Origin of the sequence: Pseudomonas sp. MS19 (genome assembly GCF_013277615.1) — a bacterium.
In the GTDB taxonomy this organism is placed as follows: domain Bacteria; phylum Pseudomonadota; class Gammaproteobacteria; order Pseudomonadales; family Pseudomonadaceae; genus Aquipseudomonas; species Aquipseudomonas marincola.
Genome location: NZ_VBTO01000013.1, coordinates 1 through 113,250, shown reverse-complemented (window position 1 = coordinate 113,250; position 113,250 = coordinate 1). Strand labels below are relative to the sequence as shown.

110 protein-coding genes and 2 pseudogenes (1 of these 112 only partly in view) are annotated in these 113,250 nt (G+C 57.8%); 55 read left to right on the top strand and 57 right to left on the bottom strand.

Going from position 1 to position 113,250, the window contains the following annotated elements:
• The 3 genes from FEZ62_RS13860 to FEZ62_RS13850 all read right to left on the bottom strand — a co-directional run.
• On the bottom strand, positions 1-266 hold the start of the coding sequence (locus FEZ62_RS13860) for an HAD family hydrolase (RefSeq protein ID WP_172928258.1). The gene continues 340 nt to the left of window position 1, outside the view; the window shows 266 of its 606 coding nt (coding positions 1-266); it begins with the start codon at positions 264-266; its stop codon lies beyond the left edge, outside the window.
• A complete protein-coding gene (tesB, locus tag FEZ62_RS13855) occupies positions 263-1,132 on the bottom strand; it encodes an acyl-CoA thioesterase II (protein ID WP_069899659.1) in 870 nt (289 codons plus the stop codon). Before tesB ends, FEZ62_RS13860 begins: the two co-directional genes overlap by 4 nt.
• A gap of 187 nt (positions 1,133-1,319) precedes the next feature.
• Entirely contained in the window at positions 1,320-1,895 is a 576-nt protein-coding gene (locus tag FEZ62_RS13850; RefSeq protein ID WP_172928256.1) for a GNAT family N-acetyltransferase, read from the bottom strand.
• Between the two features lie 137 nt (positions 1,896-2,032).
• Between FEZ62_RS13850 and FEZ62_RS13845 the strand changes: the two genes are divergently transcribed.
• From FEZ62_RS13845 to FEZ62_RS13820, 6 genes are all read left to right on the top strand, one after another.
• Positions 2,033-2,953 (top strand): histone deacetylase, encoded by a 921-nt coding sequence (locus FEZ62_RS13845; RefSeq protein ID WP_069899661.1) that lies wholly within the window; start codon positions 2,033-2,035, stop codon positions 2,951-2,953.
• A 90-nt stretch (positions 2,954-3,043) separates the two neighbouring features.
• Entirely contained in the window at positions 3,044-3,691 is a 648-nt protein-coding gene (locus FEZ62_RS13840) for a TetR family transcriptional regulator (protein WP_090509110.1), read from the top strand.
• 179 nt (positions 3,692-3,870) lie between these two features.
• The gene (ureE, locus tag FEZ62_RS13835; RefSeq protein WP_172928254.1) at positions 3,871-4,371 is read left to right on the top strand and encodes an urease accessory protein UreE; all 501 of its coding nucleotides are present in this window, start codon (positions 3,871-3,873) and stop codon (positions 4,369-4,371) included.
• Complete coding sequence (locus FEZ62_RS13830; protein WP_150547511.1) at positions 4,368-5,042, top strand: urease accessory protein UreF; 675 nt, start codon at positions 4,368-4,370, stop codon at positions 5,040-5,042. The genes ureE and FEZ62_RS13830 overlap by 4 nt, the downstream gene beginning before the upstream one ends.
• Before the next feature lie 14 nt (positions 5,043-5,056).
• Positions 5,057-5,671, top strand: coding sequence for an urease accessory protein UreG (gene ureG, locus FEZ62_RS13825; RefSeq protein ID WP_172928252.1), 615 nt, complete (start codon positions 5,057-5,059; stop codon positions 5,669-5,671).
• A 24-nt stretch (positions 5,672-5,695) separates the two neighbouring features.
• Positions 5,696-6,268 carry a HupE/UreJ family protein gene (locus FEZ62_RS13820; RefSeq protein WP_172928250.1) on the top strand — a complete coding sequence of 191 codons (573 nt, stop codon included), beginning with the start codon at positions 5,696-5,698 and terminating at the stop codon, positions 6,266-6,268.
• Positions 6,269-6,290: 22 nt separating this feature from the next.
• On the opposite strand, the gene FEZ62_RS13815 is transcribed toward FEZ62_RS13820, so the two are convergent.
• The 4 genes from FEZ62_RS13815 to FEZ62_RS13800 form a co-directional block, all read right to left on the bottom strand.
• Positions 6,291-7,532 carry a TIGR03862 family flavoprotein gene (locus FEZ62_RS13815; protein WP_172928247.1) on the bottom strand — a complete coding sequence of 414 codons (1,242 nt, stop codon included), beginning with the start codon at positions 7,530-7,532 and terminating at the stop codon, positions 6,291-6,293.
• 113 nt (positions 7,533-7,645) lie between these two features.
• The gene (locus FEZ62_RS13810) at positions 7,646-8,974 is read right to left on the bottom strand and encodes a DEAD/DEAH box helicase (protein WP_172928245.1); all 1,329 of its coding nucleotides are present in this window, start codon (positions 8,972-8,974) and stop codon (positions 7,646-7,648) included.
• Positions 8,975-9,007: 33 nt separating this feature from the next.
• On the bottom strand, positions 9,008-9,628 hold the full coding sequence (locus FEZ62_RS13805) for an exonuclease domain-containing protein (protein WP_172928243.1): 621 nt from the start codon (positions 9,626-9,628) through the stop codon (positions 9,008-9,010).
• 8 nt (positions 9,629-9,636) lie between these two features.
• Complete coding sequence (locus FEZ62_RS13800; protein WP_069899670.1) at positions 9,637-10,116, bottom strand: NYN domain-containing protein; 480 nt, start codon at positions 10,114-10,116, stop codon at positions 9,637-9,639.
• A 201-nt stretch (positions 10,117-10,317) separates the two neighbouring features.
• Here FEZ62_RS13800 and FEZ62_RS13795 point away from each other — a divergent pair, with 201 nt between their 5' ends.
• Together FEZ62_RS13795 and FEZ62_RS13790 are read left to right on the top strand one after the other, a co-directional pair.
• Positions 10,318-10,875, top strand: a complete 558-nt coding sequence (locus FEZ62_RS13795; RefSeq protein ID WP_172928241.1) for a cysteine hydrolase family protein — start codon at positions 10,318-10,320, stop codon at positions 10,873-10,875.
• 100 nt (positions 10,876-10,975) lie between these two features.
• Positions 10,976-11,635, top strand: a complete 660-nt coding sequence (locus tag FEZ62_RS13790; protein ID WP_090509129.1) for a YciC family protein — start codon at positions 10,976-10,978, stop codon at positions 11,633-11,635.
• Between the two features lie 9 nt (positions 11,636-11,644).
• Here the strand turns inward: FEZ62_RS13790 and FEZ62_RS13785 are convergent, their stop codons facing one another.
• The 3 genes from FEZ62_RS13785 to hrpB all read right to left on the bottom strand — a co-directional run bounded on the left by FEZ62_RS13785 (position 11,645) and on the right by hrpB (position 16,027).
• Positions 11,645-12,388, bottom strand: coding sequence for a transporter substrate-binding domain-containing protein (locus tag FEZ62_RS13785; protein ID WP_172928239.1), 744 nt, complete (start codon positions 12,386-12,388; stop codon positions 11,645-11,647).
• A complete protein-coding gene (locus FEZ62_RS13780) occupies positions 12,388-13,233 on the bottom strand; it encodes an SDR family oxidoreductase (RefSeq protein ID WP_172928237.1) in 846 nt (281 codons plus the stop codon). Before FEZ62_RS13780 ends, FEZ62_RS13785 begins: the two co-directional genes overlap by 1 nt.
• A 256-nt stretch (positions 13,234-13,489) precedes the next feature.
• Positions 13,490-16,027, bottom strand: a complete 2,538-nt coding sequence (gene hrpB, locus FEZ62_RS13775; RefSeq protein WP_172928235.1) for an ATP-dependent helicase HrpB — start codon at positions 16,025-16,027, stop codon at positions 13,490-13,492.
• Positions 16,028-16,167: 140 nt separating this feature from the next.
• On the opposite strand from hrpB, the gene FEZ62_RS13770 reads away from it, so the two are divergent.
• Positions 16,168-16,587 carry a polyribonucleotide nucleotidyltransferase gene (locus FEZ62_RS13770; protein ID WP_172928233.1) on the top strand — a complete coding sequence of 140 codons (420 nt, stop codon included), beginning with the start codon at positions 16,168-16,170 and terminating at the stop codon, positions 16,585-16,587.
• A 218-nt stretch (positions 16,588-16,805) separates the two neighbouring features.
• On the top strand, positions 16,806-17,690 hold the full coding sequence (locus FEZ62_RS13765) for a cation diffusion facilitator family transporter (RefSeq protein ID WP_090509140.1): 885 nt from the start codon (positions 16,806-16,808) through the stop codon (positions 17,688-17,690).
• Positions 17,691-17,721: 31 nt separating this feature from the next.
• Here FEZ62_RS13765 and FEZ62_RS13760 read toward each other — a convergent pair whose 3' ends face one another.
• The 4 genes from FEZ62_RS13760 to FEZ62_RS13745 form a co-directional block, all read right to left on the bottom strand.
• Positions 17,722-18,156 (bottom strand): DUF6515 family protein, encoded by a 435-nt coding sequence (locus tag FEZ62_RS13760; protein ID WP_172928231.1) that lies wholly within the window; start codon positions 18,154-18,156, stop codon positions 17,722-17,724.
• Between the two features lie 146 nt (positions 18,157-18,302).
• The gene (locus FEZ62_RS13755) at positions 18,303-19,346 is read right to left on the bottom strand and encodes a hypothetical protein (RefSeq protein WP_172928229.1); all 1,044 of its coding nucleotides are present in this window, start codon (positions 19,344-19,346) and stop codon (positions 18,303-18,305) included.
• Positions 19,333-22,755, bottom strand: a complete 3,423-nt coding sequence (locus tag FEZ62_RS13750; RefSeq protein WP_172928226.1) for a toxin VasX — start codon at positions 22,753-22,755, stop codon at positions 19,333-19,335. Before FEZ62_RS13750 ends, FEZ62_RS13755 begins: the two co-directional genes overlap by 14 nt.
• Positions 22,752-23,633, bottom strand: a complete 882-nt coding sequence (locus tag FEZ62_RS13745) for a DUF4123 domain-containing protein (protein ID WP_172928224.1) — start codon at positions 23,631-23,633, stop codon at positions 22,752-22,754. Before FEZ62_RS13745 ends, FEZ62_RS13750 begins: the two co-directional genes overlap by 4 nt.
• A gap of 686 nt (positions 23,634-24,319) precedes the next feature.
• On the opposite strand from FEZ62_RS13745, the gene FEZ62_RS13740 reads away from it, so the two are divergent.
• Both FEZ62_RS13740 and FEZ62_RS13735 read left to right on the top strand, forming a co-directional pair.
• Entirely contained in the window at positions 24,320-24,799 is a 480-nt protein-coding gene (locus FEZ62_RS13740) for an Lrp/AsnC family transcriptional regulator (RefSeq protein ID WP_069900780.1), read from the top strand.
• Between the two features lie 102 nt (positions 24,800-24,901).
• Positions 24,902-25,114, top strand: coding sequence for a DUF2788 domain-containing protein (locus FEZ62_RS13735; protein ID WP_069900779.1), 213 nt, complete (start codon positions 24,902-24,904; stop codon positions 25,112-25,114).
• 53 nt (positions 25,115-25,167) lie between these two features.
• On the opposite strand, the gene FEZ62_RS13730 is transcribed toward FEZ62_RS13735, so the two are convergent.
• The gene (locus tag FEZ62_RS13730; RefSeq protein WP_170827777.1) at positions 25,168-25,734 is read right to left on the bottom strand and encodes a pseudouridine synthase; all 567 of its coding nucleotides are present in this window, start codon (positions 25,732-25,734) and stop codon (positions 25,168-25,170) included.
• Positions 25,735-25,939: 205 nt separating this feature from the next.
• Here FEZ62_RS13730 and FEZ62_RS13725 point away from each other — a divergent pair, with 205 nt between their 5' ends.
• Positions 25,940-26,962 (top strand): NAD(P)-dependent alcohol dehydrogenase, encoded by a 1,023-nt coding sequence (locus FEZ62_RS13725; RefSeq protein ID WP_150547528.1) that lies wholly within the window; start codon positions 25,940-25,942, stop codon positions 26,960-26,962.
• A gap of 194 nt (positions 26,963-27,156) precedes the next feature.
• A complete protein-coding gene (locus FEZ62_RS13720) occupies positions 27,157-27,984 on the top strand; it encodes a hypothetical protein (RefSeq protein WP_172928222.1) in 828 nt (275 codons plus the stop codon).
• A gap of 1 nt (position 27,985) precedes the next feature.
• Here FEZ62_RS13720 and amn read toward each other — a convergent pair whose 3' ends face one another.
• Positions 27,986-29,458, bottom strand: coding sequence for an AMP nucleosidase (gene amn / locus FEZ62_RS13715; RefSeq protein ID WP_150547530.1), 1,473 nt, complete (start codon positions 29,456-29,458; stop codon positions 27,986-27,988).
• 138 nt (positions 29,459-29,596) lie between these two features.
• Here amn and FEZ62_RS13710 point away from each other — a divergent pair, with 138 nt between their 5' ends.
• Together FEZ62_RS13710 and FEZ62_RS13705 are read left to right on the top strand one after the other, a co-directional pair.
• The gene (locus FEZ62_RS13710) at positions 29,597-29,740 is read left to right on the top strand and encodes a hypothetical protein (RefSeq protein ID WP_170827774.1); all 144 of its coding nucleotides are present in this window, start codon (positions 29,597-29,599) and stop codon (positions 29,738-29,740) included.
• 136 nt (positions 29,741-29,876) lie between these two features.
• On the top strand, positions 29,877-31,031 hold the full coding sequence (locus tag FEZ62_RS13705) for an MFS transporter (RefSeq protein WP_172928220.1): 1,155 nt from the start codon (positions 29,877-29,879) through the stop codon (positions 31,029-31,031).
• Between the two features lie 71 nt (positions 31,032-31,102).
• On the opposite strand, the gene FEZ62_RS13700 is transcribed toward FEZ62_RS13705, so the two are convergent.
• The 3 genes from FEZ62_RS13700 to FEZ62_RS13690 all read right to left on the bottom strand — a co-directional run bounded on the left by FEZ62_RS13700 (position 31,103) and on the right by FEZ62_RS13690 (position 35,902).
• On the bottom strand, positions 31,103-32,752 hold the full coding sequence (locus FEZ62_RS13700) for an acyl-CoA dehydrogenase family protein (protein WP_069900773.1): 1,650 nt from the start codon (positions 32,750-32,752) through the stop codon (positions 31,103-31,105).
• Positions 32,742-33,389 (bottom strand): TetR/AcrR family transcriptional regulator, encoded by a 648-nt coding sequence (locus FEZ62_RS13695; RefSeq protein WP_172928218.1) that lies wholly within the window; start codon positions 33,387-33,389, stop codon positions 32,742-32,744. The genes FEZ62_RS13700 and FEZ62_RS13695 overlap by 11 nt, the downstream gene beginning before the upstream one ends.
• A gap of 128 nt (positions 33,390-33,517) precedes the next feature.
• Positions 33,518-35,902: a hybrid sensor histidine kinase/response regulator gene (locus FEZ62_RS13690; protein ID WP_172928215.1), complete on the bottom strand. Its 2,385-nt coding sequence runs from the start codon at positions 35,900-35,902 to the stop codon at positions 33,518-33,520.
• 239 nt (positions 35,903-36,141) lie between these two features.
• On the opposite strand from FEZ62_RS13690, the gene FEZ62_RS13685 reads away from it, so the two are divergent.
• From FEZ62_RS13685 to FEZ62_RS13665, 5 genes are all read left to right on the top strand, one after another.
• Positions 36,142-36,936 (top strand): hydroxymethylpyrimidine/phosphomethylpyrimidine kinase, encoded by a 795-nt coding sequence (locus FEZ62_RS13685; protein ID WP_069900770.1) that lies wholly within the window; start codon positions 36,142-36,144, stop codon positions 36,934-36,936.
• 13 nt (positions 36,937-36,949) lie between these two features.
• On the top strand, positions 36,950-37,579 hold the full coding sequence (thiE, locus tag FEZ62_RS13680) for a thiamine phosphate synthase (RefSeq protein ID WP_172928213.1): 630 nt from the start codon (positions 36,950-36,952) through the stop codon (positions 37,577-37,579).
• Positions 37,580-37,629: 50 nt separating this feature from the next.
• Positions 37,630-38,919, top strand: a complete 1,290-nt coding sequence (gene hemL / locus FEZ62_RS13675; RefSeq protein ID WP_172928211.1) for a glutamate-1-semialdehyde 2,1-aminomutase — start codon at positions 37,630-37,632, stop codon at positions 38,917-38,919.
• Positions 38,919-39,530 carry a hypothetical protein gene (locus tag FEZ62_RS13670; RefSeq protein ID WP_172928209.1) on the top strand — a complete coding sequence of 204 codons (612 nt, stop codon included), beginning with the start codon at positions 38,919-38,921 and terminating at the stop codon, positions 39,528-39,530. The genes hemL and FEZ62_RS13670 overlap by 1 nt, the downstream gene beginning before the upstream one ends.
• Before the next feature lie 139 nt (positions 39,531-39,669).
• A complete protein-coding gene (locus FEZ62_RS13665) occupies positions 39,670-40,215 on the top strand; it encodes a tetratricopeptide repeat protein (RefSeq protein WP_069900766.1) in 546 nt (181 codons plus the stop codon).
• A 79-nt stretch (positions 40,216-40,294) separates the two neighbouring features.
• Here FEZ62_RS13665 and FEZ62_RS13660 read toward each other — a convergent pair whose 3' ends face one another.
• Positions 40,295-40,618, bottom strand: coding sequence for a DUF1820 family protein (locus tag FEZ62_RS13660; RefSeq protein WP_069900765.1), 324 nt, complete (start codon positions 40,616-40,618; stop codon positions 40,295-40,297).
• A gap of 128 nt (positions 40,619-40,746) precedes the next feature.
• On the opposite strand from FEZ62_RS13660, the gene miaB reads away from it, so the two are divergent.
• The 5 genes from miaB to lnt all read left to right on the top strand — a co-directional run bounded on the left by miaB (position 40,747) and on the right by lnt (position 46,312).
• On the top strand, positions 40,747-42,075 hold the full coding sequence (gene miaB, locus FEZ62_RS13655; protein WP_069900764.1) for a tRNA (N6-isopentenyl adenosine(37)-C2)-methylthiotransferase MiaB: 1,329 nt from the start codon (positions 40,747-40,749) through the stop codon (positions 42,073-42,075).
• A 217-nt stretch (positions 42,076-42,292) separates the two neighbouring features.
• Entirely contained in the window at positions 42,293-43,297 is a 1,005-nt protein-coding gene (locus FEZ62_RS13650; protein WP_069900763.1) for a PhoH family protein, read from the top strand.
• Positions 43,290-43,748 carry an rRNA maturation RNase YbeY gene (gene ybeY / locus FEZ62_RS13645; RefSeq protein WP_090514765.1) on the top strand — a complete coding sequence of 153 codons (459 nt, stop codon included), beginning with the start codon at positions 43,290-43,292 and terminating at the stop codon, positions 43,746-43,748. Before FEZ62_RS13650 ends, ybeY begins: the two co-directional genes overlap by 8 nt.
• Before the next feature lie 50 nt (positions 43,749-43,798).
• A complete protein-coding gene (locus FEZ62_RS13640) occupies positions 43,799-44,638 on the top strand; it encodes an HlyC/CorC family transporter (protein ID WP_069900762.1) in 840 nt (279 codons plus the stop codon).
• Positions 44,639-44,791: 153 nt separating this feature from the next.
• Positions 44,792-46,312, top strand: coding sequence for an apolipoprotein N-acyltransferase (lnt, locus tag FEZ62_RS13635; RefSeq protein WP_172928207.1), 1,521 nt, complete (start codon positions 44,792-44,794; stop codon positions 46,310-46,312).
• A 3-nt stretch (positions 46,313-46,315) separates the two neighbouring features.
• Here lnt and FEZ62_RS13630 read toward each other — a convergent pair whose 3' ends face one another.
• The gene (locus FEZ62_RS13630; RefSeq protein WP_172928205.1) at positions 46,316-47,092 is read right to left on the bottom strand and encodes a YdcF family protein; all 777 of its coding nucleotides are present in this window, start codon (positions 47,090-47,092) and stop codon (positions 46,316-46,318) included.
• A gap of 113 nt (positions 47,093-47,205) precedes the next feature.
• Positions 47,206-47,649 carry a hypothetical protein gene (locus FEZ62_RS13625; RefSeq protein ID WP_150547540.1) on the bottom strand — a complete coding sequence of 148 codons (444 nt, stop codon included), beginning with the start codon at positions 47,647-47,649 and terminating at the stop codon, positions 47,206-47,208.
• 339 nt (positions 47,650-47,988) lie between these two features.
• Between FEZ62_RS13625 and leuS the strand changes: the two genes are divergently transcribed.
• The 5 genes from leuS to FEZ62_RS13600 all read left to right on the top strand — a co-directional run bounded on the left by leuS (position 47,989) and on the right by FEZ62_RS13600 (position 53,963).
• Complete coding sequence (gene leuS, locus FEZ62_RS13620) at positions 47,989-50,595, top strand: leucine--tRNA ligase (protein ID WP_172928203.1); 2,607 nt, start codon at positions 47,989-47,991, stop codon at positions 50,593-50,595.
• 58 nt (positions 50,596-50,653) lie between these two features.
• Entirely contained in the window at positions 50,654-51,271 is a 618-nt protein-coding gene (lptE, locus tag FEZ62_RS13615) for an LPS assembly lipoprotein LptE (RefSeq protein ID WP_069900757.1), read from the top strand.
• A gap of 20 nt (positions 51,272-51,291) precedes the next feature.
• A complete protein-coding gene (holA, locus tag FEZ62_RS13610) occupies positions 51,292-52,338 on the top strand; it encodes a DNA polymerase III subunit delta (RefSeq protein ID WP_090514709.1) in 1,047 nt (348 codons plus the stop codon).
• Between the two features lie 98 nt (positions 52,339-52,436).
• On the top strand, positions 52,437-52,595 hold the full coding sequence (arfA, locus tag FEZ62_RS13605) for an alternative ribosome rescue factor ArfA (protein WP_069900755.1): 159 nt from the start codon (positions 52,437-52,439) through the stop codon (positions 52,593-52,595).
• Positions 52,596-52,667: 72 nt separating this feature from the next.
• Entirely contained in the window at positions 52,668-53,963 is a 1,296-nt protein-coding gene (locus FEZ62_RS13600; RefSeq protein WP_150547543.1) for a lytic murein transglycosylase, read from the top strand.
• Between the two features lie 134 nt (positions 53,964-54,097).
• Here the strand turns inward: FEZ62_RS13600 and lipA are convergent, their stop codons facing one another.
• From lipA to FEZ62_RS13540, 12 genes are all read right to left on the bottom strand, one after another.
• Positions 54,098-55,090, bottom strand: a complete 993-nt coding sequence (lipA, locus tag FEZ62_RS13595) for a lipoyl synthase (RefSeq protein WP_172928200.1) — start codon at positions 55,088-55,090, stop codon at positions 54,098-54,100.
• Entirely contained in the window at positions 55,090-55,740 is a 651-nt protein-coding gene (gene lipB / locus FEZ62_RS13590) for a lipoyl(octanoyl) transferase LipB (protein ID WP_172928198.1), read from the bottom strand. The genes lipA and lipB overlap by 1 nt, the downstream gene beginning before the upstream one ends.
• Positions 55,737-56,015: a DUF493 domain-containing protein gene (locus FEZ62_RS13585; RefSeq protein WP_069900751.1), complete on the bottom strand. Its 279-nt coding sequence runs from the start codon at positions 56,013-56,015 to the stop codon at positions 55,737-55,739. The genes lipB and FEZ62_RS13585 overlap by 4 nt, the downstream gene beginning before the upstream one ends.
• Positions 56,016-56,079: 64 nt before the next feature.
• Complete coding sequence (locus tag FEZ62_RS13580; protein WP_069900750.1) at positions 56,080-57,240, bottom strand: D-alanyl-D-alanine carboxypeptidase family protein; 1,161 nt, start codon at positions 57,238-57,240, stop codon at positions 56,080-56,082.
• A gap of 125 nt (positions 57,241-57,365) precedes the next feature.
• The gene (locus tag FEZ62_RS13575) at positions 57,366-58,373 is read right to left on the bottom strand and encodes a septal ring lytic transglycosylase RlpA family protein (protein ID WP_090514702.1); all 1,008 of its coding nucleotides are present in this window, start codon (positions 58,371-58,373) and stop codon (positions 57,366-57,368) included.
• A complete protein-coding gene (mltB, locus tag FEZ62_RS13570; protein ID WP_090514699.1) occupies positions 58,373-59,383 on the bottom strand; it encodes a lytic murein transglycosylase B in 1,011 nt (336 codons plus the stop codon). The genes FEZ62_RS13575 and mltB overlap by 1 nt, the downstream gene beginning before the upstream one ends.
• 17 nt (positions 59,384-59,400) lie before the next feature.
• Positions 59,401-60,504 (bottom strand): rod shape-determining protein RodA, encoded by a 1,104-nt coding sequence (rodA, locus tag FEZ62_RS13565; RefSeq protein ID WP_170827776.1) that lies wholly within the window; start codon positions 60,502-60,504, stop codon positions 59,401-59,403.
• Positions 60,505-60,538: 34 nt separating this feature from the next.
• Positions 60,539-62,443, bottom strand: coding sequence for a penicillin-binding protein 2 (gene mrdA, locus FEZ62_RS13560; RefSeq protein ID WP_172928196.1), 1,905 nt, complete (start codon positions 62,441-62,443; stop codon positions 60,539-60,541).
• A 13-nt stretch (positions 62,444-62,456) separates the two neighbouring features.
• On the bottom strand, positions 62,457-62,924 hold the full coding sequence (rlmH, locus tag FEZ62_RS13555) for a 23S rRNA (pseudouridine(1915)-N(3))-methyltransferase RlmH (protein WP_069900745.1): 468 nt from the start codon (positions 62,922-62,924) through the stop codon (positions 62,457-62,459).
• A 12-nt stretch (positions 62,925-62,936) separates the two neighbouring features.
• Positions 62,937-63,308, bottom strand: coding sequence for a ribosome silencing factor (rsfS, locus tag FEZ62_RS13550; RefSeq protein ID WP_069900789.1), 372 nt, complete (start codon positions 63,306-63,308; stop codon positions 62,937-62,939).
• A 37-nt stretch (positions 63,309-63,345) separates the two neighbouring features.
• Positions 63,346-63,990: a nicotinate-nucleotide adenylyltransferase gene (nadD, locus tag FEZ62_RS13545; RefSeq protein ID WP_069900744.1), complete on the bottom strand. Its 645-nt coding sequence runs from the start codon at positions 63,988-63,990 to the stop codon at positions 63,346-63,348.
• A complete protein-coding gene (locus FEZ62_RS13540; protein WP_172928193.1) occupies positions 63,983-65,251 on the bottom strand; it encodes a glutamate-5-semialdehyde dehydrogenase in 1,269 nt (422 codons plus the stop codon). Before FEZ62_RS13540 ends, nadD begins: the two co-directional genes overlap by 8 nt.
• 376 nt (positions 65,252-65,627) lie before the next feature.
• On the opposite strand from FEZ62_RS13540, the gene FEZ62_RS13535 reads away from it, so the two are divergent.
• Positions 65,628-66,344, top strand: coding sequence for a DNA-3-methyladenine glycosylase (locus tag FEZ62_RS13535; RefSeq protein WP_172928191.1), 717 nt, complete (start codon positions 65,628-65,630; stop codon positions 66,342-66,344).
• A complete protein-coding gene (locus FEZ62_RS13530) occupies positions 66,341-67,660 on the top strand; it encodes a bifunctional DedA family/phosphatase PAP2 family protein (protein WP_172928190.1) in 1,320 nt (439 codons plus the stop codon). The genes FEZ62_RS13535 and FEZ62_RS13530 overlap by 4 nt, the downstream gene beginning before the upstream one ends.
• Before the next feature lie 20 nt (positions 67,661-67,680).
• Here the strand turns inward: FEZ62_RS13530 and FEZ62_RS13525 are convergent, their stop codons facing one another.
• The 3 genes from FEZ62_RS13525 to FEZ62_RS13515 form a co-directional block, all read right to left on the bottom strand.
• Positions 67,681-68,271 (bottom strand): LON peptidase substrate-binding domain-containing protein, encoded by a 591-nt coding sequence (locus FEZ62_RS13525; RefSeq protein WP_069900740.1) that lies wholly within the window; start codon positions 68,269-68,271, stop codon positions 67,681-67,683.
• A gap of 69 nt (positions 68,272-68,340) precedes the next feature.
• On the bottom strand, positions 68,341-69,057 hold the full coding sequence (locus tag FEZ62_RS13520) for an LrgB family protein (protein WP_069900739.1): 717 nt from the start codon (positions 69,055-69,057) through the stop codon (positions 68,341-68,343).
• Positions 69,054-69,416 (bottom strand): CidA/LrgA family protein, encoded by a 363-nt coding sequence (locus tag FEZ62_RS13515; RefSeq protein ID WP_090514676.1) that lies wholly within the window; start codon positions 69,414-69,416, stop codon positions 69,054-69,056. Before FEZ62_RS13515 ends, FEZ62_RS13520 begins: the two co-directional genes overlap by 4 nt.
• 245 nt (positions 69,417-69,661) lie before the next feature.
• On the opposite strand from FEZ62_RS13515, the gene FEZ62_RS13510 reads away from it, so the two are divergent.
• The 7 genes from FEZ62_RS13510 to FEZ62_RS13480 all read left to right on the top strand — a co-directional run bounded on the left by FEZ62_RS13510 (position 69,662) and on the right by FEZ62_RS13480 (position 74,490).
• Positions 69,662-70,117 carry a MaoC family dehydratase gene (locus tag FEZ62_RS13510; protein WP_172928188.1) on the top strand — a complete coding sequence of 152 codons (456 nt, stop codon included), beginning with the start codon at positions 69,662-69,664 and terminating at the stop codon, positions 70,115-70,117.
• Between the two features lie 149 nt (positions 70,118-70,266).
• On the top strand, positions 70,267-71,931 hold the full coding sequence (locus FEZ62_RS13505; protein WP_172928186.1) for a C13 family peptidase: 1,665 nt from the start codon (positions 70,267-70,269) through the stop codon (positions 71,929-71,931).
• A 74-nt stretch (positions 71,932-72,005) separates the two neighbouring features.
• On the top strand, positions 72,006-72,647 hold the full coding sequence (locus tag FEZ62_RS13500; RefSeq protein WP_069900735.1) for an oxidoreductase: 642 nt from the start codon (positions 72,006-72,008) through the stop codon (positions 72,645-72,647).
• Positions 72,648-72,660: 13 nt separating this feature from the next.
• Positions 72,661-73,011 carry a DUF5629 family protein gene (locus FEZ62_RS13495; protein ID WP_090514666.1) on the top strand — a complete coding sequence of 117 codons (351 nt, stop codon included), beginning with the start codon at positions 72,661-72,663 and terminating at the stop codon, positions 73,009-73,011.
• The gene (locus tag FEZ62_RS13490; protein WP_172928184.1) at positions 73,008-73,619 is read left to right on the top strand and encodes a class I SAM-dependent methyltransferase; all 612 of its coding nucleotides are present in this window, start codon (positions 73,008-73,010) and stop codon (positions 73,617-73,619) included. Before FEZ62_RS13495 ends, FEZ62_RS13490 begins: the two co-directional genes overlap by 4 nt.
• Positions 73,620-73,671: 52 nt before the next feature.
• Positions 73,672-74,157: a YbaK/EbsC family protein gene (locus tag FEZ62_RS13485; RefSeq protein ID WP_172928182.1), complete on the top strand. Its 486-nt coding sequence runs from the start codon at positions 73,672-73,674 to the stop codon at positions 74,155-74,157.
• 57 nt (positions 74,158-74,214) lie between these two features.
• Complete coding sequence (locus FEZ62_RS13480; RefSeq protein ID WP_172928180.1) at positions 74,215-74,490, top strand: peptide methionine sulfoxide reductase; 276 nt, start codon at positions 74,215-74,217, stop codon at positions 74,488-74,490.
• Between the two features lie 3 nt (positions 74,491-74,493).
• Here FEZ62_RS13480 and FEZ62_RS13475 read toward each other — a convergent pair whose 3' ends face one another.
• Genes FEZ62_RS13475 through mpl form a run of 3 tightly spaced genes read right to left on the bottom strand, consistent with a single transcriptional unit; the run spans position 74,494 to position 76,780 of the window.
• Complete coding sequence (locus tag FEZ62_RS13475; protein WP_172928178.1) at positions 74,494-74,778, bottom strand: YceK/YidQ family lipoprotein; 285 nt, start codon at positions 74,776-74,778, stop codon at positions 74,494-74,496.
• 16 nt (positions 74,779-74,794) lie between these two features.
• Positions 74,795-75,427 carry a flavin prenyltransferase UbiX gene (gene ubiX, locus FEZ62_RS13470; protein ID WP_069900729.1) on the bottom strand — a complete coding sequence of 211 codons (633 nt, stop codon included), beginning with the start codon at positions 75,425-75,427 and terminating at the stop codon, positions 74,795-74,797.
• Complete coding sequence (mpl, locus tag FEZ62_RS13465; RefSeq protein ID WP_172928176.1) at positions 75,428-76,780, bottom strand: UDP-N-acetylmuramate:L-alanyl-gamma-D-glutamyl-meso-diaminopimelate ligase; 1,353 nt, start codon at positions 76,778-76,780, stop codon at positions 75,428-75,430.
• Positions 76,781-76,971: 191 nt separating this feature from the next.
• Between mpl and FEZ62_RS13460 the strand changes: the two are divergent.
• The 3 genes and pseudogenes from FEZ62_RS13460 to FEZ62_RS13450 all read left to right on the top strand — a co-directional run.
• A pseudogene (locus FEZ62_RS13460) lies at positions 76,972-77,121 on the top strand (phosphonoacetaldehyde hydrolase); the annotation flags it as partial.
• Positions 77,122-77,247: 126 nt separating this feature from the next.
• The gene (locus FEZ62_RS13455) at positions 77,248-78,768 is read left to right on the top strand and encodes an aldehyde dehydrogenase family protein (RefSeq protein ID WP_172928174.1); all 1,521 of its coding nucleotides are present in this window, start codon (positions 77,248-77,250) and stop codon (positions 78,766-78,768) included.
• A gap of 196 nt (positions 78,769-78,964) precedes the next feature.
• Positions 78,965-79,420: a GNAT family N-acetyltransferase gene (locus FEZ62_RS13450; RefSeq protein ID WP_069900726.1), complete on the top strand. Its 456-nt coding sequence runs from the start codon at positions 78,965-78,967 to the stop codon at positions 79,418-79,420.
• Between the two features lie 58 nt (positions 79,421-79,478).
• Here FEZ62_RS13450 and FEZ62_RS13445 read toward each other — a convergent pair whose 3' ends face one another.
• Complete coding sequence (locus tag FEZ62_RS13445; protein ID WP_172928172.1) at positions 79,479-81,098, bottom strand: SpoIIE family protein phosphatase; 1,620 nt, start codon at positions 81,096-81,098, stop codon at positions 79,479-79,481.
• A gap of 110 nt (positions 81,099-81,208) precedes the next feature.
• Here FEZ62_RS13445 and FEZ62_RS13440 point away from each other — a divergent pair, with 110 nt between their 5' ends.
• The 3 genes and pseudogenes from FEZ62_RS13440 to FEZ62_RS20755 form a co-directional block, all read left to right on the top strand.
• Positions 81,209-82,051 carry a M90 family metallopeptidase gene (locus FEZ62_RS13440; RefSeq protein WP_172928170.1) on the top strand — a complete coding sequence of 281 codons (843 nt, stop codon included), beginning with the start codon at positions 81,209-81,211 and terminating at the stop codon, positions 82,049-82,051.
• A 78-nt stretch (positions 82,052-82,129) separates the two neighbouring features.
• Complete coding sequence (gene ppa, locus FEZ62_RS13435; protein ID WP_069900723.1) at positions 82,130-82,657, top strand: inorganic diphosphatase; 528 nt, start codon at positions 82,130-82,132, stop codon at positions 82,655-82,657.
• Positions 82,658-83,059: 402 nt separating this feature from the next.
• Positions 83,060-83,370: pseudogene (locus tag FEZ62_RS20755) on the top strand (IS3 family transposase); the annotation flags it as partial.
• A 33-nt stretch (positions 83,371-83,403) separates the two neighbouring features.
• Here FEZ62_RS20755 and FEZ62_RS13430 read toward each other — a convergent pair.
• The 6 genes from FEZ62_RS13430 to FEZ62_RS13405 all read right to left on the bottom strand — a co-directional run bounded on the left by FEZ62_RS13430 (position 83,404) and on the right by FEZ62_RS13405 (position 91,759).
• Positions 83,404-83,697 carry a type II toxin-antitoxin system RelE/ParE family toxin gene (locus FEZ62_RS13430; RefSeq protein ID WP_069900721.1) on the bottom strand — a complete coding sequence of 98 codons (294 nt, stop codon included), beginning with the start codon at positions 83,695-83,697 and terminating at the stop codon, positions 83,404-83,406.
• Positions 83,685-83,957, bottom strand: coding sequence for a CopG family ribbon-helix-helix protein (locus tag FEZ62_RS13425; RefSeq protein WP_172928168.1), 273 nt, complete (start codon positions 83,955-83,957; stop codon positions 83,685-83,687). The genes FEZ62_RS13430 and FEZ62_RS13425 overlap by 13 nt, the downstream gene beginning before the upstream one ends.
• A gap of 412 nt (positions 83,958-84,369) precedes the next feature.
• A complete protein-coding gene (locus tag FEZ62_RS13420; RefSeq protein ID WP_172928776.1) occupies positions 84,370-86,826 on the bottom strand; it encodes a fused MFS/spermidine synthase in 2,457 nt (818 codons plus the stop codon).
• A gap of 161 nt (positions 86,827-86,987) precedes the next feature.
• Positions 86,988-88,574 carry an arylsulfatase gene (locus FEZ62_RS13415; RefSeq protein WP_172928166.1) on the bottom strand — a complete coding sequence of 529 codons (1,587 nt, stop codon included), beginning with the start codon at positions 88,572-88,574 and terminating at the stop codon, positions 86,988-86,990.
• Between the two features lie 610 nt (positions 88,575-89,184).
• Positions 89,185-90,138 (bottom strand): LysR family transcriptional regulator, encoded by a 954-nt coding sequence (locus FEZ62_RS13410; RefSeq protein WP_172928165.1) that lies wholly within the window; start codon positions 90,136-90,138, stop codon positions 89,185-89,187.
• A 169-nt stretch (positions 90,139-90,307) separates the two neighbouring features.
• Positions 90,308-91,759: a hypothetical protein gene (locus FEZ62_RS13405; RefSeq protein WP_172928163.1), complete on the bottom strand. Its 1,452-nt coding sequence runs from the start codon at positions 91,757-91,759 to the stop codon at positions 90,308-90,310.
• 962 nt (positions 91,760-92,721) lie between these two features.
• On the opposite strand from FEZ62_RS13405, the gene cyoA reads away from it, so the two are divergent.
• Genes cyoA through cyoE form a run of 5 tightly spaced genes read left to right on the top strand, consistent with a single transcriptional unit; the run spans position 92,722 to position 97,551 of the window.
• Positions 92,722-93,657: a ubiquinol oxidase subunit II gene (gene cyoA / locus FEZ62_RS13400; RefSeq protein ID WP_172928161.1), complete on the top strand. Its 936-nt coding sequence runs from the start codon at positions 92,722-92,724 to the stop codon at positions 93,655-93,657.
• A 6-nt stretch (positions 93,658-93,663) separates the two neighbouring features.
• A complete protein-coding gene (gene cyoB / locus FEZ62_RS13395; protein WP_069900715.1) occupies positions 93,664-95,694 on the top strand; it encodes a cytochrome o ubiquinol oxidase subunit I in 2,031 nt (676 codons plus the stop codon).
• Between the two features lie 5 nt (positions 95,695-95,699).
• Complete coding sequence (cyoC, locus tag FEZ62_RS13390) at positions 95,700-96,326, top strand: cytochrome o ubiquinol oxidase subunit III (RefSeq protein ID WP_069900714.1); 627 nt, start codon at positions 95,700-95,702, stop codon at positions 96,324-96,326.
• Positions 96,323-96,661, top strand: a complete 339-nt coding sequence (locus tag FEZ62_RS13385) for a cytochrome o ubiquinol oxidase subunit IV (RefSeq protein ID WP_069900713.1) — start codon at positions 96,323-96,325, stop codon at positions 96,659-96,661. The genes cyoC and FEZ62_RS13385 overlap by 4 nt, the downstream gene beginning before the upstream one ends.
• Positions 96,662-96,663: 2 nt before the next feature.
• Positions 96,664-97,551, top strand: a complete 888-nt coding sequence (gene cyoE, locus FEZ62_RS13380; RefSeq protein ID WP_069900712.1) for a heme o synthase — start codon at positions 96,664-96,666, stop codon at positions 97,549-97,551.
• A gap of 184 nt (positions 97,552-97,735) precedes the next feature.
• On the opposite strand, the gene FEZ62_RS13375 is transcribed toward cyoE, so the two are convergent.
• A complete protein-coding gene (locus tag FEZ62_RS13375; RefSeq protein WP_069900787.1) occupies positions 97,736-98,233 on the bottom strand; it encodes a thioesterase in 498 nt (165 codons plus the stop codon).
• Positions 98,234-98,555: 322 nt separating this feature from the next.
• Here FEZ62_RS13375 and FEZ62_RS13370 point away from each other — a divergent pair, with 322 nt between their 5' ends.
• A complete protein-coding gene (locus FEZ62_RS13370) occupies positions 98,556-98,777 on the top strand; it encodes a hypothetical protein (protein ID WP_069900786.1) in 222 nt (73 codons plus the stop codon).
• Here FEZ62_RS13370 and FEZ62_RS13365 read toward each other — a convergent pair.
• The 6 genes from FEZ62_RS13365 to FEZ62_RS13340 form a co-directional block, all read right to left on the bottom strand.
• Entirely contained in the window at positions 98,774-99,715 is a 942-nt protein-coding gene (locus tag FEZ62_RS13365; protein WP_172928159.1) for a DMT family transporter, read from the bottom strand. The two genes, FEZ62_RS13370 and FEZ62_RS13365, sit on opposite strands and share 4 nt — an antisense overlap.
• 5 nt (positions 99,716-99,720) lie before the next feature.
• Positions 99,721-100,365, bottom strand: a complete 645-nt coding sequence (can, locus tag FEZ62_RS13360; RefSeq protein WP_090514532.1) for a carbonate dehydratase — start codon at positions 100,363-100,365, stop codon at positions 99,721-99,723.
• Positions 100,366-100,540: 175 nt separating this feature from the next.
• The gene (gene rimI, locus FEZ62_RS13355; RefSeq protein WP_090514530.1) at positions 100,541-100,993 is read right to left on the bottom strand and encodes a ribosomal protein S18-alanine N-acetyltransferase; all 453 of its coding nucleotides are present in this window, start codon (positions 100,991-100,993) and stop codon (positions 100,541-100,543) included.
• A complete protein-coding gene (locus FEZ62_RS13350) occupies positions 100,990-101,853 on the bottom strand; it encodes an energy transducer TonB (protein ID WP_172928156.1) in 864 nt (287 codons plus the stop codon). Before FEZ62_RS13350 ends, rimI begins: the two co-directional genes overlap by 4 nt.
• Entirely contained in the window at positions 101,850-103,397 is a 1,548-nt protein-coding gene (locus tag FEZ62_RS13345) for a 2-isopropylmalate synthase (protein WP_172928155.1), read from the bottom strand. The genes FEZ62_RS13350 and FEZ62_RS13345 overlap by 4 nt, the downstream gene beginning before the upstream one ends.
• A gap of 283 nt (positions 103,398-103,680) precedes the next feature.
• The gene (locus FEZ62_RS13340) at positions 103,681-104,295 is read right to left on the bottom strand and encodes a hypothetical protein (RefSeq protein ID WP_172928774.1); all 615 of its coding nucleotides are present in this window, start codon (positions 104,293-104,295) and stop codon (positions 103,681-103,683) included.
• A 256-nt stretch (positions 104,296-104,551) separates the two neighbouring features.
• Here FEZ62_RS13340 and mksB point away from each other — a divergent pair, with 256 nt between their 5' ends.
• The 3 genes from mksB to mksF are packed head-to-tail and all read left to right on the top strand — an operon-like array spanning position 104,552 to position 109,355.
• On the top strand, positions 104,552-105,820 hold the full coding sequence (gene mksB / locus FEZ62_RS13335) for an Mks condensin complex protein MksB (RefSeq protein ID WP_069900705.1): 1,269 nt from the start codon (positions 104,552-104,554) through the stop codon (positions 105,818-105,820).
• Entirely contained in the window at positions 105,817-106,524 is a 708-nt protein-coding gene (gene mksE, locus FEZ62_RS13330) for an Mks condensin complex protein MksE (protein WP_150547570.1), read from the top strand. Before mksB ends, mksE begins: the two co-directional genes overlap by 4 nt.
• Positions 106,521-109,355 carry an Mks condensin complex protein MksF gene (gene mksF / locus FEZ62_RS13325; RefSeq protein ID WP_172928153.1) on the top strand — a complete coding sequence of 945 codons (2,835 nt, stop codon included), beginning with the start codon at positions 106,521-106,523 and terminating at the stop codon, positions 109,353-109,355. The genes mksE and mksF overlap by 4 nt, the downstream gene beginning before the upstream one ends.
• Before the next feature lie 119 nt (positions 109,356-109,474).
• On the opposite strand, the gene FEZ62_RS13320 is transcribed toward mksF, so the two are convergent.
• From FEZ62_RS13320 to FEZ62_RS13310, 3 genes are read right to left on the bottom strand one after another with little or no spacing between them, the layout of a single operon-like run.
• Complete coding sequence (locus tag FEZ62_RS13320) at positions 109,475-111,778, bottom strand: MlaD family protein (protein WP_069900702.1); 2,304 nt, start codon at positions 111,776-111,778, stop codon at positions 109,475-109,477.
• Positions 111,771-112,394: a paraquat-inducible protein A gene (locus FEZ62_RS13315; RefSeq protein WP_069900701.1), complete on the bottom strand. Its 624-nt coding sequence runs from the start codon at positions 112,392-112,394 to the stop codon at positions 111,771-111,773. The genes FEZ62_RS13320 and FEZ62_RS13315 overlap by 8 nt, the downstream gene beginning before the upstream one ends.
• Positions 112,381-113,043: a paraquat-inducible protein A gene (locus FEZ62_RS13310; RefSeq protein ID WP_172928151.1), complete on the bottom strand. Its 663-nt coding sequence runs from the start codon at positions 113,041-113,043 to the stop codon at positions 112,381-112,383. The genes FEZ62_RS13315 and FEZ62_RS13310 overlap by 14 nt, the downstream gene beginning before the upstream one ends.
• Positions 113,044-113,250 lie beyond the last annotated feature (207 nt).

Below are 113,250 nucleotides of genomic sequence, written 5' to 3'. Positions count from 1 at the left end.
AGTTGGTAGCCGCGCTGATGCAGCGCCTGCACCAGCTCGACCGCCCCCGGTGCTGGTTTGGCGCTGAGCGCCAGTTCGCGTTCATGCTCAAGCAGCCAGGCATGTTTGGCTGCGGCATCGGCAGCCGGCAGGCCAGCCAGATGGTGCAGGATGTCGTGTTCCAGCGGGATGTCGAGATAGCGTTTGATCGCTTCGAAGTCATGCACGGCAAGCGTCAGCGTGCCGTCCATGTCGAACACCCAATGGCGCGACTGTCTCAGCTTCATTTCCAGTCTTCACGCAGACGTATCAAGCCTTCCTGAGCCACCGAGGCCACCAACTGACCTTGGCGGTTGAACACGCTGCCCCGCGAAAAACCGCGCGCATTACCGGCCCACGGGCTGTCCATGGCGTAGAGCAGCCAGTCGTCCATGCGCAGGTTTGCGTGGAACCACAAGGAGTGATCGAGGCTGGCGACCTGCATGTGTTTCTGCCAGACCGAGACGCCGTGCGGCTGCATCGAGGTGGTCAGCAGGTTGAAGTCCGAGGCATAACCGAGAATGTATTTATGGATCGCCGGAATGTCCGGCAAGGTGCCATCGGCACGGAACCAGACGTACTTGACCGGCTCCATCACCTCGGGCGCGAACGGGTTGCACTGGGTAACCGGGCGGATCTCGATCGGTTTCTGGCTCAGCGCACGCTCGCGCATTCTTTCCGGCAGCAGGTGAGCGATTTCAGCGACCAGCTCGGTTTCGGATTTAAGATTCTCAGGGCCGACCACGTCGGGCATCTGGGTCTGATGGTTAAAGCCTTCTTCGTCATACTGGAACGAGGCGCTGCAGGTGAAAATCGGCTGACCCTTTTGAATCGCCATGACCCGCCGCGTGCTGAAACTGCCGCCATCGCGCACGCGATCGACCTGATAAACCACCGGCAGTGTCGAGTCGCCGGGGCGCAGAAAGTAGCCGTGCAAGGAGTGCACATGGCGGGCATCTTCGACAGTCTGGCTGGCGGCAGAAATACATTGGCCAAGTACTTGCCCACCAAACAACTGGCGAAAACCGAGATCCTGGCTGACACCACGAAAGAGGTTTTCTTCAATATTTTCGAGGCTGAGCAGAGCAACCAGCTCTTCGAGTACCTGACTCATGTATTTCTCCATTACCCGCGCTGCGCAGGCGGTAATCAATACAACAGGGAGCGGCGGCTATGGGTAATCGGCGCGCCCTGTTGTAAAACAATTAGTGCTTGGTTAATGATTATCGGTCATATCCTACCGTTGGTGCACGGCATCATCGCAATAGCCGGATAAAACAGTGCCTGAATAACCCCGGTGTTTATGTCTTTCGAGGCACCGCCAACCAATCCTCATGGGTTATACGATAGAGCACATGACGACTCAGCCAGTGCCCGGCAGGCAGGGCTGGATGCTCAAAATCCTCGCGGCTGTGGTGCTGCATGCCGAGGGCTTGCATGAGCTGAATCGACGGCTCATTGACCTCGGCAGTAAAGGCCACGACCTCGGGCAATTGAAGCTGGCTGAACGCACAATCAAGCGCGGTACGCGCCGCTTCGCTGGCATAGCCCTGATGCCAGTATTCACGCGCCAGCCGCCAGCCAATCTCGACAGCGGGGTTGGTAGCCGAACTGAATGAAGCCTCGAAGCCAACGCGGTTCAAACCGGTAAAACCTATTAACTGGCCGCTGCCTTTTTGCTGCAGCGCCCAGAAGCCATAGCCTTGCGCGGCAAATTGGCCACGCAGGCGCTCAAGCATCTGCGCACTTTGCTCACGGCTCAACACGGCGGGGAAATAGCGCATCACCTCGCTGTCGGCATTGAGCGATGCCAGCGCCGGCAGGTCTTCCGGCGTCCACTGACGCATGATCAATCGCGGCGTTTCAAGCTCAATCATCAATCCTCCGATGCGCCTTGGCCTTGAGTGATAAAGGTAGGCAAGCTCATACTCGCATGCCAGCCGCCACGCTGTTTACTAGCGCGGATAACGGCACGGAACTCTGAACACCTGCACGTCGCTTAAGGCTTATTTGCATGCACCTGCCCCTCGTCTACCACGAAGACTACAGCCCGCCCTTCCCCGAGGGCCATCGCTTCCCAATGGAGAAGTTTCGCCTGCTGCGCGATCATCTGCTGGAGTCCGGTCTGGTCACGGATGCGCAACTGCAACGCCCAGAGCTTTGCCCGGCCGAGATTCTCGCCCTGAGCCATTGCCCGGCGTATATCGAACGCTACATGAGCGGCGAGCTGCCCTACGCCGATCAACGCCGCCTTGGCTTGCCCTGGAGTGAAGCACTGGCTCGGCGCACGGTTCGTGCGGTGGGCGGTTCGTTGTTGGCCGCCGATCTGGCGCTCAAGCATGGGCTGGCGTGTCATCTGGCGGGTGGCACGCACCATGCGCACTACGATCATCCGGCAGGCTTTTGCATCTTCAATGATCTGGCCATCATCAGCCACTCATTGCTGGCAGCCGGTCGGGTGCAGCGCGTGCTGATTTTTGACTGCGATGTGCATCAGGGCGACGGCACTGCGCGCTTGCTGGCAGATACGCCGGATGCGATCACGGTATCTCTGCACTGCGAAAAGAACTTCCCGGCGCGCAAGGCCGAAAGCGACTGGGACATTGGCCTGCCGATGGGCATGGGTGATGCGCAATACCTGCAGGTGGTTGATGAGGCGCTGAACTATCTGTTGCCGCTTTATCAACCCGACCTGGTGCTATATGACGCAGGTGTCGATGTGCACAAAGATGACGCACTGGGGTATCTTCAGCTTACTGATGCTGGCGTTGCGCAGCGTGATGAGGCCGTACTTAATCACTGCCTCGGACGCGATATTCCAGTGGTCGGGGTCATTGGTGGCGGCTACGACAAAGACCGCCGGGCGTTGGCCAAACGCCACGGAATCCTGCACCACAGCGCCGCTAAAGTCTGGCAACAACGCCAAATGGGTTAGACGCACGGTTATCCGCCAGCGCAAATAAGCTCTAAAATGCGCAACCTGGCTGTGCTGCCTACACCGCTAACTGTAACTGGACCTGCCTGAATGCTCCCTCGCTCCGAACAGAAACAGCAAACCCGCCTCGCACTCATGGCTGCCGCCCGCAACCTGATGGACAGTGGTCGCGGTTTTTCCAGCCTCAGCCTGCGCGAAGTCACGCGCTGCGTAGGGATTGTGCCGACCGGATTTTATCGTCACTTCAACGATATGGACGCTCTGGGTCTGGCGCTGGTTGAGGAAGTGGGCCATACGTTCAGCAGCACCATCCGCATCATCCGCCACCATGAACTTGAACTCGGCGGCCTGATCGATGCGTCGGTTCGGCTGTTTTTAGATGGCGTCGCCCAGCATCGCTCGCAGTTCCTGTTTCTCGCCCGTGAGCAATTCGGCGGCTCGCTGCCTGTGCGTCAGGCGCTCGGGACTTTACGCGAGCGCATCACCGCCGACCTTGCCGCCGACCTGCGCACCATGCCCAAACTGCGCCATCTGGATGATCCGGCGCTGGATATTCTCGCCGACAGCATTATCAAAGTGGTGTTCGCCACACTCCCGGAACTGGTCGATCCACCCGAGTACGAGCTACCGGCGCACCTGACGCCGCAAGCCAAACTGATCGAACAATTGCGCTTCATATTCATTGGCGCGAAGCATTGGCAAGGCCTCGGCAGCGCCCATGCGCACGATGAAAGCTGAGACGCGCACCAACTCAGTGCACCAGCACTTTTAACGCACCAAATAAAACCTGACTGACGCCCCAAGTTTTGGCGCAGTGGCGTGCGCGCGCCTGTTCACGGGGCATACGGCAAGTTGGCAAGCACCTTGCTCCTGTCGCTGCATCTATTTGTAGCGCATTAATCTGCCGGAACTTACCCATGCTGGTGATCCACCGAAGAATTGCTGCTCAGCCTGACTGGGACGCCGAATTACTCCTGACCTTCGAGGCGCGCAGCAAAAGCCGCCTGCGCACCTTCTCGACCACCGGCGAAGATGTCGGCTTGTTCCTTGAACGTGGCCAGCCGCCCCTCTACGACGGGGAATGCCTGCGTGCCGAAGATGGGCGCGTAGTTCGCGTTTGCGCCCGCCCGGAACAACTGCTGCACGTCACTTGCGCCACACCGTTCGAGCTGATGCGCGCGGCCTATCATCTGGGCAATCGGCATGTCGCGCTGCAACTTGGTGACGGTTGGTTGCGCCTGCCGGACGACTACGTGCTCAAGGCCATGCTCGAACAACTCGGTGCCAAGGTCGAACTGATCGAAGCGGCCTATCAACCGGAACATGGCGCCTACGGTGGCGGCCATCATCATTCGCACGCGGGCGATGCTGAGTTCAGCTACGCACCGCGCCTGCATCAGTTTGGTGTGCGCAAGTGAATAACAGCTGGGCATTGCTCAGGCTCGCCAGTCCACAGTTGCCGATTGGCGGATACAGTTATTCACAAGGCCTGGAGATGGCCGTCGAAAATGGCCGGGTCAATGATCCGCAGACGGCCAAACAGTGGATAACCGATCAATTGCTGCTCAATCTGGCGCGCTTCGAGGCGCCGCTGTTGCTCGCCCATTGCCGAGCTGCTGCCGACGGGCAATGGCAAACGCTCAAGCAGTTGGCCGATCAACACCGCGCCAGCCGTGAAACCCGTGAGTTCCGGCTGGAAAGCCGGCAGATGGGTTACTCGTTGCGCCAGTTGCTGCACGATCTGCCTGAAACCGATGACGCCGCCCGCGACATGTTCGCCGCCTTCACCGAGCCGGGCCTTGCGCTGGGCTGGGCACTGGCTGCGCGCGCCTGGCAAATCAGCCCGCAAGACGCGCTCACAGCCTGGCTCTGGGGCTGGCTGGAAAACCAACTGGCGGTGCTGATGAAAACCCTGCCGCTGGGCCAGCAAGCGGCGCAACGCCTGACCTCCGAATTACAACCCGCACTGCAGCAAGCGCACAGCACCTGCTGCCAACTCGATCCCGCCGACTGGGGCAGCGCCGCCTTTGGCCTGAATCTGTCGAGCATGGCGCACGAGCGCCAATACAGCCGACTCTTCCGTTCTTGATAAGGAAACAGCACATGAACAGCCAACCTTTGCGCGTCGGTATCGGCGGCCCGGTAGGTTCCGGAAAAACCGCACTGACCCTCGCCCTGTGCCTGGCTCTGCGCGACCGCTACAACCTGGCCGTCGTCACTAACGACATCTACACCCAGGAAGACGCCCAGTTTCTGGTACGCAACGAAGCCCTCGCCCCCGAGCGCATCATTGGCGTGGAAACCGGCGGCTGCCCGCACACCGCGATTCGCGAAGATGCCTCAATCAATCTGGAAGCGGTTGAGCAGTTGAATCAGCGCTTCCCCGGCCTCGACCTGATCATCGTTGAGTCTGGCGGCGATAACCTGTCTGCGACCTTCAGCCCGGAATTGTCTGATCTGACCATTTACGTGATCGACGTTTCAGCAGGCGACAAGCTGCCGCGCAAAGGCGGCCCCGGCATCTGCAAATCCGATTTACTGGTCATCAACAAGGTCGATCTGGCGCCCATGGTCGGTGCTTCGCTGGAAGTAATGGACCGTGACACACGCAAGATGCGCGGCGACAAGCCATTCGTTTTCAGTAACCAGAAAGTCGGCCAGGGTCTGGACCAGATCATCGCCTTTATCGAACGTCACGGCATGCTCACCGCCGCCTGATTCGCTGAGCCCAAGGAGCTTCACATGAACCTACGCAAACCCGTTATCGCCCTCGCCCTGCTGTGCAGCCCAGCGTTGGCGTTCGCCCATCCCGGCCACGACCACGCAGGCCTGATGGCCGGTATGGCTCACCCGCTGTTCGGTCTCGATCACTTGCTGGCCATGCTTGCCGTTGGCCTGTGGGCCGCGCAGCAACAAGGCGCTGCGCGCTGGGCACTGCCGCTGACATTCGTGGCGAGCATGTTGTTGGGCGGCGTATTAGGTTTTTATGGCCTGCAAGTGCCGATGCTGGAAACCGGCATTGCCGCCTCAGTGCTGGCTTTCGGCCTGCTGGTTGCAGTGGCGATGCGCCTGCCAATGGCACTGGCGCTGGGCATGACCGCGCTGTTCGCCCTGACTCATGGCGTTGCCCACGGCCTGGAACTGCCTGCCATGGCCAGCGCCTGGACTTACGCACTGGGCTTTGTCGCCGCCACCGCCGCGCTGCATGCAACGGGTTACGCGCTGGTTCGTTACCTGCCGCAAGCCGCCGCGCCACTGGTGCGTTTGGCCGGTGTTGGCTCGGCAATCACCGGTGTGTGGTTGCTGGCAAACTGAGCGGACAAAGGCCAGGGCTGAGTTAAGCCTTGGCCTTATTCAACCAGTTGATAATGCCTTGCCCGGCGCGCCGACCGCTGGCAAAACAACCGGTGAGCAGATAGCCGCCGGTTGGCGCTTCCCAGTCGAGCATCTCGCCGGCGCAGAATACCCCCGGCAAGGCATTGAGCATGAGATTAGCGTCCAACTGCTCGAACGGCACGCCACCGGCGCTGCTGATTGCCTCATCCAGCGGACGAATCCCTACCAGCGTAATCGGCAACGCTTTGATCGAACGCGCCAGACGCGTGTGATCATTGAATTGCTCGGGCGCAAGCAACTCGCGCATCAGTGCCGCCTTGACGCCATCGAGGCCCAACGTGCGATGCAGGTGCTTAGCCATCGAGTTTGAACCGCGCGGTTTCAGCAGTGCTTTCTTGACGACTTCGAGGCTGCGCTGCGGCAGCAAATCGAGGTACACCGTTGCCTCGCCTTTGCTGTGGATAAGTTGGCGGATCGGCGCCGACAATGCATACACAAGGCTGCCTTCGATGCCTTTCTCAGTCAGCACGAACTCGCCCGTACGCGGCGCTTGACCGGATAGGTTGAGGCTGACGTTCTTCAGCGGTGCGCCGGCAAATTTATTACGCAGAAACTCGCTCCACGCCGCGACTTCGAAGCCACAATTACTCGGCAACAGTGGCTGTACATTGACCCCCTGCGCTTCAAGCAACGGCGCCCAGGCGCCGTCGGAACCGAGGCGCGCCCAACTCCCGCCACCCAAGGCCAGCAGCGTTGCGCGGGGCTTTAAAAGCAGTTCACCGTCGGCATTGGCAATGCGCAGTTGGCGTTTAGCGTCCCAACCCAGCCAGCGATGACGGTTATGGATTGTCACGCCGTGCTCACGCAGACGCCGCAGCCAAGCGCGCAGCAGTGGCGCGGCTTTCATGTCTTTGGGGAATACCCGCCCCGAGGTGCCGACAAATGTCTCGATTCCCAACTCATGAATCCAGTTGCGCAGCGCGTCGGCATCGAACTCGCCCAGCAGTTCCGCCATTTCGGCTTCACGCTCGGCATAGCGCGATAAAAAGGCCGGCTTGGCTTCGGAATGGGTAATGTTCATGCCGCCCACGCCGGCCAGCAGAAACTTGCGCCCAACCGAGGGCATGGCATCGAACAGGTCGACCTTGATCCCAGCCAGCGCCAACACCTCGGCCGCCATCAACCCGGCAGGACCGCCACCGATAATGGCAACACTGGAAGTAGCAGAAGCGGTAGCAGTCATAACAGGCAGGCCTTGAACGCAAGCAAACGAGAATGGGGATTAAAGGCAGCGCCAATATTGGCGCTGCCTCTCGACACACAATGAGCGGCACTGAATGCCGCCGGCAGCAATACCTAGCCCTTCTTTTTCGGGCCTTTGCCGCCAAAACTCGGAACCTTGCGCACGGCCTTGGCCTTGGGCGCTTCTGACTCTTCAAACCAGTTACCGAGGTGGATCTTGCCTTTGCCGCTGCCAGGCACAGTCTTAACTTTTGGCTTCTTCGGTTTTTTAACCACCACGCCACCGGCGACAGTCACCGGCACGCGGTGATCGGGGATGAAGTCCGGCTCGTCTACACGCTTGAGCAATTGTCCGGTCAGGCTCTCGATTGCTGACAGCAACTGAACCTCGTCGGCGCACACCAGCGACACCGCCTCACCGGTCATTCCCGCGCGGCCGGTACGGCCAATCCGGTGAACATAATCTTCGGCCACAATCGGCAAGTCGAAGTTGACCACCAGCGGCATGTCGTCGATATCCAGCCCGCGCGCCGCCACATCGGTTGCCACCAGCACCAGCACCTCGCCGGCTTTGAAACGCTGCAAGGCACGCAGACGAGTCGCTTGCGGCTTGTCGCCGTGAATCGAATCGGCACTGATGCCGTTGCGCTGCAACTCGGCTTCCAGTTCATCCACGCCTTTGCGGGTTTTCACGAACACCAGCGCCTGCTGCCAGCGGCGGCTCTGATACAGGTGCAAAAACAGCTCAGGCTTGCGCTTCTTGTCGACCGGAATCAGCCATTGCTTGACCGACTTGGCCGCGGCGTTGCGCGGGCTTACTTCGATACTCAACGGGTCTTTGAGCATCTCGCCGGCCATTTGCCGGATTGCCTCGGAGAACGTGGCCGAGAACAGCAAGGTCTGGCGCTTCTTCGGCAATGCACTGAATACCGCGTCCAGTTCGTTGGCAAAACCCAAGTCGAGCATGCGGTCGGCTTCATCCAGCACCAGGGTTTGTACCTGATTGAATTTCACCGCGTTCTGGCGATAAAGATCGAGCAAGCGGCCCGGCGTCGCGACCAGCACATCCAGGCCTTTGCGCAGCTTCATCATTTGCGGGTTGATGCTGACGCCGCCATACACCGCATAGGTGCTCAGCGGCAGATTCTGCGCGTAAGTCATGAAACTCTGATGTACCTGCTCGGCCAGCTCACGCGTCGGCACCAGCACCAGCGCCCGCACGGAGTTGCTGGCAACAGTCGGCCCTTCCATCATCAAGCGCTGGAGCACGGGCAAGGCGAAACCGGCGGTTTTACCGGTGCCGGTCTGCGCCGCCGCCATCAGGTCGCGGCCCTTCAGGACGGCAGGAATGGCCTGCGCCTGCACCGGAGTCGGAGTTTTGTAGTCCAGCGTTTCGAGGGTACGCAGCAGCGGCTCGATAAGGCCGAGAGAGGCAAATGTCATGGTGAATAACCGGGCGAATCAAAGAGGCCTAGTTTAGCAGGCTGTGGCCTGTCTTATCCGCGCTAATGCTTGCGCAATTTTCGCCGCCGGGACTTTTTGCAAACCGCAGAGCAACTCATGGGAAACCTGCCCGATGCCGTGATGCTCGCGCAATACCGCGCCCATGAAGCCCATCAGGTTAGCCGCCATCTCGGCATCTGCCATTGCCCTGTGCGCCGTGCCAGTGCTTGGCAGGCCTGCCCAACGGTTGAGGTTGCCGAGTTTATGGCTGGGCGCTTGCGGCAATAGTCTGCGCGCCAGCAATAACGAGCAGGCGAAGGACTGACGGCGGGTGCGGCGGATCAGGCCAAGCTCGGCGTCCCAGAATTTCTGGTCAAAAGCTGCGTTGTGCGCCACCAGCGGAATATCCCCCACAAAGTCTGCGACTTCGTGCATCACCTGCGCGGCGGGTGGCGCATCACGCAGCATGGCATTGCTGATACCGGTCAGTTGCTCGATAAATGCGGGCACGTGTGCACCGCTGTTCATCAGGCTCTGATAACGCGAAACGATCACGCCGTCTTCCACGATCACCACGCCAATCTCTGTGGCGCGGGCATTCTGAGCTGGCGACAGGCCAGTCGTTTCAAAGTCGATAACGGCAATAGGGTCCACAAACACTCTCAATTACGAAGTAACAATTGGCCTTCAACTGGCACATAGACACTGGCGGCGCGCACCAGTGATTGCGCCGTCAGCCCCGGCACGCCATAGGCCACAGCTTCGACGCCATCACGGCTGCGGACTTTATCCAGGAGCATGTCGAAGTCGCCATCACCGGAAGCCAGCACAATCTCGTCGACTCGCGGCGCGGCGTCCATGATATCGATAGTAATACCAACATCCCAATCACCTTTGGCCGAGCCATCGCTGCGCTGGATGAACGGTTTGAGTTTCACGGTGAAACCCAGATTGCGCAGAATCTGCTGAAACTGCTGCTGCTTGGGGTCGCCGCGATCAATCGCATAGGCATAGGCCTCGACGATTTCACCGCGCTGGCTGACCTGCGCCCACAAGGCCGCGTAATTAAAATGGCAACCATAGGCCTGCCGCACGGTGTAATAGAGGTTCTGTACATCGGCGAATACGGCTATTTTTTTCACCGGAATTCCTCGGTTAGCGGCTGACGGGCAGCGGCGTGCAGGATAAAGTCATTGGCCAGTATGCCAGCCTCGCCGTGATGAGGAAGTAAAAAGCGCACAACTCAGGCATTGCATAAGGCTGGTGAATAGCGGGTTTAGCGAATTTCGAACCCCGCAAATGAGCAACCCTACACACCTATTTCGCTCACAGGGAGGTGTTCAATGCACACCATTGAGCCTGCGCCAGCGCTGCTGACCATCGACATGCAACAGGGGATTCAGCGCCTGCCAACACCGCGCAATAATCCGCAGGCCGAGCGCCATATTGCCCAATTGCAGCAGCATTGGCGGGCCCGCGGTTGGCCACTGGTGCATATCCGCCATATCTCCGTGGATGCGGATTCGGTATTCGCGCCCGGTCAATCGGGCGCGGCCTTTCAACCCGAACTGGCGCCACAGCCGGGTGAGGCAGTGTTCGAGAAGAACGTAACCGATGCGTTTTGTCACAGCGCGCTTGAACGCTGGCTGCATGTGCGCGGCATTGCCAAGGTAGTAATCGTCGGCGTTGCCAGCGAGAACTCGGTGGAAGCCACTGCGCGTACAGCCAGCAACCTGGGCTTTGCCACGGTGGTGGTGACAGATGCCTGCTATACCTTTGGCAAGACAGACCTCGCCGGTGTTTTGCGCAGCGCTGACGACGTACACAACATGGCGATGGCCAACCTGCGTGAAGAATATGCACAGCTGCACTTCACCGCCGAACTGCTGAGTGGCGACTGACTCAAGCGCCCAGACAATCTGTTCAAGCAGATGTCGCGCTTGGGTTAGCCCATCTCAATCGGCTAGAGTGACGGCCTGTTTTCCCAGACGATAATTGTCCATGAATAGCATCCAGGTCCTGCGTGACGCTTGGTACTTTTTCCGCAACAACCTGTCGGCGATTGCACGCCTGTGCCTGCCGCTGATTGTGCTTGAGTCACTGGCCCAACAACTGCTCAGTCAGGCAGTAGGGCCGGATACGCAAGCGCCTTACAGCTTGCTGATCGGGCTGATTTTTTACCCGATTTATACCGGCGCGCTGATCCTCTTTCTGGATGCGCGCAGCAATGGTCAGGCGCCTGCGGCCCGCGACCTGATCGCCACTAGTTTGAGGTTCTGGCCGCAACTGGCTTTACTGACCGGGCTGAGCACCCTTGCCATTTTGCTCGGCGCCTCGCTGTTCGTGCTGCCGGGCTTGTGGATCATGATCAAGCTGGCCTTTGCCGAATACCTGCTGGTGTTGCGCGGCCTTACCCCTCTCAAAGCCCTGCATGAGAGTTTTGAGCAGACGCGTGGCGCGTTCTGGCAGATTCTCACCTGTGTACTGTGCGTGATGGTGCCGTTGTGGTCGCTGGACTTGCTGATACAGGGCAATGAGCCGGGCAGCAATATGCTGCTCAATGTGGCGATGGACAGTGGCAACGGCTTTTTGCAGTTGTTTGCCAGCGTGGTGCTGTTTCGCCTGTTTATGCTCAACACGCCGCAACCGGCCGAGGACTAATCTGGCGGGTTACTCCACCTGAGCGTGATAGCGCTCGGCCGCTTGAGTGACCCAGCCCTCTTCGCGCAATTGCTGCAACGCCGCACTGAGCGCATCGAAGGTTTGCGGGTTCAGACGCTTGCGTGAGAACCCCAGGTACAAATGCGTCGGCGACTCAGGCCGATACGCAGCCTTGGCGGCGACTTGCCGCCAGGCGGTATCACGCAGTTCATAGTCGACCTGACAATCTGTGCCGATCAATAGCTGAATCCGTCCGCGTTTAAGCATTTCCAGCAACTGCTTCTCGCTGTTGACCGCGACCTTGTTCAGGCTGGCATCCGAGTCGAAGGGCTCGAAATAGGCCGACCCGTGTACATAGCCGATTTTCAGCCCCTTGAGCTGGCCGTATGTATTGATATCCATCGCCCTTGAGGGCTTGGCGTAAAAGCGCGCTGAGCAGGCGTAATAAGGTTTGTCGCTGTACTGGACATAGGCTTCGCGGGCGGCGGTTTTGGCTAATCCGGTCATCATGTCTGCCGAGCCGCTTTCCAGTGCGGCCAGCCCTCGCGCCCAAGGTGCGCGAATAATTTCAAAGCGGATGCCCGTGCGCTCGGTCAGCTTTTCCAGCAAGTCGATATCCAGCCCTTGCAGCTTGTCGGGGCCGACAGCGATACGAAACGGCGGCCAGACATCGGTCATGACCCGCAATTTCAACGGTTCTGCGCCAAGTGCAACAGTAGACAAAAACAGGCTGGCGAGCAGCGCCCAGCGCATCAACCGGCCTCGCCTTCAGAGGGTTTCATGCCAGACAAACGCGGGAGCAGCACCCGCTCGAACACGCGCGGGAAGAATCTCGCCAGCACCCGCGCACGCCAATCGACATTAGACAACACCAGCAATCGCCGCCGTTTCAGCGCACCGCTGTAAATGGCTTCGGCAACATCTTGCGGCGATGCCACCTTGCCCATCGCCAATGGCGGCTGCGCGGCGACAGAGCCATCGCCGACCAAGGCATTCTTGCGCAAATCTGTCGCTGTAAATCCGGGGCACACCAGCATCACATTGACCCCGGAGCCCTTGAGTTCATAGCGCAGGGTTTCAAACAGGCCGTGCAGCGCATGCTTGCTGGCGTTGTAGGCACTGCGATAAAGCAACGGGGCGAAGCCCGACAAGGAGCTGAGGACGATAATTTGCCCGCTTCTGGCGATGATGCTGGGCAGCGCTGCCTGCGTGCAATGCACCGCGCCGAAGTAGTTAACCGCCATAACCCGCTGGAAAACGCTCAAATCGGTGTCGGTGAAACTGCTGCGATGCGTAACCCCGGCGTTATTGACCAACACATCAATCCCGCCAAAGCGCTCGACGGCCAGCGCCACTGCGGCGGTGACAGCCTCAGCATCGGCCACATCGCAACATAGCCCCAGCGCTTCGGCATTGTGATGATCCGCCAGGTGCTGCACCAGGCTGTCGAGCGCCTCGCGCTGCAGATCAAGAATCACCAGCCGGGCACCGGCCTGCGCCAGTCGCACGGCCAGAGCGCGGCCAATACCGGCGCAACCACCACTGATCATCACAACCTTGCGGTCAAAGACTTTGCTGGCGAAGACTTTGCGGTGCATAGCTGCCCCTCGGCGGTTACGACTGTTGTTTGGCTGACACTAAAACCAATCGCGCAAGTCGCGCAACCTATAGCTGCATCGATGGCGGAGAATCTGTGACGAAAGCGCATTTCAGCGCCGAAGACGCAGCGCACATTGGCCGCGCCTGCATCTTCATCAACATGCCTCATGGCCAACTTAGCGCATTAGCCACAGCGCAGCAGATCAACTGCAGTCGTTAAGTCGATTTGCCTGCAAGCAATTAGTCATCGCCCGGTCACTTGCGCGGTTTGGCTCGCGCGGTGGGTTCAGCAACCAGTGGATCATCTGGCCAGTAATGTTTCGGGTAGCGACCCTTGAGGTCTTTTTTTACCTCGGCATAGGTGCTGGCCCAGAAGTTGGCAAGGTCCTGAGTGACCTGCACTGGCCTGCGCGCTGGCGACAGCAAATGCAATTTCACCACCTGCCTGCCACCGGCAATTCGCGGGGTATCGCTCAGGCCGAACAACTCCTGCAAACGCACCGCCAGTACGGGCGGCTGCTCGCTGTAATCAATGCGGATATTCGAGCCGGAAGGCACCCCGAGGGTTTTCGGCGCAAGTTCCTCAAGGCGTTGTGGCAACGGCCAGGGCAGCAAGGTCTGGAGCATGTTGTGCAGCTCCAGATTGGCGAAGTGACTGAGCCGGTTAACCTTGCCCAAATACGGCCCAAGCCATTCGGGCATGCGCTCAAGCAATGCAGCATCGCTGACATCCGGCCACTCGCTCTGCCCGTTGGCCTCAAGCTCAAGCGAGCGTAGCAGCGCAATTCGCGCCTGCCATTGGCGAAGCTCCGGCGTCCACGGCAAGAGTTCCAGACCTTTGCGGCGAACCAGATTGATCAGCGCGTTGGTTCTGGCTTGCGGGTCGAGCGCTGTCAGTGGCTCACGCGACACCACCAGTTCGCCAATCCGCGCCTGCCGCTCGGCGCGCAGCAGCCCTTCGCGCTCATCCCAGTCCAGCACATCGTGCTGGCTCACCAACTCACTGAGTTCGTGCTCGAACAATTGCTCATCCAACTCGGCTGCCAGATAGATACGCTCTTCGCGCTGGCCCTGGCGACTGCCAAGATCGGCGATGACCAGCCAGCTATGTTTCATCAACGCATCGGGCTCACTGAACAGCGCAGCACGCCCGTTAGCCAGTCGATACTCGGCCCCCGCCTCACGGCGCTGGCGGGCTATTCGGTCGGGATAGGCAAATGCCAACAATGCGCCCAGCCAGCGCGGGTGCTCGGGATCAGCCGGGGGATTGACCGCAGCGCGCCGCTGCAAATAGCCATGAAACTGTCGCGCCAGTTGCCGCGCACGACTAACGCCGCCCTGCGCGCCTCGCGCTGCACGCATCTCGCCAGCGAGCAAAGCCAGCCGACTGTGCAAATCGGCCCCCGCGCCACGCAAAATATCGCGTTCACCGAGCAGCGCCGCTACATTACACGCCAGCTTGGCCAATCCCAGCGCATGCCCGCGCAACAGTAAATGGGCAATTCGCGGGTGCGCCGGCAGTTCGGCCATGGCTTGACCCTGCGCCGTCAGCACGCCGTTCGCATCCAACGCATCAAGGCGTTGAAGCAGGTCGAGTGCTTGCGCATACGCTGCCGCTGGCGGCGGGTCCAGCCATACCAGCTCATCCGGCGTTACGCCCCAACGCACCAGTTGCAGGGCTACGCCCGCGAGATCCGCCTGAACGATTTCTGCCGCTGAATACGCCGCCAACTGCTCGTGTTGCGCCTGCGACCACAACCGATAACACGCGCCCGGCTCAAGGCGGCCAGCACGCCCAGCACGCTGAGTGGCCGAGGCTCGCGAAATACGCTGCGTTTGCAGGCGCGTCATGCCGCTGCCCGGATCGAACACCGGAACCCGCGCAAGTCCTGCATCTACAACCACGCGAACACCCTCAATGGTCAGGCTGGTCTCTGCAATATTGGTTGCCAGCACGACCTTACGCTGCCCTTTCGGGGCGGGCTCGATGGCGGCACGCTGGGCATTCAGGTCCAACTCACCGTGCAGCGGGCACACACGAATGTCTGCCTGTCCGGCCAGTGCTTGTTCCAGCTGCTCGCAAACCCGGCGTATCTCGGCCTGCCCCGGCAGAAAAACCAACACGCTGCCGGTCTCGTCAGTGAGCGCCTGCAATACAGTCTGCACCACCTTTGGTTCCAGCCATTCACCTGGCTGCGTGGCTTGCCCCCAACGGATATCCACAGGGAACATGCGCCCCTCGCTGCGCAGCACCGGCGCATTGTCGAGCACACTGGCCAGTCGCTCACCTTCGAGCGTGGCGGACATTAGCAGCACTTTTAGCGCGGGCTCGCCACTGTCTGCACCGCGAAACATCGAACGCCCGTTAAGCGTTAATGCCAGTGCCAGATCAGCATCGAGACTGCGCTCATGAAATTCGTCGAATATCACCAGGCCGACGCCTTCCAGCGCCGGATCATCTTGCAGACGCCGCGCCAGAATGCCTTCGGTGACCACCTCGATGCGCGTGCGCGGCCCCACTTTGCTGTCGAGGCGGATGCGGTAACCGACCGTTTCGCCCACCGCCTCTCCCAACTCGCTGGCTAAACGCTCCGCCGCTGCCCGCGCGGCCAAACGCCTGGGTTCAAGCATGATGATGGTTTGCCCTTGCAGCCAGGGCTCAGCCAGAACAGCCAAAGGCACCCGCGTGGTTTTACCCGCGCCGGGAGGCGCCTCAAGCACCACTTCGTGGCGCTCACGCAATGTCTGACAAAGGCTCGGCAGCAGGTCATCAATAGGCAGCGGCAGGGGCATGGCAACTCCAATCTGGGGCGGCGATTATAACGGTTAATCGGCCCACAGTTTTTGCCGTATTTCTACGCCACACCTACAATCCAGAAGCGCAGCGGGCCTACCCTTGGTATAGTTTCGCAACTTTTATCAGGAGATTTTGAATGCGTACGTCTACCCGTTTTATTGGCGGTGCTCTGGCTCTCTCCTTAATGACCCAGCTTGCGGCCTGCGGCACGTTGTTCTATCCAGATCGCCGTGGCCAGATCTCGGGCAAAGTGGATCCGGTTATTGTGGCGCTGGATGCCATCGGCATTCTGTTCTACGTGATACCGGGCCTGATCGCGTTTGGTATCGACTTTGCGACCGGCGCGATTTACCTGCCTAACGGCAAGACTGCTCAGGTCGATCCGGAGCAACTGCGTGGCGTGCTAGATGCTAACGGTGACATAGATCGTGCCGCCCTCAAGGCGCTGATCGAGACGCAAACCGGCACCAGCCTGCCGCTGGATGATCCGCGTCTGATCCAGAAAAGTGGCTCGATCCAGCAACTGGCCGCTTACGGCCTCGTTCCTGCTGCCTGATCAGAGCACGGCTATTGCGCTGCCCTTCCGCTCCCGGCGGGCAGCGCAACATCGCATCCCCGATAACATGACCAACACCCCAGCACGACTTGCTTGCCGCGCTCAACCGCACGCACTTGCCTGACTGCCGACCGAAGCGCACCATGCAACGCTTAACGTGCGGCGTATCGATGGCTAGCCTGCGTATTTGTTCCACTGATTCACCAAACGGAAAACAGATGGCCCCTTCACCGCAACATGCACGCCTGATGCGCCTCGCCAGCTTCGCCGCCCTCGCCCTCGCGCTCTCATTGGCCTTGGCCAAAGCCATTGCCTGGTGGTTGAGCGGCTCGGTCAGCTTGCTGGCCGGCCTGACTGATTCGTTACTGGACGGCGCCGCATCGCTGCTCAATCTGATTGCCGTGCATTACGCGTTGCGCCCCGCCGATGACGACCACCGCTACGGCCACGGTAAAGCCGAAGCCCTCGCCGGCTTGGGGCAGGCATTGTTCATTGGCGCGAGTGCTGTATTGGTTGGCGTGCAAGGCGTCGACCGTCTGCTCCATCCGCAACCTCTGCAAGCGGAAGCACTGGGCATCGCCGTGATGGTTTTGTCGCTGGTAATGACTATGGCGCTGCTGGTGTATCAGCGTTATGTGGTGAAGCTGACCGGCTCGACGGCGATCCACGCAGACTCGTTGCATTACCGCTCGGACTTACTGCTCAACAGCAGCATCTTGCTGGCCCTGTTTATTGCCAGCTTCGGCTTTGTGCAGGTGGATGCAATCTTCGCGATCGGCATCGCCTTCTACATTCTCTGGAGCGCCATCTCGATTGCCCGCGAAGCGGCAGCCGTGTTGATGGACAAAGAACTGTCACCGGAAATCAGCGAACACATGCATGAGCTGGCGTGCGCCGTACCGGGCGTGGTTGGTGCACACGACTTGCGCACCCGCATCTCCGGCACGCACTGGTTCGTGCAGCTCCACGCAGAGCTTCCGGGCAGTCTCAGCTTGTCGCAGGCGCACGCTATTTGCGATCAGGTTGAAGCGGCTATCTGCAAGGAATATCCACGCGCCGAAGTGCTGGTTCATGCCGACCCGCTGGAAGTGGTTAAGCCGTAATCCACTGATTACGGCTCCAGCCTGCTGCGCATCAACGGCGCTGATTGTCTGCCTCGACCCACGCCACAGCCGGCGCTCGCGGGGCACGCACCACCTGATATTGATGGCCCTTGCCGACCGGCTGATAGAACACGCCCGCCACCTGATAGTAACGCTCATGCCCCACTCGCACGATCTTCGCCTTGCCCGGCAGCGCATTCACGCGCAAGCCCGGTGGCGGGCTGATCAGCACATAGCGCCCGGCTTGCGGCCGATACCACTGCGTGCCAACGGTGTAATAGTCGTGACCGCCATAACGCACCTTTTGATAGCCGCGCGGTAATTTGGCGATGCCCTGATGCTTATCGCTAACGTGATGACTGGCTTCATAACGTGCCGGCTCATGCTTATCGTGGGCCTGCACCAGTGGCGACATGCTCAGCACCAGCAACGCTGCAATCTCAATCCATGCAATCCGCTTGTTCATCGCACTCACTCCAATCTGTAAGGACGATTAGAGTGTCTATCAACGTGCGTATAGGTGCGGTCAGGCCAATGTAAAGCAGAGGTAAATCCCAATCCGGCAGATCAGCCCAGATGACTCGATCGCTGCGCTAAATGGCGCCGGTGACCTCAGACAAAATCTTCTTCAACCTCGCTAATAACGAGGTACTGCAAGAATGTTTTACCTTCTGCATAGGCTTTGTTGGCTGAAGCGCTTTGCTCTAATAGCTCAGTACTTGGCTTTTCGTGCTGCTCACAAGGCAGTGGTTTTGACCACTCAACTACATCTTTTGGAAAACCGGTTCTAGGCAGCTTGTTGATCAAGTTGGAGATATGGCACGGTATTGTCCAACCGCTGCAAAACTGGATGACGACAAAACCGAAGAAGTACTTCAACCAGCTGTGATACTTGCGGTAGTCGTCGCGGCAGGAATAGAAGTATTCCACGCTACCCAGTTCAATCTGTTCATCTTCGGGCAGGAGCCTTAACAGTGCCGCTGGGCCGTGCTCCATGTAGGTACGAATAGCCTCCCACTCACTCATGGCCTGCGCAACATTTGAGGCCGCAACGCTGACCCACAGCACATCACCGCGACTTGCATCGCGCAAACCTATCTTGAGCAAGAACCGGGGAATGACTGCATATTCGGTGATTGTTTCGCCGACCGACACGCAGGCAATGACTTCTTCCCAAGGCACGAATCGAGCGCGCTGACCTCGTTTAGCAACGTAGGCTACAGCGCGCCGTTCTCGATTAAATCTTACAGGGGGGACTGAGCCTAGCTTGCGGATGGATACTAAGATGGTGCCAAGATAAAGTAATGCTAAAAAACCTAGAAATCCCCACAGATATGGATTGGTCTCGTTATAGGCCCAACTTAACCAAAAGGGTTCTTTAGCCCGCCTAATCCAAGCCGCTACTCCATTCCCCAAAAAAAAGAATAACTTCATAAAAACAACTGACCCAATCGCCCATCGGATCATAAATTCAAAGCTGCCGCGACCCATGACAAAGTCAGCATATGTCTCGTTCGCAGTGCGATATAACTCTCGGCTACTGAATGCGGCCATTCCTGTAGGAATAGGCTTAGGAGCCAGATACACCACTTCCTCAGTGAGTGTTTTTTCTGTATCTCCTGCATGCGGTAAACGCTGGTATTTACTCGCTGACATGCAGGTTCTCCACGCCAAAACTCATTGCACGTAAGCCTTTACCCACGGAGCCAGCCATACCTAGGGTTGATTTGCTGTGACCTTCCGGCATGTAATCCAGCGGGATTGCGTAGAATAAAAAATTATCGTCCTGATTAAGGGGGGTGCTGGCTAAACTTGGTTGGACAGCAACACGCAAATGAAGCCAAGTGGCCACGCCACACCAATGCTCCGGCACATCGAAACGCAGCACCAATGGCACAGTGCTAACAACACATAACTCGTTAATAATGGCCTCTGTGGCATCTTCAGGGGGTAGATTACCGCGCTGAAAGTCCATGCTTAAAGCCATTGGCTGTGCTTTCAAGCTTTCGGGGGTAACGCCGGGAAAGCACAGCAATAAGGGGCGCACACCACCTTGATCAGGGGCTTTGTCGAAGCCCTTATCGATTACTACAGGCTTTAACGTTGCCTCCGCCAAAGCTTGGGCATGCTCTTCCCATGTAGACCATTGCGCCTCGTTGCCCCAACAGCCGTTAAGCATCCAGCGCTGGGTATCATCAAGGTGATAGTAGTTATACAGCGCCTCACCCAAGACCTGCGCAACGGTTAGCCCGAGGCCCCAGGGCGTGGATCGCGCGAGAAAGCCGGTGAACCGCAACCCTCGGGTGCTCCACGCCAGGCTCATAACCCCAGCCCGATCAGCCGCAGATACGGAAACGACTTTCCAGCCGGTTACCGCCAGATCCCGCAATCCACGCAGGGTAATGGCGGTGCTCAAACTGGCATAGCCCATATCACCAGCGATAGCAATAGACGCTCCTACCTGTTCTCCTGTAGTGCCAGTTTTTATGGCTGTGATCCATTTATCGGCATGGTTCCATGCAGTAGCGATCGCACTGGTCATAAAGAGTGGCGCTATAACCATGCCAAGACCTAGCCCTAGACGCCCCATTTTCACAGCGAATAGCATGCCCGCTTTGTTGTCGTGAGCGCTTTGCAGAGTGCTAAATGCTGTATTTACAAGAGCGAGGTGGGCACCTTGGTAAATTGAAAGTGCGGATGCAGCGGGGGCCGCTAATGCGCCAAGAAAAACGACTTTTTCTTTCAGAGTGACTATTCCCGAAATCTGGCTGTAAGCCTCTATTGCATCCCCTAGCGACCACGACTGCCACAACATCAATCCCAACGGCAACCAACCACCCTTCAAAACCGACTTTGCCGCACCGCCCTCTCCATAGCCCTTCCAAGCACCACGTTGAATACGTCCAATTTCATCATCGAACATGGCTTTCTGTGCGGCAGTCAATTTAACTTTCAGCCCAAGAGCGCCTACAGCTGAGGCCGTATTGGTGGTGATGATGCTATCGCCCAACTGATTGGTTAAGGCAGTGCGTTGCTGGCGAACGAGAAAAATCTTGTTGTTGAGCAGCTGTTTTTCATGCAAGAAACTTCGTCTTATCTCAGCAGTGGAACTAAATTTTTTGCTTTGGTTTTTGGCAAAATTCCGCTCTTTTCGCAAAGAGTCTTCTTCACCCAGCAAGCGATTGAGCTCATTGAGCTTGAGCTTGAACTGCTTGATCTCTGCTTCGCTTGAGATCTGTAACGTGGCACCTTCTTGCTTAAGCGCAAGAAGCCCCGCCAAGCGCTGACCACGATTACTGTGGGTGTCGAGTTTTTCCAAATCTGCCGAAAGCCCAGGCGAATTGAGCTTGGTTTCTAAGTCGGCCATTGTTTGGTTTAGACGCAAAGCAATAGCCGGTGAGTAAGAGGCTGCGACCGCAATACTCAGTGAGCGTTCTTGAGGCGAGAGATGAAGGCTGTGCGTCCAATGTGAGCCCATCAGGGCTTCTACTCGGGTTATTTGCAGGTTAGCGCTTTCAATGCTTGCCCGCGCTTTGCGGGTATTGTCCAGCAGCTTGATCAATGTGGCTGCTTTACCGCCGAAAACACCGTTATATGCAGGAAGAATGTATTCGGGGTGCACGTGAAAATATTCACCCACCGCCTCCAGGCTCTCGCCAGTGCGGCACAAGTCACGCACGCAATTAAATTCGGTAGCGAGTTTGGCTTCGAACTGGGCGGACACGCTGGTATCAAAATACCAGGCACTGCGGTGGAACTCACCCGTGGTAAAAAGTAGCGTGCGGTCTTCAGTGATTAAATCCAGCCGCTGGGTCCAGCGCTTAATGCCGACACGTTCAGCCTCAAGATACTGATTCATCTCTTCATAACGCACGAGGTCATTGATGCCACGGGCGCCCAGGCCTTTTCCCTCCAGAGATGCATGGGTGCTGTCTTGCATGGCATCAATATCATCTTCCAACTCATCGTAGAGGGCGTCGCCGAGAGCGGCCTGCATGGCCTGTTTTTTGTTCTCCGCGGCCTCCTGCAGGATTTGAGTTTCCGGGCTCCCTTTTAACTGACCGCCAAGAGTGAATGCGGGGTACAGCACCTCCGATGTTTTACTGGCCTGGGTTTTCAGGTCATTAGTTGCATTGACGTAGTCGTACACCGACTGACGCTGCTGGGACGTAGTTTTGTTCTGGAAATTGTCACTGGCCCCTGCGCTTTGAACGTTCTGCTCACCGAGCACCATCAGGTTTTCAATGTAGCTTCCCACCATGTACTTGAGCTCGGTGTCTTCGTTGCTGCGCCAATCATCAATCCAACCCACCACTGTGTCTTGCTCTTGCGCGAGGTCGCGCAATACGCCGATGTTGTCTTCGAACACTAAGTACAAATGGTCGGTCTGATACGCACCTTGCAGCTGGTTTTTTACCGTGCCTATCTGGGTCTTCTGAAACAGTGTTTGATTCTCCCAAACGTAGTCTTGGCCTTCTTCTACGTTTGCACCTTCGGGTAAAGGCTCGGTACTTGTGGGCTCGGCAACTTCAGCAATCCACTGCTTGGCCTGGCGCTCGGTTAGCAGGTGCGTCGCGCCTGCGATAGGGTCGGCGCTGGAGAGATTAACCACCTGCATAAAGTGTTCACGCTCTTCAACGCTGCCTATCATTTGCGAGCACTTTCTAGCCGTCCACTGCACTTCGCTATATGCCACATGCAGACGACTTAGCCGCGGGAACAGCAAAATACTGTCGCCCTCACCGCCCTCACGTTGGTCTTGGCTGGCTTCGGTGCCTTGCCATAACCGTTTGGTAATCGCGCCGCCCGTTACGCTGTATTCATGCAGGTAGCCGGTGCTGTTATCGATGATATACAGCCAGCCATCGCGGATAAGGCGCACGCCCAACGGGCGGGACTTCAAGGTATACGGTGGTTTGATTGCACTGCTCGGATCAAGCCGCTCAACCAAGCCATAGCGCAAAGGCAAGAGCTGCACTTTTTCTTTCATTAACGGGCATTCAGCCATCGCAGACTTGGCATCGGTGGTGCGCGCATCCACATCATTGGGGTTCGTGTTACTCATGCCTGATCTCCTTGCCGCTGGGTGCGCTCGTAGGCGATACGAGCCGCTTTTTCAACGCGCTGTGATGGCGTTGCAGCAGAGGACGACGTGATCAGTTCTGCGATGTCTGGGTAATGTTGCAAGGCGTCATCACCCAGCAGCGCGAAAATATTGGCGTAGCGAAAAATATCGCGCTCGCTGTTGAAGCCGCGCTCATAGGCCTCATCAGCAAGGCCGCGCAGATGCTGCCAACGCTCAATCCTTGTTAGAGCGGTGCAGTACGCGGGGAAATGTGTTTGCAAATGCTTATCGAGATTGATCAGCACATTGCGAAAGCTCACCTCGCTGAGCAACTCCATTTGCGCTTCACTCAACGCATAGGGTTTGTCGTAGACGGGCGCTAAGGCCTCACTGGGCCGTTGATGTTGATTCCACAGGCGGGTGACTGGATCAAACATTACTGCCAGTTCAATCACCCCAAAAAAACGCAGATCACAGCGGCTGACGGCATCGGCAAACAGCGCATTAGCTACTGCGGGGTCAGCATGACGTAAAAAAACAGTGCTCCCTAGTGGATGCTTAACCGTTAACAGCCAACGTAAATGTTGTATCAACGTGGTTTTATCCGCACGGCTGAATATCAGATAGCCCCATTCATCCTCGAGGTTCTCGAAATAGGCTTGCATGGCCGCCTCATAAGGGCTGCTCAGGCGAATCAGGCACGGGGAAATGTCATGCAGCCCGGCAAGGCGCGTTTTTAAATAGAGAATCTCGATATCTGGGTCTGGGTACCAGGTATAGAGCTTGCCCAGAATGTCCGGGACACTGACACCATCCAAAAACAGGTAGGCTCCGCCCTGCCAAGGCAACGCCTGCGGAAGAGCAGGAAACTCACTCATTGCCATGCCCTTTCGTGCTGTGTGCAATTGCACCCAAAGCGCAACCAGGCAGTTGTTTAGCTGAGCGGTGTGTGAGGGGGAAGACAACTGAGATGCGCACTGTACAGGCGCAGGAAATCACGTTTAAGGATCTGCTGATGTTCATCGGGGTAGAACCTCTGAAGCTGCGCTGGAGCAGACTCAATATTTCAGTTCTGGCGAAAATATCAGCGATGCCTCGTGGCTATATGTAGGGCATTTCGGAACTAAGATATTGGCGCCGATAAAGCGCACCCTTTTTGCTCCATAACCTACACAAAGTTTTGGGTCAGTAACGCTTAGGGGATTGATACATCTGCCTAGCTTGGCGCTGGGCCGGCAAAGCGCCCACAAGAAAAAAGGGAGACCTTACGGCCTCCCTTCGGGAAATGTTGTCCTGTATTGGCAGTTTTGGTGCCTTTTCCTCGCCCGCCTGGTTGGGCAGTGCGGACCCGGCTGCCGTAACGACCCGGTGGGATCGGCGGCTACCGCTCACCTGATTGGGTGAGTCGGGGTGGACATGCTGTCCGGGCCTTGAAACTGAGGTAAATAATACGTGCAGGCGCGCAGCAGAGGATTGCGAATATTGCTCAAATAAAGCCTGCTTGCGCAATTTTTAACTAATAGCGCATTATTATCTGCACGAAGTTAATGAAAACGAGCCAATCATGAACAAACTTGATCGTTACGACCTGAATATCCTTGCCGAATTGCAGCGCGATGCAACGTTATCCAATCAGGATCTGGCCGAACGCATCGGCTTATCCCCATCACCTTGCTCGCGGCGGGTTAAGCAACTGGAGGATGACGGCTATATCGTCGGTCAGGTTGCCCTGCTCGACCGGCAGAAACTCGGCCTGAGTCTCACCGCTTATGTGCTGATCGGCATGGACAGGCACACGCCGGAACGCTTCGAGCACTTTCAGGAAGTGATCCGTAACTGTCCGGAAGTGCTGGAATGCAGCCTGGTAACGGGCATGGATGCCGACTATCAACTCAAAGTTGTGGTGCCAGACATGGACCACTATCAGAAACTACTACTCGGTACGCTGACCCGTATTGATGGAGTCTCCAGCGTGCGCTCAAGCTTTGTCCTGCAACAGGTGCTTTCCAGCACCCAATTGCCGCTGCAACACCTGCGCAGCTGAGCAAATCCGACTTACCAGCGGGGACTGACCGACGCACGATGCTGACGTATAATCGCCCGCGATTTGCAGTTCGGCATTGCGCCACACGATATAGAGGTCCGTATGGAACCCGAAGTTTTTGAAAGTTGGATGACCACCATTCTGGTCAGCGGCCTGATTTTGTTCATGGCCTTTATCGTCTGGGATCTGGCGAAGAAATCCAAGGCTGGCCGCTTTGGCAGCATGATTCTGTTTTTGGCGTTGGGCTTGGGCGTGCTTGGCTTTGTGATCAAGACGTTCGTGATCGCCGGCATGGAAATCGAAGGCGGCATGTAAGCCTGCCAGCATTCACCCGCCAGCCATTGGCGGGTGAATTCCTTGAAAACGCATTACAGCTTCGGATCAACTTCGCGCCATTGCCCCGGTTGCAGTTCTGCCAACCGCCACGGGCCAATCTGCACCCTGACCAAACGCAGCGTCGGCAATCCCACTGCCGCCGTCATTCGTCGCACCTGACGATTGCGCCCCTCGCGAATAATCAATTCCAGCCACGCCGTTGGCACGCTCTTGCGAAAACGCACCGGCGGATTACGCGGCCATAACTCGGGTTCTTCCAGCGCACGTACTTGCGCGGGCAGCGTGGGGCCATCGTTCAGCTCAACGCCATCGGCCAGTCGCTGGATCTGCTCGGCAGTTGGCTCGCCCTCAACCTGCACCCAATAGGTTTTCGCCAACTTGTGTTTAGGGTCGGCGATACGAGCCTGCAACTGCCCGTCATTGGTCAGCAGCAACAAACCTTCGCTGTCACGGTCCAACCTCCCAGCGGGATACACGCCGGGCACATCGACAAAGTCCTTGAGGGTGGCGCGGCCCTGATCATCATTGAACTGGGTCAGTACATCAAACGGCTTGTTGAGCAACAACAGGCGCGGCTCTGCCGGCGGCGCTTTGGCCACCCGACGCGGTGCAGACTTGTTGGCTGGACGGCGCGGCGCTTGTGGACGCGAGATACGAGGCATGCAAAAACTCATCAACAGTACGACATACAAGCCAGTGTAACCGAGGCAGCAGCCACATCATCATGGCAAATGATCAACCTTCACCTGTAGCTGCAAACGACTATGCTGAAACCGATTTGATTAGCCTGAGGACTTATACCCCATGAGCACACTCGACACATTCACCGGCTGGGCCGCCAAAGCGCCTGGCGCGCCACTGGAGCAATACGAGTACGACCCGGGTCCGCTCGGCGCAGAAGAGGTTGAGATTGCTGTTGAGTACTGCGGTATTTGTCACTCCGATCAATCAATGATCGACAACGAATGGGGCAATGCAAAATATCCATTCGTCCCGGGCCATGAAGCCGTTGGCACTGTGGTTCGTCTTGGCGAGCAGGCGCGCGGCCTGAAGCTGGGCCAGCGGGTTGGGATTGGCTGGCACAAATCCAGCTGCATGCACTGCGCGTCCTGCATGGACGGCGCGCACCAGCTCTGCCCGACCGTTAAACCCACCATCATCGGCGGCAATGGCGGCTTCGCCAACCGCATGCGCGCACATTGGGCCTGGGCAATTGCCCTGCCGGACAACCTCGATCCGAGCCTTGCGGGCCCGCTGTTCTGCGGCGGGTCCACGGTATTTGCACCGCTGCTGGAGCTGGGCGTTAAACCCACCGACAAAGTGGGTGTGGTTGGCATTGGCGGCCTCGGCCATCTGGCTCTGCAATTTCTCAATGCTTGGGGCTGTGAGGTCACGGCGTTTACCTCATCTCTGAACAAGCAGGATGAAGCCAAGCGGCTCGGCGCACACAAGGTTGTTGCCTCGACCGACAGTGCGGCAATGAAAGCAATCACCGCCAGCCTCGATTTTCTGATGATCACCGCCAGCGCCGATCTCGACTGGAACGCACTGATGGCAACGTTGCGCGGCAAGGGTCGGCTGCATTTTGTGGGAATCGTGCCAAGCGCAATCCCGGTGCATGTGTTCAACCTGATTCCGCGCCAACGCAGTATTTCCGGCTCACCGGTTGGCTCGCCAGCGATCATGGCGCAGATGCTTGAGTTCTGCGCCCGCCATCAGATTCTGCCGCAGGTCGAGCACTTCCCCATGAGTGAAACCAACGCCGCCATTCAACATCTGCGCGACGGCAAAGCCCGCTACCGTGTGGTGCTCGACGCTAGCAAGTAAGGCTCAAAGCCACACAACAAGGCGCCGCTCTGGCGCCTTGTGCATCCCAACTTCACGCTCATAAATTCGCCTCCCCGGCTGAGCAACAGGCAAGAGTCGCCCGCGCCGACTAGACTGCAAATGCGCCAGAGCCGGGAGTTTCGCCCTGACGAGTAGATGGATTTTATTCGGGGTGGGGCGAGATGCGAGAGTTTATGTACGAACTCAACAGCGGGCTGATTGCCGGCATATTGTTTGTTTCAATGGCGCTGGTTATTGAGCTGGGCTACCGACGCGGCCGCAAGATCCAGTCGATGTCAGACGAGCCCTCCAAGGCCCACGTCAATGCTATTCAGGGCTCGTTGATCGGGATACTGGCCCTGCTCCTCGGCTTCACCTTTTCCCTGGCATTGCAGCGCTTCGATAATCGCAGCGAAGCGGTGGTCGATGAGGCCAATGCGATTGGCACGGCTTACCTGCGTGCCCACTTGTTGCCCGAGCCTGCGCGCACCGACTCAGTCAATAAACTGCAGAGTTACCTGAGCCTGCGCATTCGCACCGGCAATCTCGATTTGGCTAAGCCTTATCAGCGCCGGGCGATGCTGACGCAGGCAGCAGACTTGCAAAGCCAGCTGTGGTCGTATGCCCTCAAAGCCGCGCAAGAGCAGCCGAATCCGGTGACTACCGGGCTGTATATTCAGGCGCTCAACGAAATGATCGATTCGTACGGCACACGTGATGCCGCGCTCAATCGCCATGTTCCGGAGATTGTGCTGGGGCTGCTCTACATCACGTTTCTGATGGCGGGGGTTATTGTCGGTTACACGGCCGGAATGTCTGGGCACCGCGCCTCATTTGCGACCTACATCATGGTCGGTTTGATCGTGCTGCTGGTGTTCTTGATCATCGACCTCGACCGCCCTCGGCGCGGCCTGATCCAGGTCGACCATAAGAGTCTGGTCGACCTGGAATCGAGCTTGTATGACCCGAAGACCAGCAGCGGTTATCTAAAAACCATGCCCGGCAGTGGCGTGCCGCGCTAACTCAGCGGAACGGCGGCTCATCAAAGCTGCGCAGTTTGCGTGAGTGCAACGAGTTGAGCTGGCTGCGCAGCATGTCCAGAGCCGTAATGCCGATGTGCAGATGCTGGGTCACGGCGCGCTCGTAGAACGCACCCGCCGCGCCGGGCAGTTTGATTTCACTGTGCAGCGGCTTGTCCGATACGCACAACAACGTGCCGTAAGGCACACGCAGTCGATAGCCTTGGGCGGCAATGGTGCCGCTTTCCATGTCTACGGCAATGGCCCGCGCCAGGTTGATTAACGGTCGTTCCTGCGCCCAGCGCAGCTCCCAGTTGCGATCGTCGTACGTCAGAACAGTGCCGGTTCGCAGGCGTTTTTTCAGCTCATCGCCGCGCTCACCGGTCACCACTGCAGCCGCTTCCTGCAATGCCAACTGCACTTCAGCCAAGGCCGGCAGCGGGATGTTCGGCGGCAGCACCCGATCCAGAATCCCGTCGCGACGCATGTAGGCGTGGGCGAGCACGTAATCACCAATGTTCTGCGACTGGCGCAAGCCGCCGCAGTGACCAATCATCAGCCAGCAATGCGGGCGCAGTACCGCCAGGTGATCGGTAATGTTCTTGGCGTTGGATGGCCCAACCCCGATATTCACCAAGGTAATGCCATCGCCGTCGCCGGCCAGCAAGTGATAAGCCGGCATCTGATAACGATGCCAGACAACGCCGCCGATAATCGCCTGCATCTCGCCTTCGGACATTCCCCGTTCAATCTTCACGTTGCCCGGCAAGATCATGTGGGTAAAACGCGAATCGCCGACCAGCATGTCGAGGCCGTGGCGGATGAACTGATCAACATAGCGGTGGTAGTTGGTCAGCAAAATCCACGGCTGCACGTGGCGCCAGTCACTGCCGGTGTAATGCACCAGACGGCGCAGCGAGAAGTCCACACGAGCAGCATCGAACAGCGCCAGCGGCATGCTCTCCATGCTTTCCCAGTCGGTCAGGCCGTCGGCATTGTTGTCGGTAGCAGCCGACAGGTCGGTACTCGGAAAGACCCGCGCCAGCTCGGCGGCAGTGACGCCCGAGCCTGCCAGTTCATCGCCCTGCTCGACCACATACGGATAAGGAATATTCTGCTCGCTGATGCCCACCTCAACCCGCAAGGTGTAGTCGTGCATCAGCGGGCGCAGCTGCTCCAGCAGGTATTTACGAAACGCTGCCGGGTGCGTAACCGTCACGCTATAAGTGCCAGGCACTTGCACCTTGGCGAAGGCGCGCACAGACGCGGGCACCTCGCCCTGACACAAGTACGTCAGGCGCAACTCGGGGTAGCGATACTGACAGTGGTTTTCAGCATCCGGTTTAACCCGATCCTTGAGATACGCTTTTAGCGCCCGGCTCAAACCATGGGTTGCCTGCTGATGCAACTCAGCAAGGCGATCCACCGCCTCTTCGGGACTGCTGACAATAATGAAATCATCTGAACATGGACGCATGGCGATTCTTCCTGACTGAACGTGCAGGCTAATATTGCACCTGAGTGTGGCAGCTAAGCCAGTGCCTCTAATTATTTGACCCGCCGGCAAGCGCCTCTTAGAATCGCGGCCCGCACACTTTTCATCCCAGTACGCACCATGAGCATTTCACTGCGCTTCCCCCCATTAGCACCGACCGCGCTGTTGGCGTGTCCGCGTGCCTGGCCGGCGGATGCCAAGCTCAAACGTCGTCGCAGCGTACTCTTCGCCTTCACCTTCTCGCCTCACACACTCAGCGCCTGAGCCCGACGCACACCTGCGTATACGCCACACCCAAGGCGTAGCGGCTGCAATTTGCTCACATTTTTACTTTGCGCCGCGCTGCGCAGTTTTTTTTATCTTGGCTGGTCCCGGCAATTGAACCGGGGCGGAGAACGTGATGAATCGCTGGTTACTGGTTGTACTTATTTTTGCCGTTTCCGTGGTAGGCCTGAGCATGGGCCTGACATTGCCACTGGTGTCGTTGCGCCTGCTTGAGGCCGGCGCATCGCCCCTGCAAATCGGTATTCTTTCGGCGATGCCAGCGGCGGGGATGATTCTTTCCGCATTCATGGTCGCTCCGCTGTGCCGGCGCTTCAGTGGCCGCCACTTGTACCTGATGTGCTTCGCCCTCTGCGCAGCCAGTTGCAGCGCCATCGAATGGCTGCCGGACTCGCTGGGCTGGCTCGCTGCCGCCCGTTTGACGCTGGGCGTGGGCATGGGCGTTGCGGTGATTCTGGGCGAGTCCTGGGTCAATGAATTGTGCGATGAAAACAAGCGCGGCCAGATTGTCGCCCTGTACGCCGCCTGTTTCACCGGCTGCCAGTTGTTTGGCCCCACACTCATTGGCGTGCTGGGCACACAAAGCCTGTGGCCAATCGCCGTGGTTACCGGGTGTAATCTGCTGGCACTGTTGGCGGTGTGGCTGTATCTGCCCGCCGACTGGAGTGAGGCCGAACACGAACAAACCAAGACGTTCTCGTTGGCGGGCTTCATCAGAGTAGCGCCGGCGCTGTGTACGGGCGTGTTGTTCTTCGCCTTTTTCGACAGTGTGGTGCTCTCGCTGTTTCCGGTTTATGCCAGCAGTCACGGCTATGCCGTCGGCATTGCCGCGTTCATGGTGACCATAATTCTGCTCGGTGACATGACGTTTCAGGTGCCACTTGGCTGGCTGTCGGATCGTTGCGAGCGCAGCCATCTGCATCTTGCCTGTGGTGTCATGGCGTTACTGATCGGCTGCGCATTGCCCTGGCTGATTGGCCACCCGAGCGTATTGTGGCCGGCGCTGGTCATACTCGGTGCAGTGGCTGGCGGGGTTTATACGCTGGCCTTGGTGCGCATCGGCGAGCGCTTCAGCGGGGCCGAACTGGTCACCGCCAACGCCAGTGTCGGCATGCTCTGGGGCGTCGGCAGTCTGATCGGGCCACTGCTCAGCGGCAGCCTGATGGGCCTTGGCCCGCAGGGTTTGCCATTGGCCCTGAGCCTGGCGGCGGCCTTGTTTGTGGTCACGGCCATTGGCAGTAAAAAGACTCTGCGAGTTGCACGCTCTGCCTGACGACTCGAAAGATTAATCGCCTGAAACGCAAAGAAGCTGACACGTGTCAGCTTCTTTGTTTGCGGCAAGGCTCAGGCGAAATGCGGCGAGCTGCGTGCGACCAGCGCCTCTGCATCCACGCCACGCGGCAAGGTGCCGTAAACGCGACCACCGTCACCCAGCCGGCTGGCAATAAAGCCGTCGGAGACTGTCGCATTGCCCGCCTCCAGCAGCAATTTGGCCTGCAAGCCTACCGCCACGTCTTCGGTGAGCTGGCGCGCGCGATACTGAATATCGTCGGTGTCCTTGAAGGCGCTGTGCACCTTGGCAATGTGCGCTTTGAGGCGTGCATCGCCATGACCATCGCCCAATTCGTGGAACAGCGCATCAAGCACGCCTTGCTCCTTGGACAGCGCGCGCAGCACATCCAGACACTGAACATTGCCCGAGCCTTCCCAAATCGAGTTGACCGGAGCTTCGCGGTACAGGCGCGGTAAAATGGTGTCTTCCACATACCCGGCACCCCCGAGGCATTCTTGCGCCTCGTTGATCATCGCCGGCGCACGTTTACAGATCCAATACTTGCCGATGGCCGTTACCAGCCGGGCAAACTTCTGCTCCTGCGCATCGTTCGGATTATCCAGCGCCTTGCCCATACGCAGCGTCAACGCCAGCGCGGCTTCGCTTTCCAGCGCCAGATCGGCCAGCACGTTTTGCATCAGCGGCTGATCAGCCAGCAGCTTGCCGCCTACTTTGCGGTGCGCGCAGTGATGCGCAGCCTGCGTCAGCGCCTGACGCATCAGCGCGCTGGAGCCGATCATGCAATCGAAACGGGTCAGCGAAACCATCTCGATAATGGTCGGAACCCCACGGCCTTCTTCACCGACCATCCAGGCAAAAGCGCCCCGGTATTCCACTTCGCTGGAGGCGTTGGACCAGTTGCCCAGCTTGTTTTTCAGGCGCTGGATATAGAACTCGTTACGCGTGCCATCCGGGCGGTGGCGCGGCAGCAGGAAGCAAGTCAGGCCCTTGTCGGTTTGCGCCAAGGTCAGGAACGCATCGCACATCGGCGCCGAACAGAACCATTTATGGCCAACCAGTTCATACGCCTGACCCGGCCCCGGCGTGCCGACAGGATAGGCGCGCGTGGTGTTGGCGCGCACATCCGTTCCGCCCTGCTTCTCGGTCATGGCCATGCCGATGGTGGCGCCGGTTTTCTGCTCGATCGGCAGGTTACGCGGGTCGTACTGTGTAGACAGGATTTTCGGCAACCAAATACGCGCAACGTCAGGCTGCAACTGCAGCGCCGGAACGCTTGCGTAGGTCATGGTCAGCGGGCAGCCGCTACCGGCCTCTGCCTGACTGTGCAGATAGCTCAGGCCCGCGCGGGCAACCTGTGCTCCATCACGCGGCTCGGTCCACGGCGCAGATGGCAGACCATGCTCAATCGCCGCACTCATCAGCTGATGGTACGAGGGATGAAATTCAACCAGATCGATGCGGTGACCATAACGGTCATGGCTTTTGAACACGGGCTTGTTTTCGTTGGCGAGAAAGCCGGCGGCCATCAGCTCGCCACCGGCCAGTGCGCCATAAGCATCCAGCCGGTCGTGTGCCCAACCCGCACCAAAGCGTCGGGTCCACTCTTGTAACGGCAGGTCCACACGGTACAGATTGGCGCCATCCAACGGTGGCACCTGATTGAACACTTCGTGGGTTTCAGCCTGTAATTCAACGCTCATGATAGGGCTCCTTGGCGCCAACGGCACGCAAACAAAAGGTGACTAAACTGTGGCTCACATCGGCCAGTTGCAGGCTCTGCTGGCCGGCTTCGCGGGCCGAGCGGGCATTCGGTGACAACGGGCCTACCAGTGATTCGGCAATTGCACCGACCAGGCAGGCGGCTGCCAGAGCGTAATGGCTGACGTCGAAAACGCCCTGCTCCGTACCTTCGCGCAACAGATCAGTGAATAATTGAGCATAGGCTTCGCGGAAGATCAGACGCTGTTCATCGACCTCTGGCTCGACCGGCTCGGCGATGAGTGCGTACGCCAGCTGTCGGCTGCTCCAGGCCCGGGCGGCGAACTGCTCCAAGCCATTAACCAGACGCTCGACCGGTGTGCCGCCGAGGGCGAGTGTCTGGTTGAGCGCGTTGATTTCATGCTGACTGGCGCGGGCAAACAGCTGGGCCGCCAGCTCGCCCTTGCTGCGGAAGTGGCGGTACAAGCTACCGGTAGCAACGCCGGCATCTTCGGCCAGAGCCTGCATGGTCAGCGCGGCAAAGCCACCCTCGGTGACGCGTGTGTGCGCGCACAACATAATGCGCTCACGCAATGCTTGATCGCGGCTGATACGCTGCGCCGTGGTGCGATAGGCCATAATCTGAATCCTGATTCACTTAATGCCAGTGAATCAGGATTCAGAGTAATGAGATAGCGGCATTTGCGCCAAAAGACCCATTATCTGCGCCGCAAACTGCGCTCAATAATGCGCAATGTGACGCTGCGCTAGTAGGGGCGGGTCAACAGCCAGGCCTGCAAAAGCTGGCGCAATTGCTCGAAGTTAAGCGGCTTGGCCAAATAGTCACTCATGCCTGCGGCCAGACAGCGATCACGGTCGCCGGCCTGACTGTGCGCCGTCACGGCCAGCACGGGCAGCTCTTGGCACGCGGGCATTTGACGCAACGCCCGGCAAACGGCAAAGCCATCCATACCCGGCATCTGACAGTCGAGTAATACGCCATCGATGCGCTCGCGACGCAGCACCTCCAGCGCTTCGGCGCCGCTGCCGGCAGTAAGCACCTGATAGCCCAGTTTGAGCAGCATGCCGCGAATGACCAACTGGTTGATCGGATCATCTTCAACCACTAAGACTTTGCAGTGCTGCGGCTCGCGAATCGACGGTAACGTTTGCCGTGCATGCGGCGTAGCATTTTCTGCCGTTGGCAAATCCATCAGCACGTCCAGCGTGAAGCAGCTGCCGCGCTCGGCCTGCGGTTGATAACTGAGATGGCCCTTGAGCAAGTCGGCCAATTGCTGGCAAATCGACAAGCCGATGCCCAGTCCGCCGTATTGCCGGGTGAGCGAGCCGTCCTGCTGCCAAAACGACTGAAACACTTGCCCCGGCGTGTCCACTTCAATGCCGGCGCCGGTGTCGATCACCCGAAAACTCAACGCTTGCAACGACTCGCTGTTGGCCGGTGCAACGCCGCGCACGACGGATAAGCAGACCGAGCCTGTGGCAGTGAACTTGATGGCATTGTCGAGCAGGTAGGTGAGCGCACGCTTGAGTTTGTCGGCGTCCCCTTCGAGGGTGTCGAGCAGCGTTTCATCCACGTCGAGCTTGAACTGCAGATTCTTCTCACTGGCCCTGCCGGCATGGAGTTGGTACAGATCATTGAGCAGGCCGCGCAGACTGAACACGCGTTTTTTCAGGTGCAGCTTGCCGGCCTGGAGTTCGGTGTGCACCAGAATATCGTTGACCATGTGCATCATGTCACGCGCAGAGGCGGCGGCAGTTTGCTGATACTGCTGAGCCTCGTTGTCGAGCTCCAGGGTTTTTAACAGCTCCAGAGAACCGATAACGCCATTCATTGGCGTACGCAACTCATGCGTTACCGTCGCCAGGAATTCATCCTTGAGCCGGTTACTGGTCGCCAGTTGACTGTTCAACGCAGCCAGTTGTGAGGTCGACTGCTGAAGAATCCGCGCGCGCTCTTCCTTTAAGGTGTTGATGCGGTCAGCCAGCGCCAGAGACAACAACGCGACCTCCAGTGCCGAGCCAATCTGGCTCGCGTACATGGTCAGGAATACGTTGGGCAGGAAGCCCAGCACCATCAGGGTGTTGACCATGCCGCCGATTAAGAATGTCGACCAGGCCACGATGAAGTAACGCGCAACGCGCATGCCACGCAGCCCGGCGATAATTCCGGCGGCGAAAATCACCACGATAAACACCAGCGACAGCCCGGTAGCCAGCCGCAACGACAAGGCATAGCTGTTGGTGAGGGCAATGAACATCACACCGGCGCCGGCCAGCATCATGGTCATCAGACAACGATCCACCCAGCGACTGTGCAGCCGGGTTTGCAGAAAGCTGCGGGCGAACTGGCTGCCGAACAGGACCGCCGAGCCGATCAACAAGGGCGTGGAAATGTTGGCCCACCACGGATTATCGGGCCACAGGTACTGCACGCCAGCGCCATTTACCGACACTTGATACATGCCGAACGAGGCGATGTAGAGAATGTAATAGAGGTAGCTGACGTCGCGAACGCTGAAGAAGATGAACAGGTTGTAGATCATCATCACCAGCAGCACGCCGTAGATGATGCCCAGCACATAAATGTGCTCAGGTTGAGACTCAATAAAAGCGGTGGTCGACCACAGGGTCAACGGCACCTGAATCGAGCCCTGACTCTCGACCCGCAAGTAGTAACGGGTCGACTCGCCGGCTGGCAAGTGCAGTGCGTAGAGGTAATTGTGTTGTTTAATCTGCCGACTGCTGAACGGCAAAGCATCGCCACTGCGCTGCAGCAAGGTGTAGCCGCCCTGCTCGTCACGGCCATACAAGTCGACATGGTCGAGCGGCGGATACGCCAGCTCCAACAGCCAGGTACGATCTCTGACCACCTTCTGCGGCTGGTAATCCAGATCAATACGCAGCCAAAACACCGAACGCGAATAACCCGCATTCAGTACGTTTTTATCATGCGCTCGAAAACTTCCGGCCATGGCAGGCGAATCGATATCGTCGATCTTCAACTCACCGCGCACATCTTCGAATACCGAAATTTGCGGGCCAAGGGTCAACGATTCGGTTGTCTCGTCAAAGACCACCGCACTGGCAAATGTTGGCAGAACCGCCAATAACAGCATCACGATAAAACGCATACAGCCCGTCACAGCCTAAATGAAAGTGATATCGCCGTGCGCAGGGGCACGGTAACTGCCAAGGTCGGCAAAAGCCCGACACTCTAGCACAGCCTTTAGAGAGTTAAATGCGCATTGCTGCCTGCCGCGCCTGCGCTTTGATTTCAGGGCCAAACCACGGCCTTGTGCAGCCGCTGCAGAACAATTTGCTGATGCCTAAAAGGGCGCAAATCGTTTGATTAATGATAAGCTCGCGCTCCATGAAAACACCGACCTCACGCCCCGTAGTGCTTTGCGTGTCTGGCCATGACCCCAGTGGCGGCGCCGGACTGCAAGCCGATATTGAAGCCCTGCTCGCCCAAGGCTGTCACGCCGCGCCTACCGTGACAGCTCTGACCGTGCAGGATACCGTCAACGTATCTGACTTCCGCGTGCTCGACCGCGAGTGGGTTCTGGCGCAAGCAAACGCTGTGATTGCCGACTTGCCCGTAGAGGCGATCAAGCTGGGCATGCTGGGTTCGGTGGAGATGGTCGAAACCGTCCTCGAAATCAAAAACAGCCTGCCCAATGTGCCCATGGTCTGCGACCCGGTACTGCGCGCAGGCGGCGGCGGTGCGCTGGGCAAGGATGAAGTCGGCTACGCCATGCGCGAACGTCTGTTCCCGGCATCGCTGATCGCCACACCGAATCTGCCCGAGGCGCGAATTCTCGCCGAGCTGCCTGAAGGCACTGCTGATGAGTGCGCTGAAAAACTTCTGCCCTTCATCAAGCACCTGCTGATCACCGGCGGTCACGGTGATGAGAAGGAAGTGCACAATCGCCTGTACTCACGCGACGGCAGCCAGCACACCTTTACCTGCCAGCGCCTGCCCGGCAGTTACCATGGTTCGGGCTGCACGCTGGCCAGCACATTGGCCGGACGCATCGCGCTGGGCGAGGAATTGGTCAGCGCCGTGAAGTCGGCACTCGACTACACCTGGCGTACGCTGCGTGATGCCGAGCAACCGGGCCACGGCCAATACATTCCGCGGCGCCTGCCATTGGATGCAAGCTGAAGGAGGGTATCTGATGAAACTGCAGGGACTCTACGCAATCACCGACAGCCAACTGCTGGCTGACGGCAAAATGCTGCCTTATGTAGAGGCTGCGCTGCGCGGCGGCGTGACACTGCTGCAGTACCGCGATAAATCCAGCGATGACGCCAAGCGTCTGCGTGAAGCCCAGGAACTGCGTGATCTGTGTGAGCGCTACGGCGCCAGCCTGATCATCAATGACGACGCCGAACTGGCAGCGCGCCTCGACGTCGGCCTGCATTTGGGCCAGGGTGATGGCTCACTCGCCGCCGCCCGCGCACTGCTCGGCCGCAAGGCTATTATCGGTGTGACCTGCCACGCGCAGGTCGAACTGGCGGAAATCGCCGCCACCGAAGGCGCCAGCTACGTCGCCTTTGGCCGGTTCTTCAATTCCAACACCAAGCCCGGCGCACCTGCCGCCAGCATCCAGACCCTGACCGAGGCCAAATCGCGCTGCCACCTGCCGATTGTCGCCATTGGCGGCGTAACGCAGGACAACGCCGGGCAATTGATTAGCGCCGGCGCCAGCATGATTGCCGTGGTACACGCCCTGTTCGCAGCCGAGAGCAGCGATGAGGTCGAATCCCGTGCCCGCGCCTTCAGCGATCTGTTTGCCACTGTCTGATTAATTACGGGCGCCAACCGCGCCCTGTTCACACTTTTTGAGAGGCCATTATGTCCCGTTCGGAAACCCTGTTTGCCAATGCCCAGAAGCACATTCCTGGCGGGGTAAACTCACCGGTCCGCGCATTCAAAAGCGTCGGCGGCACACCGCTGTTCTTCAAAAGCGCACTGGGCGCCTACATTACCGATGAAGACGACAAGCAGTATGTCGATTACGTCGGCTCCTGGGGCCCGATGATCCTTGGCCACAGCCACCCGCAAGTGCTTGATTCGGTGCGCAACCAGCTTGAACACGGCTTGTCGTTTGGCGCGCCGACCGCCATGGAAACCGAAATGGCGGATCTGGTCTGCGAGCTGGTTCCATCCATGGAAATGGTGCGCATGGTCAACTCCGGCACCGAAGCCACCATGAGCGCTATCCGTCTGGCGCGTGGCTTTACCGGCCGCGACTCAATCGTCAAATTTGAGGGCTGCTACCACGGCCACTCCGACAGCCTGCTGGTAAAAGCCGGTTCCGGCGCACTGACTCAGGGCGTGCCAAGCTCTGCCGGCGTTCCTGCCGACTTTGCCAAACACACCCTGACGCTGCCCTTTAACAATATTGAAGCGGTTAAAGAGTGCCTGGAGAAATCGGGTCAGAACATCGCCTGCATCATCGTTGAGCCGGTAGCCGGCAACATGAACTGCGTACCGCCGGCCCCGGGCTTTCTGGAAGGCCTGCGCGAGCAGTGCGACAAGCACGGCGTGGTGCTGATTTTTGACGAAGTCATGAGCGGCTTCCGCGTATCCCTCGGCGGCGCGCAAGCGTATTACGGCGTGACGCCGGACCTGACCACGTTCGGCAAGATCATCGGCGGCGGCATGCCGGTTGGCTGCTTCGGCGGCAAGCGCGAGATCATGAGCCACATTGCCCCGCTGGGCCCGGTTTATCAGGCCGGTACGCTGTCGGGTAACCCGCTGGCAATGGCCGCAGGCCTGACCACTCTGCGCCTGATCAAGCGTCCTGGCTTCCATGACGAGCTGACTGACTACACCAGCCGCTTGCTGGCGGGCCTCAAAGAGCGCGCACAAGCTGCCGGTATCGACTTTGTCACGACTCAGGCAGGCGGTATGTTCGGCCTGTACTTCTGCGACAAGCCAGACATCATCAGCTTTGAAGACGTCATGAGCAGCGACATCAATCGCTTCAAGCGCTTCTTCCACCTGATGCTTGAGGGCGGCGTGTACCTGGCACCGAGCGCCTTCGAAGCCGGTTTCACCTCCATCGCCCATGGCGACGCCGAGTTGAAGCTGACACTGGACGCGGCAGAAAAAGCCTTCGCGCAGATGCAGAACGACTAATGGGCGAAACCTCGCTACTGCTCGGCGCTGCACTGGCGCTGGTGTGTGCCAGCAGCGCGGTGGCAATTGCCCTGACGCGTAAACTGCACACCGAAGGCGATCAGGCGGGACTGTTCTGCGCCCTGCTCGGCTTTGCCATTGCAGCGGCGGCCGGTGCCAGCATTGCGCTGCCCGGCGCGCAGTCGGCGTTGCTCTGGCTGAGCCAGGCGGCGCAGTTTCTGGCGCTGCCGCTGATCGCCGCTGCCGCGCTGGCACTGAGCCGGAGCTGGACGTGGAGCCGGCCGAACTGGGGCCGAATCCTGCTCGGCCTGTGCGCTTTCTTCGAGTTATTCCGGCAAATGCACCAGTTGGAGAACTACCGCCTGCTGATCAGCGTGATCAGCTTGCTGCTGATTGTCTATGCTGGAGCTGTACAGTGGCCGCGCCGAATGCCGGCATTGTTAGGTGTTGCCTCAGCCGGATTGCTGTTATTGGCCGGCTTGAGCGCCGCTAACCGGCTGAACCCGGGCCTGATCAGCGCTAACAATCTGACCTTGCTACTGCTGACACCGGCCTCTGCGCTGCTGGCGAGATTGTTAGTAATCCTACCGGGACAGCGCAAACCGGAGTAAAACTAGGCAAGGACACGTAGGCAGAGCAGAAATATGGCAAAGGCTTTGTATCAACCGCCCCGCTTATTTCATAATGTGCTGCACAGCTCAATTTTCAGGCATTGCGCCTACCGCCTACCCTCGAGGTAATTGGATTTTCATGAAATGCTCCGGCCGCACCCTGGTACTGGGATGCTTGCTGCTTTTGCCTTTATACGCATCTGCAGACGGAAACTCTTTACTGATTCCGGCAACGGGCAGCTGCTCGCTTAATACGGCGCCTGAAGACCTGCCAAATGCCCTGACGGCGTGCCGTCAGGCAGCGCAGAACGGCGACCGTCAGGCTCAATTCGAACTGGGCGAGTATTTCTATGACGGTAAGCGCACCCCGCGTGACCTTTCGCAAGCACTCAACTGGTTCCAGCAGGCCTCGCTGCAAGGCCATGCGCAGGCGCAATATCGTCTGGGCATGATGTTTTATCGCGGTGAAGGTGTGCCGGCGAATAACGTGCAGGCTTATATCGTTCTGAAAATGGCCGAGATCAATGGCTCGGATGACGCCATGGACAGCGCCGACCTGCTCTCTGAGCAAATGCAGCGCAAAGAACTCGAAACCGCCAGCCAGGTGCTGGGGCAGATATTCCGCAATTATCTGCAGGAGCTGCAGAATCAGGCCGGAAGTTCACCCTTCGCGCCTCTGCCTTGAACCCTGAAACCCTGAAACCCTGAAACCCTGAAACCGACCGTTCAGGGTTTACTGTCTACGCGCCAACCAGCAAGCTGTGTTACTTCTCGGGCATCGGCATCGGGAACGGCATGACATTACCGCTCGCCTTGGCTTCGCTGATCTTCGGCGTGCCCAACCGCTCGACTTCATCAATGCGGATAATCGAGTGCATGGGCACAAAGCTGCGCACTACGCCATCAAACTGCGCCTTGAGCTTCTCTTCACTCGGATCAACCACTACCTGGGTGCGTTCACCGAAGATGAACTCTTCAACTTCAAGGAAGCCCCACAGATCACTCTGAAAGATCTGCTTGGCGTACATCTCGAAGACCTGTCCCTGATTGAGGAAAATGACCTTATAAATAGGCTCGCGCTTGCTCATGAGTGGCAGTCTGGACTGTGAAAATTGGAGGGCGCAAATCATAGCACAGCCATCGAGCAGTCAATGCTAGGAACACAACCCCATGCGCCTTATAATGTGCGGTTCGTCGAATCACTCTTTGAGCCCGCATGACCAAGAAGCTTTATATCGAAACCCACGGTTGCCAGATGAACGAGTACGACAGCTCGCGCATGATCGACCTGCTGGGCGAACATCAAGCACTGGAAGTCACGAAACGCCCTGAAGATGCGGACGTGATCCTGCTCAACACCTGCTCCATCCGCGAGCGGGCCCAGGACAAGGTTTACTCCCAGCTCGGCCGCTGGCGTGAACTGAAACTGGAAAACCCCGATCTGGTAATCGGTGTTGGCGGCTGCGTGGCCAGTCAGGAAGGTGAGGCCATTCGTGACCGCGCGCCCTATGTAGACGTAGTGTTCGGCCCGCAAACCCTGCACCGTTTGCCCGAAATGATTAACGCGGCGCGCACCACCAAGTTGCCGCAAGTGGATATCTCATTCCCGGAAATCGAGAAATTCGACCGCTTGCCAGAGCCGCGTATCGATGGCCCGACCGCTTATGTCTCGGTCATGGAAGGGTGCAGCAAGTACTGCACATTCTGCGTTGTGCCGTATACCCGTGGCGAAGAAGTCAGCCGCCCGCTGCGCGACGTGCTATCGGAAATCGTCCATCTGGCTGAAAACGGCGTGCGCGAAGTCACCCTGCTCGGCCAGAACGTCAACGGTTATCGCGGCGAGACCAGCAATGGCCAGATCGCCGACTTTGCCGAGTTGCTGTATGCCGTCGCGGCAATCGACGGGATCGACCGGATTCGCTACATGACCTCACACCCGCTGGAGTTCTCCGATGCGCTGATTCAAGCGCATGCGGATATTCCAGAGTTGGTGAAGTACCTGCATTTACCGGTGCAGTCCGGTTCTGACCGGATTCTGGCGGCCATGAAGCGCAACCACACCGCGCTTGAGTACAAGTCGCGCATCCGTAAATTGAAGGCCGTGGTGCCGGATATTCTGATCAGCTCCGACTTCATTATTGGTTTCCCCGGCGAAACCGAAAAAGACTTCGAGCAGACCATGAAGCTGATTGAAGACGTGCGCTTCGACTTCTCCTTCTCGTTCGTCTACAGCGCCCGCCCCGGCACACCGGCTGCGGATCTGGCCGACGACACGCCCGAAGAGCTGAAAAAGCAGCGCCTGAAAATCCTGCAGGACCGCATCAGCCAGATTGGTTCGGAAAACAGCCGGCGCATGGTTGGCAGTGTGCAACGCATTCTGGTCAGCGACTACTCGCGCAAAGACCCGGGCATGTTGCAGGGCCGCACCGAGAGTAATCGGGTGGTCAACTTCCGCTGCGATAATCCGGGCCTGATCGGCCAATTCGTCGACGTCATGATTGATAGTGCTCAGCCCTACTCACTTCGTGGATCTCTGCTCAACTGACAAGAGTGCCCGACAGAACCTTTTGCGATCCGGCTGCAACAACGGATTTCACCCTACGCGGCAAGCAGGCCAGCGGTACTTTTCCGCCCGCTGCATGTCGCGTAGTCTGAATCTGCCCAGATCGCGAAAAGGCGCCTGCCATCTGCCGCTTTCGCGCGCCAGCTGGTAGGGTTATTCTTGACTCATCACCCAGCCGACTGGCGGCCAAAAGACAACCTTGAATACACCTATAGAACCTAATCGTTTTGTCCTCGAACCCTTTGAATCAGAGCGGTTCGCCAACCTTTGTGGCCAATTTGACGAAAACCTGCGCCTGATCGAAGAGCGCATGGCCATCGAGATCCGCAATCGCGGCAATCAATTCGAGCTGGTCGGCGAACCCGAGCAGACCAAAATTGCCGAGCAGTTGCTGCGGCGCTTGTACCGCGAAGCCAAATCCAGCGAACTGTCACCAGACACCGTGCACCTGTTCCTGCAGGAATCCGGTCTGGAAGAGATGGCGAACCCGGTGGCAACAGCCAGCGTAGCCTTGCGCACCCGTAAGGGCATGATTCGCCCGCGCGGTATTAATCAGCAGGCTTACGTCAAATCGATTCTTGAGCACGACATCAACTTCGGCATTGGCCCGGCCGGTACGGGTAAAACCTATCTGGCAGTGGCCTGCGCAGTCGATGCGCTCGAACGTGAACAGATTCGCCGCATTCTGCTGGTTCGCCCCGCGGTTGAGGCCGGTGAAAAACTCGGCTTCCTGCCGGGCGACCTGTCGCAGAAAATCGACCCGTATCTGCGCCCGCTGTATGACGCACTGTACGAGATGCTTGGTTTCGAGCAAGTGGCACGGCTGATCGAAAAACAGGTGATTGAAGTAGCGCCACTGGCTTACATGCGTGGCCGTACGCTGAATAACAGCTTCATCATTCTCGACGAAAGCCAGAACACCACGCTGGAACAGATGAAGATGTTCCTCACGCGTATCGGCTTCGGCTCAACCGCAGTCATCACCGGTGACATTACTCAGGTCGACTTGCCGCGTGGCACAAAGTCCGGTCTGACCCACGTGATCGAAGTGCTGCGCGATGTGCCTGGCATCAGCTTCACCCACTTCAAGCCCAAGGACGTGGTGCGCCACCCGCTGGTTCAACGCATTGTTGAAGCCTACGAGCGCTTCGACAGCCAGGCCGAAAAGAAATCGAGCGATGAGCGCAATAATGGCAATGCTTGAACTCGACCTGCAAATTGCCAGTGACGCGCCCGACCTGCCCAGCGAAGAGCAGTTCCGCAGTTGGTGCAGCGCTGCCCTCAAGCAGCGCACGGCTGATTCGGAGCTAACCATCCGTTTGGTCGATGAACCTGAAGGGCGTGAACTCAATCACACCTATCGCCAGCGCGATTACGCCACAAATGTGCTTTCATTCCCTGCAGATGTTCCAGACGAGATGCTCGACATCCCGCTGCTGGGTGATCTGGTCATTTGCGTGCCGGTAGTGGCGCGTGAAGCGGTCGAGCAGAACAAGAGCCTTGAGTCGCACTGGGCGCACCTGGTGATTCATGGCTGCTTGCATCTGCTCGGTTATGACCATATTGAAGACGATGAAGCGCTCGAGATGGAAAGTCTCGAACAAGTTTTAATGGCTGAACTGGGTCACCCGGACCCGTACGCCGACCATGATTGATACACCCATTGCATGATCTCCCACCTAGAAAGGATCCTGAGTAAAACGCCATGAGCGAAGACCGATCGAGCAACGAGCAAAAGACCTGGCTGGACAAGCTGACTCAGGCTTTTGCTCATGAGCCGAAAAACCGCCAGGAGCTCCTCGAAGTCCTTCGAGAAGCGCATCAAAACAAACTGCTCGACAGTGAGGCACTGGCAATCGTCGAAGGCGCCATCCAGGTCGCGGACTTGCAAGTTCGCGACATCATGGTCCCCCGCTCACAGATGATCAGCATCAAATCGACCCAGACGCCTAAAGAGTTTCTGCCCTCGATCATTGATGCCGCGCACTCGCGCTACCCGGTAATCGGCGAAAGCCTGGATGATGTCATCGGCATCCTGCTGGCCAAGGATCTGCTCCCGCTGATCCTAGTTGAAGACCAGCAGAGCTTCAACATCAAGGATCTGCTGCGTCCTGCCACCTTCGTCCCTGAGTCGAAACGCCTGAATGTGCTGCTGCGCGAATTCCGCGCCAACCACAATCACATGGCCGTGGTGATCGACGAGTACGGCGGTGTTGCCGGACTGGTGACCATCGAGGACGTGCTTGAGCAGATCGTCGGCGACATCGAAGATGAGCACGACGTCGAGGAAGACAGCTACGTCAAACCACTGCCCAGCGGTGATTTCCTGGTCAAGGCACTGACGCCGATCGACAACTTCAACGAGGCGTTCGACACCGCGTTCTCGGATGACGAGTTCGACACCGTAGGCGGCCTGGTCATGAGTGCGTTCGGGCATTTGCCCAAGCGCAATGAAGTCACCGAAATCGGCGGTTTCCGCTTCCGCGTCCTCAACGCCGACAGCCGTCGGTTGCACCTGCTCCGGCTGACACCGCTCAGCCACTAAGCAATGCGCTCTCTGCGCAGGTCCCCCTGCGCAGAGACTGGCGCTGCGTCCTGCAGCCGCCCCGCTGAATACACATCTTTACACCCTCATGCTTGCTCTCGACTGCCCGATGGCGCTAGCCTCCTGCGGTCTTATTACTGCCAAGGATTAAACATGCGCTGGATCACCTCTGCTGGCTGGCCGGGCAACCTGATTGCACTGGCCGCAGGTGCCGCGACAACGCTGGCACTGGCGCCATTCAATATCTGGCCGCTGGCGATTGTGGTTATCGCACTGTTCTACCTTGGCCTGCGCACGCTGAATCCGCGACAGGCGTTGTGGCGTGGCTGGTGGTTTGGTTTCGGCTTATACGCCGCAGGCACCAGCTGGGTATATGTCAGCATCCACCAATTCGGCGATGCCAGTCCGGCACTGGCCGGCGCACTAACGCTGGCGTTCGTCGCCGCACTCGGCGCATTCTTCGCCCTGCCCGCCTGGCTGTGGGCTCGCTGGTTGCGTCGCGACGAAGCGCCACTGGCAGACGCCCTGGCCTTTGCTGCGCTCTGGGTTGCGCAAGAAGCCTTTCGCGGCTGGTTCCTGACCGGCTTCCCCTGGCTCTATTCAGGCTACAGCCAACTCACCGGCCCGCTGTCGGGGCTGGCGCCGCTGGGCGGGGTCTGGCTGATTTCGTTTGCCCTGGCGCTGACGGCAACCTTGTTGGTCAATCTGTATTCACTGCGCACACGCCTGAGCTTTTTGGCGGCAGCGATTGTGCTGCTGGCCGCGCCTTGGGTCGCGGGCTTCAGCCTCAAGCATCACCAATGGACGACAGCGGTTGGCCAGCCACTGAAGGTGATGACCATTCAAGGCAACGTGCCGCAGAACATGAAGTGGGACCCGGAGCAACTGGATGCGCAACTGTCGCTGTATCGTGACCTGACGTTCCAGTCCAAACCCGCCGACCTGATTGTCTGGCCGGAAACCGCCGTACCGATTCTGAAAGAGCGCGCCAGTGGTTATTTGAGCGTGATGGACAAGTTCGCCAATGACCGCAATGCCGCGCTGATTACCGGCGTACCGCTGCGTCAGGCCAATGCGCAAGGCGATCAGCGTTATTACAACGCGGTAACGGTGGTTGGCCAGGGCAGCGGCGACTATCTCAAGCAGAAGCTGGTGCCGTTTGGCGAATACGTGCCGCTGCAGGATGTTCTGCGCGGCCTGATCGCCTTCTTCAACCTGCCCATGTCCGACTTCGCGCGCGGCAGCGCAGACCAGCAGCTGCTGCAGGCCAAGGGCTACAGCATTGCCACTTACATTTGCTACGAAGTGGTATATCCAGAGTTCGCTGCAGGGCTGGCGGCGCAGAGCCAGCTGCTGCTGACTGTGAGTAACGACGCCTGGTTCGGTGACTCAATTGGCCCGCTGCAACACCTGCAGATGGCGCAGATGCGCGCACTCGAAGCGGGCCGCTGGATGATCCGCGCCACCAATAACGGCATGACTGGCTTGATCAACCCGTTCGGCGAAATCACCCTGCAACTGCCGCAATTTAAACGCGCCGTCATGTACGGCCATGTGCAGCCTGTTGAAGGGCTGACGCCTTACCTGCAATGGCGCTCGTGGCCGCTGATCATCCTCTGCGGGCTGATCTTCGGCTGGGCGCTGCTGGCAGCTCGCATGGCTAAAACGGTTTAAGCGCTATTCACCGGGTTCGCTGGCGTAGACCAATGGATACGCCAGCAGCCCGACTGCCTCGTTGAACAGCAGAGTGTTGCGCCAAAGCGCCCTGCCATCCGGCAACCAGCCGCCCAAGGGCTCGCCGTTGGCCACACTGAAAAAGCCGAAAGGCGCCGGCACCACATCGAAACCGGCCTGCTCGAAACACCAGACCGCACGCTGCATGTGCCAGGCCTGAGTGACCAGAACAATGCGCTTAACCCCTTGCGGCTGTAGCAGCTCAGCACTGCGCTGGGCATTTTCCCAAGTCGTGCGACTCTGGCCTTCTTGCCAGCGCGCCTGCAAACCGTAATCGACCGCCAACTGCTCAGCCATGATCTGCGCCTCGCTTGGCGGCGTGCCGTAATGCAGGCCGCCACTGGTGGCAATTGGCAGCGCGCTGGCGCGAGACAACCGCGCCGCGTAGCGAACGCGTTCCTGCGCGAACCAGCTTGACTGATCCGCGCCCCACGCCGGATCTCCACGCTGCCGACCGCCGCCCAACACCACAATCGCATCCGCCTTTTCACCCAGACTGGCCCATTCATCGAGCTGAATCGCCGGCTGGCGCTCAATCCCGCGCGCCGACCACTCGACCACCACCGGCAAACTCATCAGCCAGATTCCGGCAAAGCCACCGACAAAGCAGGCAGACGCCAAACGCGGGGCGCGCCGACGCAACCGCCAGGCAAGCAAGATCAGCAGCAGGAAGATGCCGGGCGGTAATAACAGATGCTTGAGAATATAACGAAACGCCATGCACACCTCCGAGATGCGCAAAGGCTATCAGGCGCAGTGCATCAACTCGAAGGAAAATTGCTCGGCGATTGCGCCAATAAAGGCGTGGTGATTAACCCTGATTAACGCGTGCTTCAGCCGGTCTGATTAGCCCGAAACAGTTGCGAACCACACTCGCAGCACGCACGCACGCCGCCGGGCTGAAAATCCGCAGGAACCCCGCACATTGCACAACACAGCGGCTGCCGGCGCCGGGTGAAGGTTTTGCTGCGCAGCTCGACTTTACCCAGAGGTTTGCCAGCCAGCCCGTTGAGCCGCGATTTGCGCAGCGGCAAATGCTCAAGCATCGCCAACTCTTCGGCCGCCGCATGCCAGCCGCGCAACCAATTGAGGTCGTGATCCATGTACGCCTTGATCAGCTCCACCTCGGAGGGCGACAGGCCACGCAATTCCAGTTCATCGGGCGGCTCGGCCCGATGACCACGCAATGAATGCGCCTCGTCCAACGCCAGTTCAAGGCGCTGCAATAGCCGCTCATAGAGCCCGCCTCGCGCCTCGGTCTGTCGCAGTCCTGCCATTGGGTCACCTCATCATGAGCTAAACGTCTAAGTCCTAAATCAAGCTTAGCGCTCACCCTGCTGGCAGGTAGATGCTGCGACCAACGGCGGATTTCAGGATGTGACAGCGGCCCTTTGAGCAATCAGGTTTCCCACTATTGCGAGGGGTCATGTATGCTACGTCGTTTCCTGAACGAGTGATGCAATAGCGCCGTGCGCAACGGCCGTGTGAGGGTGCAACTGGCAAACCGCAGATCCGCTCTGCCAAATCGCCGGCTTGGCACAATCTCGCGGAGGCCGATCCGCCACAACTGCCTTTACGTCGCCCGTTAAAGCCCTCATTCCATAGCGCAAGTAGCCATGCACGAACAGTATCAGCCACGCGAAATCGAAGCCGCCGCGCAATCCCAGTGGGACGCGCAGAAATCCTTTGTAGTGAGTGAACAGCCAGGCAAGGAAACATTCTATTGCCTGTCGATGTTCCCCTACCCGAGCGGCAAGTTGCACATGGGCCACGTGCGCAACTACACCATCGGTGACGTGATTGCCCGCTACCAGCGTATGCAGGGCAAGAACGTACTGCAGCCGATGGGCTGGGACGCCTTTGGCATGCCGGCGGAAAACGCCGCCATGAAGAACAAGGTCGCGCCAGCCAAGTGGACCTACGAAAACATCGATTACATGAAGACCCAGCTCAAAAGCCTGGGCCTGGCCATCGATTGGTCGCGTGAAGTCACCACCTGCAAGCCTGACTACTACCGTTGGGAGCAGTGGCTGTTCACCCGCCTGTTCGAAAAAGGCGTGATCTACCGTAAAAACGGTAGCGTGAACTGGGACCCGGTCGACCAGACCGTTCTGGCGAACGAGCAGGTTATCGACGGTCGCGGCTGGCGCAGTGGCGCGCTGATCGAGAAGCGCGAAATCCCGATGTACTACTTCAAGATCACCGCTTATGCGGATGAACTCTTGACCAGTCTTGATGAACTGGATGGCTGGCCTGAGCAGGTCAAAACCATGCAGCGCAACTGGATCGGCAAATCGCGCGGCATGGAAGTCTGCTTCCCGTACGATACTGCCAGCATTGGCAGCAGCGGCGAGCTGAAAGTCTTTACCACCCGCCCGGACACCCTGATGGGCGCAACCTATGTTGCCGTTGCTGCCGAGCACCCGCTCGCCACTCAGGCGGCGCAGGGCAACCCTGAACTGCAGGCGTTCATTGATGAATGCAAGCGTGGCGGCGTAGCTGAAGCTGACATCGCCACTCAGGAAAAGAAAGGCATGCCGACGGCTTTGCTGGTCGAGCATCCGCTGACTGGCGAGAAGCTGCCGGTGTGGGTCGCCAACTACGTGCTTATGCATTACGGCGACGGCGCAGTGATGGCGGTACCGGCTCACGACGAGCGCGATTTCGAGTTCGCCACCAAGTACAACCTGCCGATCAAGGCAGTGGTTCGTACCAGCGCCGGTGACGAAACCGTAGCCCCGTGGCAAGAAGCCTATGGCGAGCACGGCGAGCTGATCAATTCCGGTGATTTCAACGGCCTCGACTTCGCTGGCGCTTTCGACGCTATCGAAGTGGCTCTGCTGAAAAAGAACCTGGGCAAATCCCGCACCCAGTTCCGCCTGCGTGACTGGGGCATCAGCCGTCAGCGTTACTGGGGCTGCCCGATCCCGATCGTACACTGCGATACTTGCGGTGACGTACCGGTGCCGGAAGACCAGTTGCCTGTCGTACTGCCTGAAGATGTAGTGCCGGACGGTGCAGGTTCGCCATTGGCGCGCATGCCTGAATTCTACGAGTGCAGCTGCCCGAAATGCGGCGCACCGGCCAAGCGCGAAACCGACACCATGGACACTTTCGTCGAGTCGTCCTGGTACTTCGCCCGCTACGCGTCGCCAAACTACACCGGCGGCATGGTTGATCCGGCTGCAGCCAATCACTGGTTGCCGGTTGACCAGTACATCGGCGGCATCGAACACGCCATTTTGCACCTGCTGTATGCGCGCTTCTTCCACAAGCTGATGCGTGACGAAGGCCTGCTCAACTCTAACGAGCCGTTCAAGAACCTGCTGACTCAGGGCATGGTTGTCGCGGACACTTACTACCGCACTACCGATAACGGCGGCAAAGACTGGTTCAACCCGGCCGACGTCGAAATCGAGCGTGACGGCAAGGGCAAGGTCACTGCGGCCAAGCTCAAGTCGGACGGCCTGCCGGTTGAAATCGGCGGCACCGAGAAGATGTCCAAGTCGAAGAACAACGGCGTCGACCCGCAAGCCATGATTGACCAGTACGGCGCGGATACCTGCCGTCTGTTCATGATGTTTGCATCGCCACCCGACATGAGCCTCGAATGGTCCGACTCGGGCGTTGAAGGCGCGAACCGCTTCCTGCGCCGTGTTTGGCGTCTGGCTCAGGCCCACGTCAGTGCCGGTCTGCCGGGCGCCAAGCTGCAAGGTGAGCTGAGCGATGCACAGAAAGAAGTGCGCCGCGCCATTCACCTGGCCATCAAACAAGCGACTCAGGACATTGGCCAGCATCACAAATTCAACACGGCGATTGCTGCCGTGATGACGCTGATGAACGTGCTGGAGAAAGCGCCTAACAGCGCCGATCAGGACCGTGCGCTGATGCAGGAAGGTATTGAAACAGTAGCCCTGCTGCTGGCACCGATCACCCCGCACATCAGCCATGAGCTGTGGCAGCAACTGGGCCACGAAGGCGCCGCCATCGACGCACAATGGCCGCCGCTTGATGAATCAGCGCTGGTGCAAGACACCCTGACGCTGGTGATTCAGGTGAACGGCAAGCTGCGCGGGCAAATTGAAATGCCGGCCTCGGCCAGCCGCGAAGAGATCGAAGCACAAGCACGTGCCAATGAAGGCGTGCTGCGCTTTACCGAAGGCCTGAGCATCCGCAAAGTGATTGTGGTGCCAGGTAAACTGGTCAATATTGTCGCCAACTGATAAAGCTTGGCGCGCGTTTCAACACGCGCGCCAGGCAGCTTGTTTAGGGGATACAAAGATGCTGAAACGGAACCTGTTGGTCATTGGCTTGAGCACCCTCCTCGGCGCCTGCGGCTTTCAACTGCGCGGCACGGGTGTGGAGCACTATGCGCTTGACGAACTTAATGTCACCGCGCGCAATGCCTACGGCCCGCTGGCCAAAGATGTTGAGGAAATGCTCGAGAACAACGGCGTCAAGGTCCACGCGAGTGCGCCCTACACGCTGGTGCTGGCCAATGAGCGCGAATCACAGCGCACTGCCAGCTACACAAGCTCTGCGCGCAGCGCCGAAATTCAGCTGACCAGTGCGCTCGATTACGAGATCCGCGGCAGCAATGATCTGCTGCTGATGAACAACCAGCTCGAAGTCCAAAGCTACTTCGTGCAGGACGGCAACAACCTGGCCGGCTCCGATCAGGAATCCAGCCAGCAACGCGAAGAAATGCGCCGTGATCTGGTCCGCCAGTTGTCACAACGCCTGCAGCAAATCACCCCAGCCGAACTGGATCAGTTGCAGCAAACCGCGCAAGCCAATGCTGAGGCCGAAGCACAAGCACTCGAAGCCTCCAAGCAGAAGCGCGCCGCACAGCCGCAACAGTCGCCAATCGAACTCAATGTGCCTGCAACCGCACCTTGAGGCGTGAGCCCTGATCGCAGATGAAACTGGCCCCGGCACAACTCGGCAAACACCTACAGGGCAACCTTGCACCTGTTTACGTAGTCAGCGGCGATGAGCCGCTGCTCTGCCAGGAAGCCTGCGACGCTATTCGCGCGGCAACGCGCGAGCAAGGCTTCAGTGAGCGCCAGGTATTCAATGCCGAAGCCAACTACGATTGGGGCAACTTGTTGCAGGCAGGCGCCAGCCTGTCGTTGTTTGCTGAGAAGCGTCTGCTCGAACTGCGAATCCCCAACGGTAAACCCAGCGACAAAGGCGCAGCGCTGCTTGAGTATCTGGCCCGCCCCGCTGAAGACACCGTGCTGCTGATCAGCCTGCCCAAGCTCGACGGCAATACCCAGAAAAGCAAATGGGCCAAGGCGCTGATCGACGGCAAGGATGTGCAGTTCATGCAGATCTGGCCGGTAGACAGCAACCAGCTGGCTTCATGGATTCGCCAGCGCATGGCCCAAGCCGGGCTTAGCGCGACTCAGGAAGCGGTGGAAATGATTGCCGTGCGCGTCGAGGGCAACCTGCTCGCCGCTGCTCAGGAAATCGAAAAACTAAAACTGCTGGCTGAAGGCGATCAGGTCGATGCCAGCACCGTTCACGCGGCGGTTGCCGACAGTGCGCGTTTCGACGTATTCGGCCTTATCGACGCGGTGCTCAACGGCGAAGCCGCACATGCGCTGCGCATGCTCGAAGGCCTGCGCGGAGAAGGTGTCGAGCCGCCGGTAATCCTCTGGGCACTGGCCCGCGAATTACGTGTGCTGGCGACCATTGCGCATCAGCACAGCCATCAGAATATCCCGCTCGACAAAGCGTTCAGCTCTGCACGCCCCCCCGTTTGGGACAAACGTCGCCCACTGGTTAGCAAGGCCTTGCAGCGCCACAGCGCCGAGCGTCTGGCTGGCATGCTGCAAGATGCTCAGCGCATTGATGCGCAAATCAAAGGCCAGGCTGCTGGCGATGCGTGGAGCGGGCTTAGCCTGCTGACACTCAGCTTGTGCGGCAAACGCCTGAGCATCAGTGGCGCCACTGCCTTCTGAAAACGGCCCAACGCCACCACCAGAACCTTACCTCTGGACAATAATTGAACAGCCGCGCATTATTCGCAGCTGTTCGATCCAGCCGTATGAGGACAATCATGGCTAAGAAAACCAGTAATGGCCGTCACCGCGCCAAATCAATCATCGCCCAGCCACTGTTTCGCAGCCAGCAGCAGAAACCGAAAAAAGGCAAAGGCAGTTACCAACGCGAAGCCTCCCAGCAAAACTGGGAGGCTTCATTCGTTATGGCTGCTTGAAATACCCGCTACAGACCGCATGCAGACGCATTCGTGATATCGTAGCTGCTCGCAAAACGTGCTGAGATCGCTATGCCAAATCTGTTTTTCCGTGGCCTGAGCCACACTGCAATAGTGAGCACAATGCTGCTCTTGGGCGCATGCTCCGAGGCCCCGGCTCAACCGCTGGCGGCATCGACTGGCGTGCAGCAGGAGAAAACGACTGCCAGCCCGACTATCACTCGTGCTGAAGAACCCACACCGCAATTGAGCTTCAGCGAGTGGCGCGACCTGCTGCGCAGTGATGCGATGGCCGCTGGTGTTTCCCCGCAGGTATTCGACCGCGCCTTTGCCGGCATTACCCCGAACCCATCGGTTATCAGAGCCGACAGCAGCCAACCGGAATTCTCCCGTCCCGTGTGGGAATACATCGAAGGTGCGGTGTCATCACAGCGCGTCGATCAGGGCCGTAGCTTGCTGGCCAAAGAACGCCTGACCCTCGACAAGATCGAGCAGCGTTATCAGGTTAACCGTGAAACGCTGGTTGCGATCTGGGGCATGGAGAGCAACTTCGGCGGCAATATTGGCAACTTCAATGTGGTGCGCTCATTGGCGACCCTCGCCTATGAAGGCCGCCGCCAGGTGTTCTGGCGCAGCCAGTTGCTGGCCGTGTTGCAGATTCTCCAACATGGCGATGTCAGCCCGGAGAAACTCGTGGGCTCATGGGCCGGCGCGATGGGCCAGACCCAGTTCATGCCAACAACCTACAACGAACATGCAGTCGACTTTGACGGCGACGGCAAACGCGACGTCTGGTATTCCTCGGCAGACGCGCTGGGTTCCGCTGCCCATTACCTGCAACAGTCCGGCTGGAAATTCAATCAACCCTGGGGCTTTGAAGTTCGTCTGCCGAGCGAGTTCGATTATTCGCATGCAGCGCCAGAAGTCAGCAGAACCCTGAGCCAGTGGCAAACCCTTGGCGTACGCCCGGCGTTCGGCAGCATGCCGAGCGTAAACGCTGATGCCAAAGCCTCCTTGCTGTTACCGGCTGGCCATCGCGGCCCGGCATTTCTGGTGTTCAGCAACTTCCGCAGTATTTTGCGCTACAACAACTCGACCTCATACGCCTTGGCGATTGGCCTGCTCAGCGACGCCCTGCGCGGCGCACCGGGCATTCGCGCCACTTGGCCAAAGGATGACCGCCAACTCGGCCGCCACGAGCGTATAGAGTTGCAAGAGCTGCTGGCGCGCAAGGGCTTCGAGCCGGGCAAGGCCGATGGCATTATAGGCGCCAACACCCGCAAAGCCGTGCGTGAGTTCCAGCAACAGCAAGGCGAGCCCGCCGATGGCTATCCGAGCTTTGAGCTGCTGCAACAATTGCGTAAGTAACCAACTGCCTGACGGATAAGCCTCAGGTTTATCCGTCATTGCGCAGCGCACTTCAACCCTGCTCTGCGCTGAATCACTGCCACAAAAAAGGCGACCCGAAGGTCGCCATTTTTGTGGGGCTCATAACGCTCTGATCAAATCAAAGACGTTTTCTTGGCCTCTTTTGCTTCGTGCGCTTGCTGATCCGCATGATACGAAGAACGCACCAGCGGGCCCGAGGCGACGTTCTTGAAGCCCATCTTCAGGCCTTCTTCGGCAAACCAGGCAAATACGTCCGGGTGCACAAAGCGCTGCACCGGCAAGTGGTTGCGCGAAGGTTGCAGGTACTGGCCGAGGGTCAGCATATCGACGTCGTGTTCGCGCATGCGCTTCATGACTTCGATAACTTCTTCGTCGGTCTCACCCAGGCCGAGCATCAGGCCCGATTTGGTTGGTACGCCCGGAACCAACTCCTTGAACTTCTGCAGCAGGTCCAACGACCACTCGAAGTCCGAACCCGGACGCGCGGCTTTGTACAGGCGCGGTACGGTTTCAAGGTTGTGGTTGAACACATCTGGCGGCTCGTTGCCGGTAATCGCCAGCGCTACGTCCATACGGCCACGGTAGTCGGGAACCAGTGTTTCAAGCTGCACGTTTGGCGACAGCTTGCGGATTTCACGCAGGCAATCCACGAAGTGCTGAGCACCGCCGTCACGCAGGTCGTCACGGTCTACAGAAGTGATAACCACGTATTTGAGCTTGAGGTCGGCAATGGCCACCGCAAGGTTCTTCGGCTCATCAACATCCAATGGCTTCGGACGGCCATGGCCGACGTCGCAGAACGGGCAGCGACGGGTGCAGATGTCACCCATGATCATGAATGTCGCGGTACCGCCCGAGAAGCATTCGCCGAGGTTCGGGCAGGAAGCTTCTTCACAGACGCTGTGCAGCTTGTGCTTGCGCAGCAGTTGCTTGATACGGTCGACTTCCGGCGAAACCGGAATGCGTACACGAATCCAGTCAGGCTTTTTCGGCAGTTCATCAGTCGGGATGATTTTTACCGGAATGCGCGCCATTTTCTCTGCGCCGCGCAGCTTTACACCTACCTCAACTTTGGCCGGTTTGCCGGCTGTTTCCACAGTGCTCATCAGTCAATTCCGCCCGCGAGGGTCTTCTGTTCTGCGTAGTCGAGGTGTTTGACGAGCTGGTCACGCAGCCGGGCACTAACCTCGGAGAATTCTATTGGTGTGTCGACACAGTCTTTCAACTGGGTCATCGCAAGCCCGGCATAACCGCAGGGGTTTATGCGCTGGAAAGGCTGCAGATCCATGTCGACATTCAGGGCCAGGCCATGAAACGAGCAACCGTTACGGATACGCAAGCCGAGGGATGCGACTTTCGCGCCGTCGACATAAACGCCTGGCGCATCTGGCTTGGCATAAGCCGTGACATTGTAACTGGCCAGCGTCTCTATCAGGCTTTGCTCGATACGGCTGACCAACTGGCGCACGCCCATGGTCGAGCGGCGAACATCCAGCATCAGGTAAGCCACCAGTTGGCCGGGGCCATGATAGGTTACCTGGCCACCCCGGTCGACCTGAACCACCGGAATGTCACCCGGAAACAGGACATGTTCGGCTTTACCCGCCTGGCCCTGGGTGAACACGGCATTGTGTTGCAACAACCAGATTTCGTCTGTCGTATCCGCGTTGCGGGTGTCCGTGAAGTGCTGCATGGCGTGCCACACAGGTTCATAGTCGAGCAGCCCCAGCTCGCGAAATCCGACCTGGCTCATCACAACACCATGTGTACGCGGCCCGTCGCACGCAGGTCGACATGAATCGCCTGCAGTTGCTCAACGCCGGTCGCGGTGATCAGTACCTGCACAGAAATAAAGCGACCGTTGCGGCTGTCGCGCATCACGGCAGTGCTGGTATCAAAGTCAGGCGCGTGGCGCTGAACCACTTCAATAATCAGATCCAGGAATCCGTCGCCAGCATCACCAATCACTTTGATCGGATAACGCTCGCAGGGAAACTCGATTTTAGGTGCAGCAGTTTCAGTATCAGTCATGGCATCCAGAGGCTTGTGGCCCGTCCAGAGATGCGCGCACCGTGTAGGCGCGCGCACGCTAATATCAGTTGAACAATCCGTAGAAGAATAGACGAATGCTATCCCACACACGGCGGAAGAAGCCACCTTCGTCGACAGCTTCCAGCGCGACCAGATCTGCGCTGTGGACAACCTTGTCACCTTGTTTGACTTCAACTTTACCGATCACGTCACCTTGAGCGATAGGTGCCATGAGCTGCGGGTTGACCGTCATGCTGGCCTGCAGTTGATCAAGCTGACCTTTTGGCAGGGTCAGGGTCAGGTCTTTGGCCAGACCGGCTTTGATTTGACGCGCATTGCCTTTCCAGACGTCAGCTGCAGTCAGCTCAGCACCCTTCTTGTAGAACGTACGGGTTTCGAAGAAGCGGAAACCGTAAGTCAGCAGCTTCTGTGTTTCGGCAGCGCGAGCTTGTTCGCTGTTGGTACCGAATACCACGGCGATCAGGCGCATGCCATCACGTACAGCAGAGGCAACCAGGCAGTAGCCGGCTTCTTCGGTATGGCCGGTTTTCAGGCCATCAACGGTTTTGTCGCGCCACAGCAGCAGGTTGCGGTTAGGCTGCTTGATGTTGTTCCAGAGAAACTCTTTCTGCGAGTAAATCTCGTAGTGCGCCGGATCTTCGTAAATGATCGCGCGAGCCAGACGGGCCATGTCGTGCGCCGACGAGTAGTGATCCGGGTTAGGCAGACCCGTCGCGTTCATGAAGTGACTTTCGGTCATGCCCAGGGTTTTCGCGGTGTTGTTCATCATGTCGGCGAACGCGTCTTCGCTGCCGGCAATGTGCTCGGCCACTGCAACGCTGGCGTCGTTACCCGACTGGATGATGATGCCGTGCAGCAGGTCTTTCAGGGCAACCTGAGTGTTGACCTTGACGAACATCCGCGAACCGCCAGTGCGCCAGGCGTGCTCACTGATGGTGACCGGGTCTTCTTCGCTGATCTGGCCCTTGTTGATTTCCAGCGTCGCAATGTACGCGGTCATCAGCTTGGTCAGGCTGGCAGGCGGCAGGCGCTGATCACCCTGGTTCTCGACCAGAACCTGACCGCTCTCGGCGTCCATCAGGACATAAGACTTGGCGGCCAATTGCGGAGACGCCGGAATGGCCATCTGGGCAGCCCAGACAGCTGGCGTGGTAAGCAGCAGGAGTGACAACAGGGCGCGGTGGGTAAAACGGGTGATATTCATCTGTCTCTCAAGGTTGCTGATGGTCGAACTGGCCCGAATGGGCTGATTTGAGTAACGCTGCAGCGCAGAGTCTGCGCTGCACAGGTCTTGCTTAGTCAGGCGAACGGGCAATTAGTGCCCCGCCGCTACTCCGGCTTAACCAACCGGGGCTGGCCCAGGTTGGCCAAGCGAATACTGTCCTGCATTTGTTCAGCCTCGCCCGGGCTGCTGATCGGCCCCAGGCGTACGCGGTGCAGTATCTTCTGGTTTTGCACCACTGAGCTGATAAACACGGGCGCAGCCACTGTTGTGCTCAGCTTGTCCTTGAGTAGCTCCGCAGCGTCCGGATTGGCGAAGGCTCCCACTTGGAGATACAGGCCAGAGGCTGCGACTGAAGCGTTTTTTTTTGAGTCAATCTCGACCGGGAGCGTGGCGGCAGCATGCTGGGTTACCGGCGGCGAGTATTGCTCGATGGGCTCGGCAGATACCTGAGCAATGGTCTTTGGCGTCGAAGGCTGAGTCGGCAGCGCCATCATCGACGGCGCGCGCTTACCCTGCTGAGCCCACCATTTTTCCGGGTCGATGCCTTCAACCTTGACCTGCGCAGTGCCTTTTTCGGCGTAGCCGAGCTTTTTCGCCGCGGCAAACGACAAGTCGATAATCCGGTCGGAGTAGAACGGGCCGCGGTCGTTGACCCGCACGATCACACTCTTGCCGTTTTCAAGGTTGGTGACGCGCACGTAACTCGGCAGCGGCAAGGTTTTATGCGCCGCACTCATGGCGTACAAGTCGTAGGTTTCGCCGTTGGCGGTCGCCTGGCCGTGGAACTTGGTACCGTACCAGGAAGCGGGGCCGACTGCCTTGTATGACGTCGAATCGCTTAACGGGAAGTACTTCTTGCCGAACACCGTGTAGGGGCTGGCTTTGTAGGCACCGTTATGAACGGTGGGGACAGCATCCTGAATGCGCGAGATGTCGACATCCCACCAAGGCGCGCCGTCACGATGCGGGCGATTGTAGTCGCTCGGCCCGGACAATCCGCCGCCACTCGATACACTTGGCGCAGTGGGCTGCGGTGCACGGCTGGAAGTACAGCTCGCGACCAGCAATGTGGTCACCGCGAACGCCGCAAGCTTGTACCGACGTTGAGACATCAGTTGCCCCCCTTGGCTTCCACCAGCAGCTCTGCCAACTGGTTGACGGCCATTGCATACATCACGCTGCGGTTATAGCGCGTAATAACATAGAAATTCGGCAAACCCATCCAGTACTCATCCCCTGCAGCACCTTCAAGGCGGAAAGCCGTTACCGGCAATTCGTCGTCCAGCTTATCAGCGCTGGTCCATCCAAGGCTACGCAGTTCTGCAACATTCATCACCGGGTCGAGTGCCGGGGTCAGGCCCTGATCGACTTTATCGCCGCTGACGCTGGCTTTGCTGGCAACTGCCTCACCCGCCAACCAGCCATGCTGCTTGAAGTAACTGGCAACGCTGCCGATGGCATCGTCCGGGTCGGTCCAGATATTGATATGGCCGTCACCGTCAAAGTCGACCGCGTAGGCGCGAAAGCTGCTCGGCATAAACTGCGGCAAGCCCATTGCACCGGCGTACGAGCCTTTGAGGGTCAGCGGATCGACCTGCTCTTCACGCGCCAGCATGAGGAACTCGCGCAATTCCTTGCGGAAGAACGGCGCACGCGCCGGGTAATCGAATGCCAGCGTCGACAAGGCGTCCATCACGCGGTAGTTGCCGGTGTTGCCGCCGTAGAAGGTCTCGACGCCAATAATCGCGACAATAAACTGCGCAGGCACGCCGTAAGTCTGCTCGGCACGGGTCAGCGCGGCTTCGTGCTGACGCCAGAAGTCCACACCACGGGCGATCCGCGAGTCAGTGATGAAGATCGGCCGGTACTCTTTCCACGGTTTTACCCGCTCGGCAGGCCGCGAAATCGCATCAATAATCGATTGCTTGCGATTGACCTGGGCAAATAGCGCCGTCAGTTGCTTGTTGGAAAATCCGTAATCGCGCGCCATCTCCGTGATGAACCCATCCACTTCGGGGGTTCCCTGGTAGTCCGCAGCAGCAACTTGCTGAGCCATACCAAACGCACCAACCAAACCTAGCCAATGCGCATGCCTAACAGCCCAGCGACGCAGTATTTGCATTAAATTATTAACCCCAATTAAACCTGTGCAATCCACTTACGGTGGGTGTGGATCGACATCAAAACCCCAAAACCTGACAACAACGTGATCAGCGAAGTCCCGCCATAGCTGATAAATGGCAATGGCACCCCCACCACAGGTAACAACCCGCTCACCATCCCGATGTTGACGAATACGTAGACGAAGAACGTCATTGTCCAAGCGCCGGCCATGAGCTTACCGAACAGCGTCTGCGCTTGCACGGTAATCACCAGCCCGCGGCAGATTAATAAGAGATAAACCAGTAACAGCAAGCAAACGCCGACCAGACCGAACTCTTCGGCAAGCACCGCAATAATAAAGTCGGTATGGCTTTCCGGCAAAAAATCCAGATGCGACTGTGTCCCCATCAACCAGCCCTTACCCAGCACACCGCCGGAACCAATCGCCGCTTTCGACTGAATGATGTTCCAGCCGCTGCCCAGCGGATCGCTCTCGGGATTTAGGAAGGTCAGTACGCGTTGCTTCTGATACTGATGCAGCACAAAGAACCACATGGCCACCGCCACCGGCACCAGCGCCGCGGCTGCGCCGAGAATCCAGCGCCACTGCAAGCCCGCCATGAACATCACGAAGGCGCCGGAAGTGACCACCAGCAGCGAGGTGCCGAGATCCGGCTGAACCAGAATCAACACCACCGGGACGCCGATTAGCATCAAACACACAAAAATATGCTTGAGGCTCGGCGGCAGGCTGCGTTTAGACAGATACCAGGCCATGGTCGCCGGCATGATGATTTTCATGAACTCGGACGGCTGGAAGCGAATAACCCCGGGAATATTGATCCAGCGAGTGGCACCCATGGCGTTATGACCCATGACATCCACCACGAACAGCAACGCCACGCCGCCGACGTAGGCCAGTGGCACCCAGCGCGCCATGAAGCGAGGCTCGATCTGGGCAATGATCACCATCGCCACCAGACCGATACCGAATGACGACGCTTGCTTCATCAGCAGATCAATGTTTTTGCCGCTGGCGGAATACAGAATGAACAAGCTGCCCGTGGCCAGGATCAGCAACAGCAATAGCAGGATTCCGTCCAGGTGCATGCGCTGCAGCAGGCTCGCGCGGCGGCGCAGAACGTCTTCATCGGACAGGGTACGATCGAAACCATTACTCATTTTTGGTCTGCGCCTCTACCGCGGGAGCTGCAACTTGCGGCGCATATTCCGCCTTGAGCTGGCCGTTTTCATCCAGCAGCCAGGCGTCCATCACCTCTTTCATGACCGGCGCGGCAACACCCGAGCCAGACTCACCGTTCTCAACCATTACGGCCACGGCGATTTCCGGGTCACTTGCCGGCGCAAAACCGACGAACAGGGCGTGGTCACGGTGACGCTCACGCACCTTGCTGCGGTCGTATTTCTCACCCTGCTTGATCGCCACAACCTGCGCGGTACCGCTCTTACCGGCGATCCGGTACGCTGAGGCAGCACCGATTTTACGTGCCGTGCCGCGTGCGCCGTTGACGACTTCTTCCATGCCATGACGTGCGTAATCCCAATATTTGGGATCGCGCAGCACAATGTCTTCGACTGGATTTTCATCCACAGGCGGTACGTCGCCGACAGTTTTTGCCAGATGCGGACGAATCCACTTGCCCTTGCTCGCCACCAGCGACACGGCCTGCGCCAACTGCAAAGGCGTTGTTTGCATGTAGCCCTGACCGATACCCAGAATTAGGGTTTCGCCCGGATACCAGGCTTGGCGATAGCGCGAGCGCTTCCAGTCTCGCGAAGGCATCAAGCCTGCGGTTTCTTCGAACATATCCAGTGAGACACGCTGACCCAGACCAAATTTGGTCATGTAATCATGCATGCGATCGATGCCCAGCTTGTGCGCCAAATCGTAAAAATACGTGTCATTGGAACGCATCAGCGCGGTATCCATGTCCACCCAGCCGTCGCCGTAACGGTTCCAGTTACGGTATTTGTGGGTGTTATTCGGTAACTGATAGAAACCCGGATCGAAAACCCGTGAGTTCGGCGTCACCACGCCTGCATCGAGACCGGCAATGGCCATCATCGGTTTGATAGTCGAGCCTGGCGGATACAGGCCGCGCAGCACCCGGTTGAACAGCGGCCGGTCAATCGAGTCGCGCAGTTCCGCGTAGGCCTTGAAGCTGATCCCGGTCACGAACGGGTTCGGATCGAAGCTCGGCTGACTGACCATCGCCAGCACCTCGCCGGTCTTCGGCTGAATCGCCACAATCGCGCCACGACGTCCGCCGAGGGCCTTTTCTGCCGCAGCCTGGAGTTTGATATCCAGGGTCAGAACGATGTCTTCGCCCGGTTTTGGGTCGGTATGGTTGAGCACCCGCAAAACGCGGCCCCGCGCGTTGGTTTCGACTTCTTCGTAGCCGACCTCACCGTGCAGCTGATCTTCATAGTAACGTTCGATACCGGTTTTACCGATGTGGTGAGTGCCGCTGTACTGCACCGGGTCGAGCTTTTTCAGTTCTGCTTCGTTGATCCGGCCGACATATCCCACCGAGTGGGCAAAGTGTTCGCCTTGTGGATAATGGCGCACCAACTGAGCCGAAACATCCACGCCCGGCAACTGAAACTGGTTAATCGCTAGCCGTGCGATCTGCTCTTCGGTCAGCTCAAACAATACCGGCACCGGCTCAAACGGACGCCGCCCCTGCCGCACGCGCTTCTCAAACAGCTCGCGGTCATCGGCCGTCAGCCCCAGCACGTCGACGATTACGTCGAGCACATGCTCCCAATCCCCGGCACGCTCACGTGTCAGGGTCAGGCTGAAACTGGGACGGTTATCGGCGATCAGAACGCCGTTGCGGTCATAGATCAGGCCGCGGTTAGGCGGGATCGGCTGAACATGCACACGGTTGTTTTCGGACAGCGTCGAGTGGTACTCGTACTGCACCACTTGCAAGTAATAGAGGCGGCTGATGAGCACCATGATCAGCGCCACAATCACTGCTCCACCGACCATCGCGCGCCGACGAATCAGGCGTGCGTCTTTTTCATGGTCCTTTAGGCGAATCGGTTGAGGCATCGGCGACTGCTGACTACTTGTGATAAGGGTGGCCGGACAACACTGTCCAAGCCCGGTAAACCTGTTCGCCAATCAGGATACGCACCAGCGGGTGCGGCAAAGTCAGTGGCGACAACGACCAACGCTGCTCACTGCGCGCCTGAACTTCAGGCGCGAGCCCTTCCGGCCCACCGACCATCAGGTTGACTGTGCGCGAATCGAGTCGCCATTTGTCCAGCTCAACCGCCAACTGCTCGGTGCTCCATGGCCGACCTTCGACCTCAAGCGTAACGATGCGTTCACCCGGCTGAACCTTGGCCAGCATGGCTTCACCTTCCTGGCGAATCATGCGGGCCACATCAGCATTCTTGCTGCGGGTGGTAAGCGGGATCTCGATCAGGTCCAGCGACAGCTCGGCCGGCATACGCTTGGCGTACTCCTGCCAGCCGTCTTCGACCCAACGCGGCATCTTCGAGCCAACAGCGATCAATTTGATGCGCACAGCAGTCAGCCCTTACTCTTGGTCAGCGTCGTGCTCTGGCGCGTGCTGTGCACGGCTCTGCTCTGCACCTTGCCACAGACGCTCAAGGTCATAGAACTGACGAGCAGTCGGCAGCATTACGTGCACCACGATGTCGCCGAGGTCGAGCAGCGCCCACTCACCGGTGTCCAGACCTTCGCTACCGATTGGACGAACGCCTTGTTCCTTGACCTTTTCCAGCACGTTGTCGACCAGCGACTTAACGTGACGGCTCGACGTACCGCTGGCGATGACCATGAAATCGGTGATGCTGGTCTTTTCGCGCACATCGATTGTGGTGATGTCTTGCGCCTTGATGTCTTCCAGCGCGGCAATGGCCAGTTTGACCAGTTCTTCGCTGCTGATATTTTGCTTCTTCATAGGTAACTCTTTTGCCTCATGTTCAGTTCGACGCACGGTAAAGTCCGTGCGTATTGATGTAGCTAAGCACCGCGTCGGGTACTAAAAAACGGACTGATTTGCCGCTGCCAAGCAGCGAGCGAATCAGCGTGGCAGACACTGCCAGAGGCGTCTGCCAGATAAACGAAATCTGCCCGCCGGGCCCGCTTAATGACTGCGGGTCACTGGTACTGCGTGCAGCCAACAGATCGCGCAGCGCCTCGGGTGCATCTATATCGGCATCCGGGCGCTGCAGCACCAGAATATGGCAGTGCTGCAACAACTCTTGCCAACGGTGCCAGCCTGGCAACCCACAAAAAGCATCCCAGCCCAGTAACAAAAACAGCTGATCGTCTGGCGCCAACTCCGCGCGAAACGACTCCAGCGTGTCGATGCTGTAGGAATACTGCTCACGCTTTAGCTCACGGTCATCAACCATAAGCGGCGCCAGCCCTGCAACCGCTTCGGCCACCATCGCCAAACGATCCTGGGGGCTAACCTGCGGTGTATCGCGATGCGGTGGACGAGCGCTGGGGATCATCCGCAGCTCATCCAGCCCCATAAACTCGGCAACTTCCAGCGCACTGCGCAAGTGGCCAATGTGCACCGGATCGAAGGTGCCGCCAAACAGGCCGATACGTTTAGGCATTCTGCCCGCGCAACTGACCGTCACCGATCACTACGTATTTTTCGCAGGTCAGGCCTTCAAGCCCGACCGGACCGCGAGCATGCAGTTTATCGGTAGATATGCCGATTTCCGCGCCCAAACCATACTCAAAGCCGTCGGCAAAGCAGGTCGGGGTATTCAGCATTACCGAGCTGGAATCGACTTCGGCAAGAAACTGCCGAGCCTGTCCCTGATGCTCAGTAACGATTGAATCAGTGTGGTGCGAGCCGTAATGATTAATGTGTTCAATCGCCTGCTCCAGGCCATCAACCACACGAATCGACAGGATCGCATCGAGGTATTCGCTATTCCAGTCCTGCTCGGTAGCCGCAATCGCCTCAATCACCTCAAGCGTACGCGGGCAGCCGCGCAACTCGACGCCCTTGGCGCGGAACTGCTCGGCCATAGCCGGCAGAAACTCGGCGGCAACGGTTTTGTCGACCAGCAGCGTTTCCATCGCGCCGCAAATGCCATAACGGTAAGTCTTGGCATTGAAGGCAATCTGTTGCGCCTTGGCCAAATCAGCACCGGCAGCCACGTAAACATGGCAAATGCCGTCGAGATGCTTGATGACCGGCACCCGCGCATCACGACTGATGCGCTCAATCAGGCCTTTGCCGCCACGCGGCACGATTACATCAACAAACTCGGGCATGCTGATCAAGGCGCCCACCGCTGCACGATCAGTGGTCTCAACCACTTGAACAGCTGCGGCCGGCAATCCGGCTTCGGCCAAACCGGCCTGAATGCAGGTGGCAATCGCGCGGTTGGAGTGAATGGCTTCTGAGCCGCCGCGCAGGATAGTCGCGTTACCGGACTTGAGGCACAGGCTGGCCGCATCGATGGTCACATTCGGGCGTGACTCGTAAATAATCCCGATAACGCCCAGTGGCACGCGCATCTTGCCGACTTGAATCCCGGACGGACGGTAGCTCATGTCGCGAATCGCACCGACCGGATCGGGCAAACCCGCAACCTGGCGCAAGCCTTCAATCATGCCGTCGATACGCGCTGGCGTCAGGGCCAGACGGTCCAGCAGTGCAGGTTCAAGCCCGTTCGCACGGCCTTTGGCCAAATCTTGCTCATTGGCTTCGGTGAGTGTTTGCCGGGCAGCATCCAGTGCGGCGGCAGCAGCCAGCAGCGCACGGTTTTTCTGCGCGGTCGAGGCGCGCGCCACGACGCGCGAAGCACTGCGGGCTTCACGGCCAAGGCGGGTCATGTAGTCAAGCACGGACTCAGTCATGGTCTCGATAGGCCTGGCGGGAAATAAAGCGGCTGATTATAGCGGGGCCGAAGCCCCACGCACAGCAGTGCTGGGCGGATGGTCAACCACTGGAGCATTATTTTGTCGAAATAGTCGCCGAAAGCTCTGTTCAAGCGACTAAATCAGCGGAATTGGGGCCTTCATGAAGTTTTATCCAGCCTTGTCGCCCGCCAATTGCGCACACGTATTAACGACATTGCCAAGGGTAGAGTAAGAAATGCCGCCGTGCTGTCAGATCTCGCCACACTTTATAGTCGAACTCCCGACACGGCCCCGACTCAGATGAACCAACGCGCAATTGTTATGATCACGCCTGTTATCCGCGTCCATTCACCGCCAGCCGAAACCCAAACGTATGCAGCCAACCCCAGCCCAGTCCTTTGCAGATGCCGAAACCCGGGCTTTACCCGATAGCTTTTTCGACCGCGATGCCTGCACCCTCGCCCGGGATTTAATCGGCAAAGTCATCCGCCATCGTCACGGCGACCTCTGGCTTAGCGCCCGCATCATTGAAACCGAGGCCTATTACTGCGCAGAGAAAGGCAGCCACGCATCGCTGGGCTACACCGAAAAGCGCCGGGCGTTGTTTCTCGACGGCGGCCACATCTATATGTATTACGCCCGCGGAGGCGACTCGCTGAATTTCAGCGCTCAGGGGCCTGGCAATGCTGTACTGATTAAATCCGCTTTCCCGTGGCTGGATGGCCCCGATACCGACGCGCAACTGGCCCGCATGCACAGCAATAATCCGGATGCGCGCGGCGGTGCGCGCCCCTTGGAGAAACTCTGCGCCGGACAAACCCTGCTGTGTAAAGCGCTCGGCCTTAAGGTGCCCGACTGGGACGCCAGGCGCTTTGATCCACAGCGTTTGTGGGTCGAGGATGTTGGCCAGCGCCCGCAACAAATTGTGCAAACCACCCGTTTGGGCATTCCACACGGTCGCGACGAGCAACTACCCTACCGTTTTGTCGACCACGGTTATGCTCGATACTGTACGCGCAACCCTTTGCGCCGCGGCCAAATGGAAGGCCGTGACTATATCTGCCTGCCATCAACGGAGCTTCATCAATGAGTCAATGGCTTGATAGCATCACCACTTGGCTGGCAGCCAACCCCCACTGGCTTGGCGCGGCGGTTTTCATCGTCGCCTGTACCGAGTGCCTGGCCATCGCCGGCATTATTGTGCCAGGTACCATTTTGCTGTTTGCCGTTGCGGTTATGGCCGGTAGCGGTGCGCTCAGCCTTGGTGAAACCTTATTGCTCGGTTTTGCCGGCGGACTGCTCGGCGATGTGCTGTCTTATACGTTGGGCCGCTACTTCCATCAGGACATCCGCCGCCTGCCTGGTTTGCGCACTCATCCGCAGTGGCTGAGCGCCGCCGAGAACTACTTCCGCCGTTACGGTATCGCCAGCTTGCTTGTGGGCCGATTCATTGGCCCGCTTCGGCCGATGCTGCCAATGGTTGCCGGTATGTTCAACATGCCGGCGCTGCGTTTTTTCGGGGTCAGTCTGGTAGCGGGCGCCGGCTGGTCTATCGCCTATCTGATGCCGGGATGGGCCACCGGCGCGGCCTTGCGCTTGCCGCTTCAAGAAGGGTTCTGGACCCAGGCCGCAATTGTCGGAGCAAGTCTGGCCTTGTTTTTGGGCGCCAGCATCCAACTCGCCGTGCGCGCCTCATCCCGCAGCAGCATGATCAACGCCGCGCTCAGCCTGTTGCTGTTAATTGGCCTGATGATCGGCTGGCCGCATTTATCGGCCTTCGATAACGGCCTCATGACCCTGACGCAAGAGGTGCGTACAACCGGCTTCGATTCCATTGCCGTGTTCGTGACCCTGCTGGGCAACTTCGTCCCGCAACTGGTTGCGGGTTGCGCGCTGGTCGTCCTGTTGTTGGTCACCAAGCAATGGCGCGCCGCGCTGTTTGCCGGCACCACCCTGCTCGGTACCGCCGCCTCCAACGGTGCGCTCAAAGAATGGTTTGCCCGTACCCGCCCGGAAATATTGCTGGAGCCGCTGCAAACCTTCAGCTTTCCCAGCGGCCACAGCTCGGCGGCGTTTGCCTTTTTCCTGACGCTTGGGGTTTTGGCCGGTCGCGGCCAACCGGCGCGCTCAAGGCTCAGCTGGATGCTGGTGGCCGGTTTGGCTGCATTGTCTATCGCGCTGTCGCGGATCTATCTGGGCGTTCATTGGCCGAGCGACATTCTCGCTGGCGCAATGCTCGCAACCACCTGGTGCGCATTGAGCCTGAGTATTTACCGGTTCATCGGCCCGGTGCCGGCACTGCCGCCGCGCGTGTGGTGGCCTGTTTTGGCGGTCTGTCTGGGGATTCTCGGCGCGTACGCTGTATTCAATCTGAGCGACAGCCTGCTGACGTATCGCTATCTCTGATCAACCTGATCAAGGGCGACTCAAGCGTTGAGGTCGCCCTGTAACTGATCAATCATTTCCTGCAGCACCAGCAGGCGCTCAGAAGGCGAGTCGAGCGCAAGCAATTGCAGTTTCTGCTCGGGCAGCAACGGCAGCAGATAGCCCAGTTGATTGGCCAGGTCCGACTGCCCACTGGCCTCGTCGCCCATGCCAAGCGAATCAACCAGCGGATGTTGAGCCAGGGCGCTGAGCAATGCGGCCAGATCCGCATGCTCCTCGCCAAGCGCCAAATCGGGCTCATCTTCGAGCCATTGGGCATCAGCGACAGTTAGCTGGTCCGGCAATACCGAGGCATGCTGCACGCGAAAACGCCGACCGCCTTCCACGCGAATGCCCAGCAAGCCGTTGGGCTGCTGTTGAAAGTCCCGCACCAGCGCTTCACAACCAATTGCCGAGAAACGCGGCGCGGCGTCGCCCACTTCTTCGCCTTCGACGATGCACACCACGCCAAAGCCTGCAGATTGCTTCATGCAGCGCCCGATCATGTCGAGATAGCGCGCCTCGAAAATCTGCAAGTCCAGCTTACAGCCGGGAAACAGCACGGTGTTCAACGGAAATAGTGGCAAATTCATTTAGCTGTCCTTAAGCAAAAACAGAAGCCCCGGGGGACTCCACGGCAAATCGGTTCGCGGCATGCTGGCTCAACTCCAGAAAACCACGGCCAGCGGCAGCAATACCGCCGTCAACATGCCCATCAGGCTCATGGCCAACGCGGCAAAGGCTCCGCATTCCTCGCTTTCCTGCATGGCGCGCGAAGTGCCTACAGCGTGAGCGGTTATCCCCAGCGCCAAGCCCATGGCGGCCTGATGTTTGACTCGGCATAACTTCAATAGCGTCGGCCCGAGAATCGCGCCCGCCACGCCGGTGAGCATCACAAATACCGCCGCCAACGCCGCCGTACCGCCGATCTGATGCGCCACCAACATGGCAATCGGTGAGGTAACTGATTTGGGCGCCATACTCATCAGCATGATTTTTTCAGCGCCGAACAACCATGCCAGGCCAATACCCAAAACGGTCGCAACCGTACCGCCAACCAGCAGTGTCAAAACTGTTGGCCAGAACAGCTGGCGTATCCGACGCAGATTCAGGTACAGCGGAATGGCCAGCGCTACAGTCGCCGGGCCAAGGAAGATAGTCAGCGCATCGGCACTGGCTTTGTAGTCGTAGTAACTCAAGCCGCAGAGCAACAGCACAGCGATCAGCAACAGCATCGACACCAATACCGGCTGCAAAAATACCCAGCGGGTTTTCTCATAAGCGGCCACGGCAATCTGATAAGCGCCCAGGGTTATACCCGCGCCAAACAACGGATGGTGGGTCACGGCGTTCCAGGCGCCGATCCAGTCCAGAGTCATGCGTCACCCCGCTGGCGTTGCTGACGCTCAATCAACCGCTGCATGAACCAGCCAGCGAACACCATCGACAGCACCAGCGATAACACCAGCGCACCGACCACCGCCCAGAAATCCGCAGCAATGGCATCGGCATAAACCATCACCCCAACTGCCGGCGGCACCAGCAGCAGTGGCAAGTACTTGAGCAAGCTGCTGGCTGCCACGCTGAGCGGCTCGGCCACTTCGCCACGCAGCAGCAGGTACACGAACAACAGCATCATGCCGATGATCGGCCCGGGCAACATGTGCAGCACCAGAACATTCAGCGCCGTGCCGAGCAATTGGCACAGCACCAGCCAAGACAAACCACGTAGCAACATCAAACATCTCCAGATAAGTGATGACATGCATCACTGCAGTGCCGACGCGCAGGCTGCATATTGCAGCAGTGAATGCGCAATCGGCAGCTCATAGTGCTGATCATTATAGGCCGATGCTGCCAAGCTCTATACCTGATCATTCAACAACTCATTGCTTGCTTGACCGTCACGGTCGGGCGTGATGATCTTGGGCTGAGGGATTTAAGCCCCGCACCCATAAAAGACTCGTCTCCCATGGAGGGACTATGCCGTTAGTACCTGTCGCTGAGTTGGCCAACTATGTTGGTAAAGAATTAGGGCGTTCTGAATGGTTGAATATCGATCAGGAGCGAATTAATAAATTTGCGGATTGCACGGGCGACCACCAGTTCATCCATGTCGACCCGGAAAAAGCCAAGCAAACGCCATTTGGCGGCACCATCGCACACGGCTTTCTGACGCTCTCTCTGATCCCCGTGCTGATGGAAAGCATTCTGGTGCTGCCGCAGGGCTTGAAGATGGTGGTCAATTACGGCCTGGACAGCGTGCGCTTCATTCAACCTGTTCCGGTTAACTCCAACGTGCGCCTGCTCGTGACCATGACCGAAGTGACCGAGAAAAAACCTGGCCAATGGCTGGTCAAGGCCAATGCTGTGCTGGAAATCGAAGGTCAGGAAAAACCGGCCTATATCGCTGAGCCTCTGTCGCTCTGCTTCGTCTGAGCCACTCGCTCAAGCATTAGGCGCCAACCCGCGCCTAATGCTGAAATGACATGCGGCAAAAGCACGCTGAGCTTTTTTCAGTGCCACCCTCTGCCACACCGCGACGAATGCGGCATACTCAGGCAACTGCCAATTCGCGGACCTGATTCATGCGCGCCCTTGTTAGCTGCACCTCCCTAAGCCTCGTGATGCTGCTCGCGGCCTGCGACAACGGTACGCCGTGGTTGCCGCCAGACGCGACCTTACCTGACGGCAGCCACTACCACGGCAAAATTGTCGATGGCTTGCTGCAAGGTTCGGGGCGCCTTGAATACCGCAACGGCGACTGGTTCGAGGGAAACTTCAAAGACGGTTTGTTTGACGGCCAGGGCGAATGGCAAAGCGCTGATGGTGAGCATTACACCGGCACCTTCAGAAAAGGCGAATTCTCCGGCAACGGCCACATCGAGCGCCGCGACGGCAGCATCTACACTGGCGGTTTTCGCAATGGCCAGTATTCCGGGCTGGGCAAACTCGAAGAGGCTGACGGCAGCAGCTACCTTGGCAATTTCAGCAATGGTTTGGCCGAAGGTCAGGGCGTGCGCAGCGAAGTCGACGGCACCCAACTGACCGGCACGTTCAAGGCCGGCAAGTTAACGGGCTTGGGCACCCTTAAAACCAGCGAAGGCGATCTCTACAGCGGCCAGTTCGAAGACGGCATGTTCGCCGGCCAAGGCCGCTTCAGCAATTCGCTGGGCGATACCTGGAGCGGGCAATTCACCGACAACAGCCTCAATGGCCTGGGCCGATACAAAGGCACAGATGGCGCTGAATACTCGGGCGAGTTCAAGGACTGGCAATTTCACGGCCAGGGCGAATTGCATCTGGCCGACGGTCGCCAATACAAAGGCAGCTTCCGCTACGGCGAATATGCCGGCAATGGCACATTGACCGAAAAGGACGGCAGCCAGCAGAAAGGCTACTGGCAAAATGGCCAACGAGTCCGCGATGCAGGCGGCAAGCCCCTGCCCGACCCACTGGAAACCGGCTTGCTGAAACAGGGCAAACTGCTCGATAGCGCACTGGCAAACGTGCCACCTTCAACTCCGGCAATCGAACTGTATACCTTGGTGCTGGCGGGAGATGGCAGCCAGAGCGTGTTCATGCGCGAAGCCGACTATGTGACCGACCTGCTCAAGCAACGTTTCGCAGCGCGCGGCCAGATCGAACTGGTTAATCATCGCGATCACCTGGCCGACCGCCCGCTGGCTACCCGCGAGAATCTGCGCCTGGCTGTTGAGACACTGGCCAAACGCAGCGGCCCCGAAGATCTCGTATTTATCTACATGACCAGCCACGGCTCGCGCAGCCATCGCCTGAGCCTTGAACAGCCGCGCATTGAGTTGCGTGATTTGTCGGCGAACGAGTTGGCGACAATACTTAAACCACTCAAGCAGCGGAACAAGGTCGTGGTTATTTCAGCTTGCTACTCCGGTGGCTTCATTGCCCCCTTGCAAGATCAATCGACCCTGATCATGACCGCCGCACGCAAGGATCGCGTGTCATTTGGCTGCTCGGATGATAACGACTTCACCTACTTTGGCCGCGCCCTGTTTGCTAACGCGCTGAACCAGACTGATGACCTGGAGCGTGCGTTCGAGCTGGCCAAAAGCGAAGTGAGCCAGCGCGAAAAGGAGGATAACTTCGATCCCTCCGAACCGCAGATTGCGCCGGCAAAAGCGGTTAGCCGGCAGTGGCAAAAAATGCGCGCTATCCAGGCAGAGCGAGCCCTTAACTCCCCGGCTGAAGCAGCAGCAAAATCTGTGAAGCACTGAACATTGCGACTTAAAACGACGAAGTTTTCCTCCAGCCTGATAAGCTCAATGGTATCTACGGAGAGTTCGAGACCATGTATTTGACGCCCCAGAATATTTTACTTGCCGGTGCCACCGGCTTGACTGGTGAACACCTGCTGGACCGATTACTAAACGAACCCACTGTTGAGCGCGTCCTTGCCCCAACGCGCAGGCCACTGGCTGAACACCCGCATCTGGAAAACCCGGTAGGTGAATTGCTCGATTTACTTCCACAGCTGGACGGTAAAGTTTGCACCGCCTTCTGCTGCCTTGGCAGCACCATCAAACAAGCCGGCTCGCAACAAGCGTTCCGCGCTATCGACCACGACCTGATTGTTGCTTTCGCCGCACGGGCACGCGAGATGGGCGCAAGGCATTTGCTGGTAATCAGTGCGTTGGGCGCCGATGCTGACTCTTCGGTGTTCTACAACAAGGTCAAGGGTGAAACTGAAGAGTCGCTGAAAGCGCAAAACTGGCCGCAGCTGACAATTGCGCGGCCATCGCTGCTGCTCGGCTCGCGTGATGAAGCACGGCTTGGCGAGCAACTGGCGGCGCCTGTTATGCGCTGGGTGCCCGGCAAGTATCGCGGGATCGAAGCGACCGTGCTGGCACGTGCGATGTGGCGTCTGGCGCTGGAAGAAGACGCCGGCGTGCGCATTATCGAGTCCGACCAACTACGCAAGCTTGGCCGCTGAGCCGGAGAATCTCATGAGCGTTACTCATAACAGCCTGATTGAAGCACTCGCCTCGGCAGACATGCTGGAAATCGACGGCCTGTATGCATGGCAATTCAATCTGGACAACGAGCTGCTGGCGCAAGTCAGCGCGGGCTCGGCCTCCAGCGACAGCCAAAACCAACCGCTGCTGACACTTGAATGCATTGACGGCCGTGACCGTCGCCACTGGAGCTTCTCGTTGAGCCAGATTTCGGCGGCGAAGTTCGATGGGCAAACCGACAGTTGGACCATCAGCAATGGCGAGGGCGAGCACCACCTCAAATGCTTTGCGGCCATCAGTGGCAACAATGACGACGACGATGATGACGCTGTAGACGAATGAAACTCTACGACCGCTATATTCTGCCGCACCTGATCGACTTCGCCTGCGGCATGGGCGAAGTCATGAAAATGCGCTCTCTGATCGTGCCGCAAGCGCATGGCCGGGTGCTGGAAATTGGCATTGGTAGCGGGCTCAACCTGAGTTTCTACAACCCCGAAACCGTCACCGCGGTGGTCGGTGTCGATCCGTCTGCCGACATGCAGAAGCTGGCAAAAGAACGCGCGGCAAAGCTGACAATTCCGGTTGAAATGATTGCCCTCGAACTGGGCCAGATCCAGGCGCCGGATGCCAGCTTCGACAGCATCGTCTGCACCTTCACCCTGTGCACAATTCCAGATTCAGTCGCCGCGCTCAAAGAGATGCGTCGGGTGCTCAAGCCAGGCGGTCGTTTGCTGTTTTGCGAGCATGGCCTGGCGCCGGAACCCGAGGTTGTACGCTGGCAAAATCGCCTCACGCCCATCTGGAAACCACTCGCCGGTGGCTGCCACCTCAACCGCGATATTCCCCAGTTGATCGCCGATGGCGGCTTCACCATCGGCCAGATCGACATGCGCTACCTCCAAGGCCCCAAAGCCATGACCTACGTGTATTCCGGCTGGGCTGACTAAACCACAGGGTTGACGCTAACGCGCCAATCTTCGAGCATGGCGGGCTCCCGTAATGAGCCTCGAATCCGTGCGCAGCTTTCTCGCCGAGAATGCCCCCGACATCACCATTATCGAACTCGACACCAGCACCGCGACGGTCGCCCTCGCAGCAGAGGCGCATGGCGTTGAGCCCGGACAAATTGCCAAGACCCTGGCATTTCGAATCGGCGAGCAAAATATTCTGGTGGTCGCCCGTGGCGACGCCCGCATCGATAATCGCAAAATGAAACACGCCTTCGGCAGCAAAGCCAAATTGCTCGACGCCGGTACCGTGGTCGAGATGACCAGCCATCCGGTGGGCGGCGTCTGCCCGTTCGGTTTGGCAAGTGATGAATTGGTGGTTTATTGCGACGAGTCGCTGCGTGCATTCAGCGAAGTGCTGCCGGCTGCAGGCTCGGTGAACAGCGCAGTGCGCATTTGCCCAGAACGCATGGCCAAGCTGGTAAATGCCCGCTGGGTGGATGTGTGTCAGTCACTTGCTGAAACACCCGCCGTGTAATTTTTTGCCGGCATGTTGCTCTACAGGCCTCAAAGTTTTTCGCAGTGAGGCCACACCATGCACCGTAACCTACTGGCAAAGATTCTTAGCTTGCCGACCGGTTTCAGCAGAGCACGCTTTCGCGGGCGCACTTACAGCGTCAGCAAGATTGTTTACAACGAAGGGCTGAGTTTCAAAGTGTATGCCGAAGAACTCGGCGGCAAAGATTTCATCAGCTTCAATTACTATCAGGTCGGCTCAAACGCCACCCTCAAACCCTGCGAAATGCCGGAGGCCAAGGTCGAGCAGTTTCTCAATGAGCTGAGCCTGACCGAACCGAGCATGGCCGTGTGAGCATTACAGCCCGCCGGTAACACTCAGGCCAACACCCAACGCGGTGGCGATGGACAGCGGCAGCAACAAGGTATCGAGCAACGCGCTGGCAGGCAGGTCCAGCGCTGCATACTCGGGCGCTTCTGCGCCGAAGCGGTCTACCGGGCAGCAGCCGCCATTGATGGCATACCAATCCAATCGAGTACCGGCATAGACCACGGGCGCGTTGAGCTTGGCAGCATCGAGCGTGCGCACCGTGGCGCACCCACTCAATTGCAGCACCAGCAGCGCCAGAACAACTTTACCCATAGCTGAGCGGCCAGCTCTAGCCCTCATCGGATACCTGATGATGCTCGCCCCAGCGTGGCAGCATGTCTTGCGGTACGCCGAGACAATTGAGAATGCGCGCGACAACAAAGTCGATCAAATCATCAATAGTTTGCGGCTGATGATAAAAGCCGGGCGCAGCAGGCAAAATGGTTGCGCCCATATTCGACAGCTTGAGCATGTTCTCCAGATGAATACTGGAGAACGGCGCCTCGCGCGGCACCAGAATCAACTGCCGACGCTCTTTCAGCGTCACGTCTGCGGCACGTTCAATCAGGTTATTGCAGGCGCCCGTTGCAATGGCCGATAAAGTGCCGGTCGAACAAGGCACCACAACCATCGCGCTCGGCGAACCAGAACCGGACGCGACGGGCGCCATCCAGTCTTCTTTGCCGTACACCCGGATTTGCCCCGGCGCGGCCCCGGTGTATTCGCTTAAAAACTGCTGAATGGCCTGTGGTTTGGCGGGCAGACACACATCTGTTTCAGTCGCCAGAACCAACTGCGCGGCCTTGGAGATCAGAAAATGCACCTCACGGTCTTCCTGCACCAGGCAATCGAGCAGACGCAGGCCATATTGCGCGCCAGAGGCGCCAGTCATGGCCAGGGTAATTCGTTCAGGTCCGAGCATTTAGCCCTCCAACGCTTTAGCCAGTTTGCCGTGCAAGCCGCCAAACCCGCCGTTACTCATCACCACCACTTGAGTGCCAGGCGCAACCTGTGCCTTGACGCTGGCGATAATCGCCTCAAGTGAATCACAGACCTCGGTCGGCACTGTCGAGCTGGCTACCGCGGCTGCCAGATCCCAGCCCAGATTCGCCGGCGCATACCAATACACCTGATCGGCCTGAACCACCGAAGTTGGCAAGCCTTCACGGTGAGCGCCGAGCTTCATCGAGTTCGAGCGCGGCTCGATAATCGCAATCAGCTTTTGCCCGCCGATTTGCTTGCGCAGGCCATCCAGTGTGGTGGCGATGGCCGTCGGGTGATGCGCGAAATCATCGTAGATGGTCACGCCGTTCACTTCAGCGACCTTCTCCATGCGCCGCTTGGCATTCTTGAACAGGCCCAGCGCCGCAATACCCAACTCCGGCACCACGCCAACATGGCGCGCCGCCGCCAGTACAGCCAAGGCATTGGCCACGTTGTGCTGACCGGTGAGTTGCCAGTCGACGACACCTTGCACCTTGCCGGCGAATATCACCTCGAAGCGCGAGCCGTCTTCACTGAGCAAATTGGCTTGCCATTCACCACCCGCTCCCGTGGTTTGCACCGGCGTCCAGCAGCCCATGTCTATTACGCGCTGCAACGCGGTTTCGCTGGCCGGATGAATAACCAGACCTTCACTCGGAATAGTGCGCACCAGATGATGGAACTGGCGCTCGATCGCCGCCAGATCAGGGAAAATATCTGCGTGATCAAACTCAAGGTTGTTCAGAATCGCGGTGCGCGGGTGGTAATGCACGAACTTCGAACGCTTATCAAAAAACGCACTGTCGTATTCATCCGCCTCAATGACGAAGAACGGCGTATCGCCGAGTCGCGCCGAAATACCAAAATTCTGCGGCACACCGCCAATCAGGAAACCTGGGCTCATGCCCGCATGCTCCAGCACCCAGGCGAGCATGCTGCTACTGCTGGTTTTGCCGTGGGTACCGGCCACAGCCATCACCCAGCGGCCTTGCAGCACATGATCGGCGAGCCATTGCGGGCCGCTCACATAGGGCAGGCCCTTGTTGAGCACATATTCAACTGCAGGATTACCGCGCGACATGGCGTTGCCAATCACCACCAGATCAGGCGCTGGCTCAAGCTGCTGCGGGTCGTAGCCCTGAGTCAGCTGAATGCCCTGAGCCTCAAGCTGGGTGCTCATCGGTGGATAGACGTTGGCATCGGAGCCGGTGACATGATGCCCCAGCTCCTTGGCCAGAACGGCCAACGAACCCATGAATGTGCCGCAAATGCCCAGAATATGAATATGCATGAATAACCCAAACCTCAAAAAACGGACCGCATCAGCCCGACAAAATCTCGCCGCAGGTTAGCACAGCGCCAGCCTGTGCGAAGCGTCTCAACTGCTCAGAACGTGCGCCTTGGTAAAGGTTGCCAGCGCGCTGCAAAAAGACTGCATCGCGCAAGGTTATTCGATGCGCGCAATCAAGCTGACGCCGCACAGAAAAACTGAACCAAGCGCGCGTGCGTATCGTCCAGATGTTTGAGGGCTCACGCCCGCATTATCTGATCGACACCATCAATGAGTTGCCTCAAGTGCTCGATGAAATTAATGCACGTCTCAAGCGTGGGGAAACGCCGCAAAGCGTCTAACCTTGAACGATGCAGCGCGGCCTTTACTGCCTAGTCAACCGCCGGCTGCATCGGCTTTTTCATTGCAGGGGAACTCAGCACCGCTGCAAACCTGAACATAACGGAACAACCAGAGAGGTCCGCATCATGATTTACGCCAAACCCGGTACGCCAGGCGCTGTCGTTTCATTCAAGACCCGCTATGGCAACTTTATTGGGGGTGAGTTTGTTGAGCCTGTAAACGGCCAATACTTCACCAACACATCTCCTGTCACCGGTGAGGTGATTGCCGAGTTCCCCCGTTCAGACAAAGACGACATTGAGCGCGCACTGGATGCGGCCCACGCGGCGGCTGACGGCTGGGGTAAAACCAGCGCTCAGGCGCGCTCGCTGATTCTGCTGCAGATTGCCGATCGTATCGAAGCCAATCTGGAAAAGCTCGCCATCGCGGAAACCTGGGACAATGGCAAAGCCGTGCGCGAAACGCTGAATGCCGACGTGCCACTCGCCGCGGACCACTTCCGCTACTTTGCCGGCTGCATTCGCGCGCAAGAAGGCACAGCCGCCGAAATTGACGAACACACTGCCGCCTATCACTTCCACGAACCCTTGGGCGTTGTGGGGCAAATCATCCCGTGGAACTTCCCGCTGCTGATGGCCGCCTGGAAACTGGCCCCGGCGCTGGCCGCCGGTAACTGTGTGATTCTCAAGCCTGCCGAGCAGACGCCGCTGTCGATTTGCGTGTTCGTTGAACTGGTCGCCGACTTGCTGCCAGCGGGCGTACTCAACGTTGTTCAGGGCTTTGGCCGGGAAGCTGGCGAGGCGTTGGCCACCAGCAAGCGCATTGCCAAAATCGCCTTTACCGGCTCGACGCCGGTTGGCTCGCACATCATGAAATGCGCGGCCGAGAACATCATTCCGAGCACCGTGGAGTTGGGCGGCAAGTCGCCCAATATCTTCTTCGAAGACATCATGCAGGCCGAACAGACCTTCATCGAAAAGGCTGCCGAAGGTTTGGTACTGGCCTTCTTCAATCAGGGTGAAGTGTGCACCTGCCCGTCTCGCGCACTGGTGCAGGAGTCTATCTACGAGCCGTTCATGCTTGAGGTGATGAAGAAGATCAAGCAGATCAAGCGCGGCAACCCGCTGGATACCGACACCATGGTCGGCGCGCAGGCGTCCGAGCAACAGTTCGATAAAATCCTCAGCTACCTCGACATTGCGCAGAAAGAAGGCGCGCAACTGCTCACGGGCGGCGCTGTCGAGAAACTTGAAGGTGATCTGGCAACCGGTTATTACATTCAGCCGACCTTGCTCAAAGGCCGCAATGATATGCGCGTCTTCCAGGAGGAGATCTTCGGGCCTGTGGTCAGCATCACCACGTTCAAGGATGAAGCCGAAGCGCTGGCAATCGCCAACGATACCGAGTTCGGCCTTGGCGCCGGTGTGTGGACGCGCGACATCAACCGCGCCTACCGCATGGGCCGTGCGATTATGGCGGGCCGTGTTTGGACCAACTGCTATCACTTGTATCCGGCGCATGCTGCGTTTGGCGGCTACAAGAAGTCTGGCGTTGGCCGTGAAACCCACAAAATGATGCTCGACCATTACCAGCAAACCAAAAACCTGCTGATCAGCTACGACATCAATCCGCTCGGTTTCTTCTAACCGCGCTCTCCTTGCAGCCGGGTCACTCTAACCCGGCTGCAACCTGAAGATAAAATCAAACGCTTGCTTGGATTGCGCTTTCAAAAAGCATTAGGCAGCATCAGCTTTATGCACGGGCATAGCATTTGCTTCATTTGCAGGGTTACGTCCTGCAAAAGTGCTAACTCAATCGTCCAACAGAAAGCCGAGGATCATCATGCGCATAGTCCAAGCCACGCTGGAACATCTGGACCTGCTCACCCCGCTGTTCGTTAAATACCGTGAGTTTTACGGCGAACTGCCCTTCCCCGATTCCTCGAAGGCGTTTCTCGAAAAACGTCTGCGCCGCAAAGAGTCTGTTATCTATCTGGCCCTTGCTGATGAAGAAGACAAACTGCTGGGCTTTTGCCAGCTTTACCCCAGCTACTCTTCGCTAGCGCTTAAGCGCGTGTGGATTCTCAACGATATCTACGTGGCCGAAGACGCCCGCCGCCAGTTGGTTGCGGATCGCTTGCTGCAAACCGCCAAGAACATGGCTAAAGAAACCAACGCCGTGCGCATGCGCGTATCCACCAGCCTTGATAACGAGGTGGCGCACAAGGTTTACGAGTCGATTGGTTTCACTGTCGATGAGCAGTTCAAGAACTACACGCTGCCCATCAGCAAGGATTGAACAGCACTGCCCGGCGGCTTATTCAGCCAGTCCGGGCACTGATTCAGCGCAGCCGTTTTTAATGGCCGCTGACACTCACCCACAAACCCACCGCCAACTGCACAAACAACACCCCCAACAAGGCGTAGCGCCAGACTGGCAGGGCTTTGTAGCGCGCGGTATCAACTATTGGTTCGTGCTTGAGTGGCTGCAGCAAACCTTGCTGAAACTCCGACAGCGCATCGAATCGCGCAGCCGGAAGCGGGGCCAGCGCCCGCGCCAAGACGCCATCCCAGCCTTGCGGCAAATGCGCGGCGAATTGGCTAAGCGGCACGTAACTACTCGCACCCGCACCGTCCGGCCGGGCGATCTCCGGCCACTGCCCGGCAACCATCCAGTAAACCAGTGAAGCCAGCGCGAACTGATCGGCACGTCCATCTACCGTGCGACCCGCGCGCACTTCCGGTGCCAGCGGCATTGCCTCAACTGGCAAGGCCTGACGCGCCACACCCGGTAAAATCACCGCCCACTCAGGCAGCAACACCACATGCATATGCGCATCAATCAGAATATTGCGCGGCGCCAGCCAAAGCCCTTGCATACCACGACGTTGCAGCGCGCGCACCGCATCCAGCAGTTGCCCGAAAATGCTCATGATCTGACTGTGCGTCAGCGGCCTGCGCGAGTTGACCCAATCAAACAGGCTGACAGCGCCTTTGGCCGGCGCCTCATAAACATTAAACGCATGCAGGCGCGGCTCACGCGCAGATAAAACGCGGGGCAGAGTCGGTGCTAAGCAGCGGCGTAATACCCATTCACGCTGCCAAAACGCCTCATCCGCTGGCCCCTCGGCCATCCACACAATCGCCCGGCGGCCATTACAATCCTCGGCATTGAATACCCGGCCAGCGGGGCCGAAAGCGCATTCATCCAGAAGCGTCCAACCATCCAGCATCTGTCCCGTAGCGCCTGTTACAGCTGGCCAGTGGGCGACCGCGACGTCTTCAGTACGGCTTTGCCCAGCCTGCGGCAGCATCAATGCAGCAGCGCCTGGCGCATTGAGCAAAGGCTGCAGTAAATCCTGCAACTCGTTTTCAGGCGTTTGCTGCTCGGCGTCTTGCATGGCCTTGAAGCGATTGCACAGCGTTTCAAGGTCGGCGACACCGAACAGCGGCTGGGGCGCCAGCAATATCATCTCGCCGCAGTTGAGCGGCAAACTGTGCTGCACCAGCGCCAACTCGGCCTGCATGCCCAACTGCAATCCATCGTGTCCGGGTAAGCTGTGCAATTGGCTGTCACGGTAACGCAGCAGCCCGACTGCACCCGCTTGCAGAAATTGCGCGTGACCGGCTTGCAGCAAAAGCATGCCGACATTGAATTGCGCGGTCATGCGCCCGGATTGGCGCAGATGAAACAACTGCAAATTCAGAGCAGCCAGCACCTGCCGCGCCGCCTGGGCCTCGCTCCAGGTTTCTGGTGTGCAGCGATAGTCAGCAAACAGAGCATCGAGATAATGCTCGACGTTACGCACCACATCAGTGCATTCGCGCGCCCATAACAGCACCACAATCAGCACAGGTGGTCGCCCTTGCCTGCCGGCCATCCACTCCATGCGCACGCGCGCAGCCTGCGCAGGCAGGTCGATACCGTGGCCATGCAGGAGCGTTACAGCAGGGTGATCCATGCGTTCTATCGACATCGGTGCACCTCCCTGAATATTCCCTGTCTGCGACATTGCAGCCTTTGTGCCGCCTTGCCGCAAATGGCACCGCGCTATATGGTGAGACTCCCCAATCCGGATAAATTGCCATGTGGTTGTTCAGTGACTTGCGCCGCCGACACATCCTCAAGAACAACCCGGTTGAGCCGCAGGCATGGGCCGAGGTTCTCAAGCGTCTGCCGATTCTGGATGGTCTGGATGCCGAGCAACTGCAGTGCCTGCGCGACCGCGCCGTGGTGTTTCTGGATCAGAAACACCTCAATTACCTGCCCGGTGTAGAACTAAGCAAAGTTGACCGGCTAACGCTTGCCGCGCAGGCAGAGTTGCCTTTGCTGGCGCTCAGCGAAGATTTGAACTGGTATCAGGGCTTCCATGAAATCCTGCTCTACCCGGATGACTTTCTCAGCCCCCAGCGCAACCGCGATGCAAGCGGAGTGGTTCATGAGTGGCAAGGCACACACAGTGGCGAGGCGTGGCTGCAAGGCCCGATCATCCTGTCGTACCCGGGCGTGCGCAGCAGTGGCGGCTGGCAGGCTTACAACCTGATCATCCATGAGCTGGCGCATAAGCTCGACATGCTCAATGGCTCCGCCAACGGCCATCCGCCATTGCATGACAACATGCATATCGAAACGTGGGCAGAGGTCATGCAAACCGCGTTCAATCACCTGAATCAGCTTTTGGATAACCATCCGCACTCACCGCCGTCCATCGATGCTTACGCGGCGGAAAACCCTGCCGAGTTTTTTGCCGTATGCAGCGAATACTTCTTTAGTGGCCCGGATCTGCTCCACTCGGCCTATCCAAAGGTCTATGAGCAGTTCAGCCTGTTTTATCGCCAAGACCCGCTGGCACGCTTGAAATCGCTGCATGCAGCCGACCCGCATTACCACACGCAGGTAAACCGCAGCGGTCACACGACCAACGGCTAATCCGGACGCCATAGCAACGCGCCGCGAATATGCCTATAATCGCGCCACTTTTTTTCGCCGATTCCTGGGAGTCGCAACATGAGCTATAGCAAGATTCCGGCTGGTAAAGACCTGCCAAACGACATCTACGTCGCCATTGAGATCCCGGCCAACCACGCGCCGATCAAATACGAAATCGACCACGACAGCGACTGCCTGTTCGTTGACCGTTTCATGGCCACCCCAATGTTCTACCCAGCCAACTACGGCTACATCCCGAACACCCTGGCCGACGACGGTGACCCGTTGGACGTGCTGGTCGTGACACCGTACCCAGTAGCGCCAGGCGCTGTAATCCGCGCGCGCCCGGTTGGCGTACTGCACATGACCGACGAAGCCGGTGGCGACGCCAAACTGATTGCCGTACCGCACGACAAGCTGAGCCAGCTATACGTCGACGTCAAGGAATACACCGACCTGCCAGCCCTGCTGCTGGAGCAAATCAAGCACTTCTTCGAGAACTACAAAGACCTCGAAAAAGGCAAGTGGGTCAAGGTTGAAGGCTGGGGCGACGCAGAAGCAGCCCGCGCTGAAATCACCAAAGCTGTTGCCGCTTACAAGCACTAAGCAACAACTGAAAAACCGGCTCCAGAGCCGGTTTTTTTGTGCCCGAAATTCGGCGGACCTCAGAACAAAACGCGCTCCACCCTGCCGTTTGATCAGCAACCCCCGATCAAGGGTGTTCAGAACAGGCCCAGTTTGCTAAAGTCAGCGCCCTGCCAAACTCAAGGGTTTGCGCCACAGCATACGGCGGTAGCGATTCATCAAAAATGATTCGATACCGCCCCCTAAAAGCCGGCCACAAGCCGGCTTTTTTAATGCCTACAGATTTCTACAAAACCCACCGAACCTATACATAGCAAGGCTTTCAGCCTAATACCTGTCCATCAACAGCTATCCAAAACTGTCCCATCCAGCATAAAAGTGTGGGGACAGAAGCAGGAAGCGCAGCATGGTCTGATGGGCAAAGTCGGCCGTGATCGGCTGTTTGATATCTTGCGAGTCAGCCTCCAACTGGATCGGCGCAAATGCGCCTATCAGAAGACCACCGATAGCCACCATCGCTTCCGCCGGCACCTTAATCGATTAAAACCGAGCATCGATCAAGTGACTGCTACTGGACCTGAACAGGTGGGGGGTAGCGGATATGACCTGTTTGCCACCCAAAAAACGTCGCATACGTGAGCTTGGTGATAGACGCTTACTCGCACAACATTGTTCGTCATCACGTGCACGCCCCCCTGCATGCGGAATCGTCCATCAAAGCGATGAGCAAGGCGCATTAGACATTGCGTCCAATGTTCGGTGCTTGCTCAGTAACCGACCTCTTTCTGATGCCGAAAGGCCAATACATAAACAGCATCATCCTCGCGCTCATGCCGATAGAGCGCCACATAACCCGAATCACCGAACTCGATAATGAGCTCACGTAACTCCGGCAGTTCTGAAAGCGGGCGACCTACTTCCGGGCCACCTTCCAAACGAGCAAATTGCCGCTCAATCGCTTGGGCCGCTCGCTGTGCTATCTGCGGACCTTTGTCGACAAGAAACTGACGACAGCGCTCCAACCCTTGGGCTGCACCTTCAGTGATGATCAATCGTGGCACTTAGGAAGCTCCGCCTCAGTCTCAGTACCCCAGGTATTGAGCCAGGCCCGAGCCTCTTGGCCAGTCAGATGACGACCCGTTTCCTGATAGGCTGCCCACGACGCCAACGCTTCCTGCTTAAAGCCCTCGCGAGCTTCTTCACGATCGACATACTGCGCTATGGCTTCGCGCATAATCCAGTGGGATGAACGTTGACGAAGAGCAGCCAAGTGCTGAATGCGGTTTTTCAGCTCGTCATCAATTTTGATAGAAGTGGCCATAACTGAACCCTCGTTATCTAAAGGTATTACCTTTAGATAAGGTATCAGTCACCCTGCTCATCTGTCCATGAGTCCAGAAGACAGCCGATGCCCCGCAGAATAGATGCGGGATGAGGGAACAAAAAGCATATTAAAAATTATCTTATATGAATCAACAATTTAGAATTCATTGGACGCAGTCATCACGCCTGCATCTTAATGACTTCAGAAAACCCAAGCGCCCTCAGACCACAGATAAAGCGGGAACTACAGCCTCGAACTATGCCCAAGCACATACAACAAAAAAACCGAGAATCCCGCACCGAGGCATGGGTCGCTGAGGCATAGCAGCGGAATCGTTACTGCTAAGTCACCCAGATCACCAACGCTCTACCATTAGTGTCCTACGTGACTCGCACATACCGATACTCGACTAGGGCAATCCGAGAAACCAGCGGTAGTACGGATTTTCGCCATCGGTGTATATCAGGTCTTTTACATCGCGTGCCCAGCCCGGGCGATCATTGTTGTAGGCTTTAAGGCCGGCGGAGTAGAACAGTTGCAAGCGTTCCCATTCGTTATCGACCTCAGCTGAGTAGGCCGCTGTACTGCCCTCCAATGGAGGCGGACTGCGCAACGCGAGTAAGGTCGGGAGCACGCGGGTGATTTCCTTGGGGCGCACCCAGCCGGTGTATTCAATGCGCGGGTGGTTATCCGTTACCGGTTGTGCATCAGCGGCGTAGCGTGCGAGGCCGTCGCGATCGGTTACCCACGTCGCCAGCAGCGCTGCCGGGGAGTCGATACCGATTTCGCGCAATGTCTTAATCACTTTGGGTTGTTTGAAGCGCTGCTGAATCATCGGCACATTGAGGTGCATTTCGTCGAGCGAGCCGATCATCAGCATCTCGTGAAACTCTGTCGTCCACAGCGACGCATGGGGGAACACGTCGATGAAACTGCGCACCAGCGACTGACTGTCTTCGTTGTTCTGGGTTGGCAGTGGCAACCACTGCGCGACCAAACCACCCGGTTGCAGACGGCTGGCAGCCAGTTCATAGAAGTCACGAGAATATAAATTAACCACGCCCGCGGCAGAAGGGGGTGGCGGCTCGAGAGTGATCAGATCGTATGGATCGGTATTTCTGAGTAACTCGCGGCGACCATCGCGAAGACGAATATCGAGCCGTGTGTCGAGGGCAGCGCCGTAGTTGCCTTTGAACAAGGGCGCGGCTTCCAGCACGGCAGGTAAAAGCTCAGCCACTACCGGTTTTGTCAGCCCGTCGAAACGCAGCATCGCCCCAGCGGTGATACCAGTTCCGAAACCAATGACCAACGCCGAAGTGGGTTGCTTGTTGTGAATCAGTAAGGGCAGCAGTGCTTGCATGCGCATGTAACGCAGCGACGGCATTGCATCACCAGTGTTCGATACGCCCTGAACATACAGACGATTGAATTTGCGCTCATCGCGCCCTTGGCTGACTACTGCCACGGTATTGCCGCGGCCTTCCTGATAAAACAGTATTTCGCCATTGCGTGCACCGGGCAGCAGTTCTGCCAGCTTTTGCGGCGGTGTTACAACAGCGCAAACAACGGTGAACAAGCCAATGCACTGGATTGTGCGGCGCATGACGACGCTTACACCGGCGCCAAACCAGGCGGCAATACAACCCACGGCGCAGGCGGTTAGCGCGAGCACGCCGAGTGTGTGCACCAAGCCGATTGCGGGGATCAACACCAGTCCGGTCAAGGCCACGCCGAATATTGCGCCCAAGGTATTGAGCGCGACCACAGCGCCGACATCACGCCCCACATGTGCCTTATTCACAGAAAGACGCAACGCCAACGGAAATGCTGCGCCCAGAATGGTGGTCGGTAAAAATACGACGCACAGAGCGGCCATGGCGAAGCGCGCGCACATGCCTGCGAGCTCGTTGCTGGTTATATACAGCACATAGAATTCGACCTGGCTTTGAGCGAATATCAGCCAGCGGCCGAGGCCTGCGATTTGCAGCAGCGCAAGCAGCCCTGCCAGAGAAATCAAAACGCCAAACAATCCCCAAGGATCACGGATACGGTCCGCACGGCGCGCATAGATCGCGCTGCCGATTGCCAGCCCCAATAAGTAAGTGGCGAGCACTATCGCGAATGCAAAAGCGCGCGTGCTCATGAATGGCACTATCGACTGTGTCCAGACAATTTCATAACCCAGCGCAACACCGCCTGCGATGCAATAGAGCCCAATTGCCAGGCGTGCCTGTGCAGTGGCCGGTATTCGCTTAAAAGCGCCCGCTTCTGGCAGAGACTTGTCGGCCTGACTCACCAGCATGGCCACAATGCCCGCTATCGCATTGAATATGGCAGCGGCGACGGCGCTGCCAATCACACCAAACTGCGCAATCAACACGAATGCGGCTAACAACGTACCGATGATGGCGCCGGCGGTATTGGCCGCATAGAGCCGCCCGCCCGCCTCGCCAAATCGACCATCTTGTGGTGATAGGGCGCGCATCAATACCGGCAAGGTTCCTCCCATCAAGAACGCAGGAATCCCCACCAGCGCAAATGGCAGCAGCCAGGCGAACAGCCCTATGTTGCTTTCGAGGCGGGCAAACAGCCCTGCCGATTGCGCCAATAAAATCGTCGCACCTAGGCCAAACACAGCTACCGACAACTCAAGGCCCGCGTAGAGTTTTAATGGCCGTTTCAGGCGATCCGCAAACCGACCAAAAACCAGCCCGCCCAATGCAAGCCCGGCAAAGAACGCACTGATTGCTGTGGTGACGGCGTAAACCTCCACACCGACGATCAATGAAAGCTGTTTAACCCAAAGCACCTGATAGACAAGCGCTGATGCGCCCGAAATGAAGAGCAGAGCAGCAGCAAGGGGCATCGAGGTAGGGCTGGGGTTGCGGACGGAACCAGCGGAGGGATCGCGGGATGAACGTGCGGCTGACGACATCTGAATGGCCTTATCAGACAGAGAAAAACCTGCAACAGCGGTGGCTGCTGCAGGTTGTGAAGATGCCCAAAGATCTAGGGCATTGGCATGGATCAGTTAGTCTGGGACTCTTTGGCCTCTTCCATTTTGACTTTGATCTCTTGGTCTAAACGAGCACGGACCTCGTCGATGCTGAAGCTGGCAGGAAGCTGGCTTGGCGGATAATCGACAAATGTCTGCAGGAACTTCGCAGAACGTTGAGTCGCTTGCTCAGTGATGAACAGGTTTTTGGTCAGGAAGTCGTAGTATTGGTCAGAAACAACGTCTGCACGCTCATACGGATCCATGCGCAGATTGAAGATCTTAGGCAGACGGAGGCACACGAAAGGTTCGCTCCAGACCTTCATGCCGCCGGGCGCGCGCTGCTCGCAGAAGACAACCTTCCAGTTACCAAAACGCATACCCACCAGCTCGGTATCATCGTTGAAGTAGTAGAACTCTTTGCGTGCACCTTCGTCGGTTTTACCGGTGATGTAATCAAGCTGGTTAAAGCCATCAAGGTGAACCTTGAAGTTCTTACCATCAAGATCGGCCCCTTTAAGCAGGCGTTCTTTGATGTCTGTATCGCCTGCGGCTGCCAACAGGGTTGGGAACCAGTCAAGACCCGAGAACATTTCGCGAGATACAGTTCCTGGCTTGATGTGGCCGGGCCAGCGGACCATCGCAGGTACGCGATAAGCCCCTTCCCAGTTTGAGTTTTTCTCGTTGCGATAAGGCGTTGTGGCAGCATCTGGCCAGGAGAACTGGTTAGGGCCGTTATCGGTGGTGTAAACCACGATGGTGTCATCGGCGATTTTCAAATCATCCAGCGATTTGAGCAGCTTACCCACGTCACCGTCGTGCTCGATCATGCCGTCGGCGTACTTATTGCCGGGCATGCCGCTCTGGCCTTTCATTGAATCACGCACATGGGTAAACATGTGCATGCGGGTGGTGTTCATCCACACGAAGAAAGGTTTATCCGCCTTGACCTGTTTCTCCATGAAGTTGATGGCGGCTTGGGTTGTATCGTCGTCAATGGTTTCCATGCGCTTGGAGGTCAGCGCACCAGTGTCTTCGATTTTGCCGTCAGCGGAAGACTTGATTACACCGCGCGGGGAAGCAGTCTTGATAAACTCCTGATCATCCTTCGGCCACATTGCACGCTCAGGTTCTTCTTCGGCATTGAGGTGATACAGGTTGCCGTAGAATTGATCAAAACCATGATTGGTGGGCAGATACTCATCACGGTCACCCAAGTGATTCTTACCAAATTGACCTGTCGCATAGCCGTGCGACTTGAGCGCCTGGGCAATAGTGACATCACGCGCCTGAAGCCCGACTTTGGCACCCGGCAAGCCGACTTTCGACAGCCCTGTTCGGAAAATGGTTTGCCCGGTGATAAAGGTAGAACGCCCAGCTGTGCAGCTGTTCTCCGCGTAGTAGTCGGTAAATTTCATACCTTCCTTAGCGATGCTATCGATGTTCGGCGTCTCATAACCCACAATCCCTTCACCGTAGCTGCTGATATTGGTAACACCAACATCATCACCGAAGATAACCAATATATTAGGCTTGTCTGCCGCCAATACCGTAGGTGAACCGATAGCGGTTGCAACAGCAAATGCGATCCCCGATAGCCACTTCCCTTGCATAGTCATATTTGGATCCTTCCATTGATAAATAATTACCATAGACTTTTATAGATTTTCGCTCGACAGCTGAGTTAGCTCAGCGTTACACCAGAACATAGTTACTGATGGAACAAGTCGAATTCAAAGTATAAACACGCCTGCAACGCTCAGTCTTAGTTAAGTCAGAAACAGGCCACTCCTTTTGGATTGAATCGACGTCAGTTTCGAAAGTGCCATCATTGGCAACAATATGGCCTATTGAAATCATTGCAATTTTGCAGAAATTAGCCGCCAAATCCTGTCAAAGTAGACGACATTCATTAGTTCCGTCCGCAGCCAATCTCCTGCCAAAGTCGCAAGTGCATGGAGCTCGCGGGCATATTGGATTGCGGCGCATAAACTGGCGCGCGGCGACTTTCCTCTGCAATTATTAATTAAACGCAGAACTGCTGGAGCCTATATTCAGAATGAGATAAACATATAAACGACCAAGCAAATCCGGCCTGACTGTAATTAAAATGTAGCATTAGCAAACTGCAGCAGTAATGAGCATTGCGCTTCAAAGAGTACTGTTTTTATCAGCATTAAACCGCCTCACTGAACTAAACAGCAATCACCACTTACAGCAACCCGCCGCCTAAGATTTAAAAAACCGCTCCCGTACCGCCGCCACTGATGCTTCCCTGAGCATGGCAATAAAAAGTTGCTCAACGTCAGTCAACAACTGATTTTCCGGGGTAACCAGATACACCTCGTTGACAGGCAGGTTGTCGTAGGGTGGTAGCTGGAAAAGAATCTTCTGTTCGACGAAGGGCTTGGCGCCTTCGACGGTCAATGCACCAAAACCAAGGCCGGCGAGGATCAGGCGGCGCACTTCTTCCTCGTTGGGCGACACGGCAACCAACTTGCCCCAAAACTGCAACTCGGCGCGCACTGCGCTAACCGCACTGAGGCCATCGCCTGGCTGATCACTCTCGAACGAGACATAGGCCTGGCCGCGCATATCCGCTGCGGTGAGATCTGGTTTGCCGTACAACGGATGGCGAGCACCGCAGTAAAAGGCCATCTGCTCGTAACCAAGCAGGTCGAAATGCAGGCCGGTCTGGGCGGTTTTCTTGTTGCTGATACCGATGTGCAACTGCCCATGCGCAACAGCATTGACAATATCGGCGCTCGGCTGCGAGCTGAGCGTGAGCAGCACTTTGGGGTAGCGCTGATGAAAATTGACCAGCGTGTCATCGAAAGACTGGCAACTGACATGACTGGCGACCTGAATATGCAACTCGCCAAGTACGGCATCGGCTTCACCAGCGAACTGCTCAGCCATTGAGTCGATAATGCTGCCAGCCGAAGACACATACTCGTACACCCGCAAGCCCTGCTCCGTCAGCGAGAACATGCCCTTTTTGCGGTGGATCAGGCGCATGCCCAAATGCGCTTCCAAGCGCTTCAGCGCGTTGCTAACGCTGGGCTGGCTGAGGGCGAGTTTGCGCGCAGCGCCGGTGATGCTGCTTTCTTCGACAATCACCAGAAATGTGTACAGCAGGTTCCAGTCCAAATTGCGCAACAAGCGCTCACGCGGCGACAGCATACGATTCTCCACCCAACCAGCGGTCATAGTAGGCGAAACCGCATGCAACAGCGTACTGGCAAACACTCGTCGCGCTTTAGCCGTCATGCATCATCCTTACCCTGTAAATCAAAAACGCCCGAGTCTTGCGAGCCGGGCGTTCTCGGTATGGCACCAGCAGGTGGCCAGGTCAGTCGACGTCGTAGTTGAGCAGGTCTTCATATTGTGCACGGCGGCGGATTAGCCGGCTGCCTTGTTGCAAGTCGACCATCACCGCTGCGGCAGCCTGGCGGCCACAATATTCGGTCATGTTTTCCAGCGCATAAGCGCCCACATCCAATAAGGCAATTATGTCGCCCATGCCGGTATCTGCCGGCAATTCACGCAGATTGGGTTGGTTGACCAGAACCTTTTCCAGCACGCTGCGATGCGCATTCAATGCAGGCTCAGCCGCCAGCAAAGAACTGACCGCGCCCTCACCTTCGATGTCGTAGTAGGTGTCACTGCTGTCACACAGCGGGCCGGCCATGCGACAGTTCTTGGTTTGCACATCGTCCGCGCGCGAGGCGTTGACCATGTGGAAATACCAGCCGTGATAGATGTCGAACAGTACGCTGTAACCGGCATCGAGGTAATACACCGGATTGTTCTGGCGCTGCTTCCTGGCTTCGATGCGACTGAGCAAAATAGCCGTGTCGCTGACCATGCTGCGCCCGGGCTCGACGATGATTTCTATTTGTTCGCCCAACGCTGCAGCAATCGGTTTGATCAGATGCCTGGAGAGTTGGGCGAAGTCGATACTGGTGCGATAGTTTTCGCAGTAATGCGCGGCCACACGGCTAAAGTTCTCTTGCGCACTGCTGTAGTTTTTCGGAAAGCCACCGCCGAGGTTCACATGCTCCAGCGGGTACGGCAGCATCTCGCAAACGTGGCGGACGTAGTCGATTAAGAACTGTGCCTCAGCCTCGTAAATCGCTATGTCGTTTACCTGAGTACCAATGTGCGCGTGCACACCGACCATTTTCAAGGCATCCGGGTGCTGCACCATCAGCTCGATCGCGGCAGCTTGCTCAAGGCTGGTCATGCCGAACTTGGAGCTTGATGTACCGGTTTGCCAGCCTGCTGCTGCGCCGCCCTGAATCTCGGGAATAATGCGCAAAGTCAGGCGAGCCTGCTGCTTCAACTCGGTGGCCACCTCAAGAATGCGTTGGACCTCGCTCAGCGAATCGACGTTGATAGCGCCAATGCCGGCCGCGATCACCTCGCGTAGTTCACCACGCTGCTTGGCCACCCCGTTGAACACCATGTCGGCAGGTTTGTATCCGGCAACACAGGCTTTGTAGAACTCACCGCCGGAGTTGACCTCGACCGCCAAACCGCAATCCTTGAAGACCTTAAGCACGGCCAGATTGGCGCACGCCTTACTGGCAAAACACACGCGGGTGTTGGCGTGCTCGCGGCGGAAATTGCTGAGGATATCCAGCGCGTTTTCACGCAGGCGGGTTTCCGAATACACATAAAGCGGCGAGCCGTATTGAGCAATCAACGACTCGGCCTGAACCCCATCAATCAGTAATTTATTGTTCTCACTGGTCAGGTGCTCGGCTCTCTTCCATGGGTGTAGCGCAACAACTTGGCTCATAAAAACTTACTTGTCTGGGTGAATAAGGCGTGGGTGGAGAACAGCAAGTAAGAATCAGCCGGCATCAGACATTTATCAAATGCATATTAATTATGTAATAGATTCTCACAGGCTATGCGTGCAACCCCGAGAGCGACCTCCAGCAGCTTGAGACTCAGATTGAGCATGTGAGTGGCTAACTGCTGTTCGCGAAATGCCAATCTGAAGCGCCAAGCGCACAATATTGCAGGGCACAGATTGCCTTTGAGTCAGCATTTTGAGCGAGCGAATGAGCCATGCGCGGGCACGATTAAGTCAACCACAACGCATTGCTCTGGCATTGAACGGACAACGTAGCGCGACATCCTTAGCAGAAAATCCGTACAAAACTATGGACACAGATCAATTTGGCAGCAGTTTTCCACAGCAAAGCTGCGACCTGGCGTCGCACCTCCGGAGTGCGATTTTGCCTGCTTAAAAGTCGCTACAGGCCAGATTTGATAGGGACCTAACAAACTTCCATCGCCAGAAAAGATCCGTATCTTGGGCCTTCATCGAGGCACAGCTGGCTATTTGTAACTTGAAGTTACCACCGCAATAACTTGTAATAATTGCGCCACCCTTCATACGGATCTGTGAAATTCCACACGAGCCAGCGAAGGGTAACTCCACGCGCAGGCATTGCTCGTGGTGGCTGAATAACCCGTCGGCTCAAACCGTTCAGTGGGATTCACCTCAAAGGATTGTCCGCAGCAAACCCCTCACGGGGTCACGCATACGCTGACTAACAATATTCCAAACAGCGCACAACTCAGTTTCGCCTCGCGAGAACTGGACGGGACAACTTCGTCTGGCGTTATTGCGGCAGCTGAGTTTTGCGCAAAAAAACGTCCGACAGCAAGCGCCGTCAGGACCGTGTCGGCATCGGCGCCCTGAACAGAGAGGGCAGGCGCCGGGGTCAATTCATCCATTAAGGCCGCAAGATGAAAACTGAGCAGTATCTTGGATACCTGAAACGACTGACGTGGCTGCCCTTGCTCATGCTGGGTGGTTGCAAAATGACCTTGCTCGACCCCAAGGGTCAGGTCGGCGTCGATGAGAAGTCACTGATTATTACCGCGACTTTGCTGATGCTAATAGTCGTGATCCCGGTAATCGTGATGACGCTGGCATTTGCCTGGAAATACCGCGCGTCCAACACCAAAGCCACTTATAAGCCGAACTGGGCTCACTCCACGCCAATCGAGTTGGTTGTCTGGTTGGTGCCCTGCGCAATCGTCGCAGTACTGGGCACTATCACCTGGACCACCACCCACGAACTGGATCCTTACCGTCCGCTCGACTCGGACGTTAAGCCAATCGTAATTCAGGCGGTTTCGCTGGACTGGAAATGGCTGTTTATCTATCCGGAACAAGGCATTGCCACGGTTAACGAGATCGCCTTCCCGACCGACACGCCGGTGAGCTTTCAGATCACCTCGCAGAATGCGATGAACTCGTTCTTCATCCCACAACTGGGAAGCCAGATTTACTCCATGGCTGGCATGCAGACCAAGCTGCACCTGATCGCGAACCACGAAGGTAGCTTCGACGGCCTGTCCGCCAACTTCAGTGGCGACGGCTTCTCAGACATGAAGTTCAAGGCCATAGCCACCTCCCAGAAGGGCTTCGATGCCTGGGTCAGCAAGGTCAAAGCCGCCCCCACCCAGTTGGATCAGAACAATTATCCGCAGTTGGTAAAGCCCAGCGAAAAAGCGCCGGTGCAGTACTTCGCGGCGGTAAGCCCAACGCTCTATCACTCAATTCTCATGCAGTACATGCACGGCCCCTCGACGTTGCTTGATGGCAATCAGGCTGAGGCCGGGATGAACAGCAAGCAGCCCATGCAAATGCCCATGAACGCAAGTATCAAGGAGTAATCACTGATGTTTGGCTTGTTAACGCTTGACGCAGTGCCCCTGGACGTCCCCATTGTCATGGGCACTCTGGCAGTCGTCGCCCTGATTGGCCTGGCCGTCGTGGCGGCCCTGACTTATTACCGCAAGTGGTCGTACTTGTGGACCGAATGGCTGACCTCGGTTGACCACAAAAAAATCGGCGTCATGTACATCTTCGTCGCCATGATCATGCTGCTGCGCGGCTTCGCGGACGCCATCATGATGCGCGGCCAGCTCGCGATGGCCGAGGGCGCCAATCACGGTTTCCTGCCGCCAGAACACTATGACCAGATCTTCACCGCCCACGGTGTGATCATGATCATTTTCATGGCCATGCCGTTCATGGTCGGCTTGATGAACATCGCCGTACCGCTGCAAATCGGTGCTCGCGACGTGGCCTTCCCGTTCCTCAACTCACTGAGCTTCTGGCTATTTGTCGCCGGTGCGATTCTGGTCAACGTGTCGCTGGGCGTGGGTGAATTCGCGCGCACCGGCTGGGTTGCTTATCCACCGTTGTCGGAGCTTGGATACAGCCCGGGAGTGGGAGTCGACTATTACATCTGGGCCTTGCAGTTATCCGGTTTGGGCACGCTGCTAACGGGGGTCAACTTCCTGGTGACCGTGCTGAAGATGCGCACGCCCGGCATGAAGCTGATGCAAATGCCGATCTTCACCTGGACCTGCACATTCACCAACATTCTGATTGTTGCCTCGTTCCCGATTCTCACCGCGACTCTGGCGCTGCTCAGCCTGGACCGCTATCTGGACATGCACTTCTTCACCAACGAGCTTGGCGGCAACGCCATGATGTACATCAACCTGTTCTGGGCCTGGGGCCATCCAGAGGTGTATATCCTGATCCTGCCGGCCTTTGGTGTGTTCTCGGAAGTGATCTCCACCTTTACCGGCAAACGTCTGTTCGGCTACACCTCAATGGTCTGGGCGACTGCAGCCATCACCATTCTGGGCTTCGTGGTCTGGCTGCACCACTTCTTCACCATGGGCTCCGGCGCTAACGTAAACGCCTTCTTCGGTGTTGCCACCATGATCATCTCGGTACCCACCGGGGTGAAACTGTTCAACTGGCTGTTCACCATTTTCCGTGGCCGCCTGCACTTCACCACGCCGGTGCTCTGGACTCTGGGCTTTATGGTGACCTTCACCGTGGGCGGCATGACCGGCGTACTGCTAGCCGTTCCCGGGGCCGACTATGTATTGCACAACAGCCTGTTTCTGATTGCTCACTTCCACAACACGATTATTGGCGGGGCGGTATTCGGTTACCTGGCTGGTTTCACTTTCTGGTTCCCTAAAGCCTTTGGCTTCAAGCTCGACGAGCGTCTGGGCAAGTGCGCCTTCTGGTGCTGGATCACGGGCTTTTTCGTGGCGTTCATGCCGCTCTACGTGCTGGGCTTCATGGGCATGACCCGTCGCCTGAACCACTACGACAACCCGCTGTGGCATCCGTACCTGATTGTCGCCTTCTTTGGCGCGGTGCTGATTTTTTGCGGCATTGCATTCCAGATCGCCCAGATTCTGGTCAGCATCAAAAACCGCGATGCGCTGCGTGACCACACTGGCGATCCATGGGGCGGCCGTACCCTGGAATGGTCCACCTCATCGCCACCTCCGTTTTACAACTTTGCGCAGCTACCCACTGTGCATGCAATCGATGCATTCCACGAGATGAAAGAAAACGATACGGCCTACCTGCGCCCGGCCCGTTACAGCCCGATCCACATGCCCAAAAACACGGCTGCAGGTCTGATTATCGGCCTGGTCGGGGCGGTATTCGGCTTTGCCATGGTCTGGCACATCTGGTGGCTCGCAGGTCTGACTTTCATCGCCATGGTCGCCACCTTCGTTGTGCGCAGCTACAACCAGGACGTTGACTACTACGTGCAGCCGGATGAAATCGAGCGTATCGAAAACCAGCGCTTCCCGCGTGAGTCGGCGCATACCAACAACCGGGCGCAGACATCCGCAAAACACGCCCAGCAACTTGCGCAAGAGGTGTAATTCGCATGTCTACGGCAATTCTTGACTCGCAACACGACGCGGACTCGGCCCACGAACATGATCACGGGCATGACAGCGGTGACATGACGGTTTTCGGCTTCTGGCTGTACCTGATGACCGACTGCATTCTGTTCGCCAGCGTGTTTGCAACCTATGCAGTGCTGGTTAATCACACCGCAGGCGGCCCAAGCGGCAAGGACATTTTCGAGCTGCCTTATGTGCTGGTCGAAACCGCCCTGCTGCTGGTGAGCAGCTGCACCTACGGCATGGCCATGCTGGCGGCGCACAAAGCTGATAAAGGCAAAACCATTGCCTGGCTGTTCCTCACATTCCTCTGCGGCCTTGGCTTCATTGGCATGGAAATCAATGAGTTCCATCACCTGATCGCAGAAGGTTTTGGACCGAATCGCAGCGCCTTCCTCTCCTCGTTCTTCACCTTGGTCGGCATGCACGGTTTGCACGTAACCGCCGGGCTGGTGTGGATGGTGGTCATGATGGCGCAGGTTTACACCCGCGGTCTGACGCCTCAGAACACCACTCGCTTGTCGTGCTTGAGCCTGTTCTGGCACTTCCTCGACATCGTCTGGATCTGCGTCTTCACCGTTGTTTACCTGATGGGAGTTGCCCAATGAGCCACGCACAAGCACACAGTCATGCCGGTGAAAGCCACGGCAGCGTGCGGTCCTACGCCATCGGTTTTATCCTCTCGGTAATCCTCACGGTGATTCCGTTCGCGATGGTCATGAGCGGCGATTTCTCGCGCAGTGTGGCGCTAACTTCGATGGTGGTGCTGGGCGTGGTTCAGGTCCTGGTGCACCTGGTTTGCTTCCTGCACATGAACACATCGTCTGAAGGCCGCTGGAATCTGCTGGCCTTCCTGTTCACGGTGTTGATCATCGTGATGCTGGTAGGGCTGGCCATCTGGATTATGGTCAATGCCGACCAACTGATGATGCCGTGGATGTGACCATGAAGTTCAAACGCTATCTTCTGATCACCAAGCCCGGAATCATCTTCGGCAATCTGATTGCCGTTGCAGGTGGATACTTCCTGGCAGCGCAGGGCCATATCGACCTGATGTTACTGCTGTCTACCGTGATTGGCTTATCGCTGGTGGTGGCCAGTGGATGCGTAATGAACAACTGCATTGACCGCGATATCGACCAGCACATGGCGCGCACCCGCGACCGGGTGCTGGTCACCGGCAAAATCTCGCTCAAGGCAGCGCTGGCCCATGGCGTCGTCCTGGGGCTCGCCGGGTTCAGCTTGCTGTGGTTCAAGACAACGCCACTTGCCACTGCCCTGGCGGCGGTGGGCTATGTGGTGTATGTCGGGCTCTACAGCTTGTGGCTCAAGCGCACCTCGGAATACGGCACCCTGGTGGGCAGCTTGTCCGGAGCGATGCCACCGGTCGTGGGTTACTGCGCAGTCACAGGTCAGTTCGACACCGGTGCAGCAGTGCTGCTGCTGATCTTCTGCTTATGGCAGATGCCGCACTCCTTCGCCATTGCCATATTCCGCCTCAGCGATTACCAGGCGGCGGGTATTCCTGTGTTGCCGGTTAAGCGTGGGATAGACGCGACCAAGCTGCAGATTGTTCTCTATATCCTGGCATTTACTGGCGCATCGTTGCTGCTAACCCTCACCGGTTTCGCCGGTTATGGCTACTTGTTAATCGCGTTGCTGGTCAGTGCCTGGTGGTTGGTAATCGCGCTTTCCGGCTACCGCGCCGTGGATGACCGCCTCTGGGCGCGCAAGCTGTTCGCCTTTTCGATCGTCACCATCAGCGCTCTGAGCTTGATGATGTCGATTGATTTTCAGGCTATACCGCACACCAGTTTGCTGACCATGTTGTAAGGCATTGCTGATGCTGGGGTGTACTGGGCGCGGCTTTGCGGCGCTCAACTCGCTCCCTTTGCCCCGCCCTGTGCGGGGCTTTTTAATTCAGCGTCGCCGGCCAAGTCAGCGAGCCTTGTTTGCAGCCCCTGGCGCTTTGTAAAGGCTCAGCCTGATCAAGCCAAGCGCAAACGCTTAGCGTTGCTTATTGCTCGTTACGCCCGTGCGCAGCAGCGCTTAACTGTGCGGTATCGACCCGCACAAATATCGAGTCGCCAATCGCGGTAAGCACATCACCGGCATACACCTCGCAGATAATACGGCTCTTGCGCCCGACTTCGCCCTCGACTTTGGCGCGCAGAGTCAGCGGCACGCCCATGGGTGTCGGTTTGATGAATTTGATGCCGAGATTGCCGGTCACACAGTCAATGCGCGGCAAGCTGCCGAGTTGCCGGCCTTCCTCACGGTAGTGATAGGCCATTGCCGTCCAGTTGGAATGGCAATCCACCAGCATCGCGATCAGCCCGCCGTAGACCAGTTCTGGCCATCCGCAATATTTGCTGTCGGGCAAGTGCTCGGCCATTACATGCACACCGTCTTCATGCCAGAAGCTCTTAACATGCAGGCCATGCGGATTGCTGGAGCCGCAACCATAGCAAACGCCTTCTGGTGCGACGGTGTCCTGGAGTGAATCGGTGTGCATGCTGAACGACCTCGATACGTCTTGAATGGGAGCCAGCTCAACGCTTGCTGAATAGTTGCGCAATGAGCTGACGGCATCGCGGCAACATACCGCAGTTTCGCCTGCAGGCAAATTTTGCGCGGCGCGAAAAACCAGCAGACCGCGCTTAAGGCCCTGGCTGCAATTGCATTCATGCCCGCTCTGCGCTGCAAAAAAATCTGCCTGATGGCAGCTAAATCAGCTTACCGAGATGGCCGAACAGCCGCATAATCCGCAGCTTGATTCGCGCCCTGGCCTGCACACATCCGGTACGTCCAGCTCGCTGATTTCGTGGAGAACACCTGTGGACACTAATTTCGATAACCTGCGCGCAGAACGCCTGCACGCTGAACCCGATTTCGAGCGCTATCAGCCGAAATCGGGCAACAACTTTGCCGGTTTGTGGAAGCAAATCGCGCTGGGGATCGTGGTCGGTTTTACCACGCTAAGCGTACTGGGCTTTTTGGCCTCGATGCTGTGGATGAAACTGGCGCTGGGCGCGCTGCAGTTTCAAATCCCCAGTTAATCGATCGCCCGTGCTTGAGCGGGCACAGGCGCTGGCGCGTTGCTTTTGATCTGAGTGGCCAACAACAGCCCGGAGAAGATCAGTGCGCCACCAACCCAATGGAAGCCTTGCAGCCCCTCATCCAGCAGCAGCCAGCCGAGAATGGCGGTGAATACTGGCATCAGGTAATTGGTCAGCGCCGCTTTGGCCGCGCCCATGACCCGGATGCCGTGATTCCATGCCAGATACGCGACCAGTGAGGCAAATACCGCGGTGTAACCAATTGCCGCCAGCGTGCTCGGGGTTGGCGTAAATGTCGCGCCCTGACTGAGTTCATACAGGTAGAACGGCATGATCATCGGCACGCCCAACAGCATCAGCATGCCCAGCAAAGCCAACGGTGGAATTGGCTGCAAGTACGACGCCCAGCGACGCAGCAACAGCGAATAAAGGGCCCAATCTGCCACCGCGACCAGCATGATTAAATCGCCACGATTGAACGACAACGTCTGCAATGTAGCGAAACTGCCACGGCTGATCAGCACCAGCAAACCCAGCGCTGCCAATGCCATGCCGAACCAGGCGCGGCGCAGCGGCCACTCGCCCAACAGCAAACCACCGCCGATAAAAGTCATCAGCGGCAGACAGGTATTAACCAGCGTAATGTTGATCGCAGCGGTGCTGTGCGCCGCGGTATAGAGCAGCGAGTTATAGGCGGCAACGCCGGTTGCCGCGAGCACCAAGAGGCGCCAGCCGGCATTGCGCAGCGCTTGACGATGGCGCAGCAAAGGCCGGATGACAAACGGTAGCAACAACGACAGCGCCAGCAACCAACGCCAGAACGCCAGCGTAAACGGCGGTATTTCACCGTTGAACGCGCGTGCGACCAAAGCATTTCCCGACCAACACAACACTGCCAACAACAGGCCAGCCATGGCCAACATGCGTGAGTTATTCATAGGCTTCAGCTTTGCCCGAGCGGACGCAGGCGGTATTGGTTGGGCAGCTGATCAATACCTTCGACGGTGACGTTGAGGTCTTTCCAGCGACCGTCTTTAATCCCGTAAATGCAGCCATGCACCGACAACGGCTGGCCGCGATGCCAGGCATTCTGGACGATGCTGGTGTGGCTGACGTTGGCCACCTGATGGATCACATTCAGCTCGCAAAGGCGGTCTACCCGCGCCTCTTCGGTCGGCAGTGTTTCGAGGCTCTTGCAGTGCTCGTAATAGAGGTCGCGAATATTGCGCAGCCAGCCGTCAATCAGCCCGTATTGGGTGTTCTGCATGGCCGCACGCACGCCGCCGCAACCATAGTGGCCGGTGACCAGAATATGTTTGACCTTGAGCACATCCACGGCGTACTGGATAACCGACAGGCAGTTCATGTCGGTATGCAGCACCACGTTGGCAACATTGCGGTGAACAAACAGATCGCCTGGCAACATGCCAACGATTTCGTTGGCCGGAACGCGAGCATCGGAACACCCGATCCACAAGTATTCGGGCGTCTGCTGCTTGGCCAGTTTGGCGAAGAACTCAGGGTCCCTTTGAGTGATCGACTCCGCCCAGCGAGCGTTATTGTCGAGCAGTTGCTGTAAGTCACTCATGGTGCTTCTCCCGGGTATTCAAGCGCGCACAATACGCAAGACATGCTGAGCATGACAAGCTACTTGACCTGTGAGTCACAGTCACGCGCGTTGATGCCGCAAGCGGCGATTGCCCGGCCCAAGCAAAAAACCCTCAAGCCGGTGAACAACTTGAGGGCTTTATCTGTATGCGCAATCAGTCGATCAGGGTACACGCCATGACCAGCGCGTCTTCACGCCCGCCAACGGCCGGATAGTAGTCACGACGACGGCCAATCTCATTGAAGCCGTAACGCTCATAAAGGCGATACGCAGTTTCGTTGCTGGCCCGAACTTCCAGAAAGCACTCACCGGCTTTCAGTTGCAGGGCGCGCTGCATCAGGTGTTCGAGCAGGCGCAGGCCCAACCCACGCCCCTGACTTTCGGGCTTTACGGTGATATTGAGCAGGTGCGCTTCATCCAGAATTACATTGATTACGCCGTGACCGACCTGCTGATTGCCTTCAAGCATCACCCAGCAGTCATACGATTTAATGCTGTCGAGAAAGGTGCCGCGCGTCCAGGGGTGACTGAACGCTGCGTATTCCACTTTCAAAACTGTTTCGATATCTGCCTCTGTCATCGGCCGAAAACTAATTGCGTCACTCATTCAGCCTGACTCATCCAACGTTGGCGCACTCGGCGCATCGCTTGCCAAAGCTCAGCCTTGCGGGCTGGCTCATCCATTAACAACTCCAACCCGGGCAATGCCCAGGCCGCGCCGACACCTTCGACCTGCAACTCGCGGTTATAGGCGTCTTCGTGCGCATCGCCGGCAAAACGAATAGCCGGTAATCCAACCAGCCACAGGCAGCTGCAACCGCCCTGTTCTTCGATGCGTGCGGCGGTAAATGACTGCACAAACTCCAGCGCCGCCGCCGGGCCTTGATCCATGTTGCCGCGTGACAACAATGGCCAGCGCACCGGCTCACCGATTATCTGCGGGCTGTCCGGCAGGTCAGCGGCACGCAGCAAGTCTTTGAGCAGCAAGTAAGCCGGGTCGCGCCCTTGCAACGCCTCGCCAGTGGGCAATTCAACCAGAACATGGCACGCCCCGGCCTTCAGTAACTGCAAAGCAAAACGCGGCGGCTGTACCGCAACCGGCTTGGCACTGACCTCAGTCGTAGCCTCAGCTTTTTCAGTTTCGCCATCATCATTCGCCGGTGGATTATTACGCGCTGGCGTTTGCGGACGTGCGCCTTCAAGTTGCGCGCGGACACTTTGCAGCCCCGCTGCGCCCTGTGCGGTTGCCACCGGTCGGGCGGGTTCACGTTCGGCAGTTTCAGCCGCTTGCACGCGCTGTTGTGCAACGGGCTCGGCAGTTGGTGTAGCAGCCATTTCCGGTTCGACCGGGAGAACCTCAAGCAGTTCGGGCCGCGATGGTGCAGCAAATGGCAGCACGCCACGCGGCAGCCAAGTGGCAACCTGCATGGCGCTTAGATAAGCACGGCGGCGTAATTCTGGAATCAAACGTCAGCTACCTGTGGATGCGCCTTGAGGCCCATTTGCATGAGATTCAAGGCATCAATGTAGGCTTTGGCCGAGGCCACCAGAATATCGGTGTCGGCACCATTACCATTAACAATACGGCCACCCTTCTCCAGGCGAACAGTCACCTCGCCTTGCGAGTCTGTGCCTTGGGTGATCGCGTTTACCGAGTAGAGCTGCAAGGTGGCCGCAGACCGGGCAATCTGCTCCAGCGCCTTGAAAGTCGCATCCACCGGCCCAGAACCTGCCGAGCGGGCGCTGTGCTCAATGCCGGCAACGCTGATCACCACTTTGGCATCGGGCACTTCACCGGTTTTGCTGGCGACTTCCAGCGTGACCAACTTGAAGTGCTCGGGTGCTTCGGCGGCCAGTGTCTCGGAGACCAGCGCTTGCAGGTCTTCGTCAAAAATTTCGTGCTTCTTGTCCGCCAGATCCTTGAAGCGGGCAAAGGCTGCATTCAACTCAGCCTCACCGGCCAGAACAATCCCCAACTCATCAAGCCGGGTACGGAAAGCGTTACGCCCCGAGTGCTTGCCCATGACCATTTTGTTGGTGTGCCAGCCGACGGATTGCGCCGACATGATCTCGTAGGTTTCACGGTGTTTAAGCACGCCATCCTGATGGATGCCCGACTCATGGGCGAAGGCATTGGCGCCTACGATGGCCTTGTTTGGCTGCACCGGGAAACCGGTAATTCCCGAGACCATGCGCGAGGTGCTGAGGATATGTGGCGTGTCGATGTTGGTGTGCACACCCAGCAGGTCTTCACGGGTTTTAATCGCCATGACGATTTCTTCGAGCGCCGCATTGCCTGCACGCTCGCCCAAACCGTTGATGGTGCATTCAACCTGACGCGCACCTGCCACCACCGCGGCTAACGAGTTGGCAACAGCCAGCCCGAGGTCGTTATGGCAATGCACCGAGAACACCGCTTTGTCGGCATTCGGCACGCGCTGCAGCAACTCACCAATGGTGGCGGCGTATTGATGCGGTATCGCATAGCCAACAGTGTCGGGAATATTGATGGTGGTCGCACCCGCATCGATGGCGGCTTCGATGATGCGGCAAAGGAAATCAATCTCGGAGCGCCCGGCATCTTCACAGGAGAACTCAACGTCGGCGCATTGATTACGCGCCCGTTTAACGGCATGCACCGCCTGCTCGATAACCTGCTCGGGCTGCATGCGCAGCTTGTACTGCATATGGATCGGGCTGGTGGCGATGAAGGTGTGAATCCGCCCGGAGTTGGCGCCGGCCAGGGCTTCAGCCGCACGGTCGATATCGGCGTCTACAGCACGGGACAAACTGCAAACCGTGCTGTCCTTGATGTGATCGGCAATCGCCTTCACCGCCGCAAAGTCACCCGGACTTGCAATCGCGAAGCCCGCTTCAATTACGTCCACGCGCAGGCGTTCAAGAGCTTTGGCAATGCGCAGCTTTTCTTCACCGGTCATCGAGGCGCCCGGGCTTTGTTCACCATCACGCAGGGTGGTGTCGAAAATTATTACGCGATCACTGCTGCTCATGCTCAGCTCCTGTTGCCCAGACGATTAAGGCGTCTGGTAAAGGCTAGATTCAGTAACGCCGATTGTGCCTATCACGCCGCTCACGCCGCGCTCCAACGGCCGAGTGCGCGGCAAAATACCTCGGCCCGAATAACAAGAAATCGAACCTGACAGGTGAATTGTGGCTGGAAACACGGCAAGCGGAAAGGCCAACGATGCCGGACGGCACAATTGAGTGAGAAATCGGCCCTGTGCGGACGCTAAAAAGAAGGTTGCAGCGGAAACTAACTAAAAGCGGCGCGGATTAAGCCTCAATCCCTGCAAACAGGGTAAGCAGGCGGCCAACAACGGCTTTGCGCAGCAGGCGGATGCTGTCGCTGGACATATGAGTCAGATGCGCAGGATTGATCCGATACAACTCCAGCGACGGCATCCGCGACTCGTAGCTGCGCAGGTCGCGCTTGAGCAATACCGGCAGGAAATCATCGTTTTCTTCGCGGTAGCGCTTGATCAGAAGTCGCAGGCCATTTTGAAAAGGTAGTTCGCTTGAAGCCAGCAAACGGCATTTATTCGGGATTTTCAGGTAAACCCCGGAATGCCCGAGCACTTCACCTGGCAATATATGCACACCGGTGGGCTCTATCGCCGCCGCCGGAATAGCCTGAAACGTAGAGTGCCAGGCATTTTGGTTGGGCAAGATAGTGATGCTGCCATGCTCGGTACTCGGCATAACGAAGGTGTACTGGCCGTACAGCGCCTCTTCGAAATGCGAATAGATGCACAGCCGGCTTTCGAAGCGCTGGATAAACGCCAGCGCTTCATTGCGATCCGTAATCGCCTGTTGATCCCAGGATAGGTCGTGCGGCGCATCAAGCGCCGCCCAGCAATCATCGTGATACATAGCCGCCACTGCAGACATAAAATTCATCTCAAACGAGTCGATTCAGACACTTGCGCAAAACATGCCAACTTGCCGAGCTAGCCATATGGGCAACATAGTGCCTGTATAGCCGGGTAAATCCCTGGCAAAAGTCGCAAACTGCCGAAATACGTCAGGTCCATCAAAACGTACTGCCAAACCGATCACACATAGCCTCTGATCGGTTGAAGCGTCATAAGTTTCGGTTCAATGCAGTACAATCAGCGCTTTTATTGATTGAGCGACCCGCACTTCAATGATCGATCCAAAGCGCGTATTGCGTGCCCTTGCCGAACACTGGACGTTACTCGAGCCGCTCTGCGAGCGTTTCGATACCGGCACACTAAGCCTGATAGAGCTACGCGCTCAGCTTTCAGCCCAGTTGCCCGATAGCACACCAGTGGACACCACCGCCCTGCTCGACCAGTGGATTCGTCTGGACATTCTTGTGCCTGTGGCCAAGAGCCCCAATCGTTTCGAGCTCAACGCGCAAATTCACGATTTCCTCGCCTACCTGCGCCGTGAACACCGGTTGGGCTTGTGCCTGGAAATCGAAGCGTACCTGCGCCATCTGGAACGGCTTGCCGGTTACATCCGCGATGCGTTCGAGGTGCGTGACGCACATGACCTGGCCCGCCAGTTGCGCCTGCTCGACATGCGCGTGCGTGATGTACTGAAAAAGCTCGCCAACGATGAACAGGCATTGGTCGCGGTGGCCGAGCGCGCCAAGACCAGCGACCGGCAGATTCCGCTGCGCCAGCGCTACGCCGAGGTACTGGCCACCTGGGATGAATATGTCGAACCGATGATTCAGTTGGTCAGCGCCGACGGCGCCTTTGAACAGGGCGTGTATCGCGTCGAGCATGTGTTGCTGCGCTTGCTGACTGAGCAACAACGTCTTGGCCAACTGGTGGATGACGACCTGCTGCTGCGCACCCACGCGCGCATCCTTGAAATGCAGACCACCGCGCAGCTGACCTTGCGCCGTGCGCGCGAGCTGCTGCTGCCGCTGCGTGAAGAAGCGCGTCGGCATAACGCTGTCACCCGTGGCGCTGCGCTGGCGCTGGCGGCCATCCGCCGTAAAGGGATCGACGCCGTGCCGCAGGCCTCGCTGGCGTTGTTTAATCGCCCGCAAAGCACCTTCCTTGGCAGCGCCTCGCAGGTTGAGGCGTACGTGTATGCACTGGCGCGCTTTGAGCCCAAGCCGGCGCAGTTCCCTAAAGCCAGTGGCAGCCGTAAAGGCCCCGCACCGCGTTCGCCGCGCACAGCACGCGAGATGATCGAGCGCTGCGAGCAAGCACTGCCGTTACCCGACCTGATGAGTTGGTTGCTTGAGCAAGAACCGGAGGGGGCAACCGATGAGTTGCTCTACTGGTTCTCGCGTTTGTCGCGTGATAGCCGTTTCCAGCGCGAGCGCCTGGAACGTCGCGACTACCTCACCGCCGAGCATCAGCTGAACCTGAGCTCATTCACCCTGATTAAAGGCCACACGGCATCCGCTAACAACGAGAAGAACAACGCATGAATATTGATCTCTCAGAGCTGTCGCAACTGGCACCGATCTTTCGCGAGCTGTTCAAGGGTTACCACCTGAGCCGCCGTGACCCCGAACTGTATGCCCAGCTTTCGAATCAGCAAGACCAGTACCGCACCCTGTTCAAGGCACTCGGCTTCGAGCTGAGCTGCGACCCGCGCGGTTTTTATTACTTTGTCCCGGAGCAGGCAACGCCACAGGTCAACAAGACGGCGCAACGTTTGGCGCTGTTCACCTTCATTCTGGTTGAGCATCTGGCGGATCAGGGCCGTGACCCGCTGTCGGTGCTGGATGGCGGCAGTCTGGGCCGCGATGAGTTGCCGTCGCTACTGGAAAAATATCGTGATCTGTTCCTGCAAACCGAAGTCACCACGCAGGAAGAGCTTGAAGAGAAAATCATGCGTCGCCTGTGTCAGCTGGGCTTTGCCAGTGAAGACAACGGCATTTATCGCTTTCTGGCGCCGATGCACCGCTTCCTCGATGTCTGCCTTTCCGTCCAGCAGGACCGCGATCTGGCGGCAGCGCTGCACAGCAACCTGCCACTGCCAAGCCCGGTGCTGATCGACGAGGACGAGGAAGAAGCCATCATCAGCCTCGAATCCGAACCACAGAGCGAAACCGAAACCGAAACCGAAGAACAGGCTCTGGCCCGAGCGCTGGCCGAAGAACGCGCCCTTCAGGAGAATGATGCATGAGCCAGGAACGCTACGGAATTCGCCGCTTCGCCCTGCTGAATACCGCCGGTTACAGCCTGGGATTATTCCCGCTGGAAAACCCGCTGTCCGTTTATGGTGCCAACAACCTTGGCAAGAGTGCGTCGATCAACGCGCTGCAATTCCCGATTCTGGCGCGCATGTCGGACATGAGCTTCGGCAAGTACAGCCTTGAGCAGTCGCGCAAGTTCTACTTCGCCACCGACACCAGTTACATTCTGGTCGAAGTCAATCTGCCGCACGGCTCGCACGTTATCGGCGTGGCCGGTCGCGGCCCCGGTGGCGGCTTCGGTCACCAGTTCTTCGCCTATGCCGGCGAGCTAGATCTGGACCATTACCAGAAAAACGGCACCTGCTTGCGCCAGCGCGAACTGTTCAACAACCTTGAGCGCGAAGGCATCAAGGCCTATGAACTCAAGCCTGACGAACTGCGCCGTCTGCTGGTGGGTGGACACACGTCGATCCCACTGGACCTGACCCTGATTCCGCTGCGTTCGACCAGCGAGCAGAGCCTGAAAACCTTCCGCGCCCTGTTCATCAATTTGCTGCACATGCGCGAAATCACTGCGGCCAAGCTCAAGCAGCTGTTCCTCGATGCCTTCGAGCACAGCCTGCGTTCGGGCAGCGTCGATTACATTGCGGCCACTGAAGAGGCCTTCCGCGACGTACGCCGCATGGAGCAGGATTATCAGGCGCTGGTCACCGCTGGCCCACTGATTGAAGCCTTGTCTGCTGGCGTTCATCAGCGCGAGATGCTGCGCGGTAAGCTGCATCGCATCTCGCCTCTGCTCGATAGCCTGCTGGGCAGTTGGCAGGATTACGCCAATGCGCGCCGTGAAGAGCTGGTAATTCAAGCTGAACACTACCGCAGCGAACAGGATGGCCTGCAACAGGAGCAACGCGGCGGCACCCAGGAGCTGATGCGCATGGAGCGTGAGATCAGCGAGATTCAACGCTGGCTGGGCGAATTGAGCGTGCTCAAGAATCGCTTCGCACTGGTTGAAGATCCCAAGGTGCTGGAGCAACAACTGCTCGCGGCCAAAGATGCTCACGATGAGCTGGCGGGTGCGTTGGCGCAATCGCGTCAGTTCTCCAGCGAAGACATTGGCGAACGCCTGCGCGACCTCGAGCAACGCCTCAAGTCGGTCAAGCAGCAGCTTGAACATGCCGATAACAACAGTTACTCACGCTTGCGCGAAGAATTCTCGCAGCAGGATGTCGATCGCCTCATGCGCTTGTTCAACGGCCAGTTGTTCAGTTTGCCGCTGGGCGCGAAAGGCATTCAGCTGGACGACAGCGATGCGTGGGTGAAGTCGCTCGAAGCAATTCTGGATGGCTTTACCGGCGACCAGTTCGAGGTTCCGGGCCTGTCTATCGACTTGTCCAATATCGAGCCGCCCGCCTTGCAGGCACTGGCTGACCGCGCCGCTTTGCGTGACCAGAAAGACCGTCTCGACCGCGAATACAAGCAACTGAAAACCCAGCAATCAGTCGCCTCCGACCGCGCCGCAAGCAAGGCGCAGGCCGAGCAGTTGTATCAGGGCGTACTCGATGCTCAAAAAGCCCTGGAAGACTTCCGTCGCCAGCAAACCCTCACGGTTGAAGAGCCGCAAAAACACGAACAACTGGCGCAACTTGAAGCCTCGAAGGATGAACTGACCCGCGCCAGCGACTCGTTCACCGAGCGCGTGCAACAGTTGTCGGCCAAGCTGCAATTGATCGGCCGCCAATTGGCCGATCTGGAAGCCAAGGAACGTACGCTGGAAGACGCCTTGCGTCGTCGTCAGTTGCTGCCGGCAGACTTGCCGTTCGGAACCCCCTTCATGGACCCGATCGATGACTCGCTGGATAACCTGCTGCCGCTGCTCAATGACTATCAGGATGCCTGGCAGGGCTTGCAACGTGTCGACGGGCAGATTGATGCGTTGTACGCGCAAGTTCGTCTCAAGGGCGTTGCCAAGTTCGACAGTGAAGATGATGTCGAACGCCGCCTGCACTTACTGGTGAACGCCTACGCGCACCGTCAGGACGAAGCCCTGACACTGGCCAAGGCACGCCGCGCTGCCGTTACCGACATTGCGCGGACCCTGCGCAATATCCGCAGCGACTACGACAACCTTGAACATCAGTTGGCGTTGTTCAACCGCGAAATCAACAAGCGTCAGGTATCGAACCTGGAGAGCTTCCGTATCGTCCTGGCGCCGAACAAGGAAGCACTCAAGCACATCGACCAGATTATCCACAGCGCCGGTCAGTATGAAGAAGGCGAAACCCTTTCGGTATTCGACCTGTCGCAATCGGCGGAACAGGACAGCAAGAACGAAGAGGCCAAGGAGTATCTGGCGCGTCTGGTTGCGGCCAACCACAACCAGTTGGGCTTGAAGGAGCTGTTTGAGCTGGCCTTCGAGATCACCAAGGTGGGCGGTCAGCCGGTTATCCACACCGACATCGATGGCGCGGCCTCGAACGGCACAACGATGACCATCAAGGCGCTGACCAACATGTACTTGTTGCTGCACCTGATGGACCGCGATCAAGCCGGGCGTGTGCGCTTGCCTTACTATCTGGACGAGGCTGCCGACATCGATGAGCGCAATCAGCAGGCACTGATCGAAACCAGCTTGCAGCTCGGTTTTGTGCCGATTCTGGCGTCGGTAAAACCACAGGTTTCGGCTCACGTAGCGATCGACCTGGAAGGCGGCAGCGGCCCGAACGGTATCTACATCGACGAGGCCGACTGGAAATACATCAAGCCTCGCGAGAACAAGGCGCAGGCCGTTGCAGCGCCACAGGCTGATACCGAACTGGCTTAATGCCAACGGCTAGCTGAACGGCAGTCGCGGCTGATCGCGCTGCAGTTCAAGCAATCCACCATCACAAAAAAGGGCAGGTCTGAATTATCAGCCTGCCCTTTTTTGTTGCTTCGGTTGTGCTACTTGCCGATGCGGATCTTCGGCGCCCACTGCAGCCATTCTTCATTGGCGGCATCGAACAGCGCGAAGGTCTGCCCGGGTTTGGCGGCTGAGCCCATTTCGCTGACATCCGGCGTTGCAAACGAAACACCACCAGCGATGATGCTCTCGAGTGACTCGGTTTGCACTTGGACTCCCGAGAACAGCCCGGCATCGACGCCAATCCCCGAGGTCGTCCAGAAGCGACTGCCGGTGTGCACGAGCTTGGCGTAGCGCGGCTCGATCAATACATGGATCAATACCCGGTCAGCCGTTGCTCCCAACTCGTAGTTGACCACCTCGCCTACTTTGACCTGGCGATAAGTGACCGGTGCGCCGGTATCCAGCGAACCACGTCTTGGGGCGCTCAATACCAGGCGTAATCCTGCATTGGTAACAGCGGCATTTGGCGGCTCAGACAACGCGGTGAAGACGGTCTGCGGCTCGCCAGGCTTGGTGGCCGGCGAAACTTCAAGGTAGCGGCCCTTGAGCAAGGTCTCGAGATTGTTGACCTTGCTGATACCCACCTCGGGCTTGATCACCCAGAACTGCGTGCCACTGCGGGCAATGCGCGACGCTGCGGATGTGATGCGCGCAGACACCAGCACCGAACGCAGATCATCAGACAGGTCGATGGTCTCAACCGTACCGACATCCAAACCTTTGTAACGAATCGGCGCGCCGGGATTGAGCCCATCGGCGCGGTCCAGACGGATAGTAATCAGTTGCCCTTTCTTCTGCGCCAGATCCTCTGATGAGTAGAGTTTGAAGCGCGACACCCGACGGGTAATCGGCTTAGCGTTGAAGTCCGGTGTATCAAACGCAACCCCGCCAACCAGCAAGGTTTGCAGTGACTCGCTCTTGACCTCAATACCGGACAAGCCGCCTTTCAAGGTAATTCCGCTGGCATTCCAGAACTGCGTGGAGGTGTTTACCAGATGCGCGTATTCCGGCTGGATATGCACGCCAAGCAATACGGTTTTGCTTTTGCGTGAAAGCTGGAAGCTCTGGATAGAGCCCACCTTGATCTGCCGATACAGAACCGGGCTGCCGATATCCAGCGAACCTAAAGCTTCACTGCTCAAGACCAGATGCAAACCGGGCGCTTCCAGATCCAGTGGCGGGACTTTCGCCCGCGCTTCAAATTCGCGCGTTGGCGTCCCGCCCTTCTTGCCGGGGCGAATCGCAATGTAGTTACCTTTGACCAACGCCTCGAGCCCGTTGACACCCGCTAGCGAGATCGACGGTTTGACCATCCAGAACTGCGTACCCTCCACCAGATAGTCTTCGGCCTGCGGGGTAATTGTCAGCTCAGCGTTGGCGCTGTTAAGCCCGGAATCGATATTGAGTTTCTTCACAGTACCGACCTGAATGCCTTTGTACATAACGGGCGTACGACCGGCTTGCAGACCTTCGAAATCAGTCAGTTTAAGGAACACCTTGATTCCGGCCTGCGCCGCATCGAAGTCCTCGTACAGACGGAAAGGAATCGACGGATCGGTGGGTGGGCTGTCGGGGCGCGACTCCGGCGTGGCGAAGGCGATACCACCGGCAACAAGGCTGGCCAGTGACTCGGTACGCACCTTAACGCCGCTCAGATCAGCTTCGACACTTATGCCACTGGCATTCCAGAACCGCGTGTGTTTGCGTACCAGTGAACTGTAGGCAGGCTCGATGAAGACTTTGACCTCAATCGACTGCTTGTCCTTGGCCAGTTGATAACTTTTAACCCGGCCCACTTTGATCTGCTTGTAGAACACAGGACTGCCCTTGTTCAAAGAGCCCAGGCGTTCGGCATTCAGGGTCAAATGAAGTCCAGGCTGATCATCCGGCAATGGCGGTATTTCCGCGAGCGCCTTAAAGGTTCGCTGCGGCGTACCTTCGCCCGGCGTTACTGCAATGTAGTTACCCGAAAGCAGCGTCTCCAAGCCCGAGATACCCGCCAGGGTGACACTGGGTTTAACCAGCCAGAAGCGTGTTCCACTGAGCAACGACGGTTCGACCGCTTTGTCCATTTCAATCGATGCGATGACGTCGCGCTTGTCGCCGTCATGGTTGAGCGCAAGCTTTTTAACCTTGCCCACCGGCATGCCCTTGTAGATCACCTCGGTTTTACCGGCAACGATGCCTTCGCCGGAGTCGAAATGCACTTCGATATCAATCCCGGCCTCGCTGTAGGCGCGCCAGCCCAGCCAGCCGCCAATGAGCAGGGCCAGAATGGGCAGAATCCATATCGCCGACCAGTTCGATGCTGGGCGCACTTTAGGCCGAGGTAAATCACTCATGGTCGTCATCCGTATCCGTGTTATCCCAAATCAAACGGGGATCAAAAGTTAACGCAGCAATCATCGTCAAAATCACTACACTCGCAAAAGCCAACGCGCCCCAACCGGGGTCAATGGAGGCCAGCTTGCCGAAGCGAACCAGCGCAACCAGAATTGCAATCACAAAAACATCCAGCATCGACCATCGCCCAATCCACTCGATGAAGCGATACATGAAGCTTCGCTGCCTTGCAGACATCGGTTGATGGCGTTGCACCGAATACAACAAAGTAGCCAGCCCAACCAACTTGAAGGTGGGCACCAGAATACTGGCGATAAAGACCACCGCAGCAATAGGCAGCATGTCGTATTGGATAAGCTTGAGTACCCCGGACATGATCGTGTCTGCCTCACCGCTGCCCAGAGAGCTGACTGTCATGATCGGCAATACGTTGGCCGGGATATACAAAATGGTCGCCGTGATTAGCAGCGCCCAGGTGCGCAGCAAACTGTTGGGCCGGCGCGCATAGAGCTCGCTTCCACAACGGCTGCAGAACTGCATTTCTATCTCTTCATCCTGGCGATTGAGCTGATGGCACTCATCACACACCAGCAAACCGGCATCAATCGCCCGCATGCGTTTCCTCCCCTGCCAGCGCTTCCCATATTTGGTGGGGAGACATCGTCACATCGAGCCAAACCTGAACCAGCAGCAGGCTGATAAAGCAGCCCAAGCCGAGGCCGATTGTGAGATCGGCAATATCAACCAGTTTGACGATGGCGACCAGAATGCCCATCAGATAAACCTCGAGCATTCCCCACTCGCGCAGGTGATGATAAATGCGATAAAGCACCAGGCCATAACTGCGACCGATGTTGAATTGGACAGTGAGCAACACAACCAACTGACAGAGCAGTTTGAGCAAGGGCACAACCATACTGCACAGCAACACAATCAGCGCGACAGACTGCATGCCGCTGTCGTACAAACCGAGCACACCACTCCAAACCGTATCCTCGGTACTTTGCCCGAGCAGGTTGAGCTGCATGATCGGCAGGAAATTCGCCGGGATATAAAGCAACAAGGCCGTCACGACCAATGCCAGGCTGCGCCCGATAATACTGTGCCGATGGTTATACAACTCATAGCCACAGCGCGGGCACTGAGCGCGGTCACCATCGCCCACAACAGGCGCCTTGTGCATGAGCAGATCGCACTCATGGCACGCAATCAGCTTCTCGATATCCAATTCGGACGCAGGCATTCGATCCGCAACTTCCCGCATGATCACACTCCTGAGTTTAAGTCTGCATTGTAAACGTCCCGAACCTAAGGCCTGCTACAAATGACCGGGTTCTTGTCGCGAGTCAGGTCTTTACTGACAGACAGTTGGGCAGAAACGCAGTTCTATGCAACCGACATATATAACCGCAGACGTTGGCAAACTGCGCTGTTTAGCGCCGCGCCGCGCGGCTAAACAGCCTGCGATAGT

Excerpts from the sequence above, each read along its gene's own strand:
- tesB (WP_069899659.1), bottom strand. The coding sequence starts at position 1,132 with ATGAGTCAGGTACTCGAAGAGCTGGTTGCTCTGCTCAGCCTCGAAAAT.
- FEZ62_RS13850 (WP_172928256.1), bottom strand. The coding sequence starts at position 1,895 with ATGATTGAGCTTGAAACGCCGCGATTGATCATGCGTCAGTGGACGCCG.
- FEZ62_RS13845 (WP_069899661.1), top strand. The coding sequence starts at position 2,033 with ATGCACCTGCCCCTCGTCTACCACGAAGACTACAGCCCGCCCTTCCCC.
- FEZ62_RS13840 (WP_090509110.1), top strand. The coding sequence starts at position 3,044 with ATGCTCCCTCGCTCCGAACAGAAACAGCAAACCCGCCTCGCACTCATG.
- ureE (WP_172928254.1), top strand. The coding sequence starts at position 3,871 with ATGCTGGTGATCCACCGAAGAATTGCTGCTCAGCCTGACTGGGACGCC.
- ureG (WP_172928252.1), top strand. The coding sequence starts at position 5,057 with ATGAACAGCCAACCTTTGCGCGTCGGTATCGGCGGCCCGGTAGGTTCC.
- FEZ62_RS13820 (WP_172928250.1), top strand. The coding sequence starts at position 5,696 with ATGAACCTACGCAAACCCGTTATCGCCCTCGCCCTGCTGTGCAGCCCA.
- FEZ62_RS13815 (WP_172928247.1), bottom strand. The coding sequence starts at position 7,532 with ATGACTGCTACCGCTTCTGCTACTTCCAGTGTTGCCATTATCGGTGGC.
- FEZ62_RS13810 (WP_172928245.1), bottom strand. The coding sequence starts at position 8,974 with ATGACATTTGCCTCTCTCGGCCTTATCGAGCCGCTGCTGCGTACCCTC.
- FEZ62_RS13795 (WP_172928241.1), top strand. The coding sequence starts at position 10,318 with ATGCACACCATTGAGCCTGCGCCAGCGCTGCTGACCATCGACATGCAA.
- FEZ62_RS13790 (WP_090509129.1), top strand. The coding sequence starts at position 10,976 with ATGAATAGCATCCAGGTCCTGCGTGACGCTTGGTACTTTTTCCGCAAC.
- FEZ62_RS13785 (WP_172928239.1), bottom strand. The coding sequence starts at position 12,388 with ATGCGCTGGGCGCTGCTCGCCAGCCTGTTTTTGTCTACTGTTGCACTT.
- FEZ62_RS13780 (WP_172928237.1), bottom strand. The coding sequence starts at position 13,233 with ATGCACCGCAAAGTCTTCGCCAGCAAAGTCTTTGACCGCAAGGTTGTG.
- hrpB (WP_172928235.1), bottom strand. The coding sequence starts at position 16,027 with ATGCCCCTGCCGCTGCCTATTGATGACCTGCTGCCGAGCCTTTGTCAG.
- FEZ62_RS13770 (WP_172928233.1), top strand. The coding sequence starts at position 16,168 with ATGCGTACGTCTACCCGTTTTATTGGCGGTGCTCTGGCTCTCTCCTTA.
- FEZ62_RS13765 (WP_090509140.1), top strand. The coding sequence starts at position 16,806 with ATGGCCCCTTCACCGCAACATGCACGCCTGATGCGCCTCGCCAGCTTC.
- FEZ62_RS13760 (WP_172928231.1), bottom strand. The coding sequence starts at position 18,156 with ATGAACAAGCGGATTGCATGGATTGAGATTGCAGCGTTGCTGGTGCTG.
- FEZ62_RS13755 (WP_172928229.1), bottom strand. The coding sequence starts at position 19,346 with ATGTCAGCGAGTAAATACCAGCGTTTACCGCATGCAGGAGATACAGAA.
- FEZ62_RS13750 (WP_172928226.1), bottom strand. The coding sequence starts at position 22,755 with ATGAGTAACACGAACCCCAATGATGTGGATGCGCGCACCACCGATGCC.
- FEZ62_RS13745 (WP_172928224.1), bottom strand. The coding sequence starts at position 23,633 with ATGAGTGAGTTTCCTGCTCTTCCGCAGGCGTTGCCTTGGCAGGGCGGA.
- FEZ62_RS13740 (WP_069900780.1), top strand. The coding sequence starts at position 24,320 with ATGAACAAACTTGATCGTTACGACCTGAATATCCTTGCCGAATTGCAG.
- FEZ62_RS13735 (WP_069900779.1), top strand. The coding sequence starts at position 24,902 with ATGGAACCCGAAGTTTTTGAAAGTTGGATGACCACCATTCTGGTCAGC.
- FEZ62_RS13725 (WP_150547528.1), top strand. The coding sequence starts at position 25,940 with ATGAGCACACTCGACACATTCACCGGCTGGGCCGCCAAAGCGCCTGGC.
- FEZ62_RS13720 (WP_172928222.1), top strand. The coding sequence starts at position 27,157 with ATGTACGAACTCAACAGCGGGCTGATTGCCGGCATATTGTTTGTTTCA.
- amn (WP_150547530.1), bottom strand. The coding sequence starts at position 29,458 with ATGCGTCCATGTTCAGATGATTTCATTATTGTCAGCAGTCCCGAAGAG.
- FEZ62_RS13710 (WP_170827774.1), top strand. The coding sequence starts at position 29,597 with ATGAGCATTTCACTGCGCTTCCCCCCATTAGCACCGACCGCGCTGTTG.
- FEZ62_RS13705 (WP_172928220.1), top strand. The coding sequence starts at position 29,877 with ATGAATCGCTGGTTACTGGTTGTACTTATTTTTGCCGTTTCCGTGGTA.
- FEZ62_RS13700 (WP_069900773.1), bottom strand. The coding sequence starts at position 32,752 with ATGAGCGTTGAATTACAGGCTGAAACCCACGAAGTGTTCAATCAGGTG.
- FEZ62_RS13695 (WP_172928218.1), bottom strand. The coding sequence starts at position 33,389 with ATGGCCTATCGCACCACGGCGCAGCGTATCAGCCGCGATCAAGCATTG.
- FEZ62_RS13690 (WP_172928215.1), bottom strand. The coding sequence starts at position 35,902 with ATGCGTTTTATCGTGATGCTGTTATTGGCGGTTCTGCCAACATTTGCC.
- FEZ62_RS13685 (WP_069900770.1), top strand. The coding sequence starts at position 36,142 with ATGAAAACACCGACCTCACGCCCCGTAGTGCTTTGCGTGTCTGGCCAT.
- thiE (WP_172928213.1), top strand. The coding sequence starts at position 36,950 with ATGAAACTGCAGGGACTCTACGCAATCACCGACAGCCAACTGCTGGCT.
- hemL (WP_172928211.1), top strand. The coding sequence starts at position 37,630 with ATGTCCCGTTCGGAAACCCTGTTTGCCAATGCCCAGAAGCACATTCCT.
- FEZ62_RS13670 (WP_172928209.1), top strand. The coding sequence starts at position 38,919 with ATGGGCGAAACCTCGCTACTGCTCGGCGCTGCACTGGCGCTGGTGTGT.
- FEZ62_RS13665 (WP_069900766.1), top strand. The coding sequence starts at position 39,670 with ATGAAATGCTCCGGCCGCACCCTGGTACTGGGATGCTTGCTGCTTTTG.
- FEZ62_RS13660 (WP_069900765.1), bottom strand. The coding sequence starts at position 40,618 with ATGAGCAAGCGCGAGCCTATTTATAAGGTCATTTTCCTCAATCAGGGA.
- miaB (WP_069900764.1), top strand. The coding sequence starts at position 40,747 with ATGACCAAGAAGCTTTATATCGAAACCCACGGTTGCCAGATGAACGAG.
- ybeY (WP_090514765.1), top strand. The coding sequence starts at position 43,290 with ATGCTTGAACTCGACCTGCAAATTGCCAGTGACGCGCCCGACCTGCCC.
- FEZ62_RS13640 (WP_069900762.1), top strand. The coding sequence starts at position 43,799 with ATGAGCGAAGACCGATCGAGCAACGAGCAAAAGACCTGGCTGGACAAG.
- lnt (WP_172928207.1), top strand. The coding sequence starts at position 44,792 with ATGCGCTGGATCACCTCTGCTGGCTGGCCGGGCAACCTGATTGCACTG.
- FEZ62_RS13630 (WP_172928205.1), bottom strand. The coding sequence starts at position 47,092 with ATGGCGTTTCGTTATATTCTCAAGCATCTGTTATTACCGCCCGGCATC.
- FEZ62_RS13625 (WP_150547540.1), bottom strand. The coding sequence starts at position 47,649 with ATGGCAGGACTGCGACAGACCGAGGCGCGAGGCGGGCTCTATGAGCGG.
- leuS (WP_172928203.1), top strand. The coding sequence starts at position 47,989 with ATGCACGAACAGTATCAGCCACGCGAAATCGAAGCCGCCGCGCAATCC.
- lptE (WP_069900757.1), top strand. The coding sequence starts at position 50,654 with ATGCTGAAACGGAACCTGTTGGTCATTGGCTTGAGCACCCTCCTCGGC.
- holA (WP_090514709.1), top strand. The coding sequence starts at position 51,292 with ATGAAACTGGCCCCGGCACAACTCGGCAAACACCTACAGGGCAACCTT.
- arfA (WP_069900755.1), top strand. The coding sequence starts at position 52,437 with ATGGCTAAGAAAACCAGTAATGGCCGTCACCGCGCCAAATCAATCATC.
- FEZ62_RS13600 (WP_150547543.1), top strand. The coding sequence starts at position 52,668 with ATGCCAAATCTGTTTTTCCGTGGCCTGAGCCACACTGCAATAGTGAGC.
- lipA (WP_172928200.1), bottom strand. The coding sequence starts at position 55,090 with ATGAGCACTGTGGAAACAGCCGGCAAACCGGCCAAAGTTGAGGTAGGT.
- FEZ62_RS13585 (WP_069900751.1), bottom strand. The coding sequence starts at position 56,015 with ATGACTGATACTGAAACTGCTGCACCTAAAATCGAGTTTCCCTGCGAG.
- FEZ62_RS13580 (WP_069900750.1), bottom strand. The coding sequence starts at position 57,240 with ATGAATATCACCCGTTTTACCCACCGCGCCCTGTTGTCACTCCTGCTG.
- FEZ62_RS13575 (WP_090514702.1), bottom strand. The coding sequence starts at position 58,373 with ATGTCTCAACGTCGGTACAAGCTTGCGGCGTTCGCGGTGACCACATTG.
- mltB (WP_090514699.1), bottom strand. The coding sequence starts at position 59,383 with ATGCAAATACTGCGTCGCTGGGCTGTTAGGCATGCGCATTGGCTAGGT.
- mrdA (WP_172928196.1), bottom strand. The coding sequence starts at position 62,443 with ATGCCTCAACCGATTCGCCTAAAGGACCATGAAAAAGACGCACGCCTG.
- nadD (WP_069900744.1), bottom strand. The coding sequence starts at position 63,990 with ATGCCTAAACGTATCGGCCTGTTTGGCGGCACCTTCGATCCGGTGCAC.
- FEZ62_RS13540 (WP_172928193.1), bottom strand. The coding sequence starts at position 65,251 with ATGACTGAGTCCGTGCTTGACTACATGACCCGCCTTGGCCGTGAAGCC.
- FEZ62_RS13535 (WP_172928191.1), top strand. The coding sequence starts at position 65,628 with ATGCAGCCAACCCCAGCCCAGTCCTTTGCAGATGCCGAAACCCGGGCT.
- FEZ62_RS13530 (WP_172928190.1), top strand. The coding sequence starts at position 66,341 with ATGAGTCAATGGCTTGATAGCATCACCACTTGGCTGGCAGCCAACCCC.
- FEZ62_RS13525 (WP_069900740.1), bottom strand. The coding sequence starts at position 68,271 with ATGAATTTGCCACTATTTCCGTTGAACACCGTGCTGTTTCCCGGCTGT.
- FEZ62_RS13520 (WP_069900739.1), bottom strand. The coding sequence starts at position 69,057 with ATGACTCTGGACTGGATCGGCGCCTGGAACGCCGTGACCCACCATCCG.
- FEZ62_RS13515 (WP_090514676.1), bottom strand. The coding sequence starts at position 69,416 with ATGTTGCTACGTGGTTTGTCTTGGCTGGTGCTGTGCCAATTGCTCGGC.
- FEZ62_RS13510 (WP_172928188.1), top strand. The coding sequence starts at position 69,662 with ATGCCGTTAGTACCTGTCGCTGAGTTGGCCAACTATGTTGGTAAAGAA.
- FEZ62_RS13505 (WP_172928186.1), top strand. The coding sequence starts at position 70,267 with ATGCGCGCCCTTGTTAGCTGCACCTCCCTAAGCCTCGTGATGCTGCTC.
- FEZ62_RS13500 (WP_069900735.1), top strand. The coding sequence starts at position 72,006 with ATGTATTTGACGCCCCAGAATATTTTACTTGCCGGTGCCACCGGCTTG.
- FEZ62_RS13495 (WP_090514666.1), top strand. The coding sequence starts at position 72,661 with ATGAGCGTTACTCATAACAGCCTGATTGAAGCACTCGCCTCGGCAGAC.
- FEZ62_RS13490 (WP_172928184.1), top strand. The coding sequence starts at position 73,008 with ATGAAACTCTACGACCGCTATATTCTGCCGCACCTGATCGACTTCGCC.
- FEZ62_RS13485 (WP_172928182.1), top strand. The coding sequence starts at position 73,672 with ATGAGCCTCGAATCCGTGCGCAGCTTTCTCGCCGAGAATGCCCCCGAC.
- FEZ62_RS13480 (WP_172928180.1), top strand. The coding sequence starts at position 74,215 with ATGCACCGTAACCTACTGGCAAAGATTCTTAGCTTGCCGACCGGTTTC.
- FEZ62_RS13475 (WP_172928178.1), bottom strand. The coding sequence starts at position 74,778 with ATGGGTAAAGTTGTTCTGGCGCTGCTGGTGCTGCAATTGAGTGGGTGC.
- ubiX (WP_069900729.1), bottom strand. The coding sequence starts at position 75,427 with ATGCTCGGACCTGAACGAATTACCCTGGCCATGACTGGCGCCTCTGGC.
- mpl (WP_172928176.1), bottom strand. The coding sequence starts at position 76,780 with ATGCATATTCATATTCTGGGCATTTGCGGCACATTCATGGGTTCGTTG.
- FEZ62_RS13455 (WP_172928174.1), top strand. The coding sequence starts at position 77,248 with ATGATTTACGCCAAACCCGGTACGCCAGGCGCTGTCGTTTCATTCAAG.
- FEZ62_RS13450 (WP_069900726.1), top strand. The coding sequence starts at position 78,965 with ATGCGCATAGTCCAAGCCACGCTGGAACATCTGGACCTGCTCACCCCG.
- FEZ62_RS13445 (WP_172928172.1), bottom strand. The coding sequence starts at position 81,098 with ATGTCGATAGAACGCATGGATCACCCTGCTGTAACGCTCCTGCATGGC.
- FEZ62_RS13440 (WP_172928170.1), top strand. The coding sequence starts at position 81,209 with ATGTGGTTGTTCAGTGACTTGCGCCGCCGACACATCCTCAAGAACAAC.
- ppa (WP_069900723.1), top strand. The coding sequence starts at position 82,130 with ATGAGCTATAGCAAGATTCCGGCTGGTAAAGACCTGCCAAACGACATC.
- FEZ62_RS13425 (WP_172928168.1), bottom strand. The coding sequence starts at position 83,957 with ATGGCCACTTCTATCAAAATTGATGACGAGCTGAAAAACCGCATTCAG.
- FEZ62_RS13420 (WP_172928776.1), bottom strand. The coding sequence starts at position 86,826 with ATGCCCCTTGCTGCTGCTCTGCTCTTCATTTCGGGCGCATCAGCGCTT.
- FEZ62_RS13415 (WP_172928166.1), bottom strand. The coding sequence starts at position 88,574 with ATGACTATGCAAGGGAAGTGGCTATCGGGGATCGCATTTGCTGTTGCA.
- FEZ62_RS13410 (WP_172928165.1), bottom strand. The coding sequence starts at position 90,138 with ATGCTGTCGCCGCGTGAGCGCTTGTTGCGCAATTTGGACTGGAACCTG.
- FEZ62_RS13405 (WP_172928163.1), bottom strand. The coding sequence starts at position 91,759 with ATGAGCCAAGTTGTTGCGCTACACCCATGGAAGAGAGCCGAGCACCTG.
- cyoA (WP_172928161.1), top strand. The coding sequence starts at position 92,722 with ATGAAAACTGAGCAGTATCTTGGATACCTGAAACGACTGACGTGGCTG.
- cyoB (WP_069900715.1), top strand. The coding sequence starts at position 93,664 with ATGTTTGGCTTGTTAACGCTTGACGCAGTGCCCCTGGACGTCCCCATT.
- cyoC (WP_069900714.1), top strand. The coding sequence starts at position 95,700 with ATGTCTACGGCAATTCTTGACTCGCAACACGACGCGGACTCGGCCCAC.
- FEZ62_RS13385 (WP_069900713.1), top strand. The coding sequence starts at position 96,323 with ATGAGCCACGCACAAGCACACAGTCATGCCGGTGAAAGCCACGGCAGC.
- cyoE (WP_069900712.1), top strand. The coding sequence starts at position 96,664 with ATGAAGTTCAAACGCTATCTTCTGATCACCAAGCCCGGAATCATCTTC.
- FEZ62_RS13375 (WP_069900787.1), bottom strand. The coding sequence starts at position 98,233 with ATGCACACCGATTCACTCCAGGACACCGTCGCACCAGAAGGCGTTTGC.
- FEZ62_RS13365 (WP_172928159.1), bottom strand. The coding sequence starts at position 99,715 with ATGAATAACTCACGCATGTTGGCCATGGCTGGCCTGTTGTTGGCAGTG.
- can (WP_090514532.1), bottom strand. The coding sequence starts at position 100,365 with ATGAGTGACTTACAGCAACTGCTCGACAATAACGCTCGCTGGGCGGAG.
- rimI (WP_090514530.1), bottom strand. The coding sequence starts at position 100,993 with ATGAGTGACGCAATTAGTTTTCGGCCGATGACAGAGGCAGATATCGAA.
- FEZ62_RS13345 (WP_172928155.1), bottom strand. The coding sequence starts at position 103,397 with ATGAGCAGCAGTGATCGCGTAATAATTTTCGACACCACCCTGCGTGAT.
- FEZ62_RS13340 (WP_172928774.1), bottom strand. The coding sequence starts at position 104,295 with ATGTCTGCAGTGGCGGCTATGTATCACGATGATTGCTGGGCGGCGCTT.
- mksB (WP_069900705.1), top strand. The coding sequence starts at position 104,552 with ATGATCGATCCAAAGCGCGTATTGCGTGCCCTTGCCGAACACTGGACG.
- mksE (WP_150547570.1), top strand. The coding sequence starts at position 105,817 with ATGAATATTGATCTCTCAGAGCTGTCGCAACTGGCACCGATCTTTCGC.
- mksF (WP_172928153.1), top strand. The coding sequence starts at position 106,521 with ATGAGCCAGGAACGCTACGGAATTCGCCGCTTCGCCCTGCTGAATACC.
- FEZ62_RS13320 (WP_069900702.1), bottom strand. The coding sequence starts at position 111,778 with ATGAGTGATTTACCTCGGCCTAAAGTGCGCCCAGCATCGAACTGGTCG.
- FEZ62_RS13315 (WP_069900701.1), bottom strand. The coding sequence starts at position 112,394 with ATGCGGGCGATTGATGCCGGTTTGCTGGTGTGTGATGAGTGCCATCAG.
- FEZ62_RS13310 (WP_172928151.1), bottom strand. The coding sequence starts at position 113,043 with ATGCGGGAAGTTGCGGATCGAATGCCTGCGTCCGAATTGGATATCGAG.